This is a genomic window from Nostoc paludosum FACHB-159, from assembly GCF_014698835.1.
Classification (GTDB): Bacteria; Cyanobacteriota; Cyanobacteriia; order Cyanobacteriales; family Nostocaceae; genus Nostoc; species Nostoc paludosum.
The window spans coordinates 115,343-230,685 of sequence record NZ_JACJTU010000002.1; the positions used below are offsets into that span (position 1 = coordinate 115,343).

The following is a 115,343-nucleotide window of genomic DNA, read 5'->3' on the forward strand; positions in this document are numbered from 1 at the left end:
AGGGAGTACTAAATAAGTACTTAAAATAGCGATAATCAATGAATTTAGTTTGTTCATTTTTTTATTTGGATAAAATTTAGGCGTTGCTAAATAAGAGTAGAAATTATTCTTTGCGCCTCTGCGTGAATTTTTCCTCAATCAGGGTGGTGAATTAAGGTTTGATTTTTAAACGCAGAGGAACGCAAAGGTAAGCGCGGAGGTTACGCAGAGTTTTACAGGGCTGTATTTAGCCGAAGTTGATATTATTCTTTCTCAACGGGGGCTGTTTGCAAAAATTTATTAATATCAATTTTGTAGTAAACTGGTTCTTGTTTTGAACTATGTTCTATGGGTTTGGTAGCACGTCCTCTAAGAATCTCTTTAAGGTCTTCAAGAATTTGTTGAGGATCGTCTTCAGGTCGTAGAGTTAGCAGTGTAGTATTGCAAGGTGCATCTACTTCTTTGGCTGTGCAAATCACTGGTTGATTGTTGAGTTTACTGTTAGTGATATAAGCTAAACTTTGATTGTTGTAAGCAGTCTGGAATCGAGATGAGACTTGTTCGCAACGCTGTTCTGGGGTAACATTCTTACTATTAAACCACGCATATTTCCAACGTATAATTGCAATTTTACCTCGTGATGTCCAAGCATAAGTAGTGGGAAAGCGTAGATTAGTTACTTGGTCGTAACCTAAAGCGCAAATAAAACGAACTTCATCATCAGCTTTCGCTTGACTAACCATTGAAGTGACGCAAACAGTAGTTAAAGCGCAGCCAGTTAATAGAGAAATGATTGGTTTTAGTTGCATAATTTTTGTCGTTCAATTATGAAAAACATGGTTTTTGGAATAATTGGCAATCAGATATTGTCTCTAAACCAGCACAATTAGTATAGAGAAAATATAATTTGATTGTTGAGATTCATCTTAAAATCAGATTTACATGCAACTCCATATTTGAGCAAAAATTCATCTATTTCAGTCACACAGCCATTAAGGTGAAGTTTTCTTCACCATTTTTAGTGAGTAGCAAAAACTTGATAAACTAAAAGTTACAACGTAATTCAACAAGTAAATATTAATTTTTTTGATGATGATTAACAATGTATAGTGTATTAAGCGTATGTTTCGATATAATTTTTAACATAAAAGTATAGTTAAAACGCCTAGCGCACTGCTATGGCAATGTAAATGAGTTATGAAAATATCACATTTCTCTCTGCGTTCTCTGTACCTCTGCGCTTAGACTCCAAATAAAACAATATCCAACTATTTCTTGTAGGGTGGGCGTCTCGCCCGCCCATCATTACGGACCGGCAAGATGCCCACTCCACAAAATTGAATAATTTATTCTTAAAAATTATTTAAACCTGCTATGTGACATGGTGCGTTATGACTTTAGCCTAATATTTAGAATTTACTGGTGTTTCAAAAAGAAAGATTGTAAATAGAAAAATGCCGATAAATCAAGAAAAGTTTGAAAATATATATCAGAATGAATTGACGCCAAAACAAAAGAAAGTATTGCCTTTATTTTTAGCTGGGCAAACAGATGAACAAATAGCCAAAGAACTTGGCGCTACCCATCGTTCTACAGCTAGCCATCAACTAAGAAATATATCTACTAAATTTGGCTTTCCTCCTGAAACTGAACCAGATTATCGTTGTAATCTGATTGAGATGTTTGCTAAATATAAGCCTGAGTTAGTTAGTGTTAAAGCTTTAGAAAAATGTGGGCATATTATCCAAAATATTCGCTTTCCAGAAGGGCCGGAACCACTAAATTCTGCTTTTTATCAAGAACGCTCTCCTGTGGAATCTCGTTGTTATACTGCTATTAAAGAACCAGGGGCATTAATTCGGATTAAAGCACCTAAGCAGATGGGTAAAACTTCGCTGCTGAAAAGAATTATGGCTGAAGCTAAAAAAAGTGGTTATAGTAAGGTTTATTTAAATTTTAGTTTAATAGAAAAAAATAAGTTTACTAATGCTAATGATTTTCTCCGCAGTTTTTATGCTTATGTAATTAATCAATTACCTTCAGCACCTGGGTTAACAGTTTGGGATACGGATATTCCCAGTATGGTGAACTGCACTATGACTTTTCAAAAGTTGCTCAAACAATTGGATGGTGTTTTAGTTTTAGCTTTAGATGAAGTAGATAAATTGTTTGAATATCCAGAAATTTATCAAAACTTTTTTCCCATGTTGCGTAATTGGAATGAAAATTCTAATGAATCACAGACATGGGAAAAGTTGCGACTATTAGTAGCACATTCTACGGAAGATTATGGACGCTTAGATATTAATCAATCTCCTTTTAATGTGGGATTACCAATTAGGTTGGAGGAGTTTACTGAGGAACAGGTGAAGAGTTTAGCTATTCGACATGGGTTAGATAGTAACAATATTCTGCCGATTATGTCTTTAGTGGGGGGACATCCTTATTTGGTGCGGTTAGCACTTTATTATTTGGTATGTCAGGATGTCGCTATTGGAGAATTGCTGCAAGAGGCTACTACAGATGCTGGAATTTTTACTGAACATTTACGCCGACATTTGGAGACTTTTCAAGAAAATCCAGAGTTGGGGAGGGTATTTAAAGAGATAGTAAGTAATAGTCAAGGAATTAAAGTGGAGCGAAAAAATAGACAAATTTATCAATTGGATAGCATGGGAGTGATTCAGTTTAGTAATAATTGTGTGGTAGCACGATGTAAATTGTATCATGAATATTTTGGCGATCGCTTGTAATTCTTTTTAACTCACGCAGAGACGCAAAGGCGCAGAGAGAGGAATGGAGTTTAATAATTATTATAAAGTTGGTGGGAGTTTAAATGCTAATCATCGCACTTATGTAGTCAGAAAGGCGGATGCACAAATATTTGAATTGCTGAAGGCTGGGGAATATTGTTTTGTGTTTAACTCGCGTCAGATGGGTAAATCTAGTTTGCGAGTTCAAGCAATCAAAAAACTGAAGACGATAGGGATTAAATGTGCTTCTATTGATTTAACGATTCTTGGTAGTCATAGTAACCCGGAAAAATGGTATAAAGGTTTTGCGAATCAGCTGTTATCTAGTTTTGAAATAGATGATATAGATTTTAATAGCTGGTGGTTAGAGCATGACTCTTGGACAGAGATACAGAAATTAAACTTACTTTTAGAGTCATTGCTATTAAATAAATTTAATTCTCACATTATCATTTTTATCGATGAAATTGATACTTTAATTAAAAGTAAATTCAAAGATGATTTTTTTGCTTTAATTCGCGCTTGCTATAATCTCCGCGCTGAATATCCAAAATATGAGCGTTTAACTTTTTGTTTGCTGGGAGTAGCGACACCAGGAGATTTGATTCAAGAAAGAGAACGCACGCCGTTTAATATTGGTAGTTCTATAGAATTAACTGGCTTTAGTTTTGCAGAAGCTAAAGATGCATTGATTCCAGGGTTAGCGGATAAGGTAGAGCATCCAGAAGCGGTGTTACAAGATATATTAAAGTGGAGTGCTGGACAACCATTTTTAACTCAAAAGTTATGCAGTTTAATTGTACAAGAAACAGAAAGTAGTTATCTCGATGTTGATGAATTAGTGCAAAATTATATCATCGAAAATTGGGAAGCTCAAGATGAACCAGAGCATTTAAGAACAATCCGCGATCGCTTACTACAAAATGAGCAAAAAGCTGGCAGATTACTCGGATTATATCAGCAAGTTTTACGCTCAAGCAAGGGTGTTTTGATAGATAGCAGCCCAGAACAAACAGAATTAAGGCTATCAGGTTTAGTAGTCAAGCAAGACGGTTATTTAAAAGTATATAATCCGATTTACGAAGCAATTTTTAATCAAACCTGGCTCAGAGAACAATTAGATAAACTCCGTCCTTATAGCCAAGCAATTAATAACTGGTTGAATTCCCAACAAGATTCATCCTGGCTATTACGAGGGAAAGCTTTGGACGAAGCTTTAGTATGGGCAATTGGCAAAAGTTTAAGTAATTTAGATTATGAGTTTTTACAAGAAAGTCAAAAAGTTGCTACAGAATTTCAAATTGAAGTTAACCAACAATTAGCCCAAGCTAGTCAAATCGCTAAACAAAAATTAGCTCAAGCGAATAAAAAAGCAAAATATATAGTTTGGATTGGCGGAACTATCGCAATTCTGATGATTTTTATAAGTGTGGTTGTAGGGCAAAATCAATTACACACCGCCAAGGAAGGCACAACACTTACACAAATTAGCTATAATGCTACACAACAATTTCAGTCTAAACAACTGGACGCTTTACTTTTAGCTATGCAGGCTGGAAAAGATTTAAAACAACTGGTAAAAAATCAGTTGTCTGTGGGAGAATATCAAACAATAGCTCCTTTGTCTGCTTTAATGAATATTCTCACAAATATTCATGAATATAATCAATTTGAGAGCGGTCAAACAATACTCAATAATCTAACTTTCAGTCCTGATGGTAAAATAATTGCTTCTGGTAGCGATGATGGAACTATTAAACTATGGCATGATAATGGAACTGCGATCGCTACTATTTCTGAACATAAAAATAAGATAAAAAGTATTAGTTTTACTTCCGACGGCAAAATCATTGCTTCGGCTAGCCAAGACGGAACTATTAAACTTTGGCAGCAAAATGGTAATTTGATTAAAACCCTCTCGGAATATCAGAGTTTGACAGTTGGTGCTAAATTTAGTTCTGATAATACTCTTGTCTCTGTCAGCAAAGATGGTACTGTAAAATTTTGGCAGCTAGATGTTAATCAAATTAAAACTATCTCACTCAAAAGTAATAAAATTACAAGCTTTAATATCAATCACAATGGTAAAATTCTTGCTGTTGGTAATGAAGAAGGAAATATTGAAATTTGGAAAACCGACGGTACTTTGATTACAACCATCCCTGGACATACAGGTTGGGTGACAAGCATTAGTTTTAGTGCAGATGGAGAAAATATTGCTTCTGGTAGCGATGACCAAACTATTAAACTTTGGCAAAAAGATGGTACTTTAATTAAAACTTTTGAAGGGCATACAGGTAGAATAAATACTGTTAGTTTCAGCCGAGATGGTAAAATAATCGCCTCTGGTAGTAGTGACCAAACTGTAAAAATCTGGCGACTCGATGGTACTTTAATTAATACTTTAGTTGGACATGGTGATTCAGTAGCTAGTGTGGCTTGGAACCCAGATAGCAAAATTATTGCTTCTGGTAGTGAGGACGGAATTGTGAAACTCTGGAAGCTAAACGCAGATATGATGACTACATTAACTGGGCATCAACGCGGGATAACCACCCTGAATTTGAGCCGAGATGGTAAAATAATTGCTTCTGGCGGTGACGATGGTACTGTGAAACTATGGCAGCAAAATGGAAATTTAATTGCTAATTTGAGAGGGCATAAAGGTTGGGTAAATAATATCAGTTTTAGCCCCAAAAGTAATACTATTGCCGTTGGTACTGATAAAGGAATTGCTAAACTTTGGCAGCAGAATGAAACTTTAATTCATACTTTAACCGGGCATGAAATTGGAATCGCAAGTGTTAGTTTTAGCCCAAACCTCGAAATAATTGCTTTTGGTACTGACCAAGGAACTATTAAACTCTGGAAGTGGGACGGAACTTTAATTAAAATTCTCAATGGTCATAAAAATTGGGTAACAAGTGTCAGTTTTAGCCACGACGGTAAAATTATTGCTTCTGGTGGCGATGATGGAATTATTAAATTTTGGCAATTAGATGGAACTTTAATTACTACCTTGACTGGACATAGAAAGGATATTAATAGTATTAATTTTAGTCCTGACAACAAAATTATAGCTTCGGCAAGTAGGGATCAAGCTATCAAACTTTGGCAGTTAGATGGGACTTTAATTACTACCATGACTGGACATAGTGGTTCAGTAAATAGCGTCAGTTTCAGCCCCGATGGCGAAATAATAGCTTCAGGAAGTACAGACCAAACTATCAAACTTTGGAAGAAAGATGGAATTCCCATTACTACATTAATTGGACATCAAGGTTCAGTAAACAACGTCAGCTTCAGCCCTGATGGAAAATTTATTGCCTCTGCTAGTAAAGATGGTAAAGTAATTTTGTGGAGTTTGGAATTAGATGATTTACTAGCACGAGGATGTCGATGGCTTCAAGACTATTTTCTCAGTCATCCAGATGATTACAAAAGTTTGAGGCAGTATTGTAAGTAAACGATAGAATTCAGAACTCAGGGATTAAAAGCATTCTTGTGTAGCAAAAGCCTCAAAGATTTGCCAACATTATCTCAGTCTGGTCAAGCTTTTAGCGATCGCCATACATCACAATTCTACAATTCACCTACTCAAAAACATAATTTTGAGCCACTTTCCAATAGCGGGAAAACCGTTTCAAATCAATATAGCCATCATAATCAAAGAATGGCTCTACCTCTAACACTTCCAATTTTATGGAACGTTCAATTTGATTGCAGATATCATCAAACCGGGGACTCGGACTATCTACTGTCACCACTAAGTCTGCTTTTTGTTCTTGAGCAAAAGCCACAATTTCTTGTACAACATCACCACGGCGAATGACAACAGGTAACTCTAGCAAACATTCGTAAATAAACGTCAAGCGTTTAAGACTAAGCTGCCATTCCTCAATTAAAGCCTCGTCCCAAACCCAAATAGCAGGAGCATCAGGGTATTCTTGTAGCGCGGGATTATATGGACTCAGACAGTCTCCATGTACCCAAATAATTGGTTTAGTCATTAGTTATTAGTGAATAAGGGATTTCTAATAAATAAATTATCCAATATTGTGGGGCGGGCAAGATGCCATCGGTGTCAACTTAAGCTCAAGCTCTTGCCCCACAATCGTTTTACCCCACCCCCAACCCCTCCCCTTGGCAAGGGGAGGGGAGGTTTTGGCTTTAGACAAAACCGGGGTGGGGTAACGGGGATCGAACTCGTAAATGAGTGAATTCAAAACTACCTCATGACAAAGGTTTCACGTTAAGTTGACACTAATGGCAAGATGCCCACCCCACAAGAAATAATTGGATATTTGTTATTTGGAAGCCTCTAAACAAAAGACAAATGACAAAAAATATCACGCATTATTGGAAAAACTAGGGGTGTTACTGTAGCGTCTGTGAAAAATAATTGCTGCCAAATTAGTTAGCAAACAGGCGATCGCTAAAGACATCAAGATAAAAGTAGGAGGCATCACCACGCCAATTATAAACCAAGTATATACGTGCAAGATCATCACAGAAGCAAAAAAGCTGGCAATTGCCGCAGACTGCCAGATTTGATGTGATGGGCGACGTAGTGCCGTCAGAACCATTGTCAAAATTGTCACCAACAAATTTGCTGGTACAAGAAATGTACAAATGCTGACGCAGTTGGCGCGAGATAACTCAGCTAGGGTGTTGAAATCGAACATCAAGATCCTGGGGATAATGTTAGAAACCTATAATTTAATGTAACTTATTTCTATATATTGAAATCTACCTTAGCATAGGTCGAGAGTAAGTAAATTGAAATTTTAACATTATTTAAATAATTTAATTAAGTTCTTATAGTAACAATAGTTAATGCTAATGAATGCTAAAAATTTTGCATAATTAGGGTGGGAAACGCCCACCCTAACTAAATTAACCGGGCAAAATCACTGTATCGATAACGTGAATTACACCATTATCAGCTTCGATATTTGCTGCCAAAACTGTGGCATTTTTAACTTCAAAACCATCAGAAGAACTAATTTTAATCGGTGAACCTTCGACAGAATTCACCGTCCCAAGTTGTGCCAAATCTGTCTCAAAGAGCTTTCCAGAAACGACATGATATTTTAAAATCCGCGTTAGCTGCGGAATATTTTGTAACAGAGTTTGAATGGTTCCGGGTGGTAACTTAGCAAAAGCATCGTCATTGGGAGCAAAGACAGTAAAAGGGCCGGGACTTTTTAATGTTTCTACTAAACCAGCAGCTTGTACAGCCGCTACTAGTGTTTTGAAAGACTCAGCATTAACAGCAATATCAACAATATCAGCCATATTTGGTACCTAAATCTCTGCAAATGATTTTAAAGGATAATAAACATATTTTAAGTTTTATGTTTCAAATGCAGGCCAATGAGGTGAGGGCCTATGTTGAATACAAGCAGACTCATGTTTTTTCCAATTACCTAGCAAAATCAGTAACATCTTGTTGGATGCCTTGCCTGCACTACTCTAAACAGGGCTTTGTGCATCCTTGAGCCAAGGCGATCGCCTAGCTTACCTGAATCATTATTTTACACCACATCTGTTAGCCTGACTCAACAATGGGGAAAGATGTAAATAAGAAATTCTCAGCCCTCTTGTAGAGGATAATTTTATCAATTTTTTTCTTATATGAATAAAAAGCAATTACTAAAGATAATAATCGGGGATTTAACCTGGCAGAGATTGATGAAATCTCTAATTTCTATTTATGTATTTTTTGGTGTCTATGTCTATTTCAGAGCAGACAGCATGATTTTTCTTCCCCAACCCTCTAGTTATCAAGATAATCAAGAAATTTTCAAATTAACAACTATTGATAACACAAAAATTTCTGCTAGATATTTGTACAACCCTAAAGCTGATTATACTATTCTTTATGCTCATGGGAATGCAGAAGATTTAGGTAATATTAAACAAACTCTAGAGCAATTATACGCTTGGGGTTTTAGCGTTTTGTCTTATGATTATCGCGGCTATGGTACAAGTGAAGGTGTCCCCACAGAAAAGAATGCTTATCAGGATATTGATAGCGCTTATAACTATTTGACAAAAGACTTAAAAATATCACCCCAAAAAATTATAGTGTGGGGACGTTCTGTTGGGGGTGGTTCTGCTGTCAATTTAGCAGCCCACAGACCAGTAGCAGGTTTAATCATTGAAAGTACTTTTATTTCAGCATTTCAAGTAATAGTACCATTTCGGATTTTACCTTTTGATAAATTTTCTAATATTGACAAAATTAAAAATATTAACTGTCCCGTATTAGTAGTACATGGCAAAGCAGATGAAATTATTCCTTTTGCTCATGGAGAAAAATTGTTTGCTGCCGCATCATCACCAAAACTGTCTTTCTGGGTTGAGCAGGCTAGTCATAATGATTTATTATGGGAAGCTGGAGACAAATATCAAACAACTTTAAATAAATTTCTTAAGATCTTGAATAAGAATTGAGAACCCCAAATTTAGAATTCAGCAATCTATTACTTGGCAAAAAACTGCTAAAATTAAACAGAGTTATATTTACTATTGCCTATTGCCTATTGCCTATTGCCTATAAAATGATAAATCTTCAACCCAATATGATATTACACACTTCTGAAAGTATGTACTGATACTTAAGCATGTATATATATTCGTAATAACCATACAGATGACTGAGACTGGTCTAAAGGTGTAGAAATGGAATGAATTTTGAGTGATGGCGAGTAACGTTATCTTGAACTAGGCGAACACAGAGTGAAGACCTGTTTTCAAGGTAATAATTCAGCACTCAAAAGCGGCCGCTGCGTTGGAAAGGTTTCCAAGGTAGTCCTTTGGGTGGTCAATACCCGAATTTCCTAGCAAGATCGAATACAATAGCCACCTAATAGACAGGTCGCAATGCAAATTCTTAAAGTACTAACTAGAGTCTATCTTAGCCCCATAGACTTGGATGAGGCGATCGCTTTCTATGAAAACCTCTTTACAGAAAAATGCTGGTTGTGGTTTCAATATTCCGAAACCGAGTTGGAACTGGCTGGCGTTGGTTCTATTCTTTTAATTGCCGGTTCAGCCGAAACACTCTCTCCCTTCAAAAGTACACACGCAACATTTCTTGTTGACTCACTCAATGATTTTCGAGAAGCGCTGACTCAGCAAGGTGCAATAATTCTGACCGAACCTAACAAAGTCCCCACTGGAATTAATATGCGAGCTATGCATCCTGATGGAACAATTATTGAGTATGTTGAGTTCGTTTGATTAATTTTTAGCCCAATTAGTGGTGCGCTTAAATCTGCTGCTTGATTCTTGAAAGAGTCTATGATAATATCCGTGCAAATACAAAATACTGCAATCCTATCGACTTACCGTAAATAAAAGCCGAACTGGATTATCCGACATTTGCAAAGCTGCTTAATTGAATTAAACGGCTACAAATTTCATATAATTTTTCAGCCAATTGTCATTAGTACAAAGGGCAAATATTTAGTGCTGAAAAAACAAAAACATTCAACACTTCCTAGTGCATTATGGTAGAAATATCCAGCAAATCTCGTTTCAAGCAATTTAATTACTTTCTACTATTCTTAGTAGGTGGAGTATTCACATTATCGACAAGTTTAGTTAGTTGTAAAGCGCCAAATACATCAGAGCAAGCTGCTAACGCTTCTAATAGCACCAAGACTAGCACTAAGACAAAAGTCCTCCAGATGGGCTATATGACGGCCGGAGATCTACTGAAGATTAAAGGAGTATTAGAAAAACGTTTAGCTCCGCTGGGGATTAAAGTTGAATGGTCAAAATTTGCTGCTGGGCCGCAACTTCTAGAAGCAATGAATGTGGGAAGCGTAGATTTTGGTTTTGTGGGTGAAACTCCGCCTATTTTTGCTCAAGCTTCTGGCGTACCTTTCGTTTATGTTGCTAGCAGCAAACCTGGAACCGGTGAAGGAACTGCTGTTGTAGTCGATAAAGATTCACCCATCAAGACAATAGCTGACCTCAAAGGTAAAGGACTAGCCTTTCAAAGAGCTACAGCACAACAATACTTCGTCATTAAAGTTCTGGAAGAAGCAGGATTAAAACTTAGCGATATTAAACATATCAACCTCACACCATTAGAAACTCGTGCAGCATTTGAACGTAAAAGTGTTGATGCAGCTGTCATTGGTGACCCGCACCTTGCCCTATTTCAGAAAACTGGCAGTATTCGTGTTATCCGAGATGGTAAAGGAATTACAACCCAAGGAGGCTATTGGTTAGGTTCGCGTAATTTCGTTAAAGATAACCCTGAGGTAGTGAAAATTATTTTGGAAGAAGTCAACACCATCGGCAAATGGGCTGAAGCCAACCCACGAGAAGTTGCCACACTGATTTCGCCAGAAGCAAAAATTGATGTTCCAACACTAGAACTCGTATCAAAACGCAGGTTTTACACATTAAGACCTTTGAGTCAAGAAGTCTTATCAGGACAGCAAAAAATTGCTGACTTGTTCTATGAACAGAAATTCATCACTAAGAAAATTAATGTTAGAGAAGCAACGCTTTCTTCTGAAGAATATACTGCTGTGACTCCTTCAGAAGTTAAGCCTTGAGAATTTACATAAGGATACACAATTCAGCATTTTCAATTCAAAATTAATTAGTGAATGATTCAAAATCTTCACTAATTTTCTAATACAAATTTTTTACACTTGTGTAGTTCTGTATCGTTTGTTTATTTACCATATATACACAATCAAATTAGACAAATATGGTGAAGAATGCCAATGTAACTGTTTGATTAAACCTGAAAAATAACTAGAAAATTATGACTATAACCCTACTTAATTAAAGGAGTGCAGAAAATCGGCATCAGAGGTATTTGGATTAATCGTTCCAGAAAAACTGTCTCAGAAGATATCTGTATTCCAGATGCTCAAATATCTAGCTTGAGTGAGATGCTTAAATTATTTTAGTATGTATAGGTCGCGGTAACGCTTCAAAACTATTAAAAATAAAGGATTTGAGGTTTAATGATTTCCAGTTACGGAGCTAGGAATTGCTTAGATTACTTTTCGTAACAGTTATAAAAAGTCTGCCTAAATACTTACCTACTATGTAAGAATAAAAAATGAGAATTGATTCGGTGACCTTGTTTGTTTTTATTATTGACAGGCTTTTTCCTTTTGGTATTCACAGACTTTTCTCCGAAATCTAAATCTCTACAACTCTATGATTTTGGAGACAGTTTATGTCAATTTATGTAGGCAATCTTTCTTATGAAGTTACAGAAGAAAGTTTGAATGCTGTGTTTGCAGAATATGGTTCTGTAAAGCGGGTTCAGTTACCTACCGATCGCGAAACAGGTCGTATGCGTGGCTTTGGTTTTGTGGAAATGGGCACAGATGCCGAAGAAACAGCTGCCATTGATGCTCTCGATGGTGCTGAGTGGATGGGACGCGACCTGAAAGTAAATAAGGCTAAGCCCAAAGAAAGCAGAGGTTCCTTTGGTGGTAACCGGGGAAACAGTAACTTCCGCAATCGTTACTAAAATTTAAAGATTTAGAACAATGTAAAGACGTTGCATTGCAACGTCTCTACAAGTCTATGGTTCTCGAAAAAATCTTTAACTGAACCGTATTGAATTATGGCTCAGGCAGGAATGCTTGAGCCTTTTTGCTGCAAAAATCGCTTTATCAGGAATTAGACGATCGCCACTTCGCGATCGCTAACTTTGCTAAACTGATTTACCGGACGAGGTAAACCAAGATTCTCGCGTAAAGTTGCTCCTTCATACTCTGTGCGGAACAGACCCCGACGTTGCAATTCAGGAATCACCAAATCCACGAACTCATCTAAGCCTCCGGGTAACCAAGGGGGCATAATATTGAATCCATCCGCCCCACCATTGACAAACCAATCTTCTAACTGGTCAGCAATTTGTTCTGGTGTACCCAAAATCTGACGATGGCCACGCGCACCAGCTGTCCATAAATACAGTTCTCGAATGGTTAAATTCTCTCTTTTAGCCAAATCAATCAAGAGTTTCTGGCGACTTTTACCACCATTTGTCTCTGGTAAATCTGGCAGTGGGCCGTCCAGAGGATAACCAGATAAGTCAAATCCGCCAATCATCGTTCCCAGCAAATTTAAACCTACCACCGGATCGATCAATTCCTGAATGCGATCGAATTTGTCTTTAGCTTCTTGTTCAGTCTTGCCAATTACCGGGAACACACCAGGCATAATTTTGAGATGGTCAGGAGAGCGTCCATATTGAGCTAATCTTCCTTTGACATCTGCATAGAAAGCTTGGGCTTCTGCAAGGGTCTGCTGGGCAGTGAAAATTACCTCCGCCGTTTGAGCAGCCAAATTTTTACCATCTTCAGATGACCCAGCTTGAATTATCACCGGGTAACCTTGGATGGGACGGGCAACATTCAAAGGGCCACGCACTGAAAAATGTTCGCCTTTGTGGTTGGGAATGTGTAGCTTATCTGGATCGAAGTAAATACCCGACTCTTTGTCATGGAGGAAAGCATCATCTTCCCAACTATCCCAAAGCTTTGTTACCACATCTACAAACTCACGGGCACGCTCATAGCGTAGGGTATGCTCCATGTGCTTTTCCCGGTTGAAGTTCAGGGCTTCCGCTTCAGTGGCAGAGGTGACAAGATTCCAACCAGCACGACCACCACTGAGATGATCTAGCGAGGCAAACTTCCGAGCAAGGTGATAAGGCTCGTTATAGGTAGTCGATACTGTTGCCGTCAAACCGATGTTTTCTGTAACCACAGACAAAGCCGACAACAAGGTGAGGGGTTCAAACTGCACGAGTTTACCATTACGGCTAAAAACGTCAGGTTCTTGATTGCGAGCGCGGACAGCTACACCATCTGCAAAAAAGATCATGTCAAACTTACCGCGTTCTGCCGTCTGTGCCAGCCTTTTGTAATGTTGGAAATTCAAACCACCATCAGCCTGTGCTTCAGGATGCCGCCATGAGGCTATATGATGACCACTGCTTGATAAAAATGCACCTAGCCTGAGTTGACGTTTTTTCGTACTCATTATTTCTGTTTCTCCTATTTAGAAGAAATTAATAACCAATGCCCAATGCCCTTTAAACAGGCTGTGGTTTGAGTAAATCAGTTTTGGTAACGAATTCGCTGAATGTACTTGCAACTTGTTGCGGTAATGCCAACGCCGGCGTTTGCACTGGTAAGCGGGGAAACAATAATTCTGCGACTCGATAGGCTTCTTCCAGATGGGGATACCCTGAAAATACAAAGGTATCAATACCTAAATCGGTATATTCCAGCATTCGCGCTGCAACTGTGTCTGGATCTCCTACCAAGGCAGTTCCAGCACCACCACGCACTAAGCCAACACCTGCCCATAAATTGGGACTAATTTCTAAGTTTTGGCGACTACCATTATGTAGTTGTGCCATACGGCGTTGTCCTTCTGATTCCGATTGAGCAAAGCGCCGATGTGCAGCAGCGATCGCTTCATCATCCACATACTGAATCAATTCGTTAGCTGCATCCCAAGCCTGTTGCGTAGTTTCCCGGACTATGACATGCATCCGAATCCCAAAACGTACCGTTCTACCTTGTTCTGCGGCTAATCGGCGTACCTTGGCAATCTTTTCGGCAACTTGATTTGGTGGTTCACCCCAAGTTAAATACACATCAATATGTTTAGCAGCAACTTGGAGAGCAGCATCAGAAGAACCGCCAAAATATAAAGTTGGATAAGGCTTTTGTACCGGAGGAAATTGCAGTTTTGCACCTTCAACTTTGAGATGACGACCATTGAAGGTTACTTCATCACCTTGCATTAGCGATCGCCAAATTGTTAAAAATTCATCAGTCAGTTCATAACGCTGGTCATGAGCTAGAAAAATTCCATCTTTAGCTAGTTCTTTCATATCGCCACCAGTCACCACATTTAAAATAATTCGGCCATTAGAAATCTGGTCAAAAGTAGCAGCCATCCTCACTGCTAAAGAAGGCGACATAATTGCCGGACGAAAAGCCACAAGAAACCGCAAACGTTCGGTAACTGAAATCAAAGAACTAGCTACAATCCAAGTATCCTGCTTTTGTCCAGTACCAATTAACATCCCGCCGTAACCCAATTTATCAACAGCTTGGGCGATTTGCTGCATATAAGGATAAGTCGCTGGACGCCTGCCAATTGTAGTCCCTAAATAACGCTCATCTCCCTGTGTAGGCAAATACCAAAAAACTTCCATAATCCCCTGTTCCAAATTTATTCATTGGTCAAAATAATTCGTAATTCGTAATTCGTAGTTCGTAATTATTACCCCATGCTTAACGGCAGTTTATTGAAATATTCATGGCGCATATTTTACTTTTCCATTAATCATTAATGATGCTTTACCCTCTTTAATTACGAATTACGAATTAATTAGTCACTATCTAATGCTATTTCTGACTAATAGTTTCGGGTGTGATAGCTGCATATTGTTCAGTAGTCAGCATCGCTTCCTGAATATTGATAGATTTAGGAATTATTTTTTCCTTAGTAAACAAATCAGCAATTTTCTGTTGATTTTCCATGATTTCTGGAGTAATTGGTCTTAAACCGTAATTTCGTCTTGAGACCATTGTTGTTAAAATATCTTCATCAATTTTCAAATGAGGAGCAATAAGTTTTACTGCTTCCGCTCGATTTTTGTCAGCCCATTGACCTGTGTTATCTACTTCCTCAAGGATTAATCGCACTAATTTGGGATTTTCTGTAGCGAACTTTCGCGCTGCCATGTAATATCCGCCTTGAGTAGAAATACCGCTAGCATCTCTCAAAACACGGGCATTTGCCTTTTTTTGTGCCACTGCTAAATAAGGGTCCCAAGTTACCCAAGCATCAATTTTCCCTTGAATAAATGCATCACGGGCTTCTGAAGGAGGTAGACTCAAGGCTTGAATATCGCTATATTTTAAACCAGCTTCTTCTAAAGCTTTTACTAATAAATAATGCGATGCAGAACCTTTTTGAAAAACTATTTTTTTGCCTTTGAGGTCAGCTAAAGTACGAATAGGTGAATTATTTTGAACTATAATGCCGCTTCCTTTACCAGTACTTGGTTGATTGCTAGCAATATAAACTAAAGATGTCCCAGCAGCTTGAGCAAATATCGGTGGAGTTTCCCCTACAGAACCAATATCAACTCTACCCACATTCATCGCTTCCATAAGTTGTGGGCCAGCAGCAAATTGCGCCCATTCAACAGAAACGCCTAAAGGTTGTAAACGCTTTTCAATCAATCCTTTGAGTCTGACAATATCGCCAGAACTTTGATATCCCATGCGAACAACTTTGGCTTGAAACCCAGTAGTTTTATTGTCTGCTTTTGGGGTTTCGACTGAGCAACTAACTAAAGTCGTTGAGATTGTTAATAATCCAGGTAATACGAATAGGGAAAACTTTTGAAAAATTTTCACTCGTGGCTGTTTGAAAGCGGTAATCATGGGTGTAATACTTGATTTTTATTTGCTATGTTCATTAGTAGGGACGCCAAGCTCTGCGTCCCTACAAGCTATTGCTTTTAACACAAAGATTTAGACAGTTTGCAACTGAAGATTCTTTTGGAACAGTTCTACAACGTTTTTCCAAGCATCAGCAGCAGCTTCGGGATTATAGCTAGCGCGATGGTTGCAGAAAAAACCATGTCCTGCTCCCTCGTAGCGGAAGATTGCATGGGTAATTTGATATTTATTTAATTCAGCTTCAATCTGTTGTGTGTGTTCTAAGGGAATTCCTTGATCTTCCAAACCAAAGAATGCATAGATGGGGCCTTTAATATCGGGAGTGCGTGTGATGGTAGGTTCTCCACCGCCGGGAGTTGAGTTTGTAATCCCACCACCATAAAAGGAAGCTGTAACTTTAATATCTGGTAATGTGGCAGCTAAGTAAACGACGTGACCACCAAAGCAGAAACCAATGGAACCGATCGCATCCCCTTGCACATTTGGTAAACTTCTCAAATAAGCGATCGCAGCCTGAATATCGCTCAATATTTCCTCTGCTTTGGTTTGCTCCTTATATTGTCTCCCTTTTTGGATATCTTCAGGATTGTATCCAGCCTCGAAACCGGGAGCAGTGCGTTGAAACAAAGTCGGAGCGATCGCTACATACCCTTCTTTGGCAAATTTCTCCGCAACTTCCCGAATGTGTATGTTTACCCCAAAGATTTCCTGAATCACAATCACCGCTGGGAAAGTTCCTTTTTGTGTCGGTTCTGCTAAGTAAGCATCAATTTGTAAATCACCGTTGGGGACTTTAACCTGACTAGTGCGAATTTCTGTGTTTGTCATCGTTTGAGATTAGCTTCCAATTGCTTTGAGGTAGGGGTCTTTTTTGATAAATTCAGTAAAATACTTAATCTTTACCGATTTACCGTATTTTAAAAGTAGTATTTCACAAACAATGTGCAAACGCAAGTCCTGATTTGGGAAGCAAACAGGGCATGAAAACTTGTTCATCCCTACACCCTGTTAGACAGTTGAGTTAACGCTAGCAATCTTTTTCAGTGGTGATGACTAGCATCGTGGCATTCAGTCTAGAATTTAAAGTGCGATCGCAGCAATTCCTACTCTGTGCCCTCTGTGCCTTTGTGGTTCGTTTTTTTACTCCTCAAACTCACTTGACAGACCACTAAATCGCCTTGAGAACACTTCAAGAACCCTCTTTGAGCTAATCTGAATTCAGCATAAAATTTCCTATCTTTTGCTTGGGACGTGCGCGTGTAAAAAACATCGCTCGATAAGGGGTAAATATGAGGATTTTGAATATGAATTGGGAGAACGCTAGAGATTTTTTCATTTCTAGAGCATACGGAAACAGAAGCTACAATTTTGTAGTTGCACTAGTATTCATAGCCGTTTTAATTGCTCACCTCTATCAGTTAGATAGTATACCAACTGGTTTATTTATTGATGAATCTGCTATCGGTTACAACGCTGCTCTAATTGGTCAAACGGGAATGGATGAACACGGCATCTACTTTCCCACATACTTTAGAAGCTTTAATGATTACAAGGCTCCTATTTATATATACGCTGTTGCTTTGATATTTAAGTTGTTTGGAATATCAGAATTCAATCTCAGATTCACTAGCTTTACTTTTTACATTCTGTCTTTAATTTTGACACTGATTCTGATTTCTAAGATATTTCAAGGAAGCAAAATTATTTTGCTTTATGCTCTTATATCCTTTGGATTTCTACCACACTTCTTTACAGTATCTAGGATTGCTTTTGAAGTAATTTCTCAATTGACCACCATTTCGGCAACTGCACTTTTCGTGTGGATGATATTTCATGAACGCCAAGAAGGGAAATTAAATTACTTTAAGGTGTTGCTTTGCGGGTTAGCTTTGGGTACTTCTGTATATACATATCCTACTGCTCGGATCTTGTCATTCTTGATGTTAATTTCATTATGGATTGTTTACTATGAGCGAAATAACATCAAGAAGCTAACAGGTATTACATTAACATTCTTTATTTGTTTGATTCCATATATCCTATTTTTAGTGAATAACCCAGGCGGTTTAACAGCGAGATTTAGTAAAATTTCTTATATTTATCAATCTATACCTATTTTTGATAAAATACTCATATTTATTCAGAATTATATTAAGTATTGGTCGCCAGACTTTTTGATCCGAAGTGGAGATACAAATTTACGACATGCAACTGGGTATGGAGGGGCTGTTTTTAGCATAACTTGGTTTCTCTTTTTGCTAGGTTTAATAAATATTTTGATGAGCAAAAAGCTAATTCTCAATAAATTTAATATATTCATTTTAATTAACTTAGTTTTATCACCTGTGGGCGCTGCATTAACATCGGGAATTTCTCCTCATGCGTTGAGAAGTTTGTTGATAAGTTATTACATCTTATTGATCTCTTGCTATGGTATTCAATTTATCCTATCAATTAAAAATTATTATCGAAAGCAAGGTCTAATTACCTGCATAATAATCTTTCTGATATTTGAAATAATTGGTTATCAGTTCAATTACTTTATATTCTACCCACCTAATAGCGCCAAAGCTATGGAAAGCTTGAATTTTAAAGAGTCTCTCCAAGCTGCTGTAGATCGAAATCCTAAGGAAGTTATCTTTATGAATGAACCTTCGTCTCTAAACTATATACATCTGAAGTTTTATTCATACCTGATTGATAACCCCAAGCAAATCCCAATTAAAGAGGTTGAACACCCTGTCCCTAGCTTAGATAGTTGTCTACTATATTATCGAAAGCATGAGGCAGAAATAGCTAATTCTAAAGTTCACTTTACTGAATATCAAATCAGTAAGTCTCTCAACCAGATTCAAAACGTTATGAAAGCCAAAAAATACCCAGATATTATAAAAGTAAGGTGTTATAATCATCTAGAATAAAAAATCGTTTTTCTAGTTTTTATTGATATTTCATCTCCGCTAATCCTAGAAAAAACTAATCAATAAAAAACCTCAGTATTTTGAGAGCTTTCAAAGCATTTGTTGGATTTTAAAACTATTAAAGCTATATGAATAATTCAAATAAATTTATATTACAAGATGCAGGTTACATAGCAATAAGACTAGCTCAAAGTGATGAAAAAATTCTTCAGCACCTTTTCGAGCAATGTACTGACTACGCTATTATGACGGATGGACATCCGCCTCTACCTTCTGCTGCTGCTGAGGAATTTTTAGCCTTACCCGAAGGTAAAACTATAGAAGATAAATTTATTTTTGGTTTATTTACTCCAGATGAGAATCTTATAGGAATGCTCGAAAGTATTCGGCATTATCCTGATTATAAAAGTTGGTGGATAGGTTTAATGATGTTGGCTCCAGAACACCGAACCAAAGGATTAGGCTCTCAATTTTACCAAGCTTATGAAAGTTGGGTGACACAGCAACAAGCGCAATATGTATTTTTAGCTGTTCTGGAAGAAAATCAGCTAGGATTTGCTTTTTGGCAGAAGCAGGGTTTTGAAGTGATACGCATAGCACCACCCCAGCAATTTGGAAACAAACTTCATCAACGCTATGTGTTGCGGCGAGAGGTGGGTGATACCGTTTCACTTTAATAATTAATACAAATAGACGGCAGGGGAGAAAAGGCTTTTGGGATTTTTGCACAAATGCGGTAATCATAAATAGACCTGCCTTGAAAATAGGGACTGGGGACTGGTGACTAGGAAAGAAATATTTTCATTCCTTCGTTGTGAATTGTGTTCATGGAGTCTCTTGCAAAAGTCTCAAACACCCCAGCTTCCAAATTCAGGTCTTCTCGCCAGTCTGGTAAACCAATTTCTGCTTGTTATTCCGATGGAGTCTGGCCCAGCCAACAGTGTCTGCCAAACTCCTATCACCACTTTGCAATCCCTATTTTGGCAACTTGCTACTTCTCTTAACTCCTGCCCAAACGGTAAGCGGTTGTCCGACTTTCTTGTACAGGAGACTTTCTAAAATCACGCCGTTATTATTGGCTGTCAGAGTTTTATTTGGCTGACGCAGAGATTCATAAAAACCGTTGTACCAACCATCTTTTGATTTGAGGTTGGTTTGGACGAAATCAAATAACTGGCGTGTGTAAGCAGTGTTATAAAGCACATGCCAGCCTACTGTTGCTTTGGCACTTAAAAAGCGCAAATCATTACGCTGTTGGCGAGTGTCTGTGATGGTAGCCCAAGCTTCTCCGTTGACAAACAAACTGCTGTAAACAAAGTAAGGAGGACGATCTAAGTTGTCTTCGGTGACGGCAGTTAATTGTTTTGTCGCTTGATAGCGAGATTCTTGAGCAGCTAAAATTCTATCGGCGTAGGCTTTCGGCAAAGCTTGAAACCCAGTTTCAATACCATCTAATATATAAGGTTCGCTTAAAACATAGTTATTAGCTTCAGATTTTTTATAGTCACGTCGGTCGTAAGGAATTCCTTGTCCGTAAAGATTTACGAAGGCAGTATGGGACTGATAATCTAAGGCTTTATTAACATCCAAGCCCCAAAGGTTCAGTCCATAGGCAGCATAATTCTCGTAGCCCAAGCGACCTTCTTGGTTGTACTGTTCTCTACCTTTGATGACGCTAGTACCGTACATTTGCCCATTGTTGGTAAGGCGCTTGACTTGCCAATGTTTCCAAACGTCCTTGGAGAGCGATCGCATTTCGGGATACTTTGCACCAACAATCTTCAACCAGATTGCCATTCGCCCCAAATCAATGGCAGACCAACCAATTTCTTCGCGTTTTTCTAGTTCGCCATAATTAACGGGTATGAGGGTTTTTGGATTGTAGACTTTGTTGGGTAGTTCTTCTTTGTATAAGGGCAGAGATGCCAGTGTTTTCAACATTTTGGTCATTTTGGCATCAAATTCCGCCGCAGGCACGATATTGAGTTCTCTAGCGCTGACTAAAGCGGCGATCGCTGCTGCCTGATCCCACATAGTTACGGAGGCAAAGCCATCAACGGAATTAACTAAGCCAGTTTCGTCATTCCAGTTGCGCTGGAAGTATGACCAAGCTTGACGAGCAGTTGCAATTTCCTCTTTTGTTAACGATCCTGCACCAGGAGCAACATAAGGAGTGATGGCTATTGTTAATTGATTGGGAGGAATGGGTTCGCCTGGTAAAACTACAGATGTAGCGTCAAGCTGAGCTATTGTTTCAGCTTCTTGAGCAGTAAAAGGAGCGTTTTGTACGGGTTTGTTTGGTTGTGAAGCAGTTTGGGATGTTGATATTTCAGATTTTTCAACAGAAGTTGGCGAAATTTGTTTTGACCAAAAATTAAAACCAGCGATCGCGATGACAGCTGTCACCACTCCTCCAACGGAAGCCAGGATGGACAAGCTTTTAGGTGGGGGTTGAAAATCAGAACTCATAGGGATTAAAGCCTCATTTTATGAATTACAGTCGCTTGCGTAATCTCACCAGACTTTATTCTTCCCAAATTTGAAATCTGATTAACTTAATTTTCCATATCCGAATGAATGCGGTGATAGTTCGGAGATTAAATGTAATTAAAATCACGTATTAACCAATTAATCTCACCGACGACCTTTAAACGGATTGATGTAAAGTTGGTCTTGGCATTCCACACCCACCTCAAACTTGCAATCTGAGCGAGGATAGGCAATGCAAAGTAAAACATAGCCCATTGCTTCCTGTGCAGACTTGAGGGCGATCGCCCCAGACTGATCGACTTTGCCCTCAATTAGACGCGCTGCACAAGTAATACAGCCACCGTATCGGCAACCCACTGGTAGACGTAAACCTGTGGCTTCTACGGAATCTAATATGTATTGGTTTTCTGGTACTTCTACAATGAAGTTATTGCGATTGACAAGTTGCACTCGGTAACTTTTCATACAAATTAGTGTGTATGTTGAGTGTTGACGGTTATCAGTCAACGGTTAATGGCTACCTGATTTTAAGAAAAGCGATCGCCATGACAGCATTGTTTATCGAAAATTCTTAATCTTAATCTAATAATTATTAACTACGGTTAACCGATTGATATACAGTATTTTATAGCTTAGCTTTTCTGAAAGTAACCCTAGTAGCTGTGTAATGCTCAGGGAAAACAATGGTCAAAGATTCATTTGAACTAGAAATTACTACCGATTCATCACTTACGGAGCAAAGAGTATGACTACATACGTAAATCTTGGGAAAAGTGGACTAAAAGTATCACGCATTGCTTTAGGTACGATGACTTATGGCGATCGTAAATTGCGAGAATGGGTGTTAGAAGAAGAAGAAAGTCGTCCTTTTATCAAACTGGCTTTGGAATTGGGGATTAATTTCTTTGACACCGCCGATGTTTATTCTCTGGGTGTGAGCGAAGAAATCCTGGGACGAGCATTAAAAGACTTTGCCAAAAGAGATCAAGTAGTGATTGCTACCAAAGTTCACGGCAAAGTCGGTGATGGCCCCAACGATCGCGGACTATCTCGCAAACATATTTTTGATAGCATTGATGCCTCATTGCGGCGTCTACAGACAGATTATGTCGATTTGTATCAGATTCACCGTTGGGACTACGAAACGCCAATTGAGGAAACCTTAGAAGCACTGCACGACCTCGTAAAAATAGGTAAAGTCCGTTACTTGGGCATATCGAGTGTTTACGCATGGCAGTTTGCCAAAGCCCTTTTCCTCGCTGACCAACACCGTTGGAATCGCTTTGTATCCATACAAAACCACTACAACTTAGTGTACAGAGAAGAAGAAAGAGAAATTATCCCTCTATCTCTAGACCAAGGAATTGGAATTATTCCTTGGAGTCCCTTAGCGCGAGGCTTCCTGGCTGGTAACCGCAGCAAAGAAGATTACGGTCAAACTGTACGGGCAAAAACCGATGAATTTGCTCACAAACTCTACTATCAAGATTCAGATTTTCAAATTGTCGATCGCGTCGTCGAATTAGCACAAAAACGGGGTGTGAAACCAGCACAAATAGCCCTAGCTTGGCTATTGCATCAACCGGGTGTGACAGCGCCAATCGTTGGCGCTAGTAAAATCGAACATCTCAAAGAAGCAGTTGAAGCTGTGGATTTGAAACTTTCAGATGAAGAACGCAAATACTTGGAAGAACCATACAAACCCCATACCATCTTAGGACATCAGTATCCTTCCGGGAATCGCGTGTAGGCTGGGATTAGAGAGGAGGCAGAAGGCAGGAGGCAGAAGGTTCGGTTCATACTAAGTTGCAATCAGATATAATATTTCTCCCCCTGCTTCCCCTGCCTTCGATAAATTTGGCGTTGCTGAATTTGAATATTCTCAATTCTTACTCTGACAAATTGGGGCGATCGCCAACGAACTGATCGTAAAATTTATATTTAAGCTGATATGCGTTATCTTCAACATTAATACAGTAAAGTAAAGCATCTTCAGAGGTAATTAGTCTTTCTAAATGAATTGCCAATTCTTGAGAATGAGTGAGTCCCCCTAGAAAGTTTTCTTTACCAATATCAGAATTTCTGCTGTCATGAATCATGTGAAAATAATAGAATTCCGATCTAATTTTGTGATTCGATTGCCCATTTGATAAGCGTTCAGAAATTCGTTGCCAGAGACAGGAATATTCAACTGAAACAAGTACCTCTGCCCAAAAACGAAGAAACGCTACAAGCCCAACTTGAAAATACTTTTCACTCAGACAACCGACCATTAATTTATAGCTTTCATCTCTAACCATTTTAGTTATAGCCGTTTCGGGCATTGCTAAAATCATTTCAGACGTAGCACCAAGATTGAGCAGATCTTGGAAAAGTAATTCTCGATGAGAAGGAAGTGGAATGCCTTTTGTATTGCGGGGGAATTCCTCATTTAGGATGCCTCTGACAGTTCGTTTAATCTGCTCGTCAGCAAGAGCATCAATGGCAAATTCGTAGATGTTGACAATGGAAAGCGATAGAAAGCGGCGCTGGATGAGAATTTCAAGTAAATCCTGCCAAGGGATGGCATCAATCTGGGTAAATAGTGGATGCGATCTAAATTTATCAATCAATGAAATCTCGAAACTGTTGATTTTTTCAATCATAAATTCTAGTTGGTAAATAGGATTTTCAGGTCATTTCTCCAATTTATATTTGGATCTGGATAAAATCGGCGAGCAACTTGCCACATTAATTCAAAATCGTCTCGTAAAGTATGCGTTATCAATTCATTAGAAGTATTAAGTTTTAATTCCAACTGAAATGTATTAATAGCAAGCGACCCATGTAGGAAAGGCGCAGCTAACATATAATCACCAGCTCGATAAATTGCCAGAGAAGGAAGTGTATCATAGAGTTTAACATCGAGAAGTTTAGAGCCTCCTGCAACTCTGATGATTTTTTCTAGCGTCTCCAAATTGGCGATTACATAATCACAAATATTGATTTCATCACTAATGCTAGTATTAGCATACCTTCTCAAAACATTTTCTCTAAGCTTGGCTGCTTCGGAATAAGGCCAAGCAAGTAATATTCTGACTTGAACATCGTTTTGAATACACCGAGTTAGATGCTCAAAATAGTCATCCAAATTGGGAGCAAAGGTTTGAAGAATGTCTACCCGCTTCTGCTCTGGATTGTCTACATGAATCAATTTATCAATTTCCTTTCCAAATGTATCGCTGGGAAAAATCGGATAAATATAAGTCAAACCAATTTGAGAAAAGAATATATCTTTATTTTGATATTGAATATATTTTTCAGTCAAATATTTATGAAGTTGTGGCAGCTTATATCCCTTACCTGTAATTTGAAATTTTTTATAGATATTCTTGAGTCTTTGGGTAAAAGCTTCTTCTTCTATTATCGAATATGATGTTATGTAAATTTCTAATAAATCTTTTTTTGTTGGGCATTTGGTTTCCTGCAAGCACATTAATACTTCTGTTTCCAGAGGAGTAAGTTCATATTCTCTACAGTTGCATAGCGCTTCTAAAAAATTCTTCCAACTCATAAAACAGTTGCCAATTACAAATCGGATAAAAACAAAATAATTCGTAATTATTCAATCAGAGACATTTAGTTAATCCATTGTACTTCGTAGATATATTACACCTGACTACACTTTCCCAATATTTACTCATCTCTAGACACGAGGGATGATGAGCATACCTTTAACAAAGGTCACTACCCATGCTAAATTCTTTTCAAGCCGCCCTCTATCAACGTTTACAAGATTTTGAATTAGATGACCCAACCCATGAATTTGGGTTTACTCGCCATCTGATGAAAAATCAAGGCTGGACGCTAACCTATGCACAAAGAGCGATCGCAGAATATAAAAAGTTCGCATTTTTAACTGTGGTAGCTAATCATTACGTGGTGCCATCCGATCAAGTCGATCAGGTGTGGCACGCTCATGTGCTACTAACACAGTCTTACTGGGAAGAGTTTTGCCCAAAGGTGTTGGAGAAAAACCTGCACCATCATCCGGCGCGGGGTGGAAGGACAGAACGCGCAGAATTCCATCACCTCTACGTGCAAACAATTACTAGCTATCGGTATTTTTTTGGCTCTCCACCAGAAGATATTTGGTCGCCCCCCGATATTCGATTTGGTGCAGAACTGAAGATGCAGCGAGTTAACTTAAGCGAACATTGGGTGATTCCTAAACGTTTGCCTCAATTGAGACTTGCCCAACCCTTAGCTGCTACGGCAATAATTACCTTTGTCACCGTTGGTTGTGTGGATGTAAGGCAAGAATCTAGCCTTGGGCGATTTGTGAGTGATTTAATTGCCAATCATTCTATTACCATTTTTACTCTATCTGCGATTCTTGGGCTGATTTTGCGTTACTCGATCCGCATACCCGATAAACAACCACAAAAGCCTCAACTGGATATTTATCAAATAGCTTATTTGGCAGGTGGGAAATTACGAGCAGTAGAGTTAGCAATTACACAACTCGTGCATCAGGGATATCTGCGTCCAAATGTGCGCCATCGTACTTTAGCGATCGAAAAAGCGCTTTCCCCTGAAGCAACCAATTTGGAGCGACAAGTAATGCAACAGGTTCATCAAACTCCACATTTACAGAGCCTACGGCAAACAAGCAAATACAAAATGGATTTTCTACAAAAACGGCTGGAGGAAGAGAAACTTTTGATGGCAGGGTGGGCAGGCAGAATCGCAATGAGTTTTGGACTCTTCCTGCCGATCGCAATTTTAGGTGGAGTAGCATCAGTTTTTCTAAATAAACCATTGATGAAAATCGCCCCAGTTGTTGATATCATTACAATACTGTGGACAGCCATCGGTATTATCACTGCCTGCTGTTTTGTCCCTTCTGTCCGAACTCGCTGGGGTAGTCGGATACTTGGAGACATCAAGAAAAACCACGATGTCTACGATGTAACACAAAGATTTGCCCTTTATGGCTATGGGGTGCTTTCGGGTGGAGCGCTGGACGATTTAAAGCAGATGTTTAAAGCAGAGGATGAGGAAGCTGCTTCAGGTGGCTGTGGCTGCTAGCTCGATCTCACCTGAAAAATTGCCAAATGTTCTTCGCCTTTGCGGCTGGGTATGGAATCCTTCGCAGCTTTAAACAGGATGATATCGAAGTAGGGTGAAAAGCTATCCAAAATTTCCTGTGGCTTGACACCAAACGGGGGGCCATCTAACCGACTATGGGTAAAAAACAGGGCAATCAGTTGGCCATTGGGACGTAGTAAGTTTTTTACAAGCTGTACATATTGCGATCGCAACGTTGGATCGATGGCACAAAAACAAGTATGTTCTAATACGTAATCAAAACTATGTAGAAACTCTGCTTCCAATTCAAAAATGTTGCGTTGTAAAAATTGAACGTTCAGTTCTCGTGCTTTGGCAATAGTAGAAGCACGGGCGATGGCACTGGGAGCAAAATCAAACCCAATGACATCAAACCCTGCTGTTGAAAATAACATCGCATCCTGTCCGCTTCCACAGCCTAAAACCGCCATTCGTCCCGGCTTGGGGGCTTGAACTGATGCCAGAAGATTGATAAATGGTGGAGCCGGACAGCCCAAATCCCAAGGATCTCGGTTTTCTTGATACCGTTTTTCCCAAGCTTCAGCGTTGAGGTCAATCATGATTGAATTCTACTTTAGGAGGCGGGGGCAGGGGGCAGGAAGCAGGGGGGAAAAGGCTTTTGAGATTTTTACCAGATGCGGTAATCATAAGTGATTAGCCGGAGGTGATATGTTAGCCCTTCAACCGAACATTATATGAGAGATGGATTGCCAAAAAGCTTATCTACTAATACCAATTCTCTGTGAACTTGCACTTAATGATAATTCCTTCTTCCTTGGCGTCCTTGGCGTTCTTCTCTACGAGACGCTACGCGTTGGCGGAAGCCTCTCGTAGAGAAGGCGGTTCGTTTAATAAATATTAAGTGCATCTTGATGGAAAATCGGTATAACTATTTGACAATCCAAAATTGTATTACATTAAATCCAAATATCAGAAGTGCAATCACCGCCAGGATAGCGCATCTCATGGGCACGAGAGGGGCCTGCTGGTTCTTTGCCAAAGTCAACGTAGAAATCTTCGTTGATTTTTAGTCCGCCATTTTCGGTATCGCAATCAATCTGTAATAAATATGAGCCGGTCTTGGATAACTCAGGATAAAACTGATTATCCCAAGTGCTAAATAGGGAATTTGTCACATAAAGCCGTTTGCCATCCAAACTCAGCTGTAACATTTGTGGCCCGCCAGCTAATTTATGACCTCGAACTTCACCAGCGTTACCTAACAAACCACCGCACCAAACTTGACCGGTGAGTCGAGGATGGGATGGATCGCTGATATCATACTGACGGATATCTCCATGCAACCAATTGGAAAAGTAAACATAGCGATCGCACATTGAAATCAAGATATCAGTAATCAACGATGGCACTGGTATCGGCCAACCTTCCACTTCTACTGAAGCTATATCAATTACTTTCTCTATTTGCCAATGACCGTTAGGTTTGTGCCAATGCCAAACATTACTACTGAGTGCTGCGGCCACAAACCCATGAGTGCTGTCGGGGTTATGGTGAAAGCGCACTTCTAAGGGAATTAATCCTTCTTGTCCTAAATCAAAACTTTGGATAATTTCCCGTGTTGACCAATCCCAAAAATGTACGTGATGGCCGTAGTTATCGGCTGCTACGTCGTTGAGGTCAAAACCAGGATAATAAGTTTTGGGTGCAGCCCACTCACTACTCACCATGATGTTATGACGCGGCTGATACCAAAAGTCATAGTTAAACCGCATACCTTCGGCTTGGCTCTCCCAACGTCCAGCAATGTCAAAATTTTCATCCAGTAACAAAAAGCCACCAGGTCCATTTCCTTCACTGTCGCCCAGCATGGAAATCATTACATGACCATCTGCTAGACAGTGTACTGTGTGGGGGGCGGTTAAATTGGTTTTTTGTTGAATTTCTTGTGGTTCAATGACTTTGTGCAGTTTTGGCGCTTTGGTATCTGCGGTATCAACAATATAGATGCGGCTAGAACGTTGCCCAGGTATGACGGTAAATCTGCGGGATTTACCAGCATCGCCGTGACAAGAGCTACAAGCATTCCAGCCAAAGTGATGTAATTCATCGCCAATGTAAGGCATAGATAGACGATGAATCACTTGGGAATAAGTGGGAGAATTGGGGTCAACGTCTACGGTGGCAAGATAATCTGGTTCTTCGATACCAGTACCAGTATAAAGAGCGATCGCATAAAGCACCTTTTCTCTTTCGGCTTTGGTGGCTGCTTCTGGAGAAGCGTAGCCAGGGCCGCAGCAAGCATGAGTCATAGTTTTACACCTTAGAGGCTATGAAAAATTACCATAAGTTTACAACAAGCCTCGATAACGAATAAAAACCAAAATTACTCGCATATAAGAGGCTATTTATAAAGTAAAAATAAAATTATTGTAGGGGAGCCAGTGCGCCCTTGCGGGTTAAGAGACTTGTACCGCTAACGCGGAACGCGCTTTCTTAGCAACTGGTGTTGTGTTAAGCTTACTTGTCACGAAAAATATCAGATGAGCGGCTAACGCACCTTACTAAAAATTTATTTTATAAATGGTCTTTGAGCAACAAAATTAATACTAATAAAGATAACTCAATCAGTTGTCTGAAAATCCTTTATTATTAATTTCTGCGACTGATTCTAATTTTGCCAATTAGGTATATGAGTATGTTAACTCAGCGAACTATTGTTGTAATTGCTGGCTCTGATGAGGACGATAACGATTATGAGCATCATTTACAACTTGATGAGAGTTTTACATACAAAATTATCAAACAGCAATCCAAAACTCATATTTTGGTATTATTGCGATCGCAACAAATTGATGCCATTCTTTTAGAATTAAATTCTTCCCAATCTAGCAACATCGATCTGATCGGGCAACTAAGCAAACAGATGGGGAAACAGTGTCCCCCAATTGTAGTAATTGGCAGCGCTGATGCAGAAATAGCAGTGCAAGCCCTCAAGAGTGGAGCGGCAGATTATTTAGTAAAAGACCGCATGAGTGCTGATAATCTGCGCCAAACTATGCACAGTGCGATGAAAAATGCGGAATTAGCAGGAAAATGGCTTTGCAGCCACGAGCAATTACAAACATCAATGGAGAATATGCTCGACTGCTTTGGCATCTTTTCATCCTTAAGGAATGAATCCGGCGAAATCATAGACTTTCGCATCGATTATTTGAATGCAGCGGCCTGTGAAAATAACCGGATGCCCAAACAAACGCAAATTGGCAAACAATTTTGTGAAATCTTCCCCGATCATCGAAAAGCGGGGCTATTTGCCGAGTATTGTCGGGTAGTGGAAACGGGAGAGCCATTAATCAAAGATTCGCTAGTTTGGGAAGACACCTTGGACGACCAAAAGTTGATCCGGGCGTTTGATATTCGAGCAGCCAAGTTAAATGATGGGTTTGTTGCATCTTGGCGCGATATTACAGAAAGTAATGACTACATTCGGCAAATTGAAGTTGCTTTACAGCAGAAAATCGAGGAAGCAGAAGCAGGCAGACAAATTCTAGATGCGGTGATGGAATACATTCCTGAAGCAATCACCATTGCCGATGCTCCTGATGTTAGGATTCGCCAAGTGAGCCGCTACGGTCAACAATTGATTGGGCGATCGCCACAGGTGCTTGAGGGCATTCCGGTGGAAGAACACGTAGAAGCCTGGAATATTTTCTACACTGATGGCATAACTAGACCGACAGCTGAGGCCTTACCCCTGACTCGTGCTGTTAAGCAAGGTGAAGTTGTCATTAATGAAGAATGGGTAGTGCGAAAACCTGACGGACAACAAATTGTAATTTTGTGTAATGCTGGCCCTATTTATAACTCCAAAGGCGAAATTACTGGCGGTATCATTGCTTGGCGAGATATTAGCGATGCTTATCGGCAAGCTACGCAAGACAAACAAGTCGAGTTAGAACGTCAACGTAGTGAAGCGATCGTTCAGGCATTTATGGCAGCATCTCCCATTGCCTTGGCCTTATTCGATCGCCAGTTACGGTTTCTGTATGCCAACGAAGCTTTAGCAAAAATCAATGAATTCCCCTTAAATGAGCATTTAGGACGCACCTTGTGGGAATCTGTGCCTCAGATAGCATCTCAATTTGCTCCTCTACTCCTCCAGGTGATGGAAACTCAACAACCCGTCCTCAATCTGGAATTCAATGGCGAACTCAGACCTGGTGTATTTCGCCATACAATTGCCAATCACTACCCTGTTTGTTTGCCTAATGGTGAAGCGATCGGAGTTGGGGTAGCAGTGATGGACATTAGCGAAATTAGCCAGGTACAGCAGGAACTCAGAGAGAGTGAAGACCGCTTCCGCACCTTGGCAGACAACATTTCCCAGTTTGCTTGGATGGCAGACAAAAACGGGCAAATCTTCTGGTATAATCAGCGCTGGTTTGATTACACAGGCCTCACCTTGGAAGAAATGCAATCCAAGGGTTCTCAGCAGGTACAACATCCAGACCATTTTGAACGAGTGTTTCAAAAGTTTTATTGCTGTGTTCAAACAGGCGAAATCTGGGAGGATACCTTCCCTTTACGCGGTCAAGATGGACAGTATCGTTGGTTTCTCTCTCGCGCCGTTCCGGTGCGTGACGAACAAGGTGAGGTTTTGCGCTGGTTTGGCACTAATACTGATATTACCGATCTCCAACAAGCACAAGCAGCGTTGCGTGAAAGTGAAAACCGCCTGCGACTCGCCCTTAAGTCAGCCGAGTTAGGAATCTGGGACTTCAACCCAATTACAAAAGTATTGCAATGGGACGAGCAATGCAAAGCCATGTTTGGGCTGTCACCCCAAGCCGAAGTCAACTACGATATTTTCCTGGCAGGCTTACATCCAGAAGACCGCGATCGCACCCATCAGGTTGTACTACAATCGTTCAATCCTGAAAGCGGCGGCGAGTATGACATTGAGTACCGCACCGTGGGTATCGAAGACGGCATAGAACGGTGGATTGCGGCAAAGGGAAAAGCTTTTTTTAACCAGGCAGGAGTAGCTATTCGCTTCATCGGTACAGTTCTCAACATTACTGAGAAAAAACGGGCTGAGGCAGAACGGGAACAACTACTCCGGCGCGAACAAGCAGCACGAGAAACCGCCGAACGCGCAAATCGCATCAAAGATGATTTTTTGGCTGTTCTCTCCCACGAATTGCGATCGCCCCTCAGTCCCATACTTGGCTGGTCAAGGTTATTGCAAACGCGCAAACTAAGTGAAACCAAAACTAACGAAGCCCTAGCTATCATTGAACGCAATGCCAGATTGCAGACTCAATTAATTGATGACCTGCTTGATGTTGCCAAAATTGTCCGCGGCAAACTCAGCTTAAATGTAACCTCTGTGAATTTGGCCTTTATCATTGAAGCCGCCCTCGATACCGTAAGAACGGCAGCGCTGGCTAAATCTATCTCACTTCACACCTTATTACCCAATATTGGGCAAGTATCCGGCGATCCCGCCCGCCTCCAGCAAATTGTCTGGAATTTGTTGTCCAATGCCATCAAATTTAGCCCCAGTGGCGCACGAGTAGACATTGAATTGAAAAAAGTCGGTAATCAGGCACAAATTACAGTGACAGACACGGGTAAAGGCATCAACCCAGACTTCCTTGGCTACATTTTTGAATCCTTCCGCCAAGAGGATACCTCCATCGCTCGTAAGTATGGCGGATTAGGGCTGGGGTTGGCCATCGTCCGTCAATTAGTTGAGGCACACGGCGGTACCATCGCCGGTGATAGTCCGGGAGAAGGTTTAGGAGCCACCTTTACAGTCCGCTTACCCCTGCTGAATGTTGAACCCCAAATCGACTACAAACAGCCGTCCTCACTTCCAGAACTAGATCTCACAGGAATTCGAGTCTTAGCGGTCGATGACGATGCGGATGTTCGGGAGCTATTAACAGTAGTGTTTACCCAGTACGGAGCAAAAGTCATCACCGTTACCTGCGCGGCTGAAGTCCTAGCAATCTTGGAATCCTTTCAACCGGATGTGTTAGTCAGTGATATTGGGATGCCCAGAGTCGATGGTTATTCCCTAATTCAAAAAATCCGGACTTTACCCCCTCAACAAGGTGGACAAATAAAAGCAATTGCTTTGACTGCCTATGCAAGAGTTGATGATTGTCAGCAAGCCTTAAAAAGTGGCTTTCAACAACATGTTACAAAGCCACTGGAGCCTGAAAAATTAGTTCAAGCTGTCTTCGCACTTACACAAACTAAGTAAAGAACTGCAAGAAGTAATACCAATACTCTAAAATTCGGCAACAGATTCAAATCTTGAAACCCAAGTGGAATGGTGCAAAGAAACCGAAGTATATAACGAAAAGTAAAGTCAACTAAAACTCAATACCGTTCAGTTAAGGAAATTAATCTGTTAAGGCAGGCAGGGGAGACAAATCAATTCAAAATTCAAAATTGTTGCATTAAACTTCTGCCTGCTGCCTCCTGCCTTCTGCCTCCTGCCTCCTGCCTGCTGCCTCCTGCCTCCTGCCTCTACTCACTTACCTTATACTCCTGCAAAGCCCCTAACTTACGAATTCCCGGCCAAAGCATTGCTGTAGCAATTACTACTAAAATTGTGCCAATTCCACCACCAACAACGGAAACCACCGGGCCAAATAAGGCAGCAGTCAAGCCTGATTCAAAGCCCCCTAATTCATTTGAAGCACTAATAAACACGCTATTGATAGCAGCAACCCGCCCGCGTAAATAATCTGGCGTTCGGATTTGAACTAGTGTATGGCGAATCACAACGCTGATACTATCGAGTGCGCCAGCGAGTATTAACATCAACATAGATAGCCAAAACGAACGAGAAAGCCCAAAGATAATTGTGACAATGCCAAAGCCAACTACTGACCACAACAAAGCCGGGCCTGCTTTGCGTAATGGTGGTAGATACGCTAAGGTAATGGCCATAGTTAAAGCACCGATGGAATTCGCTGCTTGCAGGTATCCCAACTCCACTGGGCCGACATGTAAAATATCTTTGGCAAAGATAGGTAGTAATGCGATCGCACCACCCAACAATACAGCAAACATATCTAATGTAATTGCCGCTAAGATTAACTGATTTTCCCAGACAAATTTAGCACCAGCGGCGAGGGCTTTGATTGATATTGGTTCAGTAACGCGGACGCCTTTTTTCTCTGTAATCGCCAGGGTTAAAATGAAACACAGCAATGCAGCGATCGCTGCTGCTACATATACTCCTGTGGCGCTTCCCAACAGCGCAATCCCGAATCCTCCCAAGGCGGGACCGATGACTGACGCTAGCTGAAAGCTACTACTATTCCACGTAGCAGCGTTGGTAAAAGCACTCACAGGTATTAACTGCCACATCAACGCATCGCTGGCAGGCTTGAGAAATGCCTTAGCAACACCCGTTAAAACCAAGCAGGCGTAAATCAGAAAAACTACGCCTTGAGTATAGGAAAGTACTGCTAAACCCAGGGAACACAAAGCCAGCAACATGACTGAGAGTAACATGGTGAGTTTGCGCTCGCGGCGATCGGCTATGTCTCCAGCAATTAAGGTGAGTGCAATCATCGGTAAAACTTGCGCTAGCCCCACACCACCTAACACCAGAGCCGAGCCAGTAAGCTCATAGAGTTCCCAGCCAATGGCTACGGTTTGCATTTGCGACCCCACGAACAGCAGTAGGCGTCCAATGGTAAATAGCCGATAGTCCCGAAACCTCAGGGCTGCAAAGGGATCGTGCTGTGCAACAACAGGGCTATGGCGATTTGATTTCTGTTTGCTCGAAGACATTTTTTAGTAGAGTTAAGCCTTCTTCAATGTTGGAAATTTGTTCTTCTGTCAGACCTTGGAGCAGGTCGGTAATATGAGCGCGAGTTTGATCTTGGGATTGTTTGAGTTGCTGTTTTCCTTCCTCAGTCAGATTGAGCAGCACTCGCCGCCGCTCTTGAGGATCAGCGATGCGTTCGACAAAGTTGCGTTGTACTAGGCGTTCTATGGTCGCTGATGCTGTGGCAGAGGTGACACCCAAATGCTCTGCCAGGTCAGATAACGAAGCACCGGGATTGCGGTTGATGAATGCTAGCGATCGCAACTGAGGTATAGATAAAAAAGCGGCACTGTGGGCACGCATATCGGCTCGGATAAACCGCATCACTAGTGGAACTGTTTCCATTACTCTGGCAGCACATTCTTCGGAAGTTGTACCTTGAGTTGGTTTATCCAAGGTCATGGGATTGTTGTTCTCCTGATTACATTGCCACCCGTGGATAAAGTCGTCCACCAATGATGGCTAAGATTATTAATGTTAACAAGAGAATTGTACAATCGAGACCAAACCCATAGATGCTAGTGCCGTTGAGCAACATGGTGCCGCGTAAACCATCCACCTCATAAGTCAAAGGATTTAAATGGGAAATGAATTTTAACCAGTCGGGCATCAACGAGATGGGATAGATGGCATTGCTAGCAAAAAATAAGGGCATCGTTAATAATTGCCCAATACCTGTCATCCGTTCTCGCGTTTTCACTAAACAGCCAATGATTAAGGAAAAAAGACAAAAGCAAGCAGCCCCCAGCATCACCAACAGTAACACTTGCAAAATCGCAAGCGGATGGAGATTGAGTTTGACACCTAATACAAATGCTAGTGTGTAAATGACCGCAACCTGTGATAAGCACCGCACCCCACACGCCAGGGCTTTGCCCAAAACCATCGCCACACGGGGTGTCGGACTAGCTAGGAATTTATGCACAATCCCTAAATCCCGTTCCCAAATCAGCGTCATTCCACCAGTAAAAATTGCCACAAACAGGACGCTCTGAGCCAGAATCCCAGCACTGATGAAATCTAGATAAGGTAAGTCACCTGTGGGAATGGCACGAGTCCGGGAGAAAACTTGCCCAAAAATCAGCAACCATAAGCTTGGCTGCACGGCTCGAACGATTAAATCAGTGGGGTCGTGGCGGAGTTTGCGTACTTCCAATTCAGCGATCGCTAGGGTTTTTGTCGCTAGTTCGCTAATTGCAGAGATTAAATTACGTCGGTGGGTAGGTTGTAGCTGCTGTACTTTAACCCAACCGCCCAGCAGTGCGTCTGGTTCTCGCTGTGTCACGGTAGTTGACTCCTGATGTTAACTGGTTGCCTGTGTAGTGAATAAAGACATCATCCAAAGTTGCGTTTGCTTTGCCCAAGGAGGCTTTCAAGTCGCTCGGTGCGCCTGTGGTCACGACTTGGCCTTGTTGCATAATTACCACTCGATCGCACAGACTGTCTGCTTCTTCCAAAAAGTGAGTTGTTAAAAATATAGTTGTGCCGTAATCAATACAGAGTTGTTGAACGAGTTGCCATACTTGCGTGCGGGCGATGGGGTCTAGTCCTACAGTCGGCTCATCCAAAAATAAAATTTCCGGTTGATGCAAAATCGATTGGGCAATTTCCAGCTTGCGGATCATGCCACCGGAGTAGGTGCGTACCAAGCGCTTGCCAGCATCTTGCAAACCCATGTATTCTAAAATTTCCCAGATGCGGCGATCGCGTCCTTTTTTCGGTATTTCATACAGCTTGGCAAAGATTAACAGATTTTCGTAACCCGTAAGGCTCCCATCCGCAGACAGCGCTTGGGGTACATAGCCAATGGCGCGTCTGACAGCATCGGATTGACGAGTCACGTCATAGCCGGCTAAGATTGCTGTCCCCGCACTGATAGGCAGTAAAGTTGTCAACATTTTTATTACTGTACTTTTACCTGCCCCATTCGGGCCAAGCAGCCCAAATATTTCACCTCGTTCCACAGATATGCTCAGGTCATTAACAGCGGTTAACTTGCCAAAGCGGCGCGTCAGTCCCTCAGTTTCCAAAATCAGCGATTTTGGCTCGTTGGGAGGTTGCGATCGGTTGATTTTTCCCGTAAGTATTGTCACAAGTTTCGATGCACCTATTTTAGTTAGATAAACTAACTATTAGTTTCTCAATAGATTATCTGGAAGTCAATAGTCTGCTGGCAGGAAAAATGATTCAGAAGGCAGAAGTACGTTCGCGCAGCGTCCCGTAGGCAAGGCAGAGGGCAGTCCCGATGAAACAAGTTTCACAGCTAAGCATGAAAATGTGGTATGGGACTGAGCTATATAGATACTCATCGAAGGAGCATTTTCAAGCTAGAAGGGAACCCACGCGCAAATAGTGGGATTGAAAACTTGGACGCTTCATGTCTGGCGCTGCGCGTCTCAACATGAATCTTTTTTTCTTGGTCGGCTTTAAACCCACCCCTAAAGGATTTTTTCTCATCAAGCCTTCTGCCTCCTGCCCTCTGCCTTTCTTCTGTAAGCGCACCGGAGATTGGCGTTCACTAGTCCTAAATCGTTGGTCGCTTGCTTTCGAGAATTTCTGTTGCCTTCTGGGCCGAAAGTGGTCGGTAGAATAGAAAACCTTGTACATCCTCGCAATTGATAGACTTTAAAAACTCCAATTCTTCTTCGTTCTCTACCCCTTCGGCTGTCAACCTCAACCCTAAACTCTGCCCCAAGCTAACTATGGCCTTGATAATATGAGCAACTTTGACATCACGCGTCAAATCTTGGACAAAAGACTTATCGATTTTTAAATTGTGGAGTGGCAAAAGCTGTAGGCGGGAGAGTGAAGAATGACCAGTACCAAAATCATCAATGGAGAGGTGAACGCCCATTTGCTGTAACTCTTGTAATACGCTGCGGGTGAAGTCTAAATCTTCAATGGCTGTGCTTTCAGTAATTTCTAACTCTAAAAAGTGAGCTTCTAGCCCGGTTTGTTCAAGAATTTTAGCTACAGTCTCTACTAATTTGGGTTGACGAAACTGTTTGAGAGAAAGATTAACCGCCATCATCAGGGGTGATAATCCTGCATCTTGCCAAGCTTTATTTTGCCTACAGGCTGTCCGCAGCGCCCATTCGCCGATGGGGACAATTAATCCGCTTTGTTCGGCCAGGGGAATGAAAACACTGGGGGCGACCAATCCCATTTCTGGGTGCTGCCAACGCAACAAAGCCTCCATTCCAGTAATTTCCCCTGTGGCAATGTTCACACGAGGTTGATAGTACAAAGAAAATTCTTTGCGTTCTAGGGCATAGCGCAAGCTTTTCTCTAAAGTCAGGAGTTCAGGATTTTTGGCGCTCAGAGAAGCGCTGTAGAATTGGTAATTATTTCGTCCTTTGTCTTTAGCATGATACAAAGCGGTATCTGCGTGCTGGATTAGTGTTTCGGCGTCAGGACTGTTGTTATCGAGCAACGCAATACCAAGGCTGGCACTGATGTAAAGTTCGTGCCCTTGGAGATGAAAGGCATCCTCTAAGGTTTGTAAGATTCTCTGTGCTACTTGGGTTACTTCTTCGATATTATTCACTCGCGGGAGTAAAATTGTAAATTCATCGCCTCCCCAACGGGCTACGGTATCTCCCTTTCTGAGTGAGTCTTTTAATCTTTGGGCAACGTTTTGTAATAGCTTGTCTCCCAGTGTATGCCCAAGGGTGTCGTTAATCACTTTGAAGCGATCTAAGTCGAGAAAGATCGCAGCTAAACTTTCCCCATTGCGACTTGCGTTAGGCAGGGCTTTGCTCAACATCTCGTCAAATAATAGACGATTGGGTAAGCCTGTGAGCATATCATGGAGGGCTTGATAGCGAATCTTTTCTTCTACTTGCTGACGTTGCCGCGCACCTATAATACTGGCAGCCATTGTCAATAAGGTGGATTCTTCGTGCTTTGACCAATGACGTTCATAGGCGCAGTCTGCCAAACCAAGATAACCCCAAAACTCGTTCTCTAGGCGCAGAGGCACTAGAAGTAGGGATTGAACGCTATCTCGAATCAATAATTCTTGTTCGGCGACGGGGAATGTTCGGGTGAGTCCGCTAATTAACTGCCCGGTAGAGAGAATATTATACCAACGGGTTAATCCAGAAGCTTCATAAGGCTGATTTTGCCAATTTTTGTAAGTAGGTTCAATAAAAGAGTGTGTCCATTCAAATCGCAGGCTGACTGCTATTTCTCCTGTAGCCGGATGAGGATGATTTTGAAAAAGATAAACGCGATCGGCTTTGGCGGCTTCGCCCAAAACAACTAGAGCTTTCTCAATGCCTGTTTCGTAGTTTAGTTCGCCCAGCAAATAATTGGCTGCTTCTGCAACCGCTTGTAGCAAGCGATCGCGCTGGCGTAGTTCAGCTGTTGCTTGTTTTTGCTCAGTAATATCCCTAGCAATAAAAGTTCTAATTAAATCGCTCTCAGGAAGGTAGAGAACTGATTGTTCAAAAACTTCTGTACCTACTTCCACCTCCCGCATAAATGAGTTTTTTTCTAAATTGTTAACTGCACTCAACAGTCCTTTTAAAATTGGGTGTTTCATCCCAATTTCCCTGAGTTTAGGAAACTTGAGAGTTGCGGCTGGATTGAGATAAGTTACTCTTCCCTCTAAATCCATCTCAATAATTGGATTGGGAATTAGTTCTGGGAAGGAGGCTAGACGAGCAAGAGCAGTTTCGCTAGCTGCTTCAAAGGTAGGATCGACGGCTAGGGTTTGAAAAGGATTGGCAGGATTGCCTTGCTCTGATAAAAAACCAGATAAATCTTCAACGCCAGAAGATTCAGAAAATGCTTGTTCAGAAAGATTGGAAATAGCATAATATTTAGCTTGAGCTTGATTACTCCCAAAGGCAATGACATCTCCATGCTTGAGGTTGTGAGAGAAGCAGCGATCGCCATTCACAAATAAGCCATTGGTACTTCCTTTTCCCTTATAATTTCCATCAATAATCTGAAAGCCATATTGGTCAGTTTCTGGAACAGTTACCCGCAATAAAATAGCATGTTGCATTGATACTGATCGAGAAGCTAGGACAATAGTATTCGCGGGATGCCGTCCTAGAGAATAAGTAGCCTCTCTTAAGGGGACAGTTCGCCGCCCTTGTAGGTCTTGGATGACCAACAGATGGCGTATTTTTTCACGCTCATTTCCTAGCATGATTCTTCCTCAAATTCTCATATATTTGGGTCTTAGTCTGAAAAATACTCCTCCCATAAGTTCAGATTTTTCATATCTGCTTTTGGGAATTTTACTCAATTAAATTTATTGCTATCTATAGATGACAAAATTTGTATAACGAGCCAAACTGACTTTTATTTTGAGAATTTCCCTTTTGTAATGATATGGTTAATTTTTTAACTATCTGTTTTCTCAACTCATGCATAATTTATCAACTTTATTCCTTGGTCTATATCATCTAACCTTTCCTTTTTTAGGATACCCAAAATAAAATAAAACACAGAAGCTGAAACTTAGTATATTTGCGGATTTTTATTTTTCAGTGATGTTGATATTCCGCAAAAACCACGGAGTATGCAACAATCGTTTATTACTGCATCATTCTGAGAAATTCAAAATATCAAAGTAAAAATTAAAAATAAAATACTGATAAGTTAAACCTCGTCCAAGTTGACAAATGGAGTTTTTCAAAAGGTAACTCTTAACAGGTAACACGGTTAGGGGAAGAGTATAGGATTTGGGAATAAAAGTCAATTCTGAAAAAACTAGGTATTTCAAGGTAGACGCGGTTTAATCTGCCTTTAAGTTGCATAATCCTTAGCTCTACAAAGACACTCTGAGGCGGGTAAGGGGAGACGTGGGGATGCAATTTAAATGATTATTAGGTGACAGCAGATTGCTCTGAAACTGAGGTATAGATAATCGTAGAGGCGCTAAGCTTGGTGACCCTACTCGTTTACTTCATTTACCTGAAATACGCTGTAAGTAGAACGGGGTAAAAAAACCAAAATATGTAACGAAAAGTAAAGTGGCCCAAAAAGCTCTTCCCTTCTGCCTTCTGCCTTTTGCCTCCTGCCTTGTCATAACGACAATTTTCAACACCGACTTACTTATATTTATGGATTTTAATTTTTGACAGGAGTGGTCTCAAACCGCCGTCACTACAGGTTATTTTTCCACAAGGTATCCTCTAGCCACAAAACGGCTTCTCAGAAAGTAACAAATCTTGATTTTATTTTCCAGAAATAAATTTAGAGCGTTGCTACTAACTATTTTTTATTTTTAACTTTTGCCTTGTTTTGGTAAATGATTTAAAAAGGATTATAGAGTAAGCTAAAGTACAAACCATTTTCTTGTAATGTGCGATCGCCCGATTCAACAGACACTAAAGGAATTCCCCAGTCCAGACGAACAGTGAAGCGCGATCCCTGCGACCAACGCAACCCCAAACCAACGGCGGCTAGGGTATTAGGGTCGGGATTCTCTCTACCAGAACTGTTCCAACCAACACCAAAATCAACAAAAGGGACGACCTGCAAAGTACTATTTATCTGGGATAAACGTAGAATCGGTATTTGAACTTCAGCTGAAACAAAAGTGCCATTATCTGTTAACAAATAATCCTGACGGTAGCCCCGAATGCTATCTTGCCCACCCAAGCCAAATTGTTCTATGGGCAAAAGTCTTCTGGATGCTAATTGTGTATTTAAACGCAGTAAAAGTAAGGTTTCAGGAGCTAAAAGACGTGCCCACTGGGCTTGTCCTTGCCAAGCAAAAAAACGGCTATCGGGAGGATTTTCATTAATCGTGGCATCCAACGCACCAATGCCCAAGTTGAATTGAGACCGAAGGGCGATAACTTCACGGCTGTTGCGAGAAGTCCATTCTTGAAAAAATCGCAATGCAGATATCCTAGTGCGTCCCTGTTCGTCAGCTCCAGGTGAAATTTCAGATGCGGGCACCCCTTCTCTCTGTAATAAGGACGAGATATCGCTTTCCCGCCGCGAAGCTGTTAACCCAATGGCCAATTCTCGTGTGGGAGTTTGAAGTATTGGCTGCCGAAATGTCAGTTCATAATAACGAGAATCTGATTCGATATCTAAAATCTCGAAAGGAGGTTCAATGACATTGCTCGATGTGATGCCATAGTTGAAACTAAGGGTGCCGTTGCGGGCATTGAGGGGTAAGGTGTAGCTGGCGTCAAAGGAGTTACTACCATCGGTATTAGTGTAAGCTACACCTAGACTATCTCCCAATCCCAATAAGTTGGCTTCGTTCAATTGTAATCGGCGTCGGAAACTACCGACACTAGGCGATCGCCCATTATCTAAAGCTATTTGGCTACTAAAGGTTTTTGCTTCGCTAATTTTGACTTCTAACAAACTCACACCGGTGCGCGACCCCGCTGAAAGTTCAGCAGACAGATTTTCAATCAAAGGATTAAGTTGCAAAAGCTGTAATGCTTCCAACAAACGCTGCCGATTTAGAGGAGGTGATGTAGCTATTGCTAGTCGGCTGCGAATATAGTTGGGGTTCAACCGCCGAGTACCAGTTATTTGAATGTCTTCTAATTTACCTTCAACAACCTGAATTTTAACAACACCGGATTGGATTGTTTGAGGTGGAATATAGGCACCAGAAGTAATGTAACCATTTTTGACATACAGCTCAGTAATTTTGGAGCGTGCCTGATAGACTTCGGTGAGGGAAATCGGTCGTTTAGTAAATTCCGCAGTAGCTTCGGCTAACTGTTCGGGAGTGAAAACTGTGCTGCCAATAACTTCAAACCGTTCAACAATAATAGTTTGAGGAGACTTATTAGGAATCGGTTGCTCAGGTGTAAGAGTTGGGGTAGGGGATGGAAATAGTTGTGCTGGTGGGGGAAGCGGTTGTGGTACTTCCGGTGAGGGAAGTGGGGAAGGTGCAGGTGGTTGGACATCCTGTGGCGGTGGGATTTGTTGGGACAAGAGCGAATTGCTATTTGGTAGTTGTGTCGTATCAGCAGCCTGAGCTTTTAGGGGTGGAGAAGGTAGGCAACCCAGAGATACAAATACACTCACTGGTAATAACCAGAACATTGAAATCTTAGGGAATTGCAAGTAAAAAAATATCCAATTATTTCTTGTGGGTTGTGCATCTCGATCGCTCATGATTGCAGACGAGCGAGACGCTCCCCCCTCAAGATTGTATAATTTATTTCTTAAGAATACTTTAAAAGTATATTTATTAATCATCGCACTGAACTGTTTTTAAGCTGCAATTATGCAATTATATGGATACTGTTATAAATGTGAATCTTACTTCATCTTTTGCCACTAAAGTTAATATTTTGGGTAAATTTCAATGGAAAAGGTAAATTAATTTTTGGGGAGGGAACAGGCAATAGGCAATAGAGATTAAATATTATAAGTCTTTAAAGTGACATGATATTACGCTAGGTTTATATCGTAAACTATGCTTCAACTGCACGATCGCAAATTTAAAATTGCAAACTTAAAATTATGGGGTTGCATAAGTGTGAGAGAATTTTGGAATTTGCATCAAAATCATCCCCCCATCCCGGCGTATTGTGGGGGTAGTTTACTTTTGAGTAGCTAGAATAATGTGCACAAAGCGATCGCGTCCTGCTTTTTTTGCTTGATACAATGCGCGGTCTGCTGCGGCAAACATTTCTTCCAAATCAGAATTTAGTTGAGGAATTACTGTGGTAAACCCGGCGCTGATGGTCACATGACGACTAACTTGGGAATTTTGATGAGGAATTGCCAATTTACGAACAGCATCGCAAATTTTTTCGGCAACATAAGTCGCCCCTTGGGTGTCTGTGTTAGGTAAAATAACAGCAAATTCTTCGCCACCATAACGAGCAACTAAATCTCCAGGGCGTTTGACAATATCTTTGATAGCTTGAGCAATTTTAATGAGACAGCGATCGCCTACTCGATGACCATAAGTATCGTTGTATGATTTGAAAAAATCAACATCGCAAAGGATCAAAGAAAGTGGCTGTTGTTCCCGTTTCATCCGCTGCCACTCTTGGTAAAAATACTCCTCAAACCCCCGGCGGTTTGCCACCTCAGTTAATCCATCAATAGTAACTAATCGCTGCAATTCCAGATTCACGGCTTCGAGTTTTTGTTGTAACTGAGATTGTTGAATTAAGCGTTTTACCCGTTGTCGCAAAACTGGCCAGTGAATCGGTTTGGTAATATAGTCCATTGCCCCGACTTCAAATGCACGGTCAACTGACTCTTCATCCTCAAGCCCTGTAATCATTAATACTGGGATGTGCTTGCTACAATCAAGAATTTGCAACTGAGTGCAACACTCAAACCCATCCATATCCGGCATGATGGCATCAAGGAGTACTATGTCTGGGTGAACTTTGTTATACATAGTTAAAGCCTCTATACCATTTCGAGCTTCGACTATTTGATACGCTTCCCGCTCCAAGAAATTGCGTAAAATCATGCGAATGAATGGTTCATCATCAACGATTAAAACTAATGATTGGCTTTCTTGAGGGTTGGCTTTCATTGTCCTTCCTTGGCAAGTTCTTTTTGCAGGGCAGTTTTAACTTGTTCATATTCTTGGTGTAGTTGTGATATTGACTCTAGGCTGCTTTGGAATTTATTACTTCGTCCTTGTCTTTCTAATTGCTTGCAAAGTTGTGCCAGGGTCATGGCTCCCACAGAGGCGCTGCTGGATTTAAGTTGATGTGCTGTCTTCCATAAAGTCTGGGCATCTTGAGTTGCGATCGCTGTGCTGATATTTTGCACCAGTTTCGGAGTTTCTGTAAGATAACATTCAATCAGTTCTGCAAATGCCGCACGATCTCCTCTGAGTATATCCCGTAAAGATTTGATGGTTTTAGCATCAATATTGACATTATTGAATGTTTGGTCTTGTTTCTTTTGGAGTATATTGTCCGGTGGTTGCAATTCCCAGGACATGACTCGATCTTGTTGAGTTCTTTGGGGTGGGCATTTACTGAGTGCTTGGGCTAACTGTTCGATCTGCACAGGTTTACTAATATAGTCATTCATCCCAGCAGCTAGACAAGCTTCGCGATCGCCCCGCATGGCATTGGCAGTGATCGCAATGATATAGGGACGAAAACCAACTTCCCATTGTTGATAAATTCTTCGAGTTGTTTCCAACCCATCCATTTCGGGCATGTGGACATCCATCAAAACTACGTCATAGGGCTGTTTTTCCAACGCTTTCAACACTTCTAGCCCATTAGTTACGACATCTGCCTGATAACTCATTTTCTGTAGCATCAGTAGAGCAACTTTCTGATTAACAAGTGTATCTTCTGCTAACAGAATCCGCAGTGGCGATCGATATGCCAAATGCGGATCGACTGAGGGAGAATGGCAAGGAGAAATACTGGCTGGAGTCGTTTGATTACCCAAAACACGGGTAACAACATCATAAAGTTGAGACTGTTTAATTGGTTTGCTCAAAGAAGCAGCAAACTGCACATCACCAAAATTAAGAGAAGTTTCTAGTTTACCCAAAGGGGTCAGCATTACCAAAGGCAAATTTTCACAGCCAGATTCCTTGCGGATTTCACGAGCCAAGCTTAAACCATCCATTTCTGGCATCTGCATATCCAAAATGGCTATGTCAAACTGGGTTCCCTGAGCAAGTTGAGCTAAAGCTTCTTTACCAGATTTGGCAGCATAAGTTTGCATCTGCCAAGACTCTGCTTGCAAGCTAACAATTGTGCGGTTAGTGAGGTTGTCATCCACAATCAATAGCCGCTTTCCAGCTAGCTGCACTAACAAATTGCTAAATTCAGCTTGTTCTCCCACAGGAGCCACTTGGGCTTTAATGGTGAAGTAGAATGTTGAACCTTGGCAAGAGTAAGAGGATGATTTTTGACTTTTCCATGTACCAGGATTGCCACCAACAAACCCCTGACTTTCTACCCAAAGGGTACCGCCCATCATCTGACTAAGCCGCTTGCTGATTACCAATCCCAATCCTGTACCGCCATATCGGCGAGTCATGGAGACATCAGCCTGAGTAAAAGGTTGAAATAACCGTTCTATTTTTTCTGGTGCAATGCCAATACCTGTGTCTTTGATGGCAAATTGAATTTGGACTGGGGACTGGGGATTGGGGGCTGGGGATTGGGGACTGGGGACTGGGGACTGGGGACTGGGGACTGGGGACTGGGTACTAGGGATTGGGGATTGGGAAGAAGTTTGTTGAGTTAAATCGCCAGTCCCTAATCCCACAGAAAGTACCACTTCTCCATTTTCAGTAAACTTGATGGCATTGTTGAGCAGGTTCATCAAGACTTGGCGCAAACGAGTTAAGTCGCCGATGATGTGAGTCGGAACTTGCGGCTCGATTAAATAAGCTAATTCAATATCCTTTTGGGCAGCTTTCGGAGCTAACACGTAGATAGCCTGTTCGACACAAGTTCTCAAATCAAAGGGCTGTTCTTCTAATTCCAGTTTGCCCGACTCAATTTTGGAGAAATCTAAAATGTCGTTGATGATGGTGAGTAAAGCATCTCCACTGCTGCGAACTGTTTCCACAAAGTCTTGCTGCTGGGGTGTCAATTCAGTATCCAGTAACAGACCTGTCATGGCAATAACAGCATTCATGGGGGTACGAATTTCGTGGCTCATCATTGCCAAAAATTCGCTTTTGGCGAGATTTGCGGCTTCTGCCTGACGTTTGGCTCGCTCCAAGGCAAAGTTTTTCAAAGTGAGTTCTTCACGTTGCCGGGTTTCTTGTTCGAGTAAGTGAGCTTGTGCCAAAGCAATACCCAACTGAGCTGCCACTGCTTCTAGTAATTCAATTTCATCTTGTGTCCACTGGCGAAAATGGCTACATTGGTGTAAAATTATAGCACCATTCGGTTCCCCTTGGTAAGAAGTGCGGACTGAAAGCATGGATTTTAGCCCAATTTTTTGGCAGGTAAGCTCAGCCCCTTGGAATAAAGGATCGACGTAAACATCTGGGGAGGCGATCGCACTTTCTTGTGCCATCATCTGCTCGGTATGGGGATTGTTAGGTATCAAAACTTCTAAGTTGAATATCGAGCAGTAATCAGGGAGAACGTTATATTCTGCGACTAGAGGAATTCGGGGGATGGGGTCATGAATGTAAGAATGAATTAAACAGCGATCGACTCGAAATGCTTTGCCAATTTGAGTAGCAGCTGTCTGAAAGATTTTGCTTGTGTCTAGACTTTGGCGAATTTCTTGAGTAATTTGTTCGAGTAGTAGGGTGCGATGTAATTGCCTTTGCAGTGCTTCTTTGGCTCGTTTGTTTTCGGTAATGTCGTGATTGATGCCAATAGTAGCAACAATTTGCCCTTGTTCATCCTGTAAAGATGCTACCGTTGTTTCGCAAATTCCTTGAGTGCCGTCTTTACGAATAAAATTTATTTCTCCTGACCAGCGTCCTTTCTGAGTGACTGTTTGGAGAACTTCGGTGGTTAATGTTGCGACTACTTCCGGTTTATGTAAAATACTTGGAGTTTTACCCAATACCTCGGCTTTGGTGTAGCCAAACATGCTTTCGGCGGCAGGATTCCAGTCAATGATACTTCCTGTTAAATCCGTGATGATCGCGCCATCATGGATATTTTCAAAAGTGAGGGCTTGGTTACGCAGACGGGCTTCGGCAAGTTTGCGTAAGCGCAGCTCGTTGTAGACATCACTAATGTCTGTCTGAATGCCAATGAAATGACTTAACTTGCCATTTTCATCATGAATAGGAGAAATATTCAATTGATTCCAAAATAACTTCCCATCCTTGCGATAGTTGCGGAGAACTACTTTACAACTTTTTCCTGCTTTAATAGATGACCGTAGTTCATCGAGTGCCAATTGTTTGGTATCTGAGCCTTGCAAAAATCGACAGTTTTGCCCAATTACATCAGTAGCACTGTAACCTGTTATCTCCTCAAAAGCTGGGTTGACATAAATAACTGGATTATATGCAAGTCTGGCATCAGTAATAATAATTCCATTACTGGTAGCTGCAAGTGCCCTTTCCCTGAGTCTCAAGGTTTCTTCAACCAGTTTCATATCAGTAATATCAAACATAAATCCCCTCAGCATCGTAGGGGTTCCGGCTTCGTGAACTACGCTAACAACGTCTCGCAGCCAAATAACTCGCCCGTCCGCTGCTAACATGCGGTATTCCAATTCGTGATTTTCGCACCTAGCAGTTGCTTCTTGACAAAAACGAACAGATTTTTCTCGGTCATGTGGATGTAGATGATTGACCCAAAAATTTTCCTCATACCATTGGGCGATCGGATAATTTAGTAAGTCTACCGCTTGGGGCCCCACGTAGATAAATCGCCAAGTTTTTAGGTCTAATTCCCAAGGGATAACTTTGACAGTTTCCAACAGCTGCCGCAGACGATTTTCACTTTTGCAAAGAGCAATTTCTATCTGTTTTTGTTCAAAAATCCTGTGCGCTAACTCATGATTTTTTGCTGTTATCTGCTGGTTATTTGCTTTCATTTTTAGGGCAAAATAAATTGATAATGTCACCGTGCTGATAACCAATAACCCAGCAATAAACAATCCAGCAATCATTGTAAATTGTGTTAATAACCCTGCAATTGGCAATAAGAGTTTTTGCCACAGTAAGATTACGCAAATTGAAAATAAAATCCCTAGCCAAAGTGCTAGGAATTGTCGTTTGCGGCAAAATTTCACAGCTTTGAACCAATCACGTTGGTGCTGTTTGACCACTTATTAACCCTCCAGCACTTTCGGGGCTTTTTGTGCTAACTTTCACTTTTAAGTAATCTAAAATATGAATGGCAAGGGGGCAATTACGGAATTTTTTTGAAGTAAAGTACTTGTATTTTTTACGAAAACCTTTGTCAGAAGATGAGAAGGGGGTGGAATTTCGTGATGACTGATGACTGTTATCCCTGACAGTTAATAGACCTGCCTTGAAAATAGGGACTGGGGACTGGTGACTAGGAAAGAAATATTTTCATTCCTTCGTTGTGAATTGTGTTCATGGAGTCTCTTGCAAAAGTGTTTTTTGCACTCTTGTGGGAAAAGGGATACATGTTAAAGGGGAAAGGAAAATACCAAACCTTTCCCCCTTTCCCCTTTCACCGACTTCTGCAAGAAGTCTAATGGTCTAAAAAGGCTTTCCTTGTCTCCCTATCACCTTGTCCTCTTTGTTGATTAACTCCAGAATTTTGAAGCGAAGCTTGGATTTTAATCTAGGGTTGTGACATTTTAGCCAGTATTTTTATCTGCGATCGCAGTTTATAAGAAAAATGGGTGAAAACCCTTAGCCTTGAGGCAAGATATGAAAACCGATTCTGGTGTTTACCCCACAGTAGCGTGAAATATTTCTTTGCCGTTAACAGTCATCACTCAACAGTCAACCCTATTTTCAAGCTAGAGAACGCACCCAGAAAAGCAAAAATTTTATCGGATGGAGAAACCTCCATCCAAAAGTTGAAAAACAACCTGTAATTTAAATCACAGCTTCTTCACGTTGACAATCAAACACAACCACGAAAGAAGCGTTTGGAAACTCCTGGCGTAAGTGCTGTATATAACCATCTGCATTAGAACGACTACGGAAGCGAGCAACAATTTCCCGTTCTGTATCAGGAAGCAAACGAGCGATCGCCCAAGAATTTAGGCGCTCTTTGTAGGCAATACTCTGATTTCCTGACTTGGAAGCTTTGTATTCAGTATTTTCTGGCATAATTATCTTTTCCGTATGAAGTTTCATGAAGGGCGTTAATTAGTTTCTAGGTAGGAATGCACTAACGCTTTTTTTTTAAGCTGCTGCCACCTTGTTATTCGATTATTTATGAATTGTCAACACTGAGAGCAATATTTGAAACAAAGTAAATTTTAAATTGCAAGTGCTTATGACCTTCAAAGCTTGAATGTACAAGAGTTTTCAGAATAAAAAAATACTCAAGCTAAAAGTAAAGATAAGTATTAATGGGCAACTTTAATTGGTACACGTAAGTAAATCCTGTATAAGTAGTGAAATAGGCAATAAATCCCAAAGTTCAAAACTCCGACCGATCAAAAAAGTCGGGTTCTTGTTGTTTTTAAATTATAAAAAAGCGTCTTTTATTCGATTCCTTCTTGCGATGGGAATACCCTCTCACACTACTTTCCGTTAAAAATCATCAATCATACAGTCTAAAATCAACACCAAATGCCATCCCTAAAAAGAGATGGGTTTAGCTTAATTATAACTGCTATGGCAGTCCTAAATCATTTGTGAAAATTATATATCTCTTTCTTCTTTCTTATCTTTGCATCCTACCCTACGGTAAGCCACTAGGTGTCTAGGCGTTCTTCTCTAACGAGAGGCTACGCGTTGGGGAAGCCTCTTGCAGAGAAAGCGTCGTTTCCTTATCAATATTTTTCACGAGTCATTTAGGATTGCTATATATAGAAATCATATTTGATTTTTGAAAAAATCATTAAACTTATGCCTTCCTTTTTCTGTGTTCCCTGTTTTCTACCCAGACAAATAAATTCTCCGAATCAAACCTGATTCTTATACCTATTTATCTAATAGTGATTCAAATTCAGCTTGTAAAGCGGTTATATCTGCCAACCTTGTGATTAATAAATTATCTTTCCCAGCATTAGTTAAACATAATTTCCAATAACGAATACTGTCTGAATTATTTACCCAAAACTGAATCACTGTATCTACAACTCTATCCATATTCCAACCCCGCTGCGCTGGAACTGATTCTAGAGATTTGAGAAATGTATCTAGCGTACAGGTATGCATTCCCAAATATTCTACGCCTTGGCGGGCTGGTTGTTCCCAACTCTGTTGTTGGCGATCAAAAAACTGTAAAAGTGGAGATACTCCTACAATATCAAAAGTGTATTTCATAGTAATCCTCCCAGTTTTTAATTACTACCGTGAAATTTGTATTCTTAAAATAATGTTTTACAAATACCTAAAGCATCTAGAAAAAGTGTAATTCCTGTCTATATCGTAGGTATTAAAATAAAATTTCAAACTCAGAATGTAATCAGGGAGTGATTTAAGCTCACTTATTCCTTCAGCATTCCACAAAATTTAATTTGAGAATTCTGACGAATAGCTCCTGAATTATTTCCTATGAAATTTTAGTTAAAATTTAGCACTTGCAAGCTGAGAGTGCTAAATTAGATTTAGTTCTTAGACCTGTTATTAATTAGTTTCAGGCATAAATTTTAGGATTGTATATATTTTTAATAATTATTTAATAAGTTTATTGAGGAAATTCGAGAAATTATTTTGAGAGTGAAGACGACTAACAGATTCTTCATCTTTGGCTTCTTCTGGCTGAAATGACTCAGCACTTTTAGCGATGCCTACGGTGGTCACTGAGCTTTGTCGAAGTGACCACCGTAGGCATCGCACTTTTTTGGTTGCTCTTGAGCTATGGCCGGATGCTTGATTCGTCAGTGATATTGTAGATTTACGATTGACAGGTGCATAGTGAGGTTTAGTTATGCCAGATGTTCGATTTGATAAATATTACCGTTACGAAGACCTGACACCTATTCTTCACGGTTATGCTGAGGAATTTCCGCAATTAGTACGCATCGAAAGCATCGGCAAGAGTTACGAACAACGTGACATCTGGCTATTAACGGTTACTAACTTCGCCACTGGTTTAGATGTAGAAAAACCTGCTCTCTGGATTGATGGCAACATCCACGCCACTGAACTGGCGCCGTCGAGTGTTTGCCTGTACTTTTTGCAAACGTTAGTTACAGCCTACGGCACCCACCCAGAAATTACCCGTTGTTTGGATACGCGTACCTTCTATATTTGTCCCCGCGTTAACCCTGATGGTGCGGAGTTGGCACTAGCTGACAAGCCGAAATTTATTCGCTCAGCCACCCGTCCCTATCCCCATGATGAAGAACCCAACGACGGGTTAGTCATGTCAGATATCGATGGCGATGGTCGGATTTTGCTGATGCGAATCCCCGATGCCAATGGCGCTTGGAAAGTATGCCCCAGCGAACCACGGTTGTTGGTGCGACGCGAACCAACAGAAATAGGTGGTCAGTATTATCGCTTACTGCCAGAAGGATTAATAGAAAATTATGACGGAGTTCAGATTCAGATTCAGCCTACTAAAGAAGGATTAGACTTAAACCGGAATTTTCCATCTTTGTGGCGGCAAGAATTTGAGCAACCGGGGGCTGGTTCCTATCCAACATCGGAAACAGAAGTACGATCGCTCGTCGATTTTATCACCACACATCTGAATATTACAGGGGCGATCGCTTTTCATACGTATAGCGGTGTCCTCATCCGTCCTTACACCCACCTTAGCGACGACGAATTCCCGGTTAACGACCTCCGCACTTACCAACGCATTGGCGAAAAAGGTACTGAACTCACCCAATACCCAGCGATTTCTGCTTTTCATGAATTTCGTTACGACCCCAAAGACGTAATTACAGGTACATTTGATGACTGGGCTTATGAATATCAAGGTTTATTTGCCTGGACAGTAGAAGTGTGGAGTCCCCAGCGCCAAGCCGGAATCGCTGATTACAAATACATTGACTGGCGGCGAGAACACCCTTTAGAAGATGATTTGAAACTCCTGCGCTGGAACGACGAAAAACTATCAGGTAAGGGTTACATAGATTGGTATCCCTTCGACCATCCCCAACTTGGAAAGATTGAACTGGGTGGTTGGGATACAATGTACGCTTGGACAAATCCACCTCCAGAGTTTCTCGAAAAGGAAATAGCCCTGTTCCCTGAGTGGTTGGTGTGGCATCTGTTGATTTCCCCTCGTTTAGAAATTTATGAAGCCAGCGTTCAGAACTTGGGTAATGATACTTATCGAGTGCGATTAGTAATACATAATACAGGCTGGTTGCCTACATACATCACCCAAAAAGCCTTGGATAAAAAGCTGGTACGAGGTTGCATCTGTGAAATTGAATTGCCTGATGGTGCAATATTGGTAACAGGTAAGCGCCGTGAAGAGTTAGGTCAATTAGAAGGACGTGCCTACAAACCTTCAGTACCTTCTAGACCACAAAGAGATCCTACCAGCGATCGCGCCAAGGTGGAATGGTTAGTACGTGCTACCCAAGGTAGCACAGTTAAATTGCTAGCTCGTCACGAACGTGCGGGCGTTGTTCGCACCGAATTGTTATTAGTCATTAGTCAAAGTAATTCGTAATTGATAATTCGTAATTCGTAATTACACCCCATAACGCATATTGGGGCTTGAATAATGAATAACTTTTTTATTTTCCATTAATAAATTAAGGAGCTTGTATCCTCAATTTATTAATTACGAATTACGAATTACGAATTACGAATTATTTTGACCAATGCTCGCACCGCGAACGGTTATGAGTAATTAAAGTAACCGCTAGTTAGACTCAACCCAGTTTGAGCATCAATAAGAGCAATCAATTCATCGGGTTCGGTTCCTGGTTTATCTCTAAATAGCTGGGTGTTGGTACCAGAGATAACTAAACGATAATCAGTACTTACACCTCGAAGTTGAATGAAATCATCAGTGGTGCTAAAGTCAGTGATTCTCGCATAGCTGTCTGTTCCCGCAGTTTGGGGATTATTGTCATCGTAAAAGACTGTATTTGTATCTCCTAAAACAAAGCGATCGCGTCCCAAACCTCCTGTTAAAATGTCTATTTGACTTAGACTGGGGCTAGTTCCACTGCCATTGAGAGTATCATTACCTGCACCGCCTCGGAGAGTATCGCTGAGGTTTCCTCCCCTCAAGTTATCTGCTTGTGAGGTGCCAAGAATATCAAACTGCTCAATATTGAAGTAGGAAATAGTACTATCGCCTGCGGAAATGATGCCACTGCCATTATTACCCACAGTGGTAGAGATTCCAGCAGCAGTAATGGTAGAGTAGTCAACCTTGAGTAAATCCGTTTCTGTGCCGCCATCTACATAATCAGCACCGAGTCCGGGGTCTAAGGTATCATTACCTTCTTCGCCCCGCAGTCCAGCGAAGTAATTAATGGGAATCAGTTCACCAGGATCGACGATAAAATTACCGTTAGTATCAATGAAGACATATTCTGTATACAGAAGGGTATCCCTATCATTACCAGAGCCACCTTTGAGGTAATCGTCTCCTTCCCCAGCGTAGAGACCATCTGAGCCACCATCACCTGAGAGGCTGTCATTACCTACCCCACCAAAGATCAAATCGTTCTCAGCTTGCCCGGAAACGGTATCATTGCCTGTATCACCATAAATGCGGTCTTTGCCGCTGCCTGTGATAATGTTATCGTTGCCATCTCCGCCTTCTATAATATCTTGCCGAGTAGTAGCACTGAAATTCAAAACATCGTTACCACTGCCAGATATGAAGTTAACAGATTCGATATCTTTGAAATTGACATCGTTTAAAACTGCGAAGACACTAGCATTGGTGTAGGTAACAGTAAAGTTAGTAGTGATGGTATTGCCTGAACGGTCTAATTGTAGAGTATCAATACCATTGCCGCCAATAATCGTATCGGCTCCTTCGGCGGGGTTGAAATAGTCATCACCGTCTCCGCCCAAGAGGCTATCATTACCTGCACCTCCGTAAAGATTATCGTTGCCTTCTCCTCCTAAGAGGGTATCATTACCTGCTTCTCCATAAAGATTATCGTTGCCTGCTTGTCCTAAGAGACTATCTTGACCAAGACCACCTCTAAATTCTTCATTTCCCACACTGCCAGAGATGGTGTCATTGCCATCTCTGCCTTCAACATAGTTATTGCCAATGGCAGCACTTAAATTCAGGTTATCATTGCCACTTCCAGATAACAGACTAATGGTTTCTATTTCTCTAAAGGTGGTATCGGCAATGGTAGTTAAGGTATTGACATTGGTGTAGTTTAGTGTTAAAGCAACAGATTGATCGGAATGGTCTAAATCGAGAAGGTCTGAGCCAGTTCCTCCCAAGATAGTATCGGCTCCTTCTTCTGGCTTGAGATAGTCATTACCTTCCCCACCTAAGAGGCTATCATTACCTGTACCTCCGTAAAGGGAATCATTGCCTTCTCCCCCTAAGATGGTATCATTACCTGCCTCTCCATAAAGATTATCATTGCCTGCTTGTCCTAAAAGACTATCTTGACCAAGACCACCTCTAAATTCTTCATTGCCTACACTTCCTGAGATGGTGTCATTTCCGTTTCTGCCTTCGACATAGTTATTACCAATGGCTGCACTTAAGTTGATATTATCGTTGCCACTGCCCGACAATAAACGGATGGTTTCAACTTGTCTAAAGGTGCTGTCAGCGATGGTAGCAAAAACATTAAGATCGACGTAATTCAGGGTTAAGGGGGTCGATAAATCAGAATGATCTAATTCGAGGTAATCTGAACCTGCTCCCCCAACAATAGTATCTGCTCCTGTCCCTGGTCTTAAAGTGTCGTTGCCGTCTCCCCCGTCGAGGCTATCAATGCCTGAACCACCATCAAGCTCGTCATCGCCATCTTCGCCTAAAAGGGTGTCGTTGCCTGAACCGCCGTAGAGTCCACCGAAGCGACTAGTGCCCAAAAGACCCAAATAGGTGCTATCGTTATCATCTCCAGTACCACCTTTGAGCAAATCATCGCCATCATCACCATACAGTCCATCACTGCTGGCTCCTCCTGTGACGGTATCGTTGCCAATTCCCGCCAAAATTAAGTCGTTACCTATTGCTGTGGTAATGTTGTCGTTACCTGCTCCACCTTGGACAGTGTTATTGCCAATAGCAGCAGAAATATTGAGGCTGTCACTACCACTGCCAGAAACCAGGTTGATGACTTCTATTTCTTTGAAGGGTACGCCGCCTGTGGCGAAAATATTGGCGTCGGTATAACCAACAGTAAAGTTAGTTGTGCCACCACCATTGTCTAAATAAAGGGTGTCATAACCAGAACCGCCAATAACGGTGTCTGCTCCTCCTCCCAAGTCGAGATAGTCATTGCCTGCTCCGCCATCAAGGCTATCATTGCCTGCTCCACCGTAGAGATCGTCATTGCCATCTTCGCCTAAAAGGGTGTCGTTACCGGCTCCGCCATAGAGTCCTCCGTAGCGACTACTGCCCAAAAGACCCAAATAGGTGCTATCGTTGTCATCCCCAGTACCACCTCTGAGGAAATCATCGCCATCATCACCATAGAGTCCGTCAGTACCGGCTCCTCCTGTGACGGTATCGTTGCCAATTCCCGCCAAAATTAAGTCGTTACCTATGCCTGTGGTAATGTTATCGTTGCCTGCTCCACCTTGGACAGTGTTATTGCCAATGGCAGCAGAAATATTGAGACTGTCACTACCACTGCCAGAAACCAGGTTGATGACTTCTATTTCTTTGATGGGTAAACCTGTGGAAAAAACGCTGGCGTTGGTGTAGCCAATAGTAAAGTTAGTCGTGCCACCACTATTGTCTAAATACAAGGTGTCATAACCAGAACCCCCAATAATGGTATCTAGTCCACCGCCAAGGTCGAAGTAGTCGTTGCCAACTCCGCCATCAAGGCTATCATTGCCTGCTCCACCGTAGAGATCGTCATTGCCATCTTCGCCTAAAAGGGTGTCGTTCCCTGCACCGCCATAGAGTCCTCCGTAGCGACTCGTATCAAAAAATCCTAAATAGGTGCTATCATTATCATCCCCAGTACCACCTCTGAGAAAATCATCCCCATCGTCGCCATAGAGTCCATCATTGCCAGCACCACCATTGAGGGTGTCATTGCCATCTTCTCCAACGAGTAGGTCATTGGCTGAACCCGTTTCGATCGCATCGTTACCAATTCCACCAAAGACTGTATCTTTACCAGTGGTTGCCGAGATTTTGATGCTGTCATTGCCTGTACTAGCAATGATATAAATGCTTTCAACTCCCTGAATTTTCACCCGGTCAGTAGCTAGTGCTGAGGTATCGTTGAGGTAGTTAATTATCAGGGGTGTGGTTTCTCCGGTATAGTCGATGTTAAGGGTGTCAATGCCTGTACCGCCGATGACACTATCAATGCCGATACCTGGGTCAAGATAGTCAGCGCCATCTCCGCCGTTGAGGGTATCATTGCCAGCACCGCCATAGAGTCCTCCGTAGCGACTCGTATCAAAAAATCCCAAATAGGTGCTATCATTATCATCCCCAGCACCACCAACGAGGGAGTCATTTCCATCGTCGCCATAGAGTCCATCATTGCCAGCACCACCATTGAGGGTGTCATTGCCATCTTCTCCAACGAGTAGGTCATTGGCTGAACCCGTTTCGATCGCATCGTTACCAATTCCACCAAAGACTGTATCTTTACCAGTGGTTGCCGAGATTTTGATGCTATCATTGCCTGTACTAGCAATGATATAAATGCTTTCAACTCCCTGAATTTTCACCCGGTCAGTAGCTAGTGCTGAGGTATCGTTGAGGTAGTTAATTATCAGGGGTGTGGTTTCTCCGGTATAGTCGATGTTAAGGGTGTCAATGCCTGTACCGCCGATGACACTATCAATGCCGATACCTGGGTCAAGATAGTCAGCGCCATCTCCGCCGTTGAGGGTATCATTGCCAGCACCGCCATAGAGTCCTCCGTAGCGACTCGTATCAAAAAATCCCAAATAGGTACTATCATTATCATCCCCAGCACCACCAACGAGGGAGTCATTTCCATCGTCGCCATAGAGTCCATCATTGCCAGCACCACCATTAAGGGTGTCATTGCCACCAAAACCAATCAAAAGATCGTTGTCAATGCCACCGACGAGATTATTTGCATTGTTGTCGCCAAAATAGTTCGCTTCTTCTACTTGGATTTGCTGACCATTAAGGGTAATCGTGGCGCGGTCATCTTCCGCTTTTAGCACGTCTAAGGTTTCAGTGTCTAGAAATTTACCTTGTACTAAGGCTGCAAAAATTGCTCCTTCATCCCCTCGTGTATCTTTTTTGTTAATGTAAGTGTCAATAAAATGTCCAATTTCTTCTAATAAAACTGCGTTAATCGATTCACTAGAGGCACTTGCAACAAATTTATCAGACAGATAAATTGTATTCTTGCTGGCAGCATAAGCCCCGATCGCATTACCCAGAATGCTGCTATTAATTACCTCAATTTTAGGTAATTCAGTAAAATCACCAGCTTGCCATTGCGATCGCAGTTTTTCCGCACTAGTACTATTGTATTTACCAAAAACAGTATCTAACAAATTCCAGAAGTTTTCGGAATCAGAAAAGGCGTTTAGTTGGTTGTGTAACTGTGTCAGCAAGGGTTTTAAGGAAAAAGTCATAAAATATATTTTCTACGTAAAATGGGTAATATCACCAGAGTTAGATGATATACTTAGGTAAGACGTAGCATAGTATATCTTAGTAGTTCAAAAACACATATAAAACTCATCTTTAATTTTTGAAATACAGTTAGTTAACCCGCTAAAACTGTCGATTCGTCAGCTAAACAAGATCTTGCACACCCTAAATCTACTGAATTGACATTCGCGTAATTTGACATTTGGTGAAGATGCAAATTGTCAAATACACTTTTTGCCATAACTAGTAAACTACAGCTTTGTCTAAAACCCCAATCACCGTTCGCCTAATTGCACGCGACGAACTTCCCCAACTTGTGGTGTTGTATCAACATCTCAATCCTGTTGATGCACCTCTACCTGCTGATGATGTGTTAGAGTCCATCTGGGAGCAAATTCTGGGCGATCCGCATTTGTATTACATAGTTGCTGACATTGGTGGTGAGTTAGTGGCTACGTGTAACTTAACCATTGTTCTCAACTTGACACGGGGCGCACGTCCATACGGGATTATTGAAAATGTTGTCACTCACTTTGATTATCGCCGACAGGGATTTGGAACACGGGTGCTACATTATGCTTTGGATTTGGCATGGCAGCAAAACTGTTACAAAGTGATGCTTCTAACTAGCTCAAAAAGTGAGGAGACGTTGCGCTTCTACGAACGCGCAGGATTCAAGCGCGGAGTAAAAACTGGATTCATTGCCCGACCTCCTCTGGAATAGAGACGTTGCAATGCAACAATGTAGAGACGTTGCATTGCAACGTCTCTACAAGGATGTTGATATTATGCATAATCGTTTTTATACATCAAATCAACAATAGCGATTATTTATTTATATTTTTTTGTTGTAGAAAATTAACTATTTAGTCTACTATCTTTTTTGGGGAATGTAGCAAGTTATATATTGGACGGGTGCGATGAGAATCTTGCTAATCGAAGATGAGGAAGTTTTAGCAAGTGTCTTGTTGAAGTCTTTGACTAAACAACACTATGTTGTAGATGTGGCACAGGACGGGCAAATGGGTTGGGAATACACCCAAAATGCCACTTACGATCTGCTGCTCATAGATGTAGGATTGCCGAAAGTGGACGGGATTACATTGTGTCAGCGATTACGTTCTGGTGGATGTTTTACTCCGATTCTGTTGATGACGGCGAAAGATGGAACTAAAGAGCGGATTCAGGGACTCGATGCAGGTGCCGACGATTATCTAATCAAGCCTTTGGATTTGGGAGAACTGCAAGCAAGGATACGGGCGCTACTACGTCGAGGCGATCGCCCTATTACCCCGATACTAGAAGTAGGCGCACTACGACTAGATCCGAGTAGTTGCGAAGTCACCTATAACAACAAACTCATAGAATTGACTGCCAAAGAATACAGTTTGATGGAGCTATTTCTTCGGAATCCCTCCCGTGTTTTTAGTCGTGGGGATATCATTGAGCATTTGTGGACTTTTGACGATCCGCCCCAGGAAGAGACTGTAAAATCACACATTAAATACTTACGACAAAAGTTAAAAGCAGCCGGAGCAGTAGATTGGATTGAAAACGTTTATGGTTTGGGATATCGGCTCAATCCTGGAAAAGAGGAGGGGAAGCAGGGGAAGCAGGGGGGGAAAGAAAAATCGGAAGTTGCAAGTTCTCCTGTTGAGGAGCAGTTTCAGCAAGCAATGGGTGGCTTGTGGAAACAATACGAAGGGTTGATGCTGCAACGACTGGCGGTGCTAGAAGAATTAGCCGCTGCGCTTTCTCACAAATCAATGCCCAATGCCCAGTTACGCAAATCCGCAGAACGAGAGGCGCATAAATTAGCTGGTGTCTTGGGAATGTTTGAACAAGACAATGGCACTCAAATAGCGCGGGAAATTGAACAGATTTTAGGAAAAGATGGGGATTTGTCTGTAGGTGAAAAGCGGCAATTGCTGACGCTGATTGAAGATTTGGGTAAATTAATTAATCAAATGGGGCAAAAGGTAGATAATCAAACTACTACAGCGATCTCCCCAGAAATTTGTAGCCAATTAATATTAATCGACCCCAATCTCCAACTAGGTTCTCAATTGCAACAACTTGTTGAATGCATGGGAATGTGTTGGCAGCAAATTACAAACTTAGAGGATGCAAAAAACTTTTTACAAACCACATCCCCAGATTTAGTAGTACTAAATGTAGATGAAGTAGGGCAACGCCAAGAAAGTTTAGCATTGCTGTCAGAATTAGCAACGCGTACCCCAGCCGTACCCGTGCTAGTGCTGGCTGGTAATGATGAGTTAGTAGAACGCGTAGCTTTTGCTCAGTGCGGGGCGCGGGGTTTTTTAGCCAAACCTGTAACGGCTGCTCAGGTGTGGGATGTTTCGTCTCAACTATTACAACGTACTCGCTCTTTGCGGATCAATGTATTGGCAGTAGATGACGATCCCCTGATTTTAGCAGCACTGCGCCCAATGTTAGAACCTTGGGGTATGCGGATGACGGCATTAGACAATCCCTTACGTTTCTGGGAGGTACTGCAATCGACGACACCGGATTTGTTGATTTTAGATGTAGATATGCCCCAAATCAGCGGCATTGAACTTTGCCAAGCAGTTCGTACCGATCCCCAATGGCAAGAATTACCAATTGTGTTTCTCACTGCTCATCGAGAAATCAAAATTGTACAGCAGGTGTTTGCTGTGGGGGGAGATGATTATGTGATTAAACCTGTTGTTGGAGCCGAATTATTAGCACGTATTACCCATCGCCTAGAACGCAGTCGTTTACTTCAGTCTCTTTCTACGAAAGATCCTTTAACAGGAATAGCAAATCAGTTCCACTCTCGCCGCAATTTGGAACACTTAATTACTCAAGCCCAGAAAAATCAGCAATCTGTTTGTTTGGCGATTTTGAGTGTGAATGATTTGCGTCAAATTAATATTAAATATGGTCATGAATCTGGTAATCAAGTATTACAAAGATGGAGTCGCTTATTTCAATCGGAGTTTTGCAGTGGTGAAGTGTTAGGTTATTGGGGTAACGGAGATTTTGTAGTGGGAATTTCTGGCTTAACAAAACCAGAAATTAACCATCGCTTGAGTGAGATTTTAACTACATTACGCCAGCAAATATTCACAGCTTTTGATGGCGATCGCTTTCAGGTAACATGTAACTTTGCTGTAGTCGAATACCCCAGTGATGGACTAACAATTCAATCTTTATATCAATTAGCCACTAAGCACTTTCAAGGTGGATAAGTAGAACAGCGTAAAAAAACCAAAATATGTAACTAAAAGTAAAGTTGCCCAAAAAACTCTTCCCTTCTGCCTTCTGCCTCCTGCCTTCTGCCTTTCTTTGTAAAAACTGCTGTGACTTCCGTAAAAGTTGAAGGGAATGTGTAGTTTTACTGTAGCCGAATATTCCAGCGATGGAGTAGCGATACAATCACTATACATATTTATGAGTATCATCAACATCACATGATTATTAATTTGTAAAGGGTTTAACTGAGGGTTATTAGGAATTATTTGAAAAGGAGTCAGTCGTTGATGAGTAGACAACAGCTACAGGTGAAGCAATTGCAAACCACCTTGAATAAGATGGAAGTCACACTGGATGCGATCGCTGATGCTGTAGTCTGGGTGGGAGAAGACCAACGTATTCAATGGTGCAATTCTAGCTTTGAGTTTTTGGTTAACCAAGCCCACGGTACTGTCTGCGGCTTGAGGTTAATTGACTTGCTACCTTTAACACAAGCTGGGCAGTTACTTACTTTGCCAGCCTATCCCGATATCAGGATACTGAATGGGGAATATCAAACAACAAATTATCAATTGCAGCAAAGTCAAGGGACTTTAACATTACAAATTTCCGGTAACTCTATCGGATTAACTGATGAGAAATGTGCAATATTGGTGATTCGCAATATCACTGAAACGAAACAAGCTCAAGAATCCTTGCAAGAAGTTGAGGAACGGTTACAAACATTAATTAACGCTACACCAGATATCATCTGTTTAAAAGATGGTGAGGGAAAATGGTTGCTATCCAACCAAGCTAACTTGGAATTTTTAGAGCTAGAAGGTGTAGATTATCGAGGCAAAACTGACTCAGAATTAGCAGAATTTAGCACTTTTTACCGGGATGCTTTATTAAATTGCAGCGAAACAGATGAACAATCTTGGCAGTTGGGATCTGTGCATCGGGTAGAAGAGATTGTACCCCGACCTGATGGCACAACGAGCAGTTTAGATATGATTAAAGCTCCTTTGTTTCACCAGGATGGTAGACGCAAAGCAATGCTTGTTTTAGGGCGCGATATTAGCGATCGCAAAAAAACCCAGCTAGCTCTAGAAAATTCTTTGTCTTTGTTAAATGCTATCTTTGAATCAATTCAAGATGGGATCTTAGTAGTAAATACTTGCAGTAATATCACTAGTTATAATCAAAAGTTCTTAGAAATGTGGTCGATTCCACCAGAACTTTTGAGCGAACCAAGTCATCCTCGGCGGCTAGCACATCTGGCAAACCAAGTAAAAGACCCCGATGGATTTTTACAACGCGTCCGAGAGTTATACCAAAACCCAGAAGTAGTTAGTTACGACTCCTTAGAACTGCGCGATGGCAGAATATTTGAGCGCTACTCGTGTCCTCAGCGCGTCGGCGAACAGATTATTGGTAGAGTGTGGAGTTTTCGCGACGTTACTCAACGTCAAAGGGCAGAAGAAGCACTGCGGCAAAGTGAGTTGGAATACCGCAGTATTTTTGAAGCTATCAATGATGGACTGTTTATTACTGAAATAGAAACTGAAACAGTCATCGAAATAAATCCTGCTGCTTGTCAAATGCACGGCTATACCTACGAAGAATTTATAGGTTTGCATCCATCTGCTTATATTCACCCAGATTCACATCCTGTTTTTAATGAGTTTGTGGAAAAAACACGAGCTGGCGAGCAATTTTATGGACAAGCAGTTGATATCTGCAAAGATGGCACTTTAATTGATGTGGAAGTTAAAGGAACGACTTGTATTTATAATGGCAAGCCACATATTTTAGCAATAGTCCGAGATATTACTGCTCGCAAACGCACTCAGGAAGCCTTACGCCAAAGTGAAGCACAATATCGCGATTTGGTGCAGACAGCCAATTGTATCATTCTGCGTTGGGATAGTAACGGTGACATTATATTTTTGAATGACTACGGTCAAAGGCTTTTTGGTTTCGATTTAGATGAAATTACAGGACGTAATGTTGTTGGTACAATTGTTCCAGAAACAGAAACTTCCGGACGGGACTTGCAGGCGTTAATGGTGGATATTTGCGAGTACCCAGAAAAGTATATATTTAACGAAAACGAGAACTTGTGCAAAAATGGCGATCGCGTTTGGATAGTCTGGGCAAATAAACCGATATTAGATGAACAAGGAAACTTAGTCGAAATTCTTTCAGTCGGCACCGATGCCACAGAACGCAAACGCGCCCAAGCAGCCTTGCAAGAAAATGAGCTAAAATTCCGCAGCATCGTCGAAAATGCCAATGATTTGATATTTGTTCTCTCGCCAGAAGGAATTTTTACTTATCACTCGCCCAATGTAACTGCAATTATGGGTTACGCCTTGGAGGAAATCGAAGGCCATTCTGTGGTAGAGTTTACCAAACCTGAAGATTTACCAACTAGCGCCGCCGCCTTACAAAGGGCGATAACTGGCGAAAAGCTGACTAATATTGAAGTGCGATTGCGACACAAAGACGGTAGTTGGCGATGGTTTAACTTTAACACTTCCACAATCAATACTTCTAGCGGTGAAATTGCGATCGCCGGTGTGGGACGAGACATTACGGAACGCAAGCAAGCAGAAGAAGCCTTGCGTCGTAGTGAAATGAAGTACCGCAATATCTTTGAGAATTCCCAAGTGGGAATTTTTCGTACCCGTCCAGAAGATGGCTTAGTTCTTGATGCTAACGATCGCGGTGCTAATATTTTAGGTTTTGCCAGTGCTTCTGACATAATTAACAAGTATTTTATTCCCGATTTATATGTAAATCCCAACGAACGGGCGCTGGTTGTAAAACAGGTACAAGAATACGGCGAAGTCTGCAATTATGAAGTAGAGATGCGTCGCTTAGATGGTTCTGTGGTGTGGCTATTATTGTCACTGCGGCTCAACTCTGAAGAATCTTGTCTAGATTGTGTAGTTACAGATATTAGCGATCGCAAACAACAAGAACAAGCTTTACGCTTAATTGTTGAGGGTACAGCAGCTAAAACTGGTGATGAATTCTTTAATTCCTGCGTTCGTTATCTTGCCGAAGTATTACAAGTTCAATATGCCCTAGTCACTGAGTTTGGTGATGAGCCAAAAACCAAAGTCCGCACATTAGCATTTTGGTGTTGCGGAAATATTGGTGATAATTTGGAATATGATTTGCGCGGTACTCCTTATCAACACACCTTGGAAGGCAACATGTGTCATTATCTCCAAGGAGTCCAAGCCGCTTTTCCCGAAGATGCAGATTTAGTGGCGATGAATGCCGAAAGTTTTCTTGGCGTTCCTCTCACCAGTTCATCCGGCGACATCATTGGACATCTTGCTGTGATAGATGTCAAACCAATGCAGCCCGATCCTGGACGAGAATTAATTGTCAAAATTTTTGCTGCCCGTGCCGGTGCTGAATTGGAACGCAAACAAGCAGAAGCAGCTTTACAGCAAAGTGAGTTAAAGTTTCGCACTATTGTTGAAAAAGTCAATGATGTGCTGTTTGTAATCAATGCCGATGGGGTTTTTAACTACATTTCTCCAAACATCTTGAAGACTACCGGATTTGACCCTAGCGAAATCGAAGGTAATTCCTTGGCATTATTTACTCATCCTGATGATGTGCCAAAATGTGGAGAAGTTGCCAAAACAGTCCTCGCAACAGGTGAGGGAATTTCGGATATTGAGTTTCGGGGCAGACATCGTAATGGCGGTTGGGTTTGGCAAACTGCTAATATAGCCCGCACACAAGATGCCCAAGGTAACTTTGAGATTGTCGGGGTAGCTCGTGATATTACCGATCGCAAACTAGCAGAAGCAGCCCTGCAACGTCGTACCCAAGCAGAAAGTTTAATCAGTAGCATTTCTCGGCAATTTATTGACCAAGATTTAGAAACAGCAATTAATTTTACACTGCAAGCGATCGCTCAATTTATTGATGCTGAACACAGTTGCATTTTTGAATGCTCCAACGATCAAAAGGAATTTTACCTCATTCATGAATGGTGTGGTGAACATGTTCCACCATTAATTGAAATTGCTAAAGGTTCGCCGGTGGATGTTTTCCCCTATTTCTACGAGCCAATTCTGCGTGGTAGACATCGCCAGATATCTCGCGTACAAGAACTACCGCCCCATCTTCCTGAGCGAAAACTGTTTGAAACCATGTCGTTTCAATCTTTACTCGCTGTACCGATGACTCATGCTGGCAGAGTCGTTGGATTTGTTGGTGCAGCGATGATTCACTCCTCGAAAACCTGGAACCAAGAAGATATTAATCTATTGAAACTGGTTGGTGAAATAATAGCGATCGGTCGAGCCAGACATCAAGCAGAAGAAGCCCTGAGAATTGCCAAAGAAGCTGCCGAAACTGCCAACCGAGCCAAAAGCGCTTTCTTAGCCAACATGAGCCACGAACTCCGCACACCTTTAAATGCGATTCTCGGCTTTTCTCAATTAATGGAACGAGACACCAGCCTCAAATCGAATCAGCGTGAATCTTTAGCTACCATTAACCGTAGTGGAGAACACTTATTAAACCTGATTAACGATGTCTTGGAAATGTCCAAAATTGAAGCCGGACAAATCATTTTCAACCCCGAAGACTTCGACCTTTATTTCTTGTTGCAAACATTACAAGAAATGTTCCAGGTGCGGACACAAGCCAAGCAGTTATTCCTCAAATTTGAAATGTCCCCCAATCTCCCCCGTTACATCCAAACAGATGAAGGTAAACTGCGCCAAATCCTGATTAACCTTTTGGGTAACGCCGTCAAGTTCACTCAGGCTGGCGGGGTAACCTTGCGGGTGAGGTTGGGAAGATGGGGAGATGAGGAGATGACGGAGATGGGGGGCAGGGAGCAGGGAGCAGGGAGCAGGGGAGAAGAGTTTTCCCCTATGCCCCATGACGCCATTTGCTCCACATTTGGAGACCAAATGACCGCAGTGGCTCCCCCATGCCCAATGCCCCAATCCCTAATTTTTGAAATCGAAGACACTGGACGGGGAATAGCACAAGAAGAAATGAATAATTTGTTTCAGCCTTTTGTGCAGACATCAAGTGGTATCCAAACTAAGGAGGGTACTGGATTAGGGTTAACTATTAGCCGCCAGTTTGTGCGATTGTTGGGAGGCGACATTCACATTACCAGTACACCTGGGAAAGGATCTATTTTTAGCTTTGACATCGAAGTAAATTTAATTCCAGCATTAAAAGCTACACCAAAGTTAGGTAAAAGTCGCGTGATTCAACTGGCAGCAAACCAACCAGATTATCGTATTTTAGTGGTTGATGACCGCAAAGAAAACTGCGATTTAATTGTACAATTGCTTGGTAGTGTTGGTTTTAATACCAAAATTGCGAATAATGGACAAGATGCGATCGCTATTTGGCAAAATTGGCAACCCCACTTAATTTGGATGGATATGCGGATGCCTGTAATGAACGGCTATGACGCAACTAAAGAAATTAGAGCTAGGGAAAGAAACATAGATACCAATCACCGCACTGTAATTATCGCTTTAACTGCCAGTGCTTTTGAAGAACAACAAGCAAGTATCTTAGCCGCAGGTTGTGACGACTTAGTTCGTAAGCCATTCCGGGAACAAGTGATTTTTGAAAAAATGGCTGAATATTTGCATGTGGATTATATTTATGCAGAACAAATCAGTGAAAATGCCACAGAGAAAAAGCCGGATAATATTCAATCTCCCATTTTGGATCTTCACTCTGCAATTGCGATGATGCCTGCTGAATGGATATCACAATTAAATCAAGCAGCCATTGAAGTTGATGCCGAGCGAATTTTCCAACTCATTGAACAAATTGAGCCAACTCATTCTAACTTTGCAGAAGAATTAACAAATTTAGTTCGTAACTTTTGCTTTGATGAAATTATCGATTTAACAGAGGATTATTAACAATTCAAAATTCAAAACAGTTGCAGTCGGGGATTTAAACCCCAACTCAACTGATACTACGTGTAATGCTTGGGGTCTTAAACCCTTGAATTTACGATAAAAAGTAAAAAGTAAAAGAAATATGAATTCATTCTTTTACTTTTTAACTTTTTATTTTTGGTTTATTTAGCTTGAAGAATTAGTGTTTTAAGCGAGGTATCTTTGGTCTGACAAAGGTAGGTGAGGAATTAGTGGTTCGAGCATTAGCGGCTGAGGAATCAGTAGCTGAGGAAGCAGCAGCGGAGGAATCAGTTGTTGGGGAACTTAAATTTAAGAAATCGATAAGTTTCAGAGTACGATTACGGATTTTCCACCGTCCATTTTTATTGACGACTTCATCTTCATAAGTGCCATTAGCGACATCGATACTAGTTTCTGAACGTTTATGAGTCGCGTGAAGGTAAGAGGTCATCGTTGCTTGATTATTTTGAACTGAGATGTTTATCGTACCCATCAAGTGTTGCGTAGCTTGATATCCATTTCCTTGGAATACCGAATAAACAAAATCTGCCCAAGAATCTGTCCCATAGCGTGTTTCACTCGCTCCATCAGGAAAAACAGCAGTGAGGACTGCATCCTGAGTAAAACAATTTTGATAAATATTCTTTCCTTCTAATAGATTTCCTCTACCAATGGCGTCAGTTCCCAGGGCGTAACAGTTTGCTAATTTTTGAATTTCTAATTCTGCATTAGGTTGGGCTGCACTTGCTATTTCAAACCTACCTCCAACAAACAGCACAAGAGTAGCTGCTAGCACTATCAAAGTTATGCGATTTAACAAAAACGAGATAGCTTTGGAAATGATTCGCCCATTTTCTCTTCTTTTTTCCACAAGATGACTCCCTTAATTGTGACAATTTTCGCATCTTGTACTTTCTCGCCAACTAAAGTTGAGGCTGATAAATTTAGCTCATAAATACTTGCTAAACCCATATTTAGCTAGAGCTTATTTTCATATCAGCTAATAAATGATAAAACTAGTACAAGATTTGATTGATATAACTATTTATAACAGTCAAGAAATAAATTTGTTAGTGCTAATGGCAGCTATTTTTGTGTTGATTTGATTAAGGAATTAAACTCATACTTACATATTTTTATTAGCAAAAAAATAAAAGTTATCTTATCAATTTTTCCAATTTAAATATAATTACTATAGCAATCTGCGATCGTTCATGGTACAGGAAGATACCCGACTTATTTGGCAAGCCGGGTATCTGGGATTATCCTGCTTTGACAAAAGTATCTTATTCTCCACAAATGGGTATAGAAATTATAAATTCTGTTCCTTCTCCCAAAGCGGATTCACAAATCAAATTACCTGCGTGGTTTTCTACTATAATCTGACGGCTAATAGATAATCCTAAACCTGTACCTTTGCCTACACATTTAGTAGTAAATAGATTTTCAAATATGCAGGCTTTAACTTCTGCGGGCATTCCTTTAGCATTATCTCGAAACTTGATTAGCACATTCTCTTTATCTTCACTCAGGTGAGTGAAGATAGTGATAATATTGGGATAATTGTCTTGAATATCTATAAAATCACGACCAATGTTTGCTTCTTCTAAAGCATCGATCGCATTTGCCAGAATATTCATAAACACCTGATTTAATTGCCCCAAATAGCATTTTACTAATGGAATATCTCCATAATTTTTGATGATTTGAATGGCAGGACGGTTATGATCTGCTTTCAAGCGATGCTGTAAAATCATTAAAGTACTATCAATACCTTCATGGATATTAGCTAATACTTTAGAGGTAGTATCAGCACGAGAAAAAGTCCGAAGAGAAGTACTAATATTACGAATACGCTGTGTCCCCACGGTCATTCCGTCAATCATTTTAGGTAAATCAGTTAGCACAAAATCTATATCTATTTCTTCGCCTTTCTCTTCAATCTCGACACCAGGATGAGGGAATTTTGCTCGATACAGTTGTAAATAATCGATTAAATCTTTAACGGTATCTTTGGCGTGGGCGATGCTACCTGTAATAAAAGCAATGGGGTTGTTGATTTCGTGTGCTACACCTGCAACTAAATTTCCCAGTGAAGACATTTTTTCACCTTGGATAAGTTGTAGTTGTGCTTGTTGTAAATCTTGAATTGACTGTTGTAATTGCTTAGATTTCTCTTGCTCTCTTGTATACAACCGCGCATTTTCTATGGCAATAGCCATTTGAGAAACTAAAACTTTTAAGACTTCTACCCTTTCTGGAATAAAGGCTCCTGATGATAACTTATTTTCTAAATAAATAATCCCAGTCAGGTGTGATTGATAAATAATCGGCAAACAAAAAATTGACTTTGTTTTAGATTCTTGAATATAAATATCAAGATTAAATGGTTCTGCAATGACGGCATCATTTAAGACGAGATATTGCTGAGTTCGCAAAACATAGTTAATAACAGTCAGCGGCAAATCTTGAGAGTGTTCAACAGGAATAGACTGTAAAACCGTTACTATATTTTCGGTAGTATTTCCTGAAGCTTCGATATAAAGCTGATTGTCTTTAAGCAAGAGTAGTGATACTTTGTGTGCAGCAGCATTTTCTAGTAAGATTTTGATTAACTTACTCAACAAATTTTCTAAAACAATTTCATTGGTAATCGCTTGTGAAAATTTAATGAATGCATTAAAATCTAAAAAATCGCTTAAGCTACTATTAGTAGTCGTAGTAGTAGTAAGCTGAATTTTATCTAATTTGGAAATAGAAGTTTCTACATTAGTAGTCTGTCCTACTAGAAAAGGATACTGTAATTCTAGGTGTTTAACTTTAGCGATCGCACCCCAACGAATATAGGCATAATAGGCTTTAGTTATATAAGTTTGAGAAATTAACTGTTTGCCTAGAGATTGATAAAACTTTCCTGCTAACTCATAAGCTAAAGCTTCTTCTTGGAGAAAACCGTTTTCACTAGATGTGGTAATAGAATTTTCATAGTAATCCATTGCTTCGAGCTTTTGACCCAAAACTTGATATCGCTCTGCTTCCACAAGATAAAATCTGTGTAAGTGATTTGTGGGAGCATGAGTAGCCCAGAGTTTCATTTTTTGCTGATTAGCTGCGACTTTTTCCAAAATAGCTTGCTGCTCAGACTCTTTAGCGGTATGATAAATAGCCAAGTGGGCTAAAGAATCGTAAAAATAGAACAGTGGGACAACAAATAAACCTGTAACGCCACCTAAAGAATTTTCTGCGATCGCAGCATTTTCTACAGCTTTAAAATACTCCCCAAATAAGTAAGAGAGCATCAGCTTATTTACAAATAGATGGTTAATAGTATAAAGATCGTTAAGTTGCTGATGAATTGGCAACATATTTTGCTCGTTGTAAGCTTCACCAATTAAACAGTCAACATTTTCGTAACTTCCTTGCAAATTCAAAATTGTTTGCAAATATACTAAATTCCAAGTTAAAGCTACTTGTTGCTTGATTTTTTTCAGCGAATCACAATAAGCTAGAAACTCTTTTTCTAAAGTCGAAAGTTCCTTACCCAACCAAAATGAATGATAGGGATAAATGTAACCACAATAACCAGCATATTCTAAATCTCCGGTTTCCAACCCACTAGAATACCCTGCCATTGATGATATTAATGTTTCCTTAACATGTTCCCGCCAATGCATTACATGGGCGCTAACAACTGTCAGAATTTTAGCTTTGAGTTCTTGAGCATTGAATTGTGACACTAAACTAGAAGCTAATTTGCCAAATTCATAGCCAGAATCAATTTCTCCTTGAACTCCACAAAGAAGTAATCCATAAAGGCTATAACCATAAGCAGATACAGCCGTGTTGCCATATTTTAAAGACAAATTCACCATTTTACAGACAATAATTGGCATCATTGCCGGAGCAGTTTGAAAAGCTGCTGGGAGAACTCCCATTAAGATTCTCATGGCTGCAATCTTGTTCGGCTCAGTCATTAATGGTAAGTCAATTAAATCTGCAATAACTTTCCCTTTTAAATCAGCAGCAATTTCATCTATCCCTTGCTGAATATCAACTGATGTCGGTTCCTCTGGAAAGCTAATTCCTAACAATCCTAGAGTCGATACTGCTATCTTAATTGCTTCAATTTGTTTGCTTTGAATTATTGAAGCGATAATTTGTACTTCATAAACTTTGACTTTATCTAAAAGAATTTTAGCTTTTTGCTCGACTACGCCAGCCCATTGCTGCATCTGCTCAAAACTACCACTCAAATAGGCTACCTCTGCGGCTCCTTCATATAAGCTTACAGTTAAGGTATATTCAGTTTGCCAAGAGTCTATATTTAAAAGTTCTATCCCAGTTGTTAAGTATTTCAGAGCAGCTTCATAAGCTGTAGAGGCTTTAGCTTTTTGTCCAGCAATTAAATTTAATCGTGCTAATTCAGTTTTTTGACATTGCTCTCTCAGGTTAACAATACCTACATTCAACTGATTTACAATATCAAAAATGTTTGCTTCTATTTCCTCCTGGGGTATATTTTTTAGCAGTAATTGACCGATTTTTAAATGAGTCGATTTTTTAAGTTCCTCTGGAATCAACGAATATGCCGCTTGCTGTACCCTGTCATGTAAAAACTTATAACCCACTCGTGAAGTATCAAAATTTAAATTTACCGCTTCTTCTTGATTAAAAACTAAAGGAATACGGTAAGCTTCACTTAAAGGCAGAATTAATCCTGCTTGCAAAGCCGAGTGTAAATCATTGGCTGTCACAGAAGGTGACTTTTCATTGACTATCGATAAAATATCTAAACTAAATCTATCACCCACACAAGCTGCTAATTTTAATACATGTTGGGTTACCTGAGGCAGCTTTTCAACGCGGCTGGCAACGAGTTCTACGACATTTTTGTCAGTAATGCCAATTGCTTGAATTTCCTCTAAATTCCACTGCCATTGACCTTTAAAAAAGTCAAATTTTAATAGTTTTTCTTGATAAAGAACCTGAATTAATTGTGTAATGAAAAAAGGATTACCTCCGGTTTTATTGTAAATCAACTCAGCTAGTTGGATAATTTGCTGATTCAAAACTTTGGTTTCTGTTTCTTGGAGAGTTTCATAAATTAGTTGAGTTACATTTCCTAAGTTTAAAGGTTGCAACACCAGATTATTAACAACTGTGCCGCTATTCTGAATTTCTTCTATTTTTTGGATTAATGGATGTGCCGGAGTAACTTCATTATCTCTATATGCCCCAATAAACAAGAGATGTTGACTGTCTCTGTCAGTTATCAGCAGTTGAATTAAATTTAAGGTTGCTGAATCTGCCCATTGTAAATCGTCTAAAAAGATGACTAATGGATGTTCCTTTTTAGTGAAAACTTGGATAAATTCCTTAAAAACACGATTGAAGCGATTTTGCGATTCTGTTGCCCCGATTTGAGCAATTTCCGGCTGTGTACCAATGATTAATTCTACTTCTGGAATTACGTCAGTAATAACTTTTCCATTGGTTCCTAAAGCTGATAATATTTTCTGACGCCATAATTCTATTTTTTCATTATTTTCTGTGAGTAAATAACGCATTAAATAAGCAAAAGCTTGAATTAAAGACGCATAAGGTATATTACGTTTTAATTGGTCAAACTTTCCAGAAATAAAATAACCTTGTCTGCGAGTAATGGGTTTATTAACTTCGTTGACTAAAACTGATTTACCAATGCCAGAATAACCAGAAACTAGCATCATTTCAACCCCCCTGAATCCCCCCTTACTCATGGGGGATTCAGGGGGGTTAGTAACGCGCTCAAATGCTGCTAACAGTTCATTAACTTGTTGTTCGCGACCATATAATTTTTGCGGAATTAATAATTGGCTTAAAACATCTAAACGACCTGGAACAAAATTAGTAATTGTATCCTGAGTTTCTAACTGGCTGAGACATAATTCCAAGTCTGCTAATAATCCTGTGGCACTTTGATATCTATCTTCGGCATTTTTAGCCATCAGCTTCATCACAATTTCCGAGATGGCCGCCGGAATCTTAGGATTTAATGACTGTGGGTTTATTGGTTGAACAGCAATATGGCTATAAACTATTTCTAGGGGATCTTCGCTAAAAAATGGTGTTTGCTTGGTGAGCATTTCATATAAAGTCGCACCAAGAGAATAAAAGTCACTACGATAATCGATGATACGATTCATTCTCCCAGTTTGTTCGGGAGACATATAGGCAAGTGTGCCTTCAACAGAGTTAGGGTTAGTAAATTGGGGATTTTCTTTATTCAGGCGAGAAGCTATACCAAAATCCGTCAGTTTAACAATACCCGTCTGTAAGTTAATGATGATGTTACTAGGTTTAATATCTTTATGAATAATTTGATTTTTATGCAAGTAATCTAAAGCTTTAGTCAGTTGTATAGCAATTTTTAAATGGTTAATTAAATCAAGCTTTTCTGTTTGTAAAACTTGGGCTAAAGACTGACCACCAAAGTCTTCTAATAACAGCCCTACACGATTTTCAAAAGTTTCTAAACTGATGGCTTTAACTATATTCGGATGGTCTAAATTTTGCTGAATTTGATACTCATTTTTCAGCCGGGTAAAGGCTTCGAGAGTAGGATATTCATTTTTAAGCAGCTTGATAATAACTTGCTGTTGCGTGTTTGGTCTTTGTGTTTGATAAATAACAGTTTGAATTCCTTCATGGAGAGTTGAGTTGATTTGATATCCAGTACGATTTGGCATTGATTTTTGATTATAAATTTATAAAATTTCACCCCCAGTTCTGTCCTAAAAGGGGTTCTATTTTAATTATTCCCAATACGTAGAAAATTATTAACATTGTGATTCCGTACAAAAAATTAAGAGACGTTGCAATGCAACGTCTCTACATCTGGCTTCATACCACTTTTACGCTAAACGCAGATAAGGACACTTTTGTAAAAACCCAGACGCTTTATTGTGGGCATCAATATTATGAGTATGTGCTGGTGTCGGTCGAATAATACCATTAAATAAATCATCTAACCCGTAAGGAGTGAAAAATTCCCATTGACCTTGTGCGTTTAGTCGAACTCCCACAGCAGTAGCAGTATGTAACCAATTTGTAATACCGTCTTCTGTACTAGTGTAGGGTTTTGTGCCAAGACGCCAACGCGCAAAACTAGCTTGATTTTTGACATCAAATTGCTCATGAGGAAATTGTTCTGTGAGATTTGCTTTTGCTGCTAGTTCCTGGGAACGATTTCCTTCGATATCAAAAAATGCAATATCAAAGTCTTTAATACCTAAGCCACAACGATCGCCAAAAATTGAACGCCAAACTGTGTTTCTGACTGCACCTCCGGCTAACCACCAGTTAGGTAAATTTAGTTGAGCGATCGCAGGTAATACTCTATCAATAGCTGTATCAGTTAAAATCATCTGTAAACGAGTGTTACTATTCATATCAAATCTCTAGGATTTTAAGTAAAACGCAAACTATTATCATTAACATTTCATTAAGCTTATGGCGTTGAAAGTCTTACTGTGAGCTTTACTCGGCTAATGATTCTGAAAATAACTTCTGTATCTAAAGTATAAAAAATAGCGTTACTTACAACTATAAATTATGGATTTAGAATTGAAAATTTTTAATTTTGCAAGATTTATTTGCGCTGCTAGAAAGCACACTCAATCCCGAACTACCTTCGCTAATACAAGGTTCAGCGAAGTATTTATATCAACTAAATTAAATTATTAAAAATAGTAATATTTAACTCAAAAAATAACTTGAATTTGTCTATCATAGATTTTTACATATCTGTTTGCCAAATATGTACAAATATCTAACACAGGGTCAATATTTTTGCTTGCAATCTGACTTGACATATCCAATGGTCTGATTTAATTAAAATCAGAGAATCAAGATAATTTTGGTTCATTCTCAACACTTTTAACAGTTATTTGTACACAAGATTAATGAAAAACGACACACCACAAGAATTAAACCAAGATCGAGAGATTGAGCGTTTGATTGATGAAGTCATGTCCTCATCTCTGACTGAGGAACAGTATCGCAAAAAGATGCAGCGACGCAAAGAAGTGCAGGACAAGCGCATAGCACAAGCCATACCAGAAAAAGGTTTAATTATTGTAAATACTGGTAACGGTAAGGGTAAAACTACTGCGGCTTTGGGGATGGTGTTACGATCGCTCGGTCACGGGTATAAAGTAGCGATCGTCCAATTCATCAAAGGTAGCTGGGAACCTTCAGAAAAAAGGGTTTTCAGCCATTGGGAAGACCAGATAGAATTTCACGCAATGGGGGAAGGCTTTACCTGGGAAACTCAAGACCGCGATCGCGACCTTGATAAAGCTAGCGCCGCATGGCAAAAATCATTAGAATATATCCGCAATCCAGACTTTCATCTTGTGCTACTAGATGAAATCAATATCGCTCTCAAAATGGCTTATTTAGAAATAGAAGAAGTTTTAGCAGGTTTGGCACAAAAACCAGCTAACAAACACGTTATTTTAACAGGGCGAGGAGCGCCAGCTGCTTTAATTGAACGCGCGGATTTAGTAACAGAGATGACCCTAGTTAAGCATCCTTTTCGCGATCAAGGTGTGAAAGCGCAACCAGGAATTGAGTATTAACTAAAAGATGATTTGCACGTTTGTAAGATGCGGCGATCGCCATTACTGATAAAATTTAACCGATGAAAGTCTTGCAAAGCTACTGAGTAAGCATAGGTGCTTAGCTCATCTTCAGTAACCTGAGGCAATCTATTGCTTGTAGCCACCCGATTAGAGCCATCAGCACTTGCTTCAGTGGATGGGGCACTAACCGTCATCGCCAACTCTCCTGACTGGTCGAGTGTACCCCGGAAACAATTAAACTCTGATTGGGGCATATATAAAGCACCGGTCACCCTGTCCCGCTGCTTCTGAAATATGATGTAAGCTTGACCAAGCTGATTTGCTTGCGGCGATTGACCGTAAAGATAAATTCCATCTCTTGTGGGAAAATTCGTTTGTGGTAAAACTCCTACCCCTTTTGTCCCACTCTGAGCATCTGGAGCCAGTTCTGTGGTTGTAGATGCTGTTTTTTGGTTCTTATCCCCAAAAATTTCTCTATCAGTAGAAGCTATTTGCTGTTGACTTCTCTGTTCTCGAATTTGTCTGAGTCTTGACAAAAGAGAAGTTTCAGAGCTTTTTTGAATCCGAGCCGATGAGAATGGAGCATTTTTAACTGAGACAACATCAGTCTGGCTGCCTATACAGCCGAACGCGAGAAGTAAGCCTAAGCCCGCAAGGGAGATTCCCCACTGACGGGGAGATAATAACCGATGAAAGTTGTTAAGCACCCTACTTCTCCTGTTAAAAAATTAACTACATTTCCTAGAAATTACTTAACCCATAATCAAGTCTTGATTGCTAATGACTTAATTTCTATTGTCCGAAAAACGAAAGTCTCAAAAACTAAAGTTTTTATTTAATTTAGCTTAACAATCCTAGATTACCATCACTTAGACTATTTATGATTCATCCAGCAGATTCATTCCATTGGGTGAGGTTAATTCCAAATCTAGTACTCCTAATTAACTTTGGCATCTAGCCTTTTAGATTTTTCACCAGAGAAAAATAGTGATATTTTTTCTTAACTATATCTCCGTAGAACTATGGCAATGGTCTGAGATTTTGAAGTAGAGATGTTCCAATGCAACGTCTCTATATGTGTTTGAATAGGGAAAAATCGTGTATGATTTGTGATTCACCAGCAGTAACTACAAAAAAATCGCCCCCTGAATTCAGGAGGCGCTTCACCAAGGTGGTGTAGAGACGCAAATTTTTGCGTCTGGTGATTTTAGCTAGCGATGTATTCTTTGACATTGCTACGACGGCGACGCAGATGAGCCAAAGCTTGATGCTCTAACTGGCGGACGCGTTCCCGGCTGAGATTTAATCTCTCACCGACTTTCGCCAATGACATTTCGTTACCATCCTCTAAACCAAAGCGTAAGGCTAAAACTTCGCGCTGTTGGGGAGTTAGTTCTGCTAGCAAGTTGTTCAAGTCTTGGCGTAGGAACTCTTGGTTGGTGTAATACTCTGGTGACGGGCCGTCATCTTCGAGCATTTCCTGTAACTCTGTATCTTGGTTGTCGCCAACTCGCACATCCAAAGACACTGGTTGACGCGCCATATTCAGGTACTCACGGATTTGAGCAGGTTCTAGTTCCAGTTCTTTGGCAATTTCAGCTGGAGTAGGCGATCGCCCTAAGGTTTGAGCCAACTCGCGCTGCACTTTTTTGATTTTGTTGAGTTTCTCGGTAATGTGAATCGGTAAGCGAATAGTACGACCTTGTTGGGCGATCGCACGAGTAATCGCTTGGCGAATCCACCAGTAAGCGTAGGTTGAGAACTTATAACCCCTTGTTGGGTCGAATTTCTCTACACCCCGTTCTAATCCTAGTGTTCCTTCTTGGATCAAATCCAGAAACTCCATGTTACGCTTTTGGTATTTCTTAGCGATCGCAACCACCAAGCGCAAATTCGCTTCAATCATTTTTTGCTTAGCACGCTTACCTTGTGCGACTGTTTGTTTCACCTCAGTTTCTGATTGGCGAACGTGGTCAGCCCACTCTGGTAAACTTGGTTCCCGACGCAGTTTCTTCGCCAAAGCTTCCTTGGCGTCGATTAGCGTCATCATTTGTTGCACCTGCTTCCCATAGACAATTTCTTGTTCGCGGGTTAGCAGTGGTACGCGACCAATTTCCCGCAGATAGGTTCGCACCATATCAGCCGTGAATTTGGTGTTCAGGTTTTCCGTTTGGGTATTGACAGTAGGCATTGGTGCGTTGTCCTCTACTCCGTAAACACAATGTAATTTTTCTTACTAAAGTTAATTGAGAAAGGTAGTACATATATCACGGAACGCTAGGAGCTACCAAAAGCAATGAGATCGATTGATAAAGCCGTTGTTAAGACGGTAAGCCCCTCAGATAGGTTCCCCTACCTTCCCTAAATTTTTGAATCTTTTATAAGCACGCTGGGTCGTTTTTGAGAATTCTTCTCTTAGCCAGTTACTGACTGTAACTGAAAAATCCGAAGTGGATATGAGTTTTACTTAGCTTTATAATACGATAAATCGGGCAGATAGTAAAGTATCTTAAGATAAAGCTTGTAATTATAATTTAAAATTGTCGCTTTGCCAAAAAAATTTTCAACTTCCTTGAAATTACTTACTACATCTATAGTGACGCCAAAAACCCCTCTTCTGTTGCTAAAAATTAGCCGGATAACCGAACTTGATTTGCTCTAAGAATGGAGGGATGTTACGAATTGGGGCATGGGGCATGGGGCATTGGGCATCCCTTCTCTGCCAGACGCTACGCCTAGCTTGCTCGTATTGCAGGGGTACGCTCCGGACAAGTGGGTATCAGGCATCACACAAGGAGAAGGAGAATAATTCTTAATTACTAACTCAACACTGGCTCAACACCCTGCTACCGCTAACAACACCCGTAACTCCTAACTCCAATGCCCAATGCCCAATACTTCTCTACGAGAGGCTGCGCCAACGACTTGGCTCAGTACAAGTGCCCCATGCCCAATTGTTTAAAATCCCAAGTCAGCCTTCGCTAATTCAGCAGCAGCGAATACTTCTGCGTCTGGTTTTTCTTCCCAGGCTGGGTCACCAATTTCTTCGTAGAAAGCTGCGTCATAAGGACGGGTACGCACTACTACTGGCATTGGAACGGCGTGACCTAAAATCAAGGCTTGTTGCTTAGAGTCTAACTTTGCCAATACCGATCGCAGTCCTCCACCACCAGATACACCCGTAAAAATCGCGTCAATGTCTTTTTCATCGTTCAGGAGAGCGGTAATGCGAGTCCCAATTTGGGACATAACTTCATTATCTATCCCCGACGGACGTTGATCTACTACCAAAAGTGTGACGAAATATTTTCGCAACTCCCTGGCAATAGTTCCAAAGATAGTGCTTTGTACCACTGCCGGGTCTAAGAAACGGTGTGCTTCTTCAATGGTAATCATCAATGGCGTCGGGCGATCGCTCGGATTTTTGGTTTGCAGAAATTTATCTGCCTTCTTAACGTAATGCTCGTGGATACGTCTGGTGATCATGTTAGTCACCAACATATAAGAGAGCATATTCGACTGGGAACCAAATTCTATCACAACATTCTTGCCAGCTTCCAGTGACTGGACAAGTTTAGTAATATAATTTTGCGGACAAACGGCTCGCATATACTTCAAACTGTCCATCCGCAAGAGTTTGCGCTGTAATGCCATAATCGAGCCTTTGTGCCCGCGCTTCTCATCGCAGAACATCTCGATTTCTTCATTACTCATATTTAGCAGCTGGACAATCCAAGATTTGCCAAATTCGCTATACAAAATATTGGCGTTATCCAAGGCTGCGTCAGAAAGTCCTAAATCTCGACCGCATAACTTAATATCTTCAACTTCAATTTGCTCATAACTCAGATAAAGTTCTTGAGCATCCCGTACACCCCGGCGCTTTGTTGATTCTGGGTCGAGGGTGTAAACTTCAACTTTATTAGGAAATAATTGCTTTAAGCCTTTAACGGTATTGACATTTTTACCTTCTGCAACAGCTTCCCAGCCATACTCAGAGTGCATATCAAAAATCAAATTGACCGCCGCACTTTTACGGATGACTCCAGCTAAAAGTAAACGCGTTAAAAAAGATTTGCCAGTACCAGATTTTCCAAAAACCCCATTACTGCGTTCTACAAAGCGATTCAAATCTATGCAAACCGGCACATCCATATCCAAAGGTTTGCCGATGGAGAAATTGCGCCTTTGGGGGTCATCTTCCCAACCAAATACCCGACGAAAATCGTCAACGCTGGCTTCGTAAACTTGACTAAAGTGGCTAGGAATAGTTTTAACAGGCAATAATTCCATTGTCGTGCTGGTTTGCGGCACAAATGAAGCCAAACCCGTCACCGATGGCATAAAAGGATTTGCTGATTTGCCATTTGTGGGCGAAAAAGATTCTTGAGACTCCGGAGTAAACATCAACATCGGCGCGAGGTTGATAGTTCCGTATGTGCCGCTTCCCGCTAAAACATCTCGTAAAAAAGTGTCTTCCCAACTAGGGGGATTAGCAATAATTCGGGCATTAGCAGCTCCTAGTGCCACATCTGTCAGCATACAAAAAAAGCGCGATCGCATCCCTTGAACAACAAGGAATTTACCTACCCGCATGTCTTCCACAGAAATGTCAGGATGCAATCGCACTTCTAACCCTTCAGTTAGAGAACCTTGAATAACCGAACCTAATGGCTGTCCCGAATTCATCTCATTAGTCATTAGTCATTGGGCATTGGGCATTGGGCATTCTATTAATTAATCAATTTGAATCGAAGTTGGCGCACTTGCCGATGGTGGAGTGGTAGTAATTAAAGGTTTGCGAAATTGGGCGTAAAGGCGATCGCGCCAACTAAAAAATGCCTCATAATCAGGATTTTCGGCTAATATTGGCAGTCCTTTTCCTCTGATAGATGCTGGTAAATCTAAATAGGGGCCTGGGGGGAATTTCAGCAATATCGATAAACCTGCCACCGCTAAGTCCGCTAAAGTCGGCTCGTCTCCTGTTAAATAAGGACTATCTGCCAATAATAATGTTAAGGCTTCCAAGTCTTGTTTTAAGGATGCGATCGCTGACTGTATTACCTCTGGACTATAACCTACACCAATACCCAACAGGGTCAGCAAGTCACTGGGTACTCCTTCAACTAGACTTTTAAATATATCTGGTGTGGAAGTGGGTAACAAAGATTTGCGGAAATTTTGATCTTGGCTGACTGCGGCAAACAGCGCTTTACGACCTTTGATGCCAATGGACTCATCTGCCCATTCTTCTATTAATAAAGTTAAACCTCGCCTTTTGGCATCTTGTGGTATTAATGGGCGATCGGGATATTCTAAGTCTAAATACTTAGCTATATCCGTAGAATCTACAATATATCTATTACCATCCTTTAATACTGGAACTTCTCTTTGACCAGTCAGTCGGAACAGTTCTACTTGTCCAATCCCAGGCGTAACCTCGATTTTGCGGTAATCTAATCCTTTAAAATCTAAAATTAGCCGCACTTTCTCTGAGTATTGAGATAGTTCCCATTGGTATAATTCAAGCATATTTTATACCTTATAACTACTGGTTTACTTCTTAACTTTACAATTGTATCTTTAGTTTAAGTAAATTTTATTAGCATTATTATCTTCTTGCCATAAGATTATCTATACTCTTCCTTTGCGTTTTTTGTGTTGTTTGCGGTTCCTTAAAAAGATTTTAGAAGTCATGCATTTATAAATTAAAAATAAAATTCATGTAGGGTGTATTGGGTATATATATTTCGATGTGATTTGTCACCAACAACATAGTCAAATATCCTACGCAGCATCTTAGATAGTCGTGCGCGATGTAAAACCGACACAAACTTCAACTTAAGATTTACTCAATGGAGGATTAAATTTTATCTGATTTTTTTACCGCTGTGATTCATGGATTCTAACTTTTTAATCGGCTGCAAATTACCTAAAAATATTGGATGTAAATTTGCTTTTTAGTAGATAGTCTTTGGGGCGTTAACGGGAGCGATCGCTCGTAAATGTGAGATTTTCATATTTTTAGAGAATCTACACCACACCAAATGAAACTTTTAAACTCCTTTGACCCTGAGACAGAAAATCCGCTCAATTTAAATGAGATATGTATTAGGTATATTTAATACTTCTCCTCAGTAAGGAAAGTTGGATATTTAACCTTGCTAGCATGAAGTATTTCCAGAGAAAAATATTACTTCCCTCTTCAGTTAGATTTTGTGCATAGCAAAATGTTATAAATCTTTATGTAACGCGTGAACAAAAAAGACAAACAAAATTTATGAAGACAAATTACGGCAAATTGCTGACCACGTTGGCAGGCATAGCAGGATTAAGTAGTTTCAGCCTTCTCATCACTTTACCATCTGATGCCAAAGAAGTATTAAATCCTAACCCCAGTATTTTCAACGAAGCGCCCTATAATCGAGGTCAGCGTCTTCAAGCAAACGCTCAGTACACCCCTGGTAACACTGTTGCACAAGTAAAGGACAATACCAAAGGTCAACAAGTAGCCCAAAGTACTGGTGGTGGGGCATTAAATCCCAGACCTAGTATTTTCAACGAGCCTCCCTACAACCGTGGTGGTAGCGCCACACCTTCTACCCCTGAAACCGAACCCACCACACCACCCACAGAAACACCATCTACCACACCTACAACTCCCCCACCTGCTGGAACAAGCGAAACTCAAGGCAAAAATTTGTTAGCCTTGGCTGAATCAAACGCCTCTTTTACAACCTTAACCAAAGCTTTGAAAGCAGCAGGATTGACTGAAGCTTTGCAAGGCAAAGATAATTTGACCATTTTCGCGCCTACAGATGCGGCCTTTGCTAAATTACCAGCAGACGCAGTACGAGATTTGTTGAAGCCAGAGAACAAAGAAGTATTACTCAAGCTCTTAACTTACCATGTGGTGCCTGGAAAGGTATTGTCTAGAGATTTGAAGTCTGGTGAAGTTAAAAGCCTAGAAGGTGGCGTCATTAACGTTAAAGTCGATGGTGCTAATGGTGTGACTGTCAATGATGCTAAAGTCACTCAAGCTGACATCACAGCCAGCAATGGTGTAATTCACGCCATCGATAACGTGATTTTGCCTCCTGACTTGTAGTTTTTATTAACTGATAACCGATGACTGTTGACTGTTAGCTGTCAATAGTTAACGACTTAAAAAGGCGTCTGTCATCCCATTCTTTTTAAAGATGGGACAATGGACGCCTTTTTATGAACAAGAATTCAGAACTCACCAGCGAAGCAAGAAAAGCTCCGCCAAAGCTTCATAATCCTTATGGACAAACTATTCAGAATTGTGAATTCTGACTCCTGTTTATAAATTAGACAATACATCCCGTGCAGCGGCTAAAGTCCGGTCAATATCTTCCTCGGTGTGAGCCAAAGATGTAAATCCAGCCTCAAATTGAGAAGGTGCTAAGTAAATACCGCGCTCTAACATACCGCGATGGAAGCGTCCGAATTTGCCTGTATCAGACTTTTTCGCATCTTCGTAGTTGTGAACTGGGCCAGAGGTAAAGAATAAGCCGAACATAGCACTGATTTGACCGCCGCAAACAGCATGACCTGTTTCTTTAGCTACTTGTAACAAACCATCTGCTAGCTTTTTAGTAATTCGGTCAAGATACTCGTAAGTACCAGGCTTTTGCAGCAATTCCAAAGTCTTAATACCAGCAGTCATGGCCAAGGGATTACCTGAAAGAGTCCCGGCTTGATATACGGGCCCAGCAGGAGCAACCAATGACATGATATCGCGACGACCGCCATAGGCTCCCACTGGCAAACCGCCGCCAATAACCTTACCCAAAGTTGTTAAATCGGGAGTGATGCCAAACTTTTCTTGAGCGCCACCGTAAGCAATGCGGAAGCCCGTCATCACTTCGTCAAACACCAACAACGCCCCATACTCTTGAGTAAGTTCCCGCAGTCCTTCGAGGAAACCAGCGTCAGGCGCAATAAACCCAGCATTGCCGACTACTGGTTCTAGAATTACGCCAGCAATTTCATCCTTGTTTTCTTCAAACAAGGCTTTGACAGCTTCTAAGTCGTTGTAAGGGGCTGTGAGAGTGCCGCTAGTTGCCGATTTCGGTACACCTGGCGAGTCTGGCAAACCAAGTGTGGCAACACCAGAACCCGCCTTAACTAAAAATGTGTCTGCGTGTCCGTGGTAACAGCCTTCAAACTTGATAATTTTGTCTCGGTTCGTGAAAGCCCGCATCACTCGCAAAACTCCCATACAGGCTTCAGTTCCAGAGTTAACAAATCTGACCATTTCGATGCTGGGAACTGCATCGATGACCATTTCTGCTAACACATTTTCGAGTACTGAAGGAGCACCGAAACTAGTGCCTTTGTCGAGGGCTTCACGCAACGCTGCGGTGACTTCCGGATGAGCATGACCGCAAATAGCCGGGCCCCAGGTGCCTACATAGTCTATGTATTGGTTGCCATCTACATCCCAAATGTATGCGTCTTTAACGCGATCGAAAACTATGGGTTGTCCGCCTACAGATTTAAAAGCACGAACTGGAGAACTGACTCCTCCTGGCATCAGGTTTTGAGCAGCGGCAAAGATTTCTTGTGATTTTGTTGTTTTAATTGGGGTATTTACCAAGGTTCTCTCCTAACTGTGGGCAATAAAAAGCTCTATCTTAGGATAGGGTCAAAAGCTGCTTAGAACTTCTATCGTATAAAATTAGCGGAACCAAGAAAATAACAATATGTTATACAAGTCTAATGAAGACTTGCCTTTAGATATTCGGACTCGATTATCTGAGGCATCCCAGGATCTATATCGGGCAGCTTTTAACTCGGCAATTCATTGGTATGGTGAAGCTTCTAAAGCTCATCGAGTCGCGCTGAGTGCTGTGAAGATGCACTCAGCTATGGAACGAAATGCTGTTGCTTAGAGCTAAATTAAGATAACTGAATTTCAAAAAAACATACCACCTGCCCTATTTAGAATGGTATCGTGAATCCATGAATCATTCTCATTAGAGCAGACTAGCAAAGTATGTATTCTAACGATTCGCATTCGCTACATTACGCCATTCCTGTTGAGGAAATTCGCTACGATGAACGGGGTCTAGTGCCTGCAATTGTCCAAGATTATTTGGATGGCACTGTCCTGATGATGGCGTGGATGAATCAGGAGTCGTTACAAAAGACTTTAGAAACACAAGAAACCTGGTTTTGGAGTCGTTCTCGCCAAGAGTTCTGGCATAAGGGAGCGACCTCTGGGCACATCCAAAAAGTGCAGAGTATTCGTTATGACTGTGATAGTGATGCGTTGCTCATTGGTGTAGAGCAAGTGGGAGATATTGCTTGCCATACAGGAGAAAGAAGTTGCTTTCACCAAATAGAAGGAAAAATAGCTCCTCCACCAGGAGATGCATTGTCGCAATTATTTCAAGTAATCTGCGATCGCCGCGACAATCCTATTGAAAGTTCTTATACCTGCAAGTTGTTAGCAGGTGGTGATAATAAAATTTTAAAGAAAATCGGTGAAGAAAGTGCCGAGGTGGTAATGGCTTTTAAGGATGATGAACCAGATGCAATCGCTGGTGAAGTCGCTGATTTGCTATATCATACTTTGGTGGCCCTAGCTCATCATCAAGTTGATTTAAAATCTGTATATCGTAAGCTTCAAGAACGTCGCCGATAAAGGGAAAAAACAAGTCACAATTAGGAACTTTCAGTTAAAAAAATATTCCGTGGTAGGGGCGCATAGCTATGCGCCCCTACAAATGTACAAATAATTTGGGATAGTTATTTTTTGAAAGTCCATTAATGCTGGCTAAATTCCGGCTTTAAATCAGCCAAAATTCGGTTCAGGTACTGTAAAATTGCCACAGCGATCGCCACACTTAAAGAAAAGCCTAACCAAAAGTGATCGGTAATCATTCGCGGCTGGTCTAATGCCCATCCACCCAAAGGATGACCAATAAAAGAGCCAACAGCCCAGCACAAAGCGTTGATAGAGAAATAAACGCCGCGTTGATTTTCTGGGGCTAACTCGGTAACTAAAGAGGCAGCAGATGGGGTATAGGAAACAATGGCAATAGCAAATACTCCCAATGCCAATATTGCCCAAAGCAAATTATAAGATGCAGCAGTGCCGCTTAACCAAATCAGCCCAAAACCAATTGCCCAAAGAATAGCAGAAACAGTGAGGGCGAGTGTGTGAGAGAAACGTTTTAAGACGCTGGTAACAGGCAACTGACAGATGATAGCTACCAACAGATGCCAACCAAATATTCTGCTAATCATAGTTTCCGCAAATCCTTTGTCAGTAATTTCAATGACAAAGTTTTTGAAGTAAAGCGGCAGGATACTGTGTATTTGCGAAATGTAAATTGTGAAGAAGATATTGGCTGCAATGTAGACGAGGAAACGGCCATCTTTTAATACTGCCATCCAAGAAGCAAAATTTTGTATTTTTTCGTGGTCGGTTTCCTGCTTGTTGGTTTCAGTAATTCCTACATAAATAACGCCAAAAAACACTAAAAAAGAGATGGCATCAATAATAAATAGCCAGCGATAACTCCCAATTATTCCTATTAAAAACCCTGCCAGTGTAATTCCGATCGCTAACCCTAGATTATCTGCTAATCGGCTAATAGCAAAGGTTTCGCGGCGATTCTCAATAACGCTTGCGTCAGCAACAACGGCTTCCACAGCCGGCCAATAAAAACCTATCCCTAAGCCGTGAATCAAGCTACCGATTACCAGAATAGTAAAATTACTGGTTGCAGCGAAAACTAGAGAAGCAATTGCTAAAATCGCCATCGCCAGCAACAAAGTGCGGCGTCGTCCCCAATTCCTGGAATCAGCTAAAGAACCACCCATAACCCGCCCAGCAATGCCGGAAATCGAGCCACCAGCCAAGGCTACACCAACGGCGGTTGCAGATAAACCAACTTCATTGACGAAAAAGATGGGCGCATAAAACAGAGTAAATCCAGTGCCAACTTCCGAAAAAAATCTACCAATGGCCAAACTCCATACCTGAGGATGTATCGAAGGCAACCAAGAAGATAACTGGAATTGGGAAGCTAATTTCATCAGCTTAAATGTCATCGTTTAATAACATTTTTGTAATTCTTATCATCGGCTGCAATTTTCCTCACTAATTCCACAGGGTTTCCACAGGGATTTTAGCAGTTTTCCACAGGTGTTCTACGATCTAATCAGCTTCTGGCTATCTACTGGGGATTGTTAATTAACAGTGGTCAGGAACTTGGAGGACTGAGTTTTTGTAAAGTAAAGTAACGAAAAATAAGGCAAAACCCTGATTGCTTCGTGCTGATTTATCTTTTATACAAGCCTTGTTAACATTTCGCAGCATTGACAAACCCACCCCCTCTTAGCGCACAATGATTCGGCTTGCTTCTATAGTCCGTTCAACCGTTGGCATCAACTGTGTAAAATTACGTGAGTTGTTGGCATAGATTGGCGGGCAGGCGAAAGATTGTGTGGCGTAGCCTGAAGCTGCTTCACCGCAAGCAAATTATCCCTCTTGATTGACCTCATAGGAGGAAAATCTCATGAAAGCAACGGTTAGCATTTTTACAGAAATTCCTGAATCACTTCACGAATCTTTAAAGAACTACTTAGAAACCCATCCTGATTGGGATGAAAACAGAGTATTGACGGCGGCGCTATCATTGTTTTTACTCCAAAATGGAGAAAGCGATCGCCGTGCTGCCAGAGTCTATCTGGAAACTTTGTTTCATCATTCCTAAGTAAAAATACACAAGGTGATACCAACAACAGCTAATCTACTAGACACCCCATAGGTACTGCTATGAAGGGCGTTATTCTATCTCATGCCCTAAATGGGCACGGTTTACCGTGCCCCACTAATAGATTTTGAGAGCAGTGGTGTTTGTGGGGGAGATAGAGAATCAAAAACAAAAGTAAATTGCGATCGAAAAAAATTTCTAATAGTTTTCCGTATCGCCAAAAATATTTACTAAAAACGCAAGATTTAGAATTACAAGAAAACTTCCACTAATTTATACCGATTTGAAAAATTATTGCCACAAATGAATCGCCACAAGCGATTACCACTAACTCTTTAACAATCTAAAATCTAAAATTACGATTGGTTTAGCACTTACTTCTTATAGCAGTTAAGGCCATAGTTTAAGAGATAAATTGCCTATATAACCCTGACATCAAGAGACTTTAAGCTTGTTGCCTATTGCCTGTTCCCTATTCCTTCTCATTTCAATGCAACAGGTGTAGGGTAGCACAGTTAGCTGTGCTACCCTACGAACGGTCACCAGTTTGCTCAAATTTCTTAAACCTTTGGCAGTTCCTCCTGGTGGTTCTAAAACCAAAATAAATTTCATCCAAAATCTCAAACCCAAAATTGTTTCGGTCAAGAGTCAAAAAACTCCAGACTATAGACTCAGGACTTAGCTTCCAACTGTTGGGAGTGAGCAGGAGACTCAAACTTATACCCTACACCGCGTACAGTTTGAATTAATGCTGGCTGACTAGCATCAATTTCAATCTTCTTGCGAATTTGACCGATGTGTACATCTACAACCCGCTGGTCGCCAACATATTCATAGTCCCACACCTCTTGAATTAGTTCTGCACGCCGCCAAACTCGACCTGGATGGCTGGCTAAAAAATGCAATAAATCAAATTCCAGAGCAGTTAAGGGTACTGGTTGGTTATTGAGTGCCACTTCTCGTCGCACTGGGTCAATCATCAGTTTTTCAAATACCAAGCGTTTTTGTTCGGCAGTAGTTATAACTCGCTGACGCCTCAAAATCGCTCCTACTCTAACTTCTAGCTCTCCCAACCCAAAAGGTTTGGTGAGATAGTCATCAGCACCTTTAGAAAAGCCGCGAATTTTGTCAGCTTCGTCAGCACGGCTAGTTAGCATCAAAACAAAAACACCATTACGACTTTGCATCTCTTGGCAGAGGTTAAACCCAATGACATCTGGTAAATTCACATCTAGAATCACCAAATCGGGGTTGAATTGCTCAAATAGAGTTAAGGCTGTCTTTCCGTCTTCGGCAGCCTCCACCTGATAGTTCTGCTTGATCAAAAAGCGTTGGATTAAATTCCGAACCGCAGGGTCGTCGTCAACAACAAGAATCTTGGCGGGAGCCATGACCATCACTTTACACAAAAATTCGTAAGATTAACAAGAAGGTTGCGTAATAACACAGAGTTGCCACTTTGGGAGTTATTAAGAATCTACATAGCTAGAGCATGAACATCCTGATTATTCTAATAATTAGTACTGTAATCAGGATTATAGGCGATGAGAACGACAAACTTCTGGAAAGCTATAGTGCAGTGCTGCGAGAAAGTGCAGAACTTTTGACTATCAATAGTTATGCTGACCAAATAGACGCTCAAACCTCAGCCAAAGCGATTTGTGAAACTCAAGACTTTTTGAACCCAGTTAGGTGGTAACTTAAAACGTTTCAATTTTAAATCGAGATGTGGTTCTGCACCACAAGCGATCGTCAGTATAATTAAAAAAAACTCTGTTAGGGCACAGTAAGTTGCCAGATCTGAAACAGGAAAGTTAATTTCTTCATGAAAACTATGGGTTTTAGGTACTGTAAGTTCAAATTCTAGATTAGAGCCAGAACTGAGCAACGACATGAGGGTATACACGGAGTTATGGCGATATGTTAAAGTGACTATAGTCTAAATCTTAAAGTCGATTAAACTAACTCGTGCTACTATCCTGGTAGAGCATAAATAATAAGTCGAGACGTTTAGTTTCGATTCAAGCAAAATCTAAATTTGTTTTTTCTTAGACAATAGACTGCTGCTGACTGAGGCTGAAGTAACAAACTCCCATGAGCGATCAAAATCCCTACGAAAAACTTGGGGTATCAGAAGAGGCTTCCTTCGATGAAATTCAGGATGCTCGTAATCGTCTATTCGAGCAACATAGTGGCGATGCCAAGCATCTAGAAGTGATTGAAGCAGCTTACGATGCGATTTTAATGGATCGCTTACGGATGCGCCAGGAAGGTAAAATCAAAGTTCCAGAACGTATCCGGTTTCCAGAGTTGCGAGTGCAATCGCCTCCGAAAGAAACTCAAACCCCTCGCGAGCATTCACCTGCATGGCTGCAACGAATACTAGACCAGCCAACCCCCGCTGATATCCTCTTGCCAGGAGCTTGGTATCTTGGTTTGAGTGCTATTAGCCTGTTTTACCCAGAGGGGGGCGACCAGGTTTTACAATTAGCATTGGTGGTTGGGGTAAGTATCGGTATTTACTTTCTCAATCGTAAAGAAGGCAAATTTGGCCGAGCAGTTTTGTTCACCCTGATCAGTTTAATAATAGGCTTAATTGCCGGAGGCCTTGTTGCTAGCTGGTTGTTACCACAAATATCATTTATAAATCTGGGATCTAATCAATTTTCTACGGTGCTGACTTTTATCTTGCTGTGGTTGGTTAGTAGCTTTTTACGCTAAATCTAGCCTTTTAATAAACACAGGAAGTAGGGAGTAGCGAGTGGCGAGTGAGGGAGATAAAGAGACAAGGGGAAAAGGAAAATAATTTTTAAACTCCTATTAAGCACTGGCTCAACGCCCCGCTACCGCTAACAGCACTCTTAATCCTCAATCTTTATGAATTAGTATTGTCGTCAGCTACTTCAAATTTGTAACCATAGCCGCGTACAGTTTTAATATACTCTGGTACACTAGCATCGATTTCCATCTTTTTGCGAAGCTGACCAATGTGTACATCAACCACTCGGCCATCTCCTATGTAGTCACAACCCCAAATTTTTTGGATTAGCTGTGGACGACTCCAAGCTTGACCAGGATGGCTTGCTAAAAAATGTAAAATATTAAATTCGAGTGCTGTTAACGCTAGAGGTTTATCGTTAAGTGTTACCTCCCTACCCTCTGGGTTAATTACTAGCTGCTTGAAAACTATGCGCTGTGTTGGAGAAGGATTGATGTAGCGTATTCGCCTCAAAAGCGCTTCTACTCTGACTTCAACTTCTGCAAGACTAAAGGGTTTGGTCATGAAATCATCAGCACCAGCGGCTAAAATTTTAATTTTATCAGCCTCGTCAGTTCTACTAGTTAAGATCATTACTAAAACATTAGTACGACTCTGCATTTCTTGGCAGAGGCTATAGCCATTAACATCTGGTAAATTCCAATCTAAAATCACTAAGGATGGATTGAATTGCTCAAACAATGATAAGGCAGTCTTACCATCTGCTGCCGATTCTATTTGATATTTCCGACTTAAAAAACGATAGACGAGATTTCGGACGCCGAAGTCGTCATCAACGATGAGAATTTTCGGAGTAGTATCAGGGGTCATAGTCATAATGCTGCCTTGCTGCCTATTGTTGATTGGGCAATTAGCTGTTGGGCTAGTTTTGCTTTACGTGTTTGTGTTGAAAGTATATCCACGTCGATTTTTGCTGACCACGATCGCTACTGTAGTACTTGTTTACAATTAATTTTCCATGAAGTCAATCAAAACTTCAGCCATATTTATGTTTATCAATTGTATAAGTATTGTATGACTTTAGTATATTCTTGAATTTTGACGGTGTGATATTTAACCTTAGACACGTAAAATGAGTGTATTGAAGATCGTCTCCATCACCACAAATACATCCAAGAAACACTAGGAAAATAGCGATCGCCACAACTTTGTAAAGGAACACACTGCCTGATTCATTAAGTTTCTATCAAGCTTCACAAACTAAGCCATAAATCAATCTAGATTCTAATTTTTACCTACTAAACTGTACTCTAGCCAAGGGATGTGTTCTGCTGGAGAAGGCCTACGAAAATTTATTTGACGTGCATTTGCATGTAGTTATCTTCTTAAGCATATACTATACTACAAGTTTGAGTTTAAGCCTATGAGCAGAATAATTAGTAATTCCCGATGGATGGACATAGGGACTTAATCGAGCGATCGACATAGAAAAAATTTACTAATTAATATTTCAAAATTAACGGCATTTATAAATGAGCTATAGTTATGAATTAATATGGCAAGCCAAGGACTCAGAGCATCACCAGAAGGCATAAGGGCAGCAAAAACAGCTTTAACAGACAAAACTTGGAGTCAGCATAAATTAGCAGCAGCTTTAGGGATTACACGTCAACCAGTTTCCAAATTTTTTGCAGGTGAGTCAGTTTCTCGCTCTTGTTTTGTGCAAATTTGTCAACAGCTAGGGCTATCTTGGCAAAAGGTTGCTGGTTTACCTGAAGATTTAGTATTTGAGCAAAGTGGTAAAGGGCGATTCAAAGATGCTGACCTCGATACATTAGTTAAGGAAGTGCGGCAAAAGCGCCAAGAAAAAATCCAATATCAGTGCAACATTATACAAATGTTGGACATTCCCCAAACAGTTAAATTGATAGACATTTATACCAGTATTAATGTTTTAGAAGAGATAAATAACCTGCAATGGCGAGAAATTGATGACTGGTTGAAAGACTTTAAATCTGAGTCAAATTTTAACCAACTAAGAACATATAAGCGGGAAAGAAAATTAACAGGATTAGAAGCTGTTTTGCAACACTCAAAATTAACGATCCTGGGTAAGCCAGGTTCAGGTAAAACTATATTTTTAAAATATCTAGCTATTGAGTGCAACAAAGGTCAATTTCAGCCTAACCAAATACCAGTTTTTATCAGAGCAAAAGAATTTGCTGAAGATGCTAAAAATGATAGCAAATTTAATTTATTTGATTATATCAGCGAAGAATTTCTCAGTTGTGATGTTGAAAAAGAATTAACTAAAACTTTGTTGACTCATGGTAAGCTGCTGATTTTATTGGATGGATTAGATGAAGTATCAATAGAAGAAATAGAAAAATTAACAATAGAAATTCGGAGCTTTACTCAGATATTTTACAAAAATCGGTTTATTATTAGCTGCCGAATTGCTGCTCACAAATATAGGTTTCACGGATTTACTGAAGTTGAAGTGGCAGACTTTGACCAAGAGCAAGTAGAAGTTTTTGCCAAAAAATGGTTTGTTGCTGTTGCTTCCAAGTACAAAGAAGATGGACAAGCCAGAGGAAATTTATTTATTAATCAACTAAATCTACAGGAAAATCAGCATATCCGAGAATTGAGCTTCACTCCATTATTGCTGCATTGGATTTGTTTAGTGTTCCAAGGGAAAAATGAATTTCCTTTAAACCAGGCTAAGTTATATGAGCAAGCATTGAATATTCTCTTTTATAAATGGGATGAAGTTAGAGGTATTAAACGCGATCGCATTGCTAGTAATTTAACTTTGGCAATCAAAAAAAAGGTAATTTCTCAAATTGCAGCTATCAATTTTGATACAGAAAATTACTTTTTGTCAAAGGAAAAAATACTGGAATTGATTGCTGATTATTTGCAAAAACTTCAATTGCAGCTGGATAACGAAGCAGTGCTGAAAGCAATTGAAGTCGAACATGGATTATTGATAGAACGGTCACAGGAAATTTACTCATTTTCTCATCTGATATTCCAAAAGTATTTTACTGCTAGAAACAATGTGGAAAATTCCCAAGCCCAAAACTGGGAGTATCTGGTTAGTCACATGACTGAAAAGCGCTGGCGAGAGGTATTTTTACTAACTGTTAATATGTTGCCTAATGCTGACGAAATTTTACAGTTAATGAAGCAAAAAATTGATTTGCTAGTGGCTAATGATGAGAGATTACAGTATTTTCTAACTTGGTTACATCAAAAATCTAGTTCAGTTTATACCCGCCATAAAGCAGCAGCTATTCGTGCTTTTTACCTAGTTTGTGTTGAGCGTAGCCTTCACCATAGCCATCGCGCCTTAATCTATATTTCTGGTTATAACCTTGAGTACGCCCTAGTTGGTAACATAGCTTTTGACTCTGACCTTGCCCTTGATGAGTTTCTATATAGTACTATTGCCTGTTTTAATGACGTTGAGTTTGCATTTGAGCGTAACCTAAAAGATGCCCTTGATTATGCTCATGCCTTTGCTATTGCTTTTAACGAAGCCATTGAGCTTGTTAGTACTTCTAAATTGAAACAAGCCTTGCAAAAACTGAAAACACAACTGCCAGATCTAGACAGTAATCTAGAAAGATTCAGAGAGTGGTGGCAAACCAAAGGTAAAGTTTGGGGTAAACAATTAAGATATTTCCTGATTAAGTATCGTAATATTGGTTACGACTGGGAATTCAACGAGCAACAAAAAGAATTACTCCAAAAATATTACGATGTGAATAAATTATTGGTAGATTGTCTCAACAGTGCTGCTGATGTAAGTCCTACAGCGCGGCAGAAAATTGAGAATACATTATTGTTAGCGATCGCCGATATTGAAAAGCTACATAATTCTAACGTTTCATAACTCCGAATCCAGTAAATCAGACTTTGATGACCAAGATAATAGTACAAAAATCATACTGAACTATGAATTCTTATTCATAGTAATATGATTATTCGCATAGTCTTAATTGACCAAATTTGCAATTTATTAATTGGTAGAAATTATTGAAATTCCTTACTCTATCTGAAGAGATATTTTAAAGATATTCATACTAGGGAAGGAGCAATTAATTTTATTTTCTTAGTTAAATTGCTATTAACATCGTGAGTAAGGAATAGTTATGAATAATTTAGTAGGCGGTATCATTCCCCCACAGCCACCAATACAAGCAGAATCTGATGTTCATACATTGAAATCTCGTTTGGAATGGGGCGAACCAGCTTTTACAATATTGGATGTGCGCGATCGCAGAACCTTTAACGAAGGTCACATTATGGGAGCGATGCCCATGCCAATAGATGAATTAGTAGACCGTGCAGCAGCTTCTTTGGAAAAAAGCCGCGATATTTATGTTTACGGCGGTAATGATGAAGAAACTGCCCAAGCCGCACAACAACTGCGTTCTAGCGGGTTTGAACATGTTTCTCAACTCAAAGGTGGTCTTGGCGCATGGAAGGCGATCGGCGGCCCCACCGAAGGTATTATTGAATCAAAAACTCCCCCAGGTGCTGATGATTACAATGTGGTAGCTCGGCTACAAAATCATGCAGAAAATCAGCAAAAGGGAGGCGAAAGTACTGCTGACAGTATTAAAAGGGGAGTAAGTAACCTCAAGGATAACATTCAAGAAGGAGCTAGCAACCTCAAGGAAGGCGCTAGTAACCTCAAAGAAGGTATTCAAGAAAAAGCTAGTGAAGTTAAAGAAGGCATTAATGAATCTAGAGCTTCTAGCCCAGATGATTCTAATGTTGGATCTTAGGCTAAAAATGGCCTGAAAAATCAGTCATTAGGCGTAGGTTAGAAGTTGGCTGTTGACGGTTAACAATTAATGGTACGCCTGTGGTGGTTCAAAGAATTGAAAGAACTGGTTTTCATTAAGTCAAAACTTAACTTCAAATCCCATCCCTTTTGAGGGGTGGGATTTGCATTAATAGAACAGTATAACCCAATGTAATTTAGATAAACCTGTTTTTTCTCTTCTCTGTTCTCTTACTTATAATTAATGTTCAAACAAATCTTTAAATTGCAATAAATCTAAAGAAACTATTGTTGGCAGAACTTCAAAACATTGTTGAGCAAGTTCCCAACGTTCTTCTCGTTTGAGCATTTCTGTAAGTTTTTTTTGAACGTTCAGTAAGTAGCGCACATCATTGGCGGCGTAACTCAATTGAGCTTCAGATAAATTAGCAGCGTTACCCCAATCAGAACTTTGAGCGCTTTTATCGAGTTCTACTTGTTCTAATTCTTGCACTACATCTTTGAGTCCGTGGCGATTTGTGTAAGTACGGGCTAACTTACTAGCAATCTTGGTGCAAAAAACAGGGTGAACTTGAATCCCCAAATAGGCTCGCAAAGTAGCAAGGTCAAAACGAGCAAAGTGAAAAACTTTTACAACATTCGCCGCTTGCAGAAGTTTTTTTAAGTTTGGGGCGTCAGTTTGTCCTTTGGCGATGCGGATTGCAGTGACTTTTCCTTCTAGGTTACACAACTGAACCAGACACAAACGATCGCGCTGTGGTAATAATCCCATCGTTTCTGTATCGACTGCGATCGCTGTTGATTCTAAATATTGTCCAACGGCTGCATCACTGAGGTCGCGATCGCTCACCTGAAAATCTTGTAATGTCATGAAATGTTCAAAAATAATAGCAGTGTCCAGCAGACAAAAGTCTTGTCAGACACTACATTATTATGCAAAAATATCAAAATTTAAATCTACCTAGTGCGAAAAAAGATTTGAGTCAGGTAGACTTCGCCCTGAGTATTAGTAGCAACGCCAATTCCAGTAAGGTTGTAATTTCCTTTAATATTCTTCAGATGTCCGGGGCTTTCGATCCAACCAGTAACAGCTTCAGCTGCGGGGTTGCTATATCCTCGGTTGAAAGCCACATTTTCCGCTGCACTGTTGTAGCGAATAGGGATAGCTTTGACTCGCCCTTCAAATCCATGATGGCTGAATGGGGTTTTACCTTGAGCCATGTTTTGGCTATGAATTCTTGCCTGCCGTGTGATATTTGCATTTAGGGTCAATTTTGGTAGCCCTTTAGCAGCTCGATATTTATTAATTTCGTCAAAAACGGATTTTTCTAGCTCAGTAGGTTTAAAAGTAGGAGTCGATATTGCAGCCTGACTGGAAAAAAGCGACAACAGCTTATTACGGGTGGATGTATTTGTAGAATTGTGCCCTGGTATCGGAACAGTTGTTAATCCACTAGCAAGGACAAGCGCAGTTAAAGCGATGCCAAAAGCAGTTTGTCGGAACATGGAGAATTGCGTAATGTGTAGAGATATAAGACTTATACTCTACCTCATAGTTCCAAAAATATATACGAGAATACTATTAAGGATTGATGAATTTCGGCAATTTGACCACATCGTTTACATGGCATACAAACACTCATTTCCCATTGTCAATATTTCCATAGGTTACCTTCGGTAAAATCACCATTACTTTCACTGATAATTGAAGATTTTCATTCATTTAAGGTGAATTCGATGCTTCATATAGTATCTACCCAATTTGCTTAATAAAAAACCTCTTAGAGGTTTTGCGTAGTAAAACGAACCTTCTCAAACTCAAACCGGGACAAGCTCCTGCCTATAATTAGGGGCGGACAAAATGTCCACCCCAGAATTACTAGTAATTTATTTGTTGGTAATACCTAAATCTTCCCTAACCTATGTGCGAAGGAAAATTTGCGTGAAGTAGATTTGCCCTTTACTGTTGCTGGCAACACCAACCCCCGTCAAATTATAATTACCTACGATATTGGCTAGATGTCCTGGACTTTTGAGCCAGCCTTGTACAGCTTGTGTGGCAGGGTCACTAGATCCCTGGTTGTAAGCGACATTTTCAGCAGCTCCTGTGTAGCTAATACCGATCGCTTTCAGGCGGTCTTGAAATCCAGTATGTCCAAAAGCTACTTTACCGCTAGCCATGTTTTGACTGTGAATCCTGGCTTGATTATCGATGGTAGAATTACGAGTCAGCTTTGGTAATCCTTTAGAAGCTCTGTAATTATTAATTTGGGTGAAAACCGACTGTTCTATAGCAGCAGTGTTGATGGTAGATTGTGCAATCTTAACAGTATCACTTGATATTTGTGAAGACATGGGTATTAAATTTGGCTCTGTTACAGAAGTAGCGATCGCTCCACTGCTGAGAAAAAGAGTTCCTAAACCAATGCCGTAGATTGTTGTTCTAATCATTTGCTGAAAGTAAAGTTCCAGACCATCTAACCAAACTCTTATTAATTAAACAACTTGGTTATAAGTCTATATACCTCTACTTATGCTGCTATAGCTTCAAAAACTACCAGCAAACTTTTAAATTTACAATCTTACAAAAAAATTGTGCTGTCTCCAGACAATTTTCCTCTTCCATTAGGAAGATTATTTTTATTAGATTCCTCAACAGTGGTACGAGTTTTTTAGTATAACTTCTGCGTGATTTCTATGAGTCTTGGCTGACAGTTTGTAACTCTTCCTGCACTACACGCAACACCCGCGCGATGTATTCTGCACGCCATTTTTCTCGCTCATTAATTACTTGGGCATCCGGTTGATAACCTTCAATCTCACTAGCAGATAAAATACCTTTAACCTCTAGCAATCGTTCAATGGTGTCGAGGCGATCGCGCAGCACGGACACCTCACCAGTCAAAGCCATAACCATCGCCAATAATTTATCAACTTGCTGATTCTCTAAGTAAACTGGTCGTTTACCCTTGGCTGTTTTTACCATTCTAACTCCACTTTTCCAAAAACAAGGCTACATAACAGATAATTACTAATTCGTAATTCGTAATTCGTAATTAAAATTAAGGGTATAAGTTCCTGAATTTATTGATGAAAAAAGTAAATTTTATTCGCAATTCAAGCTTCCTCCTTTAGAGGATGTCTGAGAAGTATTAAATATTTTGCTTTATCACCCCTAGCCCAGGTCAGTCGCTCACTTCGGGAGACCCCAAGGCCGCGCTGGCTCCCTTTAAAAAGAGGGGAAAATGTCTCCAACTCTCCCTTTTTAAGGGGAATTTAGGGGGATCTACAAATCTTAAATACAACACCAAAAAGTTTTCAGACATCCTCTTAGGAGTCGGGTAATAATTACGAATTACGTTAGCGAAGCGTTAGCGACGAAGGAGCGTCATTACGAATTACGAATTAATCTAGTTACTTAGTTGCAGCAACTACAAACCAAGTGCCAAAGCTTTTGGATTTATCACCTTGAGCTTTCCATGCTCCATTAGGAACAAATTTCTCAAAAGTCTTATCTGCTGCAAAACCAGCTTCAGTAGCTAGGGCGACCAAATCCAAATCGCGTACAGCACTCCAGAAGGGTTCGTTGTTGTTGGCGGTTTCCCAATCAAAAACAAACTGTGTGTAGGCGTCCATGTGACGATACAGTGGTGCCTCCACATGGAGCATCATACCACCAGGAGCCAGTAAACGATAACACTCTTGCATCACCTTACGGACGGCTGGCGGGGGAATTTCATGTAGCAAAATGTGAGAAACCACTAAATCAAAAGATTCATCTGGAAAGTTAGTGTGTTCGGCATTTTGTTGAGAAAAGTGTACCCGTTTACCCAAAGATTCGGCTCTTGCATGACCGTAACGCAACATAGATGCTCCTATATCTATGGCGTGGACTTCTGCATCTGGGTAAGCATCTACATAGGGTAATGTGCTATGACCAACAGAACATCCCATATCGAGAATTTTTCTGGGTCGAAAGTCGGGATACTCTGGTAAGAGATAATTTTGGACTATGGATAGCCCCATGTCATCGTTGAGCGGCCCCAACCAACCCACACCATAAACATAAGTGCCGCGATCGTAAACTGCACCAGCGGTTACATCGTCAGCAGTAAATTCGCTGTGATATCCTCCAGGCATACAGTGAATGTCTACAGCTTTTTGATAAGTGGGTGTTGAAAAATTTGGGTCGAGGGTTAAGGTGCCAAGTTCATTACCCTTGTCTTTGGCAAGCTCAATCAACTCTGGCAGTTGCCTATCAACGCTGGTATTTACAGCATCCCATAACATTTCCTGGCTGATTCGTTTCAGGACACCAGTCCAACGGTAGTAGGGTTCCTCCTCCATTACTTCCCGAATTTCATAACGGTTCTGGGGAGGACGCTGATGTTCTTGTTCAAACTTTGGCTTGGCTAGTTTTTCATAAATTACTTTGTTGCCAGGAGAGAGATTCCGGAAAATGTGCAGTTTTAAACTTTGGACAAACTCTTGGCGTGCCAACTCGTCTTGAGTGGTTTTCGGTAGCATACCATGTCGAAGCTGTCGATCCATCGTTGCTTTCTCCCCAATATTTAACGTATATTTACTTAGGCGGGATTTAAAAATTTGGCTACTGTTTGCACATCTTTATCACCGCGTCCAGAGCAGTTGATAATAATTCGAGGACTGCCAGTTAGTTGGGGACACAGGGTTTCCAAATAGGCGATCGCATGGGCTGTTTCCAATGCGGGAATAATCCCCTCTAATTTCGATAATTTCTGGAAGGCCGCCAAAGCCTCTGCATCCGTCACACTATAATATTCAGCTCGGCCAATATCCTTTAAATAGCTATGTTCTGGCCCCACACCCGGATAATCTAACCCTGCACTAATTGAGTGTGCCTCAATGATTTGCCCATCCTCATCTTGCAGCAGATAGCTCATAGCTCCGTGCAATACACCAACTCGTCCTTTTGTCAATGTCGCTGCGTGTTTTTCAGTATTGACCCCTTCTCCGGCCGCCTCAACTCCAATTAACCGTATTGAAGGTTCATTGAGAAACTCATAAAATAGTCCCATCGCATTGGAACCACCACCTACGCAAGCCATGAGGATATCAGGCAATCCACCCCATTTTTCCATTGCTTGGGTGCGAGTTTCTTGGCCGATGACTGCATGGAAATCCCGTACCATCATTGGGTAAGGATGAGGCCCTGCGACTGAACCCAGGATGTAGTGAGTAGTTTCCACATTCGTCACCCAATCTCGAATTGCTTCAGAAGTGGCATCCTTGAGGGTTCCCGTTCCTGCTTCCACCGGGCGTACTTCTGCCCCCATCAACCGCATTCTGAAGACATTCAATGCTTGGCGTTCCATGTCATGAACGCCCATGTAAATTACGCATTCGAGTCCAAAACGAGCGCAAACCGTCGCTGTGGCTACTCCATGTTGTCCAGCACCAGTTTCGGCAATAATCCGCTGTTTGCCCATGCGCTTGGCTAACAATACCTGGCCAAGCGCATTATTAATTTTGTGAGCGCCAGTGTGATTTAAATCTTCACGTTTTAAGTATATTTGTGGCCCGGTGCGATCGGGACGGGCATAATGAGCAGTCAAGCGTTCAGCAAAATACAATGGAGTGGCACGTCCTACATAGTCCCTTAACAACTGCTGTAGTTCTGCTTGAAACCCAGGATCGTTGCGGTACTGCTGATAAGCTGTTTCTAACTCAGCAAGAGCAGGCATTAGCGTCTCAGGTACATACTTACCGCCAAAGCGTCCAAAGCGGCCTAGCGTATCGGGAACTTGAGTAGTTGAATTTGTAGACAGGGGAGTAGTAGTCACAGGCTGGTTTTGATGAGGGAAAGAACTTAATTATTATAAGAAAGTCTAAGCCTATCTGGGGATTTAAGGAATGTGACAAAATTTAGCAGTGGTGTAAAGCCCTTTACATAATTTTAGAGCTTCAAACCCAATCTCCAGTTACTACTTACGGCGAGTTTGATCGATACAGCAAGAAATACATTACTCAAAATTTTCAGAGGTAAATTTCTGTCGTTAGTCACGATTAATCTGCCAGAAGAAGTATTTAGTGCCTGTCGCTTGAATCCGGAATAATTTGTACGCGATATGGGCTTTGCTGCTGGGATTTACTCGTATTAGGTACAGGGAATGTCACTGGAAAAAGCCGCCGCGGTTGCTGGATGAAACCGCTGAGACTTTCTTGCAGTCTTAGCCTGAAACAAGTAGATGTCTTTGCTATGACTTTGATGATTTGCAGGGCAACTTAAACCATAGCTAAATGGCCTGCTATAATTATTTTTTATTTACCCAAACCTTGAGATTGAATTTTCTACTGTTTAATTTTTTTCTTAATAAAAATTTTATGTCTTCTTCCAATTCCAAATCTTCCGATAAAAACTTTGTCTACCGTGAATTTGGTAACGAGAACTCCCCCGCTACAGAAAGACCAATTCCAGAATTGCCCCCACAACAACAAAATTTGAGAGTGCAAGCTTCCCGCAAAGGACGCAAAGGCAAAACTGTTACTGTGATTACCGGTTTTCAAGCCAAGCCAGATACTTTGGCAGATTTACTCAAACAGTTGAAAACTCAGTGTGGCACAGGCGGGACAATTAAAGACGACGAAATTGAAATTCAAGGCGACCACAAGCAGAAAATTGTCGAGATTTTGACCAAGCTAGGCTACAAAGCTAAAATCAGCGGTGGCTAATCTTGAAGAAGTGCGGTTTACCGCATCTCTACCGCAATCTAAATTGAGAAAGCCGATGTTATCTTTGAGAAGTATTGCAAATATAAACATGCTTGAAGGGTGATGAATGAGTTGCCTAACAAGCTATTTGGCATGAAATTAACAGGAGGTTGAAATGGATTTAGTTCGGATTTTGTGTGCGATTTTTATCCCGCCTTTGGGAGTTTTTTTGCAAGTAGGTTTTGGTTTAGACTTTTGGATTAATATACTTTTAACGCTCTTTGGTTACATTCCTGGCATTATTCATGCAGTGTGGGTCATTGCTAAGAAATAATTATTTTTAGGGTAGGTTGAGTGTACCAAATTTCGGCGTTAAAGAAGCTGAAGAAGATTTGTGTAGAGGTGATTGATTAATTGCCTCTACAAAATGAATTCAGAACCCAGAATTCAGAATTCAGAATTAATAAGGCTTAAATATCTAAACTTGATAAAGTGGACTGAGTGAATTAGTTGCGAATTGAAGTAATAACTAATGATGGGTTCGTTTTGTTACGATCGCCTTTAATTAAAAACTACTTTTCCAGCAAAATATTAGCGGACGCTCTCAATCTTCAAGCAATTAGTTATCGGATATCCGATCGAGAGAATACGCTACTAATCTTGATGAATTAAGTAATTATAGTTACTCCTCCCGTATCCAAATCGTAACGACCCCCAACAATTTTTAACTTACCAGACTGTAAACGCTCAGTTAAGAGCCGCGATCGCTTCAGTCGTGTAATTTGATATTGCACGTTGGCAACCACAGCATTTTCAACTGCGTCCCCTGGCTGAAGCTTGGCATTTTTCACAACTGGCTTAATCGCCTCAACAAAGCTACCAATATCGCCGAGTAACGCTTCATTTTTAACAGCAGCAGTCACGGCTCCACATCGCTCATGACCCAGCACCATTAGCACCGGCGTACCCAATAAAGTAACCGCATATTCGATACTACCAAGGGATTCTGGCGTAACAATATTTCCAGCTAGGCGAACATCAAAGATATCTCCGATACCCTGGTCAAAAATAATTTCTGCGGGTACTCGTGAATCCGCACAACTGAGGATAGTTGCAAATGGATGTTGTGCTTGAGCGACTTCCTGCAATCTAGCCGCAGTTTGATCGGGATATTGGGGTTTATGCTGAACAAACCGCTGATTTCCGTCTATTAACTTTTGGAATGCGGCGTCGGGACTAAGGTTTTGAGGTGGCAATCCTGCGGCTTTTACTTGTTCAACTCGCCAGAGAAAATCACTGGAAGTTAGCATCATCCCGAATGCTCCTGTGACTCCTAATTTTAAAAAGTCACGACGTTCCATGAAATGCTTCATTGGATTTATGATTTTTTTATAACGATGCAACACATTTCATTGAGCGAATTTCCATTACGTCGGAGACGTAACAAGTGCCTCCAAACTTGTTGAGCAGTGGTCTAATGTTTTCTACAACAGGTTTGAGTTGTTCTGGCATACAAAAGGCGATGATGTAGACATTATCAAGCATCGTCATGTCTAAATCTTCCGCTGTTCCTCGTAATCCTTTGCCAGCAACATTTCGGATTACAGCATGACCGTGTACGCCAGACTTGTCTAGGGTATCTAATATTTTGCCAAGCTCAAAAGAGTTGGCGATAATTTCTATCTTTTTAACTAGGTGCATCTTATTACCTCCAAAACAGGTTAATTCCGTAGAGATATAACGGAATTCCCACAATAATATTGAACGGGAATGTCACTGCTAGAGCTGTAGAAACGTACAGGCTAGGGTTTGCCTCTGGAACAGTCATCCGCATCGCAGCCGGCACAGCAATGTAAGAGGCACTCGCACACAACACCGCAAACAAAAGCGAATCACCCTGAGGCATACCGATGAATTTGGCGATCGCCAACCCAATCACCGCATTAACTATCGGAATTAGAATTGCAAATGAAATCAGAAAAAATCCGGTTTTTTGCAAGTCTTTAATTCTCTTGGCAGCAACTAGTCCCATATCCAAGAGAAAGAAGCTGAGAACACCATAAAATATCCCCTGAGTAAAGGGTTCTAAAGTTTTCCCGCCACGTTCTCCTGTTAAGAAGCCTATTATCAGGCTACCAACTAAGAGAAAGACTGAACTATTAAGAAATGCTTCTTGCAAAACTTCTCCCCAGGCAAATTCTCGCTTTTCATCCACGGAGAATAGATTCACTAGGATCAGACCAACAATGATGGCTGGAGATTCCATCAATGCCAGAGCTGCTACCATGTAGCCATCAAAAGTAATACCAAGCTCGTTGAGAAAGGCACTAGCGGTGATGAAGGTGACAGCACTGATAGAACCATAGGTTGCAGCGATCGCCGCAGCATCGTAAATATCTAGCTTTAGCTTGAGGATAAAAAACGTATAAATGGGGACAAAGCAAGCCATCAACATGGCTGCTATGAGTGTCAAAATTACTTCCTGAGTGATTCCGCTTTTAATCAGTTCTACCCCTCCTTTAAAACCAATGGCTAATAGCAGATAAAGCGAAAGCAGTTTCGGTACTGGTGGAGGAATTTCTAGATCGGACTTGACAAAAACGGCAGTCATACCTAAAAAGAAAAACAGGATTGGCGGATTCAGGATGTTGGATACTATCAAGCTGACATCCATTTCCACCCCTCCTGATACTGATAAAGTTGGGAATTAGAGAAATTTATCATTTGAAAAAATTTAATGGCTCGATCATGATGTATCGTGTCTTGTTACCCCATGTCAATTGAACATTAAAAAACTCCATCCTTTTGTAGGTGGAGTTTTTGGACATGGGGTATGAGGAGATGGGGGAGTGTGGGGAGAGAGGGGAGAGAGGGGGATGGGGGAGTGTGGGGAGAGAGTGGGGAAAGATTTTTTCCCACACCTCCCACACCTCCCACACCTCCCACACCTCCCACACCTCCCACACCTCCCACACCTCCCACACCTCCCACACCTCCCACACCTCCCACACTCCCTACTTACCCTATGCCCTTAGTCTATATTCCAATCTAAAAGCAAGGGGCAGTTATGCAATTGCCATTCCAGGGTTGAAACGTTCAAATCTTTGATTAATCCAGTACTGATATTTAGTACCCAGCCATGAACCATAGGCGCTTTTGACGTATAAAGTACCTGACGCATGATTGAAGTTTGGTAAAGATTCTTTACTTGCGCCGCAACGTTCAATTCCGCCAAACGGTTCAGGCGTTCTTCTCTTGTTGGTAAGGCGTCAATTTCTGTTTTTTTCTGTAAATACAATTCCCGAATTGGATTTACCCAGTTATCAATAATTCCGATGGTTTTCCATTCTAAAGCCGCTTTAATTCCTCCGCAATCGTAGTGACCACAAACGATAATGTCTTTTACTTCCAGATGGAGAATTGCGTATTCTAAAACGGCTAAAAAGTTCATATCTGTCAGAGAAACCTGATTACCAATATTACGATGTACAAATAATTCTCCTGGTTCTGTACGGGTAAAATTTGTTAACGGCAAACGGCTATCAGAACAACCAATATACAAAAATGGTGGTGTTTGTCCGCTAGATAATTCTTCAAAGTAAGATGGGTTGAGAGCCAGCTTCTCGGCAACCCAAGCCTGATTATTTCTGAAGAGTTGATTAATGCTGTTATATTTCATTCTTTCATCAAATTTGAGAGAGAATTTTTTTGCAGAATAGTTCAGAATTCAGGAGGCAGACTTCAGAAATTAATTCTACAGAATACACAACTCAATTTTGACTGATGGCTGATTTTTATATTTCGTTTTTTTATAAAAATTTTAGCTGTCTTCTATTTATTTATCAAACGATATGCTTTTTATATAGCTGAGGTTGTATAAATTTAGATTGCGGATTTTTAATCTTCAGTATAGCTAGCCATACTTAATTATTTGTAGCAGGAAAGAGGCAACAGACTTAAAAGTCTATTGATATAAAAGTTTGGCGATCGCTCTATCTTCTCAACTATGCTACAAATGCTATAAACTCAACAAGATACCCGACTTATGTAATCCGTCGGGTATCTCAATCTGACAATTTTCAGAAATTAAATATGATTGCTATAGGATGTCTAGATATTTTGCAGGGCAGACAAAGTTAAGTGGTAAGCTAATCCTAATAACGAGCAAAAATTTGGAGTTGAAACATTTAATACTAATTGGAAAAATGATTGCAACTGATGGATTTACTAAACACAGATTCACCAAAGCTATTCCCAATCCAAAATATACAATTCAAAACCGTATCAGTTTCAATCAGGGGCAACAACTTTGTTACCGTTATGATGGTTGATTGACCAACGGTGATCGACACCAAGAGAGGAAAACTGGCAATTTTCTTCTAGTCGTTTCTGTTGCACAGCAGCTTTCCGGAGAGTAATAATTAGCTGATTCACCTGATACCGTAAATCGGGATTATCATTGACAGCTGACATTGTTTGTCTTTCTAAAAGTTGAAGTATAAGTTCGTAGTGGATAGGTGAAGGTAGGGGAATTTGCTCCATGAAGTTAGAGTTTAATTTCAAATTTGGGATTTTTACGAGTCAGAGTTTGTCTTTGAAGTTCTGATGCTGGGAAGCCGACCATTAGACTTTTCTCTTATTAATAAATTGTTACATAATAAATAACTAATTGTTTAGGGCTTTGATTTACCTAGCGATAAAGATTTAGCAAAGATATTGCTCATATTAGGCAGCAAAATGCTGTATATCCACGTATAGTATGCCCAATTGCCAAACTATTATGTACAGTGACCCTGCAAGGAGCAGGGTGTTTTTTTTAGAAATTCCTGGGTAATAAAGGGGCGATGGCAGCACCGGGATCTGGTTGTTTCACTAAAGATTCTCCAATGAGTACAGCGGATGCACCTGCTTTAACTACTAAACTCAAGTCGTCTGGTTTGTGTAATCCTGACTCGCTGACAACAAGGATGTTTTTCTGTTGCAATTGACTACCTCTTGCAGCCAAAAGTTGGCAAGTAGTTTCGAGGTCAACAGAAAAATCTTCCAAATTGCGATTATTGATTCCCACTAAGGAGACCCCATCTAAGGCTAACACCCGGTCAAGTTCTGCCAAACTATGGACTTCAATCAAGGCTGCCATTTTCAGGTTGTTGGCAATTTTCAGGAAGTATTGCAAATCTCCATCATTGAGAATAGCCGCAATCAACAAAATGGCATCTGCGCCTTTAATCCGTGCCCAGTACATCTGGTAAGGATAGATGATAAAATCTTTGCACAGTAGGGGCAAATCTACCGCAGCGCGAACGTTGGCTAAATTGTCAAAGCTGCCCTGAAAAAATTTGGCATCTGTCAATACAGAAAGGCAGCTGGCATCACCTTGCTGATATGATTGGGCGATCGCTACTGCATCGAAATCTGCTCGTAAAACTCCTTTGCTGGGAGAAGCTTTTTTTACTTCCGCAATCACCGCTGGCTTTGTTTTTCCTTGACGCAAAGCCGCTACAAAATCACGGGTGGGTGGCGCGGAAAGTACCTGATGTTGCAATTCCCGCAAAGGTAACCTTTCCCGCATTTGGTCAACTTCTTGTTCTTTGTGCCAAACAATTTCTTCCAAAATATTGTTTGGTTCTGAATTAGGTACAGCAGCCTGATAGCGTAACGTAGATACGGCAATAGCTGGATTAGGTGAACGGCGACGGATTTGCATAACTTGGGGAGTAGGGACTGGGGACTAGGGATTGGGGACTAGGGACTGGGGGCTGGGGACTGGGGGCTGGGGAACAATTCTTCCCAATCCCCAATCCCCAATCCCCAATCCCCAATCCCTAAATAGCGATCGCTCGTTTATAAGCTTCGTCTAGGACTTCTGAAAGTGTTGGATGGGCGTGAACTAGATGCGCTAGACTTTGGACACTTTGACGGTTAGCGATGGCGGCTGATGCTTCGTGAATTAAGTCTGAGGCGTGGAGTCCGAAAATATGGACGCCTAAGACTTCTCCTGTGTCTTTGCGATAGATCACTTTGGCAATACCGTCGGATTCATTTTCTGCCAAGGCTTTGGAATTTCCTTTGTAGTAACTTCTACTGGTGGCGATTTCAAACCCTTCGGTTTGTCCTAATTCCTTAGCTGCTGTTTCTGTTAAGCCCACATAGCTAACTTCGGGGTGAGTAAACGCCGCTGCCGGGATGCTGCGATAGTCTACTTTCTTTTCCTTGCCAACTATGTTTTCCACCGCGACGATGCCTTGAGCAGAAGCGGCATGTGCTAACATCATTTTGCCATTGGCGTCACCAATTGCCCAGAGATGCGGCACTACTTCGCCCGCTGACAATACTGCCATGCGATCGTCAACGGGGATAAAGTTCCGGCGATCGAGTTCCACACCTACAGACTCTAAACCAAGATTTTGCGTCGCTGGAATGCGTCCTGTAGCCACCAAGCAAGCATCTACTTCGATGACATCGACATCTTCTTTGGTTTTGAAATCTGCTAACTCAATTACCACTGGCGAACCGGGGATGACTTTTTTGGCGTATATCCCCACTTTGGTTTCAATGTCGCGGGGAGTAATCAGCACCCGTTCGGCAAGTTTGGCAATGTCGCGGTCAAATCCTGGCATTAGCTGGTCTAGGGCTTCAATCAAGGTGATTTCACAACCCAAGGCTGAGTAAATATCAGAAAATTCCAAGCCGATATAACCACTGCCAATAATCGCTACCCAGTTTGGTAGTGATTCTAACTTCACACCTTGGTCGCTGGTAAACACAGTTTTGCCGTCTACTTCAATTCCTGGAGGGACAAAAGGAATTGAACCAGGGGAAAGGATAATATCTTTGGCTGTGATGGTTTTTTCACCGCCGTCTCCAGCGATGGAAACTTTTTGTGCCCCGGCAATTTTTCCCCAGCCTTTGATAATATCGACTCCCAGACGTTTGAGACTGTTAGTTAAGTCGCCTTGAATCTTCGAGACGAGATTGGTAGCATGATTGGCGATCGCTTGGCGATCGAATTCCACACTACCTACTTGAATTCCCAACGACTTGAGGTGGTGGGCATTCCGTAACTCCCGCACACGTCCAGATGCTGCTAACAGTGCTTTAGAAGGAATACAACCGCGATTAACACAGGTTCCTCCCATATCAGCAGCTTCAATAATCGCTGTTTTTAAACCACAACTAACGGCGTGTAGGGCTGCGCCATGTCCGCCCACACCTGCGCCGATAATGACTAAATCGTAATCAAATTCTTGACTCACGTTAGTTTCCCCGTGTGCTTCGCCTATTTATTCTCAACTTGACTGACAATCAAAGCAACCCCTTTAACAGTTATGAGTTATTCGTTGTTAGTTTCGTCGCTGGGTTTAAGCCCCCACTATATAGTTACCAGTTATGAGCGATCGTTGAACACTAAGAACTGGTAAATGATTTAAATCCCCCACCATACGCCTGATAACTGTTCGCAGAATTTAACCTTTGGGCATTGCTAATTCACTTTAATTATGATTCACGCCCAAATGGCTAAAAGAGGGATGTTTTCAGTAATTATAATCAAATCTACATACTTAATTTTTTTATACTATCAAGGGCAGTGGAGTGGGAGAGACAGGGGTCAGGGGGCAGAGGGACGAATAAAATAACTCATCAGTCAACAGTCAACACTCTCCATTGCCTACGTACAAGCCATTGCTATTGACAAATTAATAAGAAAGAATCCAAAAGTCACACCATTTCAGGAAAATCGTGCTAAGTCCACCATCAAATTGATTCCTATTCCTGAATTCTGACTTCTGAATTCTTCTTTTTAATTTTGAGTTTGATACCGTTCCTCAAGCATGGCAGATGCTTGTCGCTTAGCGTGAATGTTTTTCATGTGCTTTTTCACTGTATTGATAGTGATGAAAAGCTTATTAGCAATTTCTTTGTAGCTGTGGTTGTTTCTGTAGAGGAACCAAATTTCTGCTTCTCGCCGCGTCAGTTCAAATTTTTTAACTTCGCTGAGGGCTACGTGTTTGAGAGATTCATATTTATTTTGGATGGTTATCAATAAACAAGGTACATCAAATCCATCCAGATTAAGTAGTCTGACTCGAATTCTAAAAATATTTGATTTGTCAAGTACAATCTCATCTGAAAAAATAATCATTTTATCAGAAAGCAAAGATTGGTTGCTCAGCAATGATTCACACAGATTCCAGATAGCTGGCGGTACAAAATTATCAGTACAATTTTCTCCATCGAATTGAGAAAAAATTCGATGAGCAGATGCGTTAGCATGAAGCACTTTTCCAGACTTATTTAAAATTAAAATCCCATCCTCCAAGCCTTCGATTACTTCTTGCAAAAAATCAGCTCGCTTTGAGTCATGATTGATATTTTCTCGCCGCTGTGTTTCAACTAATGTCTTTGTTAGAGTCATCATATCAGGTATTTTAATATACAAAATGCTACTGGACTAAAAGATTCGCGGAGTTGGAATACACACCATGAATTTTATGGATGGTTTACGCAAATAAATTGGTTGAACATTACAGTCCAATTACGCTTATGAGTTAAATTTAAGTTTTATTTTTTACTAAAAAGTTTAAAAAATACTTAAATTTAACAGATTGTGTAGTTTTATTCTGTGTTTTTTGGAATTAACTTAGGCATCATTTATATACAACTCCGAAATTGCCTATTTCGGAAATCGTCTTTAATAGATTTAGGTTTGCGGCTGAAGTTTTGATGTCTGTGGACTCACCTTTTTTTTCCTACTCTTAACGCTTGCTACGCGTAGGTTTTCTATTATGAGAAGGGTAGCAGTTAGCCCAGGTTGTGGGATCTTTGCGTGATGGACAACGTAGTCAAATCCTCATTGAAGACGCTTGTACTAAATAACAATCGCCCAAACATACAATAGTTATTTGAGTTGAAATAAAAATATACATACGTATATATTTACGCAGCTATTTGCTAGCAATGTTAATGTAGAAAAAATATCTTTGTCAGATATGTAGTTTAGCGGCGATGAAAAATTTTTATTACAATGCAGATGTCTACTAGGCAGCGTACTTTCTACCTCAATTCAGTAAATAATCAATGATTAATCAATTACAAGATTACAATCCCAGTGGCGTAGGCGAAATCAATGGCAACCTTTTAGGTTTACCATTCGATTACGAGTCTGCAAAGTTGATTGTCTTTGGTGTACCGTGGGAAGTCACTGTTTCCTATGGTGCAGGTACAGCTAACGGGCCACAGCGCATTCTAGAGGCTTCCACTCAATTAGATTTATTCGATTTCGATCGCCCTGATGGCTGGAAACAAGGAATTTTCATGGTGGAAATCCCTGAGGATATCTTAGAAAAAAACAAATATTATCGTACCTTGGCAGCAAAAATTATCGAAAGATTAGCCCAGGGTAAAAAAATCTCAGATACACCAGATTTAACACCTGTACTCATAGAAATAAATCATGCTTGTCAACAAGTTAATCAATGGTTGTTTGATAGTTGTCAGCAAGCCATTAACAATGGTAAACGAGTTGCAGTCATTGGAGGAGATCACAGTTCACCTTTAGGTTTTTTCCAAGCATTAGCAGCTAAATACCCAAATTATGGGATTTTGCACATTGACGCGCACGCAGATTTACGCGACGCCTATGAGGGATTTGAGTTTTCTCACGCGTCGATCATGTTTAATGCAATGAAAATACCACAAATTTCCAAGTTAGTGCAAGTTGGTTTACGTGATATTTCGCATGATGAAGTTCAGATGATTAACACATCTGATGGTCGGATTATTGCTTATTACGATCCTGCTATCAAGCAAAAACTTTACTCTGGCACGACTTGGATTGATTTATGTCAAGAAATTATCAATAATTTACCTGAGTATGTTTATGTTAGCTTTGACGCCGATGGTTTAGATCCAAAACTGTGTCCGAGTACAGGTACTCCTGTTCCAGGTGGTTTGGAATTAGAGCAAACGTTTTGTCTGTTTCGGGAATTGGTAAATAGTGGTAGAAAGATTATTGGCTTTGATATCTGCGAAGTCGGCGATGGAGAGTGGGATGGAAATGTTGGGGCGCGGGTAGTTTATAAGCTAGCGAATTTGATGGATTTATCTGCACAGAATACAGAATTCAGAAAATCTTAAGTTTCATTAATTCATAGCGAATTATTTTGTGAAAAACTCCGCGTGCCTGTGCGTTGAAAAGCACTACTGACTTATTGAACTTGATATCATCCGCTCCTTCCCTATCTAGTAAAATAACTTAGCAGCTCAGCAAGGAAAAGGTTCAGTATCATGCCTCAAGCTAGTATTGGAATTATTGGTGGCAGCGGTCTGTATAAAATGGATGCGCTCAAAGATATCGAAGAAGTCCAAGTTCAGACTCCCTTTGGTTCGCCATCTGATGCTTTGATTCTAGGAACTTTGGATGGGACGCGGGTAGCTTTTTTGGCGCGGCATGGCCGCAACCACACGCTTTTACCTTCTGAGTTACCGTTTCGCGCTAATATCTATGCGATGAAGCAAGTGGGTGTGGAGTATTTAATTTCTGCTAGTGCTGTGGGTTCGTTGAAAGCTGAGGCGAAACCATTAGATATGGTGGTGCCAGATCAGTTTATTGACAGAACCAAAAATCGCATTTCAACGTTTTTTGGTGAAGGAATTGTAGCTCATATTGCCTTTGGCGATCCGATTTGCCAGAATTTGGCTGCTGTGTTGGCAGATGCGATCGCTTCTCTTAATTTACCAGAAGTCACTCTCCATCGCGGTGGTACTTATGTGTGTATGGAAGGGCCAGCCTTTTCCACAAAGGCAGAATCAAATCTTTACCGCAGTTGGGGTGCAACAGTAATTGGGATGACGAATTTACCAGAGGCGAAGTTGGCTAGAGAAGCGGAAATTGCATACGCAACTTTAGCACTAGTCACAGATTACGATTGTTGGCATCCAGACCATGACAGTGTGACGGTGGAAATGGTAATTGGGAATTTGCTGCGAAATGCGGTGAATGCTCAAAAGGTGATTCAAGAAACTGTGCGCCGATTAAGTGAAAATCCACCACCAAGTGAAGCACATTCGGCTTTGAAATATGCGATTTTGACTCAATTGGATAAAGCACCAGCAGCAACGAAAGAAAAGTTAGGGTTATTGTTGCAGAAGTATTTGTAGGTAAAAGGGGGCTGGGGATTAGGGATTGGGTGTCAAATCGAAAAAATTACAGGAAATTAGGTAATTAAACCAGGTCTACTTTGAAACCCCTAGTTTTTTCAAAATCCCTTCCCTATTTAAAAGTTGCTTCTTGAAAAACTCCAGTTCTTAATTTGGAAGAAGTTTAAGTTATAGCAGTCGAACCATAGTTTAGGACATAAACTGATGATAAAATCTCGACACCAAAAGACTTTCAATTCTGTTGCCTGCTATAATTCCTCGATTGGTTGCTCCAGCATTTCCGGCACTAAAGCTGGGTTAGCTTTGCGTTCTTCGGGTGATTGTTCGCGAATCACATCGTCCATTTTTGGAGGGTGCTTGATTTTGTCAAGTACCTCTGGACTTAATTGTGATGGATCGCTTTCTGGATTCATCTTTTCAGCTTGACTAGGAACTGTTTCCTTATTCATAGTTATTTCCGCGAACTCATACACCAAGCTTAAATTTTTTAGTTGCAAGGCATACACTACCTTGGGGCTTAAATTGCTATTTATACTAATTGGCAATTAAGAGGATGTTTTAAATAATAAAGTCTAATTAATAACATTTGAAATTAAGTAGTTTCTGTAAATAACTCAACTATTTGAAGTCCGTAATTTATTTTACAAAAATATATTTTAATTCAGTCAATTTACTTAATTAAACCCTTAATACAGCGCCTTATGTTTCAGGGATTAGATTTTAAATAAGTATATTTATTTACTAATTTATGGTTAGATGCTTAAATTAGCTATCCGGGCAGGAATAGACAACACATGCTAGAATTATATCAGATTATGGCAATTATTCAAGAGCAATTTAGAATAATTTTGCGCTGTGTCGAGTAAAAAAGCTAAAATCTACGATTTTTGGAGATTTTTAGGTTATGACAACCTCACAGGAGAGGATTATCCCGACAGACTTGCGAAACGAAATGTCGCAGTCTTATCTGGAATACGCCATGAGCGTGATAGTGGGTCGGGCGCTGCCAGATGCGAGGGATGGTCTAAAACCTGTGCATCGTCGCATTCTCTACGCAATGCACGAGCTAGGTCTGCTGCACGATCGCCCGTTTAAGAAATGTGCCCGTGTGGTGGGGGAAGTGTTGGGTAAATATCACCCCCACGGTGACACGGCTGTGTATGATGCTTTGGTGCGGATGGCGCAGGATTTTTCCATGCGATCGCCTTTAGTTGACGGGCATGGTAACTTCGGTTCGGTGGACAACGATCCCCCAGCGGCAATGCGATATACAGAATGTCGCTTGAAAGCTTTAACTAGTGCTGGGCTACTGCATGACATCGAATCAGAAACCGTAGACTTTGCCGATAACTTCGACGGTTCCCAGCAAGAACCGACAGTACTACCAGCCCGGATTCCCCAATTGCTGCTCAACGGTTCCTCTGGGATTGCCGTGGGTATGGCAACCAACATTCCGCCGCATAATTTGGGCGAGTTAATTGACGGCTTGGTGGCACTGATTCACAATCCAGAAATCACCGATCTGGAATTAATGCAGTATGTCCACGGCCCCGACTTTCCCACTGGGGCGCAGATTTTGGGTACATCTGCCATTCGGGAAGCTTACACCACTGGGCGTGGTTCCATTACCATGCGCGGTGTTGCCAACATTGAAACCATCGAACAGCGGGGACGCCCAGAGCGAGAAGCAATTGTCATCACAGAATTGCCCTATCAAACCAACAAAGCGGCGCTAATCGAAAAAATCGCCGAAATGGTGAACGAAAAGCGGCTAGAGGGCATTGCAGATATCCGAGATGAAAGCGATCGCGACGGGATGCGGATTGTTATCGAACTCAAGCGCGATGCTTATCCCCGCGTCGTTTTGAACAACCTCTACAAACAAACGCCACTGCAAGCCAACTTCGGCGCTAACATGTTGGCGTTGGTGAACAGCGAACCCCAAGTACTCACCCTCAAGCAGTTCTTAAGCGTCTTTTTGGATTTCCGCATTGAATCCATTGCCAGACGCACCCGCTACGAACTACGAAAAGCCGAGGAACGCGACCACATTTTACAAGGGTTATTGATTGCCCTGTCCCATTTAGATGCGATTATTAATTTGATTCGCCATGCTCCAGATGCACCCACAGCTAAAGGCGAGTTAATTACAACTTACGGACTTTCCGAAGTGCAAGCAGATGCCATCTTGCAAATGCAATTACGGCGGTTGACTGCCTTAGAAGCAGACAAAATTCGTCTGGAACACGAAGAATTACAAGCCAAGATTGCTGACTTACAAGATATTTTGGCACGGCGGGAGAGGGTGCTGGAAATCATTGAAACCGAAGTCGCCCAACTGAAAACTAGCTTCGCCACGCCCCGGCGGACGGTGATTTTACCAGGGGAAGGCGAAATAGACGAACGTGACTTAATTGCCAACGAAAAAGCCATAATTTTACTGACAGAACAAGGCTACATCAAACGGATGCCCGTAAACACCTTTGAAGCTCAAAGCCGTGCTACCAGAGGCAAAGCGGCAGCCAAGGTGAAAGATGATGACACCGTTGAGCATTTCTTAACTTGCTGCGACCACGACAGCGTTTTATTCTTTAGCGAACGCGGTGTAGTTTACTGCCTAAAAGCCTATCAAAT

Annotated in this window: 82 protein-coding genes and 1 pseudogene (2 of these 83 running past the window's edge); 28 read left to right on the forward strand and 55 right to left on the reverse strand. The window is 41.0% G+C overall.

Going from position 1 to position 115,343, the window contains the following annotated elements; genetic code table 11:
• Both H6H03_RS02945 and H6H03_RS02950 read right to left on the reverse strand, forming a co-directional pair.
• A protein-coding gene (locus H6H03_RS02945) for a tetratricopeptide repeat-containing S1 family peptidase (RefSeq protein WP_190953647.1) crosses the window boundary here: on the reverse strand, nucleotides 1-57 show its 5' portion. Its footprint begins 3,012 nt before the window's first position; the window shows 57 of its 3,069 coding nt (coding positions 1-57); it begins with the start codon at nucleotides 55-57; its stop codon lies off the left edge, out of view.
• 185 nt (nucleotides 58-242) lie between these two features.
• Complete coding sequence (locus tag H6H03_RS02950) at nucleotides 243-788, reverse strand: COP23 domain-containing protein (RefSeq protein WP_199338704.1); 546 nt, start codon at nucleotides 786-788, stop codon at nucleotides 243-245.
• Between the two features lie 645 nt (nucleotides 789-1,433).
• Between H6H03_RS02950 and H6H03_RS02955 the strand changes: the two genes are divergently transcribed.
• Nucleotides 1,434-2,732 (forward strand): AAA-like domain-containing protein, encoded by a 1,299-nt coding sequence (locus H6H03_RS02955; RefSeq protein WP_199338707.1) that lies wholly within the window; start codon nucleotides 1,434-1,436, stop codon nucleotides 2,730-2,732.
• A gap of 43 nt (nucleotides 2,733-2,775) precedes the next feature.
• Entirely contained in the window at nucleotides 2,776-6,198 is a 3,423-nt protein-coding gene (locus H6H03_RS02960; protein WP_190953648.1) for a WD40 domain-containing protein, read from the forward strand.
• 127 nt (nucleotides 6,199-6,325) lie between these two features.
• Here H6H03_RS02960 and H6H03_RS02965 read toward each other — a convergent pair whose 3' ends face one another.
• From H6H03_RS02965 to H6H03_RS02975, 3 genes are all read right to left on the reverse strand, one after another.
• Complete coding sequence (locus H6H03_RS02965; protein WP_190953649.1) at nucleotides 6,326-6,742, reverse strand: hypothetical protein; 417 nt, start codon at nucleotides 6,740-6,742, stop codon at nucleotides 6,326-6,328.
• A 339-nt stretch (nucleotides 6,743-7,081) separates the two neighbouring features.
• Nucleotides 7,082-7,417 (reverse strand): hypothetical protein, encoded by a 336-nt coding sequence (locus H6H03_RS02970; RefSeq protein WP_190953650.1) that lies wholly within the window; start codon nucleotides 7,415-7,417, stop codon nucleotides 7,082-7,084.
• A gap of 211 nt (nucleotides 7,418-7,628) precedes the next feature.
• On the reverse strand, nucleotides 7,629-8,030 hold the full coding sequence (locus H6H03_RS02975; protein ID WP_190953651.1) for a fasciclin domain-containing protein: 402 nt from the start codon (nucleotides 8,028-8,030) through the stop codon (nucleotides 7,629-7,631).
• A gap of 339 nt (nucleotides 8,031-8,369) precedes the next feature.
• Between H6H03_RS02975 and H6H03_RS02980 the strand changes: the two genes are divergently transcribed.
• From H6H03_RS02980 to H6H03_RS02995, 4 genes are all read left to right on the forward strand, one after another.
• Nucleotides 8,370-9,191, forward strand: coding sequence for an alpha/beta hydrolase (locus tag H6H03_RS02980; protein ID WP_190953652.1), 822 nt, complete (start codon nucleotides 8,370-8,372; stop codon nucleotides 9,189-9,191).
• A 429-nt stretch (nucleotides 9,192-9,620) separates the two neighbouring features.
• Nucleotides 9,621-9,980, forward strand: a complete 360-nt coding sequence (locus tag H6H03_RS02985; protein WP_190953653.1) for a VOC family protein — start codon at nucleotides 9,621-9,623, stop codon at nucleotides 9,978-9,980.
• Nucleotides 9,981-10,249: 269 nt separating this feature from the next.
• Entirely contained in the window at nucleotides 10,250-11,311 is a 1,062-nt protein-coding gene (locus tag H6H03_RS02990; protein ID WP_190953654.1) for an aliphatic sulfonate ABC transporter substrate-binding protein, read from the forward strand.
• A gap of 638 nt (nucleotides 11,312-11,949) precedes the next feature.
• Nucleotides 11,950-12,249, forward strand: coding sequence for an RNA recognition motif domain-containing protein (locus tag H6H03_RS02995; protein WP_190953655.1), 300 nt, complete (start codon nucleotides 11,950-11,952; stop codon nucleotides 12,247-12,249).
• A gap of 152 nt (nucleotides 12,250-12,401) precedes the next feature.
• Here the strand turns inward: H6H03_RS02995 and H6H03_RS03000 are convergent, their stop codons facing one another.
• From H6H03_RS03000 to H6H03_RS03015, 4 genes are all read right to left on the reverse strand, one after another.
• Nucleotides 12,402-13,769: an LLM class flavin-dependent oxidoreductase gene (locus tag H6H03_RS03000; RefSeq protein ID WP_190953656.1), complete on the reverse strand. Its 1,368-nt coding sequence runs from the start codon at nucleotides 13,767-13,769 to the stop codon at nucleotides 12,402-12,404.
• Nucleotides 13,770-13,821: 52 nt separating this feature from the next.
• Complete coding sequence (gene ssuD / locus H6H03_RS03005) at nucleotides 13,822-14,958, reverse strand: FMNH2-dependent alkanesulfonate monooxygenase (RefSeq protein ID WP_190953657.1); 1,137 nt, start codon at nucleotides 14,956-14,958, stop codon at nucleotides 13,822-13,824.
• A gap of 193 nt (nucleotides 14,959-15,151) precedes the next feature.
• Nucleotides 15,152-16,198: a sulfonate ABC transporter substrate-binding protein gene (locus tag H6H03_RS03010; RefSeq protein WP_190953658.1), complete on the reverse strand. Its 1,047-nt coding sequence runs from the start codon at nucleotides 16,196-16,198 to the stop codon at nucleotides 15,152-15,154.
• A 90-nt stretch (nucleotides 16,199-16,288) separates the two neighbouring features.
• A complete protein-coding gene (locus H6H03_RS03015; RefSeq protein WP_190953659.1) occupies nucleotides 16,289-17,044 on the reverse strand; it encodes a dienelactone hydrolase family protein in 756 nt (251 codons plus the stop codon).
• Nucleotides 17,045-17,520: 476 nt separating this feature from the next.
• On the opposite strand from H6H03_RS03015, the gene H6H03_RS03020 reads away from it, so the two are divergent.
• Together H6H03_RS03020 and H6H03_RS03025 are read left to right on the forward strand one after the other, a co-directional pair.
• The gene (locus H6H03_RS03020) at nucleotides 17,521-19,137 is read left to right on the forward strand and encodes a glycosyltransferase family 39 protein (protein ID WP_190953660.1); all 1,617 of its coding nucleotides are present in this window, start codon (nucleotides 17,521-17,523) and stop codon (nucleotides 19,135-19,137) included.
• Nucleotides 19,138-19,265: 128 nt separating this feature from the next.
• Nucleotides 19,266-19,814, forward strand: a complete 549-nt coding sequence (locus H6H03_RS03025) for a GNAT family N-acetyltransferase (protein ID WP_199338708.1) — start codon at nucleotides 19,266-19,268, stop codon at nucleotides 19,812-19,814.
• A gap of 298 nt (nucleotides 19,815-20,112) precedes the next feature.
• On the opposite strand, the gene H6H03_RS03030 is transcribed toward H6H03_RS03025, so the two are convergent.
• Both H6H03_RS03030 and H6H03_RS03035 read right to left on the reverse strand, forming a co-directional pair.
• Nucleotides 20,113-21,606, reverse strand: coding sequence for a DUF3131 domain-containing protein (locus H6H03_RS03030; RefSeq protein WP_190953661.1), 1,494 nt, complete (start codon nucleotides 21,604-21,606; stop codon nucleotides 20,113-20,115).
• A gap of 165 nt (nucleotides 21,607-21,771) precedes the next feature.
• A complete protein-coding gene (locus tag H6H03_RS03035; protein WP_190953662.1) occupies nucleotides 21,772-22,092 on the reverse strand; it encodes a 2Fe-2S iron-sulfur cluster-binding protein in 321 nt (106 codons plus the stop codon).
• A 280-nt stretch (nucleotides 22,093-22,372) separates the two neighbouring features.
• Here H6H03_RS03035 and H6H03_RS03040 point away from each other — a divergent pair, with 280 nt between their 5' ends.
• Nucleotides 22,373-23,377: an aldo/keto reductase gene (locus H6H03_RS03040; RefSeq protein WP_190953663.1), complete on the forward strand. Its 1,005-nt coding sequence runs from the start codon at nucleotides 22,373-22,375 to the stop codon at nucleotides 23,375-23,377.
• Between the two features lie 139 nt (nucleotides 23,378-23,516).
• On the opposite strand, the gene H6H03_RS03045 is transcribed toward H6H03_RS03040, so the two are convergent.
• Together H6H03_RS03045 and H6H03_RS03050 are read right to left on the reverse strand one after the other, a co-directional pair.
• On the reverse strand, nucleotides 23,517-24,272 hold the full coding sequence (locus tag H6H03_RS03045) for a hypothetical protein (protein ID WP_190953664.1): 756 nt from the start codon (nucleotides 24,270-24,272) through the stop codon (nucleotides 23,517-23,519).
• Nucleotides 24,273-24,277: 5 nt separating this feature from the next.
• Nucleotides 24,278-25,180, reverse strand: a complete 903-nt coding sequence (locus H6H03_RS03050; RefSeq protein ID WP_190953665.1) for a hypothetical protein — start codon at nucleotides 25,178-25,180, stop codon at nucleotides 24,278-24,280.
• Nucleotides 25,181-25,359: 179 nt separating this feature from the next.
• On the opposite strand from H6H03_RS03050, the gene H6H03_RS03055 reads away from it, so the two are divergent.
• Nucleotides 25,360-26,697 carry a TIGR04222 domain-containing membrane protein gene (locus tag H6H03_RS03055; protein WP_190953666.1) on the forward strand — a complete coding sequence of 446 codons (1,338 nt, stop codon included), beginning with the start codon at nucleotides 25,360-25,362 and terminating at the stop codon, nucleotides 26,695-26,697.
• On the opposite strand, the gene H6H03_RS03060 is transcribed toward H6H03_RS03055, so the two are convergent.
• Both H6H03_RS03060 and H6H03_RS03065 read right to left on the reverse strand, forming a co-directional pair.
• Entirely contained in the window at nucleotides 26,694-27,296 is a 603-nt protein-coding gene (locus tag H6H03_RS03060) for a methyltransferase domain-containing protein (RefSeq protein ID WP_190953667.1), read from the reverse strand. The genes H6H03_RS03055 and H6H03_RS03060 overlap by 4 nt on opposite strands.
• Before the next feature lie 357 nt (nucleotides 27,297-27,653).
• On the reverse strand, nucleotides 27,654-29,006 hold the full coding sequence (locus H6H03_RS03065; RefSeq protein ID WP_190953668.1) for a selenium-binding family protein: 1,353 nt from the start codon (nucleotides 29,004-29,006) through the stop codon (nucleotides 27,654-27,656).
• Between the two features lie 380 nt (nucleotides 29,007-29,386).
• Between H6H03_RS03065 and H6H03_RS03070 the strand changes: the two genes are divergently transcribed.
• The gene (locus H6H03_RS03070; RefSeq protein WP_199338710.1) at nucleotides 29,387-32,968 is read left to right on the forward strand and encodes a PAS domain S-box protein; all 3,582 of its coding nucleotides are present in this window, start codon (nucleotides 29,387-29,389) and stop codon (nucleotides 32,966-32,968) included.
• Nucleotides 32,969-33,237: 269 nt separating this feature from the next.
• Here H6H03_RS03070 and H6H03_RS03075 read toward each other — a convergent pair whose 3' ends face one another.
• From H6H03_RS03075 to H6H03_RS41120, 11 genes are all read right to left on the reverse strand, one after another.
• Complete coding sequence (locus H6H03_RS03075) at nucleotides 33,238-34,515, reverse strand: MFS transporter (protein ID WP_190953669.1); 1,278 nt, start codon at nucleotides 34,513-34,515, stop codon at nucleotides 33,238-33,240.
• The gene (locus H6H03_RS03080) at nucleotides 34,481-34,954 is read right to left on the reverse strand and encodes a MarR family winged helix-turn-helix transcriptional regulator (protein ID WP_190953670.1); all 474 of its coding nucleotides are present in this window, start codon (nucleotides 34,952-34,954) and stop codon (nucleotides 34,481-34,483) included. Before H6H03_RS03080 ends, H6H03_RS03075 begins: the two co-directional genes overlap by 35 nt.
• A gap of 19 nt (nucleotides 34,955-34,973) precedes the next feature.
• Complete coding sequence (locus tag H6H03_RS03085) at nucleotides 34,974-35,837, reverse strand: ABC transporter permease (protein ID WP_190953671.1); 864 nt, start codon at nucleotides 35,835-35,837, stop codon at nucleotides 34,974-34,976.
• A complete protein-coding gene (locus H6H03_RS03090) occupies nucleotides 35,794-36,645 on the reverse strand; it encodes an ABC transporter ATP-binding protein (protein ID WP_190953672.1) in 852 nt (283 codons plus the stop codon). The genes H6H03_RS03085 and H6H03_RS03090 overlap by 44 nt, the downstream gene beginning before the upstream one ends.
• A 431-nt stretch (nucleotides 36,646-37,076) precedes the next feature.
• Nucleotides 37,077-39,713 carry an EAL domain-containing protein gene (locus H6H03_RS03095; RefSeq protein WP_190953673.1) on the reverse strand — a complete coding sequence of 879 codons (2,637 nt, stop codon included), beginning with the start codon at nucleotides 39,711-39,713 and terminating at the stop codon, nucleotides 37,077-37,079.
• A gap of 1,112 nt (nucleotides 39,714-40,825) precedes the next feature.
• A complete protein-coding gene (locus tag H6H03_RS03100; protein ID WP_190953823.1) occupies nucleotides 40,826-42,592 on the reverse strand; it encodes a ShlB/FhaC/HecB family hemolysin secretion/activation protein in 1,767 nt (588 codons plus the stop codon).
• A gap of 502 nt (nucleotides 42,593-43,094) precedes the next feature.
• Nucleotides 43,095-44,051, reverse strand: a complete 957-nt coding sequence (locus H6H03_RS03105; RefSeq protein ID WP_190953674.1) for a GGDEF domain-containing response regulator — start codon at nucleotides 44,049-44,051, stop codon at nucleotides 43,095-43,097.
• Complete coding sequence (locus H6H03_RS03110) at nucleotides 44,048-48,250, reverse strand: PAS domain S-box protein (RefSeq protein ID WP_313931779.1); 4,203 nt, start codon at nucleotides 48,248-48,250, stop codon at nucleotides 44,048-44,050. Before H6H03_RS03110 ends, H6H03_RS03105 begins: the two co-directional genes overlap by 4 nt.
• A 748-nt stretch (nucleotides 48,251-48,998) precedes the next feature.
• Nucleotides 48,999-49,235, reverse strand: coding sequence for a hypothetical protein (locus tag H6H03_RS03115; protein ID WP_190953675.1), 237 nt, complete (start codon nucleotides 49,233-49,235; stop codon nucleotides 48,999-49,001).
• An 822-nt stretch (nucleotides 49,236-50,057) separates the two neighbouring features.
• Nucleotides 50,058-50,402, reverse strand: coding sequence for a hypothetical protein (locus tag H6H03_RS03120; protein ID WP_190953676.1), 345 nt, complete (start codon nucleotides 50,400-50,402; stop codon nucleotides 50,058-50,060).
• A 351-nt stretch (nucleotides 50,403-50,753) separates the two neighbouring features.
• Nucleotides 50,754-50,882 (reverse strand): hypothetical protein, encoded by a 129-nt coding sequence (locus H6H03_RS41120; RefSeq protein ID WP_277926134.1) that lies wholly within the window; start codon nucleotides 50,880-50,882, stop codon nucleotides 50,754-50,756.
• Between the two features lie 127 nt (nucleotides 50,883-51,009).
• Between H6H03_RS41120 and H6H03_RS03125 the strand changes: the two genes are divergently transcribed.
• Nucleotides 51,010-52,713, forward strand: a complete 1,704-nt coding sequence (locus H6H03_RS03125) for a M14 family metallopeptidase (protein WP_190953677.1) — start codon at nucleotides 51,010-51,012, stop codon at nucleotides 52,711-52,713.
• A 173-nt stretch (nucleotides 52,714-52,886) separates the two neighbouring features.
• Here the strand turns inward: H6H03_RS03125 and H6H03_RS03130 are convergent, their stop codons facing one another.
• Nucleotides 52,887-57,788, reverse strand: a complete 4,902-nt coding sequence (locus H6H03_RS03130) for a calcium-binding protein (RefSeq protein WP_190953678.1) — start codon at nucleotides 57,786-57,788, stop codon at nucleotides 52,887-52,889.
• Between the two features lie 278 nt (nucleotides 57,789-58,066).
• Here H6H03_RS03130 and H6H03_RS03135 point away from each other — a divergent pair, with 278 nt between their 5' ends.
• The 3 genes from H6H03_RS03135 to H6H03_RS03145 all read left to right on the forward strand — a co-directional run bounded on the left by H6H03_RS03135 (nucleotide 58,067) and on the right by H6H03_RS03145 (nucleotide 66,965).
• Nucleotides 58,067-58,531: a GNAT family N-acetyltransferase gene (locus H6H03_RS03135; protein ID WP_190953679.1), complete on the forward strand. Its 465-nt coding sequence runs from the start codon at nucleotides 58,067-58,069 to the stop codon at nucleotides 58,529-58,531.
• A gap of 196 nt (nucleotides 58,532-58,727) precedes the next feature.
• Complete coding sequence (locus H6H03_RS03140) at nucleotides 58,728-61,043, forward strand: response regulator (RefSeq protein ID WP_190953680.1); 2,316 nt, start codon at nucleotides 58,728-58,730, stop codon at nucleotides 61,041-61,043.
• A gap of 291 nt (nucleotides 61,044-61,334) precedes the next feature.
• On the forward strand, nucleotides 61,335-66,965 hold the full coding sequence (locus H6H03_RS03145) for a PAS domain S-box protein (protein WP_190953681.1): 5,631 nt from the start codon (nucleotides 61,335-61,337) through the stop codon (nucleotides 66,963-66,965).
• A 178-nt stretch (nucleotides 66,966-67,143) separates the two neighbouring features.
• Here H6H03_RS03145 and H6H03_RS03150 read toward each other — a convergent pair whose 3' ends face one another.
• From H6H03_RS03150 to H6H03_RS03160, 3 genes are all read right to left on the reverse strand, one after another.
• Nucleotides 67,144-67,836: a nuclear transport factor 2 family protein gene (locus H6H03_RS03150; protein WP_190953682.1), complete on the reverse strand. Its 693-nt coding sequence runs from the start codon at nucleotides 67,834-67,836 to the stop codon at nucleotides 67,144-67,146.
• Between the two features lie 415 nt (nucleotides 67,837-68,251).
• A complete protein-coding gene (locus tag H6H03_RS03155; RefSeq protein WP_190953683.1) occupies nucleotides 68,252-73,693 on the reverse strand; it encodes a trifunctional serine/threonine-protein kinase/ATP-binding protein/sensor histidine kinase in 5,442 nt (1,813 codons plus the stop codon).
• A gap of 165 nt (nucleotides 73,694-73,858) precedes the next feature.
• Nucleotides 73,859-74,395, reverse strand: a complete 537-nt coding sequence (locus H6H03_RS03160; RefSeq protein WP_190953684.1) for a nucleotidyltransferase family protein — start codon at nucleotides 74,393-74,395, stop codon at nucleotides 73,859-73,861.
• Nucleotides 74,396-74,908: 513 nt separating this feature from the next.
• Between H6H03_RS03160 and cobO the strand changes: the two genes are divergently transcribed.
• Complete coding sequence (cobO, locus tag H6H03_RS03165) at nucleotides 74,909-75,586, forward strand: cob(I)yrinic acid a,c-diamide adenosyltransferase (protein ID WP_190953685.1); 678 nt, start codon at nucleotides 74,909-74,911, stop codon at nucleotides 75,584-75,586.
• On the opposite strand, the gene H6H03_RS03170 is transcribed toward cobO, so the two are convergent.
• The 4 genes from H6H03_RS03170 to H6H03_RS03185 all read right to left on the reverse strand — a co-directional run bounded on the left by H6H03_RS03170 (nucleotide 75,583) and on the right by H6H03_RS03185 (nucleotide 81,121).
• Nucleotides 75,583-76,296 (reverse strand): hypothetical protein, encoded by a 714-nt coding sequence (locus tag H6H03_RS03170; protein WP_190953686.1) that lies wholly within the window; start codon nucleotides 76,294-76,296, stop codon nucleotides 75,583-75,585. The genes cobO and H6H03_RS03170 overlap by 4 nt on opposite strands.
• Before the next feature lie 500 nt (nucleotides 76,297-76,796).
• Nucleotides 76,797-77,780: an RNA polymerase sigma factor, RpoD/SigA family gene (locus tag H6H03_RS03175; protein ID WP_190953687.1), complete on the reverse strand. Its 984-nt coding sequence runs from the start codon at nucleotides 77,778-77,780 to the stop codon at nucleotides 76,797-76,799.
• A 767-nt stretch (nucleotides 77,781-78,547) separates the two neighbouring features.
• Complete coding sequence (locus H6H03_RS03180; RefSeq protein ID WP_190953825.1) at nucleotides 78,548-80,278, reverse strand: helicase HerA domain-containing protein; 1,731 nt, start codon at nucleotides 80,276-80,278, stop codon at nucleotides 78,548-78,550.
• Nucleotides 80,279-80,326: 48 nt separating this feature from the next.
• Entirely contained in the window at nucleotides 80,327-81,121 is a 795-nt protein-coding gene (locus H6H03_RS03185; protein ID WP_190953688.1) for a glutathione S-transferase family protein, read from the reverse strand.
• A gap of 748 nt (nucleotides 81,122-81,869) precedes the next feature.
• Here H6H03_RS03185 and H6H03_RS03190 point away from each other — a divergent pair.
• The gene (locus H6H03_RS03190; protein WP_190953689.1) at nucleotides 81,870-82,697 is read left to right on the forward strand and encodes a fasciclin domain-containing protein; all 828 of its coding nucleotides are present in this window, start codon (nucleotides 81,870-81,872) and stop codon (nucleotides 82,695-82,697) included.
• A 216-nt stretch (nucleotides 82,698-82,913) separates the two neighbouring features.
• Here the strand turns inward: H6H03_RS03190 and hemL are convergent, their stop codons facing one another.
• Nucleotides 82,914-84,212, reverse strand: coding sequence for a glutamate-1-semialdehyde 2,1-aminomutase (gene hemL / locus H6H03_RS03195; RefSeq protein ID WP_190953690.1), 1,299 nt, complete (start codon nucleotides 84,210-84,212; stop codon nucleotides 82,914-82,916).
• 106 nt (nucleotides 84,213-84,318) lie between these two features.
• On the opposite strand from hemL, the gene H6H03_RS03200 reads away from it, so the two are divergent.
• Both H6H03_RS03200 and hisIE read left to right on the forward strand, forming a co-directional pair.
• Nucleotides 84,319-84,507: a ChaB family protein gene (locus H6H03_RS03200; protein ID WP_190953691.1), complete on the forward strand. Its 189-nt coding sequence runs from the start codon at nucleotides 84,319-84,321 to the stop codon at nucleotides 84,505-84,507.
• Nucleotides 84,508-84,611: 104 nt separating this feature from the next.
• Nucleotides 84,612-85,262, forward strand: coding sequence for a bifunctional phosphoribosyl-AMP cyclohydrolase/phosphoribosyl-ATP diphosphatase HisIE (gene hisIE, locus H6H03_RS03205; protein WP_190953692.1), 651 nt, complete (start codon nucleotides 84,612-84,614; stop codon nucleotides 85,260-85,262).
• Nucleotides 85,263-85,384: 122 nt separating this feature from the next.
• On the opposite strand, the gene H6H03_RS03210 is transcribed toward hisIE, so the two are convergent.
• Nucleotides 85,385-86,662 carry an MDR family MFS transporter gene (locus H6H03_RS03210; RefSeq protein WP_242057744.1) on the reverse strand — a complete coding sequence of 426 codons (1,278 nt, stop codon included), beginning with the start codon at nucleotides 86,660-86,662 and terminating at the stop codon, nucleotides 85,385-85,387.
• Nucleotides 86,663-87,144: 482 nt separating this feature from the next.
• On the opposite strand from H6H03_RS03210, the gene H6H03_RS03215 reads away from it, so the two are divergent.
• A complete protein-coding gene (locus H6H03_RS03215; RefSeq protein ID WP_073640948.1) occupies nucleotides 87,145-87,342 on the forward strand; it encodes a DUF2811 domain-containing protein in 198 nt (65 codons plus the stop codon).
• A gap of 671 nt (nucleotides 87,343-88,013) precedes the next feature.
• Here the strand turns inward: H6H03_RS03215 and H6H03_RS03220 are convergent.
• Together H6H03_RS03220 and H6H03_RS03225 are read right to left on the reverse strand one after the other, a co-directional pair.
• On the reverse strand, nucleotides 88,014-88,733 hold the full coding sequence (locus H6H03_RS03220; protein ID WP_185566971.1) for a response regulator transcription factor: 720 nt from the start codon (nucleotides 88,731-88,733) through the stop codon (nucleotides 88,014-88,016).
• Nucleotides 88,734-88,987: 254 nt separating this feature from the next.
• A complete protein-coding gene (locus H6H03_RS03225) occupies nucleotides 88,988-89,236 on the reverse strand; it encodes a hypothetical protein (protein WP_190953694.1) in 249 nt (82 codons plus the stop codon).
• Between the two features lie 200 nt (nucleotides 89,237-89,436).
• Between H6H03_RS03225 and H6H03_RS03230 the strand changes: the two genes are divergently transcribed.
• Nucleotides 89,437-90,063 (forward strand): CPP1-like family protein, encoded by a 627-nt coding sequence (locus tag H6H03_RS03230; RefSeq protein WP_190953695.1) that lies wholly within the window; start codon nucleotides 89,437-89,439, stop codon nucleotides 90,061-90,063.
• A gap of 154 nt (nucleotides 90,064-90,217) precedes the next feature.
• On the opposite strand, the gene H6H03_RS03235 is transcribed toward H6H03_RS03230, so the two are convergent.
• On the reverse strand, nucleotides 90,218-90,937 hold the full coding sequence (locus tag H6H03_RS03235) for a response regulator transcription factor (protein WP_190953696.1): 720 nt from the start codon (nucleotides 90,935-90,937) through the stop codon (nucleotides 90,218-90,220).
• A 679-nt stretch (nucleotides 90,938-91,616) separates the two neighbouring features.
• Here H6H03_RS03235 and H6H03_RS03240 point away from each other — a divergent pair.
• Nucleotides 91,617-93,962 carry an NACHT domain-containing protein gene (locus tag H6H03_RS03240; RefSeq protein WP_190953697.1) on the forward strand — a complete coding sequence of 782 codons (2,346 nt, stop codon included), beginning with the start codon at nucleotides 91,617-91,619 and terminating at the stop codon, nucleotides 93,960-93,962.
• Between the two features lie 259 nt (nucleotides 93,963-94,221).
• Nucleotides 94,222-94,665, forward strand: a pseudogene (locus H6H03_RS03245) (rhodanese-like domain-containing protein); the annotation flags it as partial.
• Between the two features lie 435 nt (nucleotides 94,666-95,100).
• On the opposite strand, the gene H6H03_RS03250 reads toward H6H03_RS03245, so the two are convergent.
• The 6 genes from H6H03_RS03250 to trpB all read right to left on the reverse strand — a co-directional run bounded on the left by H6H03_RS03250 (nucleotide 95,101) and on the right by trpB (nucleotide 100,681).
• A complete protein-coding gene (locus H6H03_RS03250) occupies nucleotides 95,101-95,730 on the reverse strand; it encodes a ribonuclease H-like domain-containing protein (protein WP_190953698.1) in 630 nt (209 codons plus the stop codon).
• Between the two features lie 86 nt (nucleotides 95,731-95,816).
• Complete coding sequence (locus H6H03_RS03255) at nucleotides 95,817-96,365, reverse strand: CAP domain-containing protein (protein WP_190953699.1); 549 nt, start codon at nucleotides 96,363-96,365, stop codon at nucleotides 95,817-95,819.
• Nucleotides 96,366-96,779: 414 nt separating this feature from the next.
• Nucleotides 96,780-97,310 (reverse strand): CAP domain-containing protein, encoded by a 531-nt coding sequence (locus tag H6H03_RS03260; protein WP_190953700.1) that lies wholly within the window; start codon nucleotides 97,308-97,310, stop codon nucleotides 96,780-96,782.
• 244 nt (nucleotides 97,311-97,554) lie between these two features.
• Nucleotides 97,555-97,845, reverse strand: a complete 291-nt coding sequence (locus tag H6H03_RS03265) for a hypothetical protein (RefSeq protein ID WP_190953701.1) — start codon at nucleotides 97,843-97,845, stop codon at nucleotides 97,555-97,557.
• A gap of 428 nt (nucleotides 97,846-98,273) precedes the next feature.
• Complete coding sequence (locus H6H03_RS03270) at nucleotides 98,274-99,410, reverse strand: class I SAM-dependent methyltransferase (RefSeq protein WP_190953702.1); 1,137 nt, start codon at nucleotides 99,408-99,410, stop codon at nucleotides 98,274-98,276.
• A gap of 35 nt (nucleotides 99,411-99,445) precedes the next feature.
• Nucleotides 99,446-100,681: a tryptophan synthase subunit beta gene (trpB, locus tag H6H03_RS03275; RefSeq protein WP_190953703.1), complete on the reverse strand. Its 1,236-nt coding sequence runs from the start codon at nucleotides 100,679-100,681 to the stop codon at nucleotides 99,446-99,448.
• 541 nt (nucleotides 100,682-101,222) lie between these two features.
• On the opposite strand from trpB, the gene H6H03_RS03280 reads away from it, so the two are divergent.
• The gene (locus tag H6H03_RS03280) at nucleotides 101,223-101,570 is read left to right on the forward strand and encodes a translation initiation factor (RefSeq protein ID WP_190953704.1); all 348 of its coding nucleotides are present in this window, start codon (nucleotides 101,223-101,225) and stop codon (nucleotides 101,568-101,570) included.
• Between the two features lie 154 nt (nucleotides 101,571-101,724).
• Nucleotides 101,725-101,883 carry a YqaE/Pmp3 family membrane protein gene (locus H6H03_RS03285; protein ID WP_190953705.1) on the forward strand — a complete coding sequence of 53 codons (159 nt, stop codon included), beginning with the start codon at nucleotides 101,725-101,727 and terminating at the stop codon, nucleotides 101,881-101,883.
• Nucleotides 101,884-102,217: 334 nt separating this feature from the next.
• On the opposite strand, the gene H6H03_RS03290 is transcribed toward H6H03_RS03285, so the two are convergent.
• The 9 genes from H6H03_RS03290 to H6H03_RS03330 all read right to left on the reverse strand — a co-directional run bounded on the left by H6H03_RS03290 (nucleotide 102,218) and on the right by H6H03_RS03330 (nucleotide 109,968).
• The gene (locus H6H03_RS03290) at nucleotides 102,218-102,910 is read right to left on the reverse strand and encodes a carbonic anhydrase (protein ID WP_190953826.1); all 693 of its coding nucleotides are present in this window, start codon (nucleotides 102,908-102,910) and stop codon (nucleotides 102,218-102,220) included.
• Nucleotides 102,911-102,938: 28 nt separating this feature from the next.
• On the reverse strand, nucleotides 102,939-103,250 hold the full coding sequence (locus H6H03_RS03295) for a P-II family nitrogen regulator (protein WP_099065792.1): 312 nt from the start codon (nucleotides 103,248-103,250) through the stop codon (nucleotides 102,939-102,941).
• Between the two features lie 4 nt (nucleotides 103,251-103,254).
• A complete protein-coding gene (locus H6H03_RS03300; RefSeq protein ID WP_190953706.1) occupies nucleotides 103,255-104,223 on the reverse strand; it encodes a sodium-dependent bicarbonate transport family permease in 969 nt (322 codons plus the stop codon).
• Between the two features lie 113 nt (nucleotides 104,224-104,336).
• On the reverse strand, nucleotides 104,337-104,558 hold the full coding sequence (locus H6H03_RS03305; RefSeq protein WP_190953707.1) for a hypothetical protein: 222 nt from the start codon (nucleotides 104,556-104,558) through the stop codon (nucleotides 104,337-104,339).
• A 22-nt stretch (nucleotides 104,559-104,580) separates the two neighbouring features.
• Nucleotides 104,581-105,228 carry a carbonic anhydrase gene (locus H6H03_RS03310; RefSeq protein ID WP_190953708.1) on the reverse strand — a complete coding sequence of 216 codons (648 nt, stop codon included), beginning with the start codon at nucleotides 105,226-105,228 and terminating at the stop codon, nucleotides 104,581-104,583.
• Nucleotides 105,229-105,839: 611 nt separating this feature from the next.
• On the reverse strand, nucleotides 105,840-106,091 hold the full coding sequence (locus H6H03_RS03315) for a DUF5340 domain-containing protein (protein WP_190953709.1): 252 nt from the start codon (nucleotides 106,089-106,091) through the stop codon (nucleotides 105,840-105,842).
• 274 nt (nucleotides 106,092-106,365) lie between these two features.
• A complete protein-coding gene (trpC, locus tag H6H03_RS03320) occupies nucleotides 106,366-107,256 on the reverse strand; it encodes an indole-3-glycerol phosphate synthase TrpC (RefSeq protein ID WP_190953710.1) in 891 nt (296 codons plus the stop codon).
• 118 nt (nucleotides 107,257-107,374) lie between these two features.
• Nucleotides 107,375-108,805: a dihydrolipoyl dehydrogenase gene (gene lpdA / locus H6H03_RS03325; RefSeq protein WP_190953711.1), complete on the reverse strand. Its 1,431-nt coding sequence runs from the start codon at nucleotides 108,803-108,805 to the stop codon at nucleotides 107,375-107,377.
• A 545-nt stretch (nucleotides 108,806-109,350) separates the two neighbouring features.
• Nucleotides 109,351-109,968: a LuxR C-terminal-related transcriptional regulator gene (locus H6H03_RS03330; RefSeq protein WP_190953712.1), complete on the reverse strand. Its 618-nt coding sequence runs from the start codon at nucleotides 109,966-109,968 to the stop codon at nucleotides 109,351-109,353.
• Between the two features lie 659 nt (nucleotides 109,969-110,627).
• On the opposite strand from H6H03_RS03330, the gene speB reads away from it, so the two are divergent.
• A complete protein-coding gene (gene speB, locus H6H03_RS03335) occupies nucleotides 110,628-111,686 on the forward strand; it encodes an agmatinase SpeB (protein ID WP_190953713.1) in 1,059 nt (352 codons plus the stop codon).
• 150 nt (nucleotides 111,687-111,836) lie between these two features.
• The gene (locus tag H6H03_RS03340) at nucleotides 111,837-112,709 is read left to right on the forward strand and encodes an S-methyl-5'-thioadenosine phosphorylase (protein ID WP_190953714.1); all 873 of its coding nucleotides are present in this window, start codon (nucleotides 111,837-111,839) and stop codon (nucleotides 112,707-112,709) included.
• A gap of 248 nt (nucleotides 112,710-112,957) precedes the next feature.
• Here the strand turns inward: H6H03_RS03340 and H6H03_RS03345 are convergent, their stop codons facing one another.
• Nucleotides 112,958-113,158 carry a hypothetical protein gene (locus H6H03_RS03345; RefSeq protein ID WP_190953715.1) on the reverse strand — a complete coding sequence of 67 codons (201 nt, stop codon included), beginning with the start codon at nucleotides 113,156-113,158 and terminating at the stop codon, nucleotides 112,958-112,960.
• Nucleotides 113,159-113,613: 455 nt separating this feature from the next.
• Here H6H03_RS03345 and gyrA point away from each other — a divergent pair, with 455 nt between their 5' ends.
• On the forward strand, nucleotides 113,614-115,343 hold the 5' portion of the coding sequence (gyrA, locus tag H6H03_RS03350) for a DNA topoisomerase (ATP-hydrolyzing) subunit A (protein WP_190953716.1). It continues 859 nt past the right edge of the window; only the first 1,730 of its 2,589 coding nucleotides appear in the window; the start codon lies at nucleotides 113,614-113,616; its stop codon lies beyond the right edge, outside the window.

Coding starts and splice junctions, on each gene's coding strand:
- H6H03_RS02950 (WP_199338704.1), bottom strand. CDS start 788: ATGCAACTAAAACCAATCATTTCTCTATTAACTGGCTGCGCTTTAACT.
- H6H03_RS02955 (WP_199338707.1), top strand. CDS start 1,434: ATGCCGATAAATCAAGAAAAGTTTGAAAATATATATCAGAATGAATTG.
- H6H03_RS02960 (WP_190953648.1), top strand. CDS start 2,776: ATGGAGTTTAATAATTATTATAAAGTTGGTGGGAGTTTAAATGCTAAT.
- H6H03_RS02965 (WP_190953649.1), bottom strand. CDS start 6,742: ATGACTAAACCAATTATTTGGGTACATGGAGACTGTCTGAGTCCATAT.
- H6H03_RS02970 (WP_190953650.1), bottom strand. CDS start 7,417: ATGTTCGATTTCAACACCCTAGCTGAGTTATCTCGCGCCAACTGCGTC.
- H6H03_RS02975 (WP_190953651.1), bottom strand. CDS start 8,030: ATGGCTGATATTGTTGATATTGCTGTTAATGCTGAGTCTTTCAAAACA.
- H6H03_RS02980 (WP_190953652.1), top strand. CDS start 8,370: ATGAATAAAAAGCAATTACTAAAGATAATAATCGGGGATTTAACCTGG.
- H6H03_RS02985 (WP_190953653.1), top strand. CDS start 9,621: ATGCAAATTCTTAAAGTACTAACTAGAGTCTATCTTAGCCCCATAGAC.
- H6H03_RS02990 (WP_190953654.1), top strand. CDS start 10,250: ATGGTAGAAATATCCAGCAAATCTCGTTTCAAGCAATTTAATTACTTT.
- H6H03_RS02995 (WP_190953655.1), top strand. CDS start 11,950: ATGTCAATTTATGTAGGCAATCTTTCTTATGAAGTTACAGAAGAAAGT.
- H6H03_RS03000 (WP_190953656.1), bottom strand. CDS start 13,769: ATGAGTACGAAAAAACGTCAACTCAGGCTAGGTGCATTTTTATCAAGC.
- ssuD (WP_190953657.1), bottom strand. CDS start 14,958: ATGGAAGTTTTTTGGTATTTGCCTACACAGGGAGATGAGCGTTATTTA.
- H6H03_RS03010 (WP_190953658.1), bottom strand. CDS start 16,198: ATGATTACCGCTTTCAAACAGCCACGAGTGAAAATTTTTCAAAAGTTT.
- H6H03_RS03015 (WP_190953659.1), bottom strand. CDS start 17,044: ATGACAAACACAGAAATTCGCACTAGTCAGGTTAAAGTCCCCAACGGT.
- H6H03_RS03020 (WP_190953660.1), top strand. CDS start 17,521: ATGAATTGGGAGAACGCTAGAGATTTTTTCATTTCTAGAGCATACGGA.
- H6H03_RS03025 (WP_199338708.1), top strand. CDS start 19,266: ATGAATAATTCAAATAAATTTATATTACAAGATGCAGGTTACATAGCA.
- H6H03_RS03030 (WP_190953661.1), bottom strand. CDS start 21,606: ATGAGTTCTGATTTTCAACCCCCACCTAAAAGCTTGTCCATCCTGGCT.
- H6H03_RS03035 (WP_190953662.1), bottom strand. CDS start 22,092: ATGAAAAGTTACCGAGTGCAACTTGTCAATCGCAATAACTTCATTGTA.
- H6H03_RS03040 (WP_190953663.1), top strand. CDS start 22,373: ATGACTACATACGTAAATCTTGGGAAAAGTGGACTAAAAGTATCACGC.
- H6H03_RS03045 (WP_190953664.1), bottom strand. CDS start 24,272: ATGATTGAAAAAATCAACAGTTTCGAGATTTCATTGATTGATAAATTT.
- H6H03_RS03050 (WP_190953665.1), bottom strand. CDS start 25,180: ATGAGTTGGAAGAATTTTTTAGAAGCGCTATGCAACTGTAGAGAATAT.
- H6H03_RS03055 (WP_190953666.1), top strand. CDS start 25,360: ATGCTAAATTCTTTTCAAGCCGCCCTCTATCAACGTTTACAAGATTTT.
- H6H03_RS03060 (WP_190953667.1), bottom strand. CDS start 27,296: ATGATTGACCTCAACGCTGAAGCTTGGGAAAAACGGTATCAAGAAAAC.
- H6H03_RS03065 (WP_190953668.1), bottom strand. CDS start 29,006: ATGACTCATGCTTGCTGCGGCCCTGGCTACGCTTCTCCAGAAGCAGCC.
- H6H03_RS03070 (WP_199338710.1), top strand. CDS start 29,387: ATGAGTATGTTAACTCAGCGAACTATTGTTGTAATTGCTGGCTCTGAT.
- H6H03_RS03075 (WP_190953669.1), bottom strand. CDS start 34,515: ATGTCTTCGAGCAAACAGAAATCAAATCGCCATAGCCCTGTTGTTGCA.
- H6H03_RS03080 (WP_190953670.1), bottom strand. CDS start 34,954: ATGACCTTGGATAAACCAACTCAAGGTACAACTTCCGAAGAATGTGCT.
- H6H03_RS03095 (WP_190953673.1), bottom strand. CDS start 39,713: ATGCTAGGAAATGAGCGTGAAAAAATACGCCATCTGTTGGTCATCCAA.
- H6H03_RS03100 (WP_190953823.1), bottom strand. CDS start 42,592: ATGTTCTGGTTATTACCAGTGAGTGTATTTGTATCTCTGGGTTGCCTA.
- H6H03_RS03105 (WP_190953674.1), bottom strand. CDS start 44,051: ATGAAAGCCAACCCTCAAGAAAGCCAATCATTAGTTTTAATCGTTGAT.
- H6H03_RS03115 (WP_190953675.1), bottom strand. CDS start 49,235: ATGCCAGAAAATACTGAATACAAAGCTTCCAAGTCAGGAAATCAGAGT.
- H6H03_RS03120 (WP_190953676.1), bottom strand. CDS start 50,402: ATGAAATACACTTTTGATATTGTAGGAGTATCTCCACTTTTACAGTTT.
- H6H03_RS03125 (WP_190953677.1), top strand. CDS start 51,010: ATGCCAGATGTTCGATTTGATAAATATTACCGTTACGAAGACCTGACA.
- H6H03_RS03130 (WP_190953678.1), bottom strand. CDS start 57,788: ATGACTTTTTCCTTAAAACCCTTGCTGACACAGTTACACAACCAACTA.
- H6H03_RS03140 (WP_190953680.1), top strand. CDS start 58,728: ATGAGAATCTTGCTAATCGAAGATGAGGAAGTTTTAGCAAGTGTCTTG.
- H6H03_RS03145 (WP_190953681.1), top strand. CDS start 61,335: ATGAGTAGACAACAGCTACAGGTGAAGCAATTGCAAACCACCTTGAAT.
- H6H03_RS03155 (WP_190953683.1), bottom strand. CDS start 73,693: ATGCCAAATCGTACTGGATATCAAATCAACTCAACTCTCCATGAAGGA.
- H6H03_RS03160 (WP_190953684.1), bottom strand. CDS start 74,395: ATGAATAGTAACACTCGTTTACAGATGATTTTAACTGATACAGCTATT.
- cobO (WP_190953685.1), top strand. CDS start 74,909: ATGAAAAACGACACACCACAAGAATTAAACCAAGATCGAGAGATTGAG.
- H6H03_RS03175 (WP_190953687.1), bottom strand. CDS start 77,780: ATGCCTACTGTCAATACCCAAACGGAAAACCTGAACACCAAATTCACG.
- H6H03_RS03180 (WP_190953825.1), bottom strand. CDS start 80,278: ATGAATTCGGGACAGCCATTAGGTTCGGTTATTCAAGGTTCTCTAACT.
- H6H03_RS03185 (WP_190953688.1), bottom strand. CDS start 81,121: ATGCTTGAATTATACCAATGGGAACTATCTCAATACTCAGAGAAAGTG.
- H6H03_RS03190 (WP_190953689.1), top strand. CDS start 81,870: ATGAAGACAAATTACGGCAAATTGCTGACCACGTTGGCAGGCATAGCA.
- H6H03_RS03200 (WP_190953691.1), top strand. CDS start 84,319: ATGTTATACAAGTCTAATGAAGACTTGCCTTTAGATATTCGGACTCGA.
- hisIE (WP_190953692.1), top strand. CDS start 84,612: ATGTATTCTAACGATTCGCATTCGCTACATTACGCCATTCCTGTTGAG.
- H6H03_RS03210 (WP_242057744.1), bottom strand. CDS start 86,662: ATGAAATTAGCTTCCCAATTCCAGTTATCTTCTTGGTTGCCTTCGATA.
- H6H03_RS03215 (WP_073640948.1), top strand. CDS start 87,145: ATGAAAGCAACGGTTAGCATTTTTACAGAAATTCCTGAATCACTTCAC.
- H6H03_RS03220 (WP_185566971.1), bottom strand. CDS start 88,733: ATGGCTCCCGCCAAGATTCTTGTTGTTGACGACGACCCTGCGGTTCGG.
- H6H03_RS03225 (WP_190953694.1), bottom strand. CDS start 89,236: ATGTCGTTGCTCAGTTCTGGCTCTAATCTAGAATTTGAACTTACAGTA.
- H6H03_RS03230 (WP_190953695.1), top strand. CDS start 89,437: ATGAGCGATCAAAATCCCTACGAAAAACTTGGGGTATCAGAAGAGGCT.
- H6H03_RS03235 (WP_190953696.1), bottom strand. CDS start 90,937: ATGACTATGACCCCTGATACTACTCCGAAAATTCTCATCGTTGATGAC.
- H6H03_RS03240 (WP_190953697.1), top strand. CDS start 91,617: ATGGCAAGCCAAGGACTCAGAGCATCACCAGAAGGCATAAGGGCAGCA.
- H6H03_RS03250 (WP_190953698.1), bottom strand. CDS start 95,730: ATGACATTACAAGATTTTCAGGTGAGCGATCGCGACCTCAGTGATGCA.
- H6H03_RS03255 (WP_190953699.1), bottom strand. CDS start 96,365: ATGTTCCGACAAACTGCTTTTGGCATCGCTTTAACTGCGCTTGTCCTT.
- H6H03_RS03260 (WP_190953700.1), bottom strand. CDS start 97,310: ATGATTAGAACAACAATCTACGGCATTGGTTTAGGAACTCTTTTTCTC.
- H6H03_RS03265 (WP_190953701.1), bottom strand. CDS start 97,845: ATGGTAAAAACAGCCAAGGGTAAACGACCAGTTTACTTAGAGAATCAG.
- H6H03_RS03270 (WP_190953702.1), bottom strand. CDS start 99,410: ATGGATCGACAGCTTCGACATGGTATGCTACCGAAAACCACTCAAGAC.
- H6H03_RS03280 (WP_190953704.1), top strand. CDS start 101,223: ATGTCTTCTTCCAATTCCAAATCTTCCGATAAAAACTTTGTCTACCGT.
- H6H03_RS03285 (WP_190953705.1), top strand. CDS start 101,725: ATGGATTTAGTTCGGATTTTGTGTGCGATTTTTATCCCGCCTTTGGGA.
- H6H03_RS03290 (WP_190953826.1), bottom strand. CDS start 102,910: ATGGAACGTCGTGACTTTTTAAAATTAGGAGTCACAGGAGCATTCGGG.
- H6H03_RS03295 (WP_099065792.1), bottom strand. CDS start 103,250: ATGCACCTAGTTAAAAAGATAGAAATTATCGCCAACTCTTTTGAGCTT.
- H6H03_RS03300 (WP_190953706.1), bottom strand. CDS start 104,223: ATGGATGTCAGCTTGATAGTATCCAACATCCTGAATCCGCCAATCCTG.
- H6H03_RS03310 (WP_190953708.1), bottom strand. CDS start 105,228: ATGAAATATAACAGCATTAATCAACTCTTCAGAAATAATCAGGCTTGG.
- H6H03_RS03315 (WP_190953709.1), bottom strand. CDS start 106,091: ATGGAGCAAATTCCCCTACCTTCACCTATCCACTACGAACTTATACTT.
- trpC (WP_190953710.1), bottom strand. CDS start 107,256: ATGCAAATCCGTCGCCGTTCACCTAATCCAGCTATTGCCGTATCTACG.
- H6H03_RS03330 (WP_190953712.1), bottom strand. CDS start 109,968: ATGATGACTCTAACAAAGACATTAGTTGAAACACAGCGGCGAGAAAAT.
- speB (WP_190953713.1), top strand. CDS start 110,628: ATGATTAATCAATTACAAGATTACAATCCCAGTGGCGTAGGCGAAATC.
- H6H03_RS03340 (WP_190953714.1), top strand. CDS start 111,837: ATGCCTCAAGCTAGTATTGGAATTATTGGTGGCAGCGGTCTGTATAAA.
- H6H03_RS03345 (WP_190953715.1), bottom strand. CDS start 113,158: ATGAATAAGGAAACAGTTCCTAGTCAAGCTGAAAAGATGAATCCAGAA.